Origin of the sequence: Actinomadura coerulea, assembly GCF_014208105.1 — a bacterium.
In the GTDB taxonomy this organism is placed as follows: Bacteria; Actinomycetota; Actinomycetes; order Streptosporangiales; family Streptosporangiaceae; genus Spirillospora; species Spirillospora coerulea.
In genome coordinates this window covers 7977993-8089945 of record NZ_JACHMQ010000001.1, presented here as the reverse complement: position 1 = coordinate 8089945, position 111953 = coordinate 7977993, and the positions used below count along the sequence as shown (strand labels likewise).

General features: G+C 70.3%; 120 protein-coding genes and 1 tRNA gene (2 of these 121 cut by a window edge). 28 read left to right on the top strand and 93 right to left on the bottom strand.

What is annotated here, in order from left to right; genetic code table 11:
* Positions 1–2326, bottom strand: the 5' portion of a protein-coding gene (locus tag BKA00_RS37650; RefSeq protein ID WP_185033287.1) for a sensor histidine kinase. Its footprint begins 197 nt before the window's first position; only the first 2326 of its 2523 coding nucleotides appear in the window; the start codon lies at positions 2324–2326; its stop codon lies off the left edge, out of view.
* A 349-nt stretch (positions 2327–2675) separates the two neighbouring features.
* Between BKA00_RS37650 and BKA00_RS37645 the strand changes: the two genes are divergently transcribed.
* Positions 2676–3518, top strand: a complete 843-nt coding sequence (locus BKA00_RS37645; RefSeq protein WP_185033285.1) for a sirohydrochlorin chelatase family protein — start codon at positions 2676–2678, stop codon at positions 3516–3518.
* 264 nt (positions 3519–3782) lie between these two features.
* Here BKA00_RS37645 and BKA00_RS37640 read toward each other — a convergent pair whose 3' ends face one another.
* Positions 3783–4580 carry an enoyl-CoA hydratase/isomerase family protein gene (locus BKA00_RS37640; RefSeq protein ID WP_185033283.1) on the bottom strand — a complete coding sequence of 266 codons (798 nt, stop codon included), beginning with the start codon at positions 4578–4580 and terminating at the stop codon, positions 3783–3785.
* A 4-nt stretch (positions 4581–4584) separates the two neighbouring features.
* The gene (locus BKA00_RS37635; RefSeq protein WP_185033282.1) at positions 4585–5487 is read right to left on the bottom strand and encodes an SDR family oxidoreductase; all 903 of its coding nucleotides are present in this window, start codon (positions 5485–5487) and stop codon (positions 4585–4587) included.
* 246 nt (positions 5488–5733) lie between these two features.
* Between BKA00_RS37635 and BKA00_RS37630 the strand changes: the two genes are divergently transcribed.
* Positions 5734–6798, top strand: coding sequence for an NAD(P)H-dependent amine dehydrogenase family protein (locus BKA00_RS37630; protein WP_185033279.1), 1065 nt, complete (start codon positions 5734–5736; stop codon positions 6796–6798).
* 11 nt (positions 6799–6809) lie between these two features.
* On the opposite strand, the gene BKA00_RS37625 is transcribed toward BKA00_RS37630, so the two are convergent.
* Together BKA00_RS37625 and BKA00_RS37620 are read right to left on the bottom strand one after the other, a co-directional pair.
* Positions 6810–7313 (bottom strand): hypothetical protein, encoded by a 504-nt coding sequence (locus tag BKA00_RS37625; RefSeq protein WP_185033277.1) that lies wholly within the window; start codon positions 7311–7313, stop codon positions 6810–6812.
* Positions 7314–7579: 266 nt separating this feature from the next.
* Positions 7580–8263 carry a DedA family protein gene (locus tag BKA00_RS37620; protein WP_185033275.1) on the bottom strand — a complete coding sequence of 228 codons (684 nt, stop codon included), beginning with the start codon at positions 8261–8263 and terminating at the stop codon, positions 7580–7582.
* A gap of 153 nt (positions 8264–8416) precedes the next feature.
* Between BKA00_RS37620 and BKA00_RS37615 the strand changes: the two genes are divergently transcribed.
* The 6 genes from BKA00_RS37615 to BKA00_RS37590 all read left to right on the top strand — a co-directional run bounded on the left by BKA00_RS37615 (position 8417) and on the right by BKA00_RS37590 (position 15891).
* On the top strand, positions 8417–9325 hold the full coding sequence (locus BKA00_RS37615; RefSeq protein WP_185033273.1) for a glutathione S-transferase family protein: 909 nt from the start codon (positions 8417–8419) through the stop codon (positions 9323–9325).
* A 62-nt stretch (positions 9326–9387) separates the two neighbouring features.
* Entirely contained in the window at positions 9388–10059 is a 672-nt protein-coding gene (locus BKA00_RS37610) for an AIM24 family protein (RefSeq protein ID WP_179833163.1), read from the top strand.
* 215 nt (positions 10060–10274) lie between these two features.
* Entirely contained in the window at positions 10275–13943 is a 3669-nt protein-coding gene (locus BKA00_RS37605; protein ID WP_185033271.1) for a multifunctional oxoglutarate decarboxylase/oxoglutarate dehydrogenase thiamine pyrophosphate-binding subunit/dihydrolipoyllysine-residue succinyltransferase subunit, read from the top strand.
* A gap of 73 nt (positions 13944–14016) precedes the next feature.
* Positions 14017–14196 carry a DUF6104 family protein gene (locus tag BKA00_RS37600; protein ID WP_185033269.1) on the top strand — a complete coding sequence of 60 codons (180 nt, stop codon included), beginning with the start codon at positions 14017–14019 and terminating at the stop codon, positions 14194–14196.
* Positions 14197–14342: 146 nt separating this feature from the next.
* The gene (locus BKA00_RS37595; RefSeq protein ID WP_185033266.1) at positions 14343–15164 is read left to right on the top strand and encodes a DUF4097 family beta strand repeat-containing protein; all 822 of its coding nucleotides are present in this window, start codon (positions 14343–14345) and stop codon (positions 15162–15164) included.
* A 4-nt stretch (positions 15165–15168) separates the two neighbouring features.
* A complete protein-coding gene (locus tag BKA00_RS37590; protein WP_185033265.1) occupies positions 15169–15891 on the top strand; it encodes a PadR family transcriptional regulator in 723 nt (240 codons plus the stop codon).
* Positions 15892–15933: 42 nt separating this feature from the next.
* Here the strand turns inward: BKA00_RS37590 and BKA00_RS37585 are convergent, their stop codons facing one another.
* From BKA00_RS37585 to BKA00_RS37570, 4 genes are all read right to left on the bottom strand, one after another.
* Positions 15934–16902, bottom strand: coding sequence for a zinc-binding dehydrogenase (locus tag BKA00_RS37585; RefSeq protein ID WP_185033263.1), 969 nt, complete (start codon positions 16900–16902; stop codon positions 15934–15936).
* A gap of 78 nt (positions 16903–16980) precedes the next feature.
* Positions 16981–17733: an amino acid ABC transporter ATP-binding protein gene (locus BKA00_RS37580; RefSeq protein WP_185035349.1), complete on the bottom strand. Its 753-nt coding sequence runs from the start codon at positions 17731–17733 to the stop codon at positions 16981–16983.
* Between the two features lie 65 nt (positions 17734–17798).
* Positions 17799–18710 (bottom strand): amino acid ABC transporter permease, encoded by a 912-nt coding sequence (locus tag BKA00_RS37575; protein ID WP_185033261.1) that lies wholly within the window; start codon positions 18708–18710, stop codon positions 17799–17801.
* A 4-nt stretch (positions 18711–18714) separates the two neighbouring features.
* Complete coding sequence (locus BKA00_RS37570) at positions 18715–19626, bottom strand: ABC transporter substrate-binding protein (RefSeq protein ID WP_185033259.1); 912 nt, start codon at positions 19624–19626, stop codon at positions 18715–18717.
* A 358-nt stretch (positions 19627–19984) separates the two neighbouring features.
* Between BKA00_RS37570 and BKA00_RS37565 the strand changes: the two genes are divergently transcribed.
* A complete protein-coding gene (locus BKA00_RS37565; protein ID WP_276530151.1) occupies positions 19985–21175 on the top strand; it encodes an NAD(P)-dependent malic enzyme in 1191 nt (396 codons plus the stop codon).
* A gap of 60 nt (positions 21176–21235) precedes the next feature.
* Here BKA00_RS37565 and BKA00_RS37560 read toward each other — a convergent pair whose 3' ends face one another.
* From BKA00_RS37560 to sodX, 6 genes are all read right to left on the bottom strand, one after another.
* A complete protein-coding gene (locus BKA00_RS37560) occupies positions 21236–21892 on the bottom strand; it encodes a response regulator transcription factor (protein WP_185033257.1) in 657 nt (218 codons plus the stop codon).
* Positions 21889–23046: a sensor histidine kinase gene (locus BKA00_RS37555; RefSeq protein ID WP_185033255.1), complete on the bottom strand. Its 1158-nt coding sequence runs from the start codon at positions 23044–23046 to the stop codon at positions 21889–21891. Before BKA00_RS37555 ends, BKA00_RS37560 begins: the two co-directional genes overlap by 4 nt.
* Positions 23047–23126: 80 nt before the next feature.
* Entirely contained in the window at positions 23127–23591 is a 465-nt protein-coding gene (locus BKA00_RS37550) for a metal transporter (protein ID WP_185033253.1), read from the bottom strand.
* An 85-nt stretch (positions 23592–23676) separates the two neighbouring features.
* Entirely contained in the window at positions 23677–24696 is a 1020-nt protein-coding gene (locus BKA00_RS37545; protein ID WP_185033251.1) for an ABC transporter permease subunit, read from the bottom strand.
* A complete protein-coding gene (locus BKA00_RS37540; protein WP_185033250.1) occupies positions 24693–25583 on the bottom strand; it encodes an ABC transporter ATP-binding protein in 891 nt (296 codons plus the stop codon). The genes BKA00_RS37545 and BKA00_RS37540 overlap by 4 nt, the downstream gene beginning before the upstream one ends.
* Positions 25584–25697: 114 nt before the next feature.
* The gene (gene sodX, locus BKA00_RS37535; RefSeq protein ID WP_185033248.1) at positions 25698–26093 is read right to left on the bottom strand and encodes a nickel-type superoxide dismutase maturation protease; all 396 of its coding nucleotides are present in this window, start codon (positions 26091–26093) and stop codon (positions 25698–25700) included.
* Positions 26094–26276: 183 nt separating this feature from the next.
* On the opposite strand from sodX, the gene sodN reads away from it, so the two are divergent.
* Entirely contained in the window at positions 26277–26678 is a 402-nt protein-coding gene (sodN, locus tag BKA00_RS37530) for a superoxide dismutase, Ni (protein ID WP_185033246.1), read from the top strand.
* Between the two features lie 72 nt (positions 26679–26750).
* Here sodN and BKA00_RS37525 read toward each other — a convergent pair whose 3' ends face one another.
* From BKA00_RS37525 to BKA00_RS37465, 13 genes are all read right to left on the bottom strand, one after another.
* Positions 26751–27110, bottom strand: coding sequence for a hypothetical protein (locus tag BKA00_RS37525; protein WP_185033244.1), 360 nt, complete (start codon positions 27108–27110; stop codon positions 26751–26753).
* Between the two features lie 39 nt (positions 27111–27149).
* Positions 27150–27626 carry a GNAT family N-acetyltransferase gene (locus tag BKA00_RS37520; protein WP_185033243.1) on the bottom strand — a complete coding sequence of 159 codons (477 nt, stop codon included), beginning with the start codon at positions 27624–27626 and terminating at the stop codon, positions 27150–27152.
* A 10-nt stretch (positions 27627–27636) separates the two neighbouring features.
* Entirely contained in the window at positions 27637–28872 is a 1236-nt protein-coding gene (locus BKA00_RS37515; RefSeq protein ID WP_185033241.1) for an enolase C-terminal domain-like protein, read from the bottom strand.
* A 17-nt stretch (positions 28873–28889) separates the two neighbouring features.
* A complete protein-coding gene (locus tag BKA00_RS37510; RefSeq protein WP_185033239.1) occupies positions 28890–31976 on the bottom strand; it encodes a glycoside hydrolase family 38 N-terminal domain-containing protein in 3087 nt (1028 codons plus the stop codon).
* Positions 31977–32007: 31 nt separating this feature from the next.
* The gene (locus BKA00_RS37505; protein WP_185033237.1) at positions 32008–32838 is read right to left on the bottom strand and encodes a carbohydrate ABC transporter permease; all 831 of its coding nucleotides are present in this window, start codon (positions 32836–32838) and stop codon (positions 32008–32010) included.
* Positions 32835–33806: a carbohydrate ABC transporter permease gene (locus BKA00_RS37500; protein WP_185033235.1), complete on the bottom strand. Its 972-nt coding sequence runs from the start codon at positions 33804–33806 to the stop codon at positions 32835–32837. The genes BKA00_RS37505 and BKA00_RS37500 overlap by 4 nt, the downstream gene beginning before the upstream one ends.
* Before the next feature lie 3 nt (positions 33807–33809).
* The gene (locus BKA00_RS37495; RefSeq protein WP_185033233.1) at positions 33810–35069 is read right to left on the bottom strand and encodes an ABC transporter substrate-binding protein; all 1260 of its coding nucleotides are present in this window, start codon (positions 35067–35069) and stop codon (positions 33810–33812) included.
* 113 nt (positions 35070–35182) lie between these two features.
* The gene (locus BKA00_RS37490; protein ID WP_185033231.1) at positions 35183–35887 is read right to left on the bottom strand and encodes a FadR/GntR family transcriptional regulator; all 705 of its coding nucleotides are present in this window, start codon (positions 35885–35887) and stop codon (positions 35183–35185) included.
* A 38-nt stretch (positions 35888–35925) separates the two neighbouring features.
* Positions 35926–36864, bottom strand: coding sequence for an alpha/beta hydrolase (locus BKA00_RS37485; protein ID WP_185033229.1), 939 nt, complete (start codon positions 36862–36864; stop codon positions 35926–35928).
* Positions 36865–36973: 109 nt separating this feature from the next.
* Complete coding sequence (locus BKA00_RS37480) at positions 36974–38254, bottom strand: DUF4185 domain-containing protein (RefSeq protein ID WP_221493457.1); 1281 nt, start codon at positions 38252–38254, stop codon at positions 36974–36976.
* Between the two features lie 82 nt (positions 38255–38336).
* Complete coding sequence (locus BKA00_RS37475; RefSeq protein ID WP_185033227.1) at positions 38337–39137, bottom strand: SDR family NAD(P)-dependent oxidoreductase; 801 nt, start codon at positions 39135–39137, stop codon at positions 38337–38339.
* Positions 39134–40174: a DUF4432 family protein gene (locus BKA00_RS37470; protein WP_185033225.1), complete on the bottom strand. Its 1041-nt coding sequence runs from the start codon at positions 40172–40174 to the stop codon at positions 39134–39136. The genes BKA00_RS37475 and BKA00_RS37470 overlap by 4 nt, the downstream gene beginning before the upstream one ends.
* Positions 40174–40938 carry a phytanoyl-CoA dioxygenase family protein gene (locus BKA00_RS37465; protein ID WP_185033224.1) on the bottom strand — a complete coding sequence of 255 codons (765 nt, stop codon included), beginning with the start codon at positions 40936–40938 and terminating at the stop codon, positions 40174–40176. The genes BKA00_RS37470 and BKA00_RS37465 overlap by 1 nt, the downstream gene beginning before the upstream one ends.
* A gap of 81 nt (positions 40939–41019) precedes the next feature.
* Here BKA00_RS37465 and BKA00_RS37460 point away from each other — a divergent pair, with 81 nt between their 5' ends.
* From BKA00_RS37460 to BKA00_RS37450, 3 genes are all read left to right on the top strand, one after another.
* Complete coding sequence (locus BKA00_RS37460; protein WP_185033222.1) at positions 41020–41949, top strand: sugar kinase; 930 nt, start codon at positions 41020–41022, stop codon at positions 41947–41949.
* Positions 41950–42355: 406 nt separating this feature from the next.
* A complete protein-coding gene (locus tag BKA00_RS37455; RefSeq protein ID WP_179843572.1) occupies positions 42356–42784 on the top strand; it encodes an ATP-binding protein in 429 nt (142 codons plus the stop codon).
* A gap of 116 nt (positions 42785–42900) precedes the next feature.
* A complete protein-coding gene (locus tag BKA00_RS37450) occupies positions 42901–43611 on the top strand; it encodes an RNA polymerase sigma factor SigF (RefSeq protein WP_221494434.1) in 711 nt (236 codons plus the stop codon).
* A 58-nt stretch (positions 43612–43669) separates the two neighbouring features.
* On the opposite strand, the gene BKA00_RS37445 is transcribed toward BKA00_RS37450, so the two are convergent.
* A complete protein-coding gene (locus BKA00_RS37445) occupies positions 43670–44206 on the bottom strand; it encodes a hypothetical protein (RefSeq protein ID WP_185033218.1) in 537 nt (178 codons plus the stop codon).
* Positions 44207–44295: 89 nt separating this feature from the next.
* Between BKA00_RS37445 and BKA00_RS37440 the strand changes: the two genes are divergently transcribed.
* Complete coding sequence (locus BKA00_RS37440; RefSeq protein WP_185033216.1) at positions 44296–45237, top strand: diacylglycerol/lipid kinase family protein; 942 nt, start codon at positions 44296–44298, stop codon at positions 45235–45237.
* A 292-nt stretch (positions 45238–45529) separates the two neighbouring features.
* On the top strand, positions 45530–45781 hold the full coding sequence (locus BKA00_RS37435) for a WhiB family transcriptional regulator (RefSeq protein ID WP_089314516.1): 252 nt from the start codon (positions 45530–45532) through the stop codon (positions 45779–45781).
* A 209-nt stretch (positions 45782–45990) separates the two neighbouring features.
* Here the strand turns inward: BKA00_RS37435 and BKA00_RS37430 are convergent, their stop codons facing one another.
* Complete coding sequence (locus tag BKA00_RS37430) at positions 45991–47658, bottom strand: histidine kinase N-terminal domain-containing protein (protein ID WP_185033214.1); 1668 nt, start codon at positions 47656–47658, stop codon at positions 45991–45993.
* A 68-nt stretch (positions 47659–47726) separates the two neighbouring features.
* On the opposite strand from BKA00_RS37430, the gene BKA00_RS37425 reads away from it, so the two are divergent.
* Together BKA00_RS37425 and BKA00_RS37420 are read left to right on the top strand one after the other, a co-directional pair.
* Entirely contained in the window at positions 47727–48899 is a 1173-nt protein-coding gene (locus BKA00_RS37425; RefSeq protein ID WP_420829709.1) for an 8-amino-7-oxononanoate synthase, read from the top strand.
* Between the two features lie 96 nt (positions 48900–48995).
* Entirely contained in the window at positions 48996–49739 is a 744-nt protein-coding gene (locus BKA00_RS37420; protein ID WP_185035341.1) for a UTRA domain-containing protein, read from the top strand.
* A gap of 19 nt (positions 49740–49758) precedes the next feature.
* Here the strand turns inward: BKA00_RS37420 and bioB are convergent, their stop codons facing one another.
* The gene (bioB, locus tag BKA00_RS37415; protein ID WP_185033211.1) at positions 49759–50754 is read right to left on the bottom strand and encodes a biotin synthase BioB; all 996 of its coding nucleotides are present in this window, start codon (positions 50752–50754) and stop codon (positions 49759–49761) included.
* Positions 50751–51482, bottom strand: a complete 732-nt coding sequence (bioD, locus tag BKA00_RS37410) for a dethiobiotin synthase (protein WP_185033209.1) — start codon at positions 51480–51482, stop codon at positions 50751–50753. Before bioD ends, bioB begins: the two co-directional genes overlap by 4 nt.
* A gap of 124 nt (positions 51483–51606) precedes the next feature.
* On the opposite strand from bioD, the gene BKA00_RS37405 reads away from it, so the two are divergent.
* From BKA00_RS37405 to BKA00_RS37395, 3 genes are read left to right on the top strand one after another with little or no spacing between them, the layout of a single operon-like run.
* Positions 51607–52362: a hypothetical protein gene (locus tag BKA00_RS37405; protein ID WP_185033207.1), complete on the top strand. Its 756-nt coding sequence runs from the start codon at positions 51607–51609 to the stop codon at positions 52360–52362.
* A complete protein-coding gene (locus BKA00_RS37400; protein WP_185033205.1) occupies positions 52359–52883 on the top strand; it encodes a GNAT family N-acetyltransferase in 525 nt (174 codons plus the stop codon). The genes BKA00_RS37405 and BKA00_RS37400 overlap by 4 nt, the downstream gene beginning before the upstream one ends.
* Positions 52880–53053, top strand: a complete 174-nt coding sequence (locus BKA00_RS37395) for a type II toxin-antitoxin system Phd/YefM family antitoxin (protein ID WP_221493454.1) — start codon at positions 52880–52882, stop codon at positions 53051–53053. The genes BKA00_RS37400 and BKA00_RS37395 overlap by 4 nt, the downstream gene beginning before the upstream one ends.
* A gap of 4 nt (positions 53054–53057) precedes the next feature.
* Here the strand turns inward: BKA00_RS37395 and bsaP are convergent, their stop codons facing one another.
* Together bsaP and BKA00_RS37385 are read right to left on the bottom strand one after the other, a co-directional pair.
* Positions 53058–53246, bottom strand: coding sequence for a biotin synthase auxiliary protein BsaP (gene bsaP / locus BKA00_RS37390; RefSeq protein WP_185033203.1), 189 nt, complete (start codon positions 53244–53246; stop codon positions 53058–53060).
* A 33-nt stretch (positions 53247–53279) separates the two neighbouring features.
* Positions 53280–54626, bottom strand: coding sequence for an acetyl-CoA carboxylase biotin carboxylase subunit (locus BKA00_RS37385; protein ID WP_185033201.1), 1347 nt, complete (start codon positions 54624–54626; stop codon positions 53280–53282).
* A 374-nt stretch (positions 54627–55000) separates the two neighbouring features.
* Here BKA00_RS37385 and BKA00_RS37380 point away from each other — a divergent pair, with 374 nt between their 5' ends.
* Together BKA00_RS37380 and BKA00_RS37375 are read left to right on the top strand one after the other, a co-directional pair.
* A complete protein-coding gene (locus BKA00_RS37380; protein ID WP_185033199.1) occupies positions 55001–55933 on the top strand; it encodes a hypothetical protein in 933 nt (310 codons plus the stop codon).
* 5 nt (positions 55934–55938) lie between these two features.
* Positions 55939–56364, top strand: coding sequence for a DoxX family protein (locus BKA00_RS37375; RefSeq protein WP_476692265.1), 426 nt, complete (start codon positions 55939–55941; stop codon positions 56362–56364).
* Between the two features lie 49 nt (positions 56365–56413).
* Here BKA00_RS37375 and fusA read toward each other — a convergent pair whose 3' ends face one another.
* Positions 56414–58459: an elongation factor G gene (gene fusA / locus BKA00_RS37370; protein WP_185033195.1), complete on the bottom strand. Its 2046-nt coding sequence runs from the start codon at positions 58457–58459 to the stop codon at positions 56414–56416.
* 126 nt (positions 58460–58585) lie between these two features.
* Positions 58586–59647 carry an FUSC family protein gene (locus tag BKA00_RS37365; RefSeq protein WP_185033193.1) on the bottom strand — a complete coding sequence of 354 codons (1062 nt, stop codon included), beginning with the start codon at positions 59645–59647 and terminating at the stop codon, positions 58586–58588.
* 196 nt (positions 59648–59843) lie between these two features.
* On the opposite strand from BKA00_RS37365, the gene BKA00_RS37360 reads away from it, so the two are divergent.
* Positions 59844–60539, top strand: a complete 696-nt coding sequence (locus BKA00_RS37360; protein WP_185033190.1) for a TetR/AcrR family transcriptional regulator — start codon at positions 59844–59846, stop codon at positions 60537–60539.
* Positions 60540–60554: 15 nt separating this feature from the next.
* Here the strand turns inward: BKA00_RS37360 and BKA00_RS37355 are convergent, their stop codons facing one another.
* The 6 genes from BKA00_RS37355 to BKA00_RS37330 all read right to left on the bottom strand — a co-directional run bounded on the left by BKA00_RS37355 (position 60555) and on the right by BKA00_RS37330 (position 67489).
* Positions 60555–61361 carry a VOC family protein gene (locus tag BKA00_RS37355; RefSeq protein ID WP_185033188.1) on the bottom strand — a complete coding sequence of 269 codons (807 nt, stop codon included), beginning with the start codon at positions 61359–61361 and terminating at the stop codon, positions 60555–60557.
* 188 nt (positions 61362–61549) lie between these two features.
* A complete protein-coding gene (locus BKA00_RS37350) occupies positions 61550–62107 on the bottom strand; it encodes a hypothetical protein (protein ID WP_221493453.1) in 558 nt (185 codons plus the stop codon).
* Positions 62108–62138: 31 nt separating this feature from the next.
* Entirely contained in the window at positions 62139–63392 is a 1254-nt protein-coding gene (locus tag BKA00_RS37345) for an alpha/beta hydrolase (protein WP_185033186.1), read from the bottom strand.
* 146 nt (positions 63393–63538) lie between these two features.
* Positions 63539–65086, bottom strand: a complete 1548-nt coding sequence (locus BKA00_RS37340) for an FAD-binding oxidoreductase (protein ID WP_185033184.1) — start codon at positions 65084–65086, stop codon at positions 63539–63541.
* A 223-nt stretch (positions 65087–65309) separates the two neighbouring features.
* Positions 65310–66245 carry a DMT family transporter gene (locus BKA00_RS37335; protein ID WP_185033182.1) on the bottom strand — a complete coding sequence of 312 codons (936 nt, stop codon included), beginning with the start codon at positions 66243–66245 and terminating at the stop codon, positions 65310–65312.
* Positions 66246–66550: 305 nt separating this feature from the next.
* Positions 66551–67489 carry a helix-turn-helix domain-containing protein gene (locus tag BKA00_RS37330; RefSeq protein WP_185033180.1) on the bottom strand — a complete coding sequence of 313 codons (939 nt, stop codon included), beginning with the start codon at positions 67487–67489 and terminating at the stop codon, positions 66551–66553.
* A 127-nt stretch (positions 67490–67616) separates the two neighbouring features.
* Here BKA00_RS37330 and BKA00_RS37325 point away from each other — a divergent pair, with 127 nt between their 5' ends.
* Positions 67617–69890: a PA domain-containing protein gene (locus BKA00_RS37325; protein WP_185033178.1), complete on the top strand. Its 2274-nt coding sequence runs from the start codon at positions 67617–67619 to the stop codon at positions 69888–69890.
* A gap of 102 nt (positions 69891–69992) precedes the next feature.
* On the opposite strand, the gene BKA00_RS37320 is transcribed toward BKA00_RS37325, so the two are convergent.
* Positions 69993–70484 (bottom strand): hypothetical protein, encoded by a 492-nt coding sequence (locus BKA00_RS37320; RefSeq protein WP_185033176.1) that lies wholly within the window; start codon positions 70482–70484, stop codon positions 69993–69995.
* A 705-nt stretch (positions 70485–71189) separates the two neighbouring features.
* On the opposite strand from BKA00_RS37320, the gene BKA00_RS37315 reads away from it, so the two are divergent.
* Positions 71190–71870, top strand: coding sequence for a M14 family zinc carboxypeptidase (locus tag BKA00_RS37315; protein WP_185033174.1), 681 nt, complete (start codon positions 71190–71192; stop codon positions 71868–71870).
* 57 nt (positions 71871–71927) lie between these two features.
* On the opposite strand, the gene BKA00_RS37310 is transcribed toward BKA00_RS37315, so the two are convergent.
* Entirely contained in the window at positions 71928–72125 is a 198-nt protein-coding gene (locus BKA00_RS37310; RefSeq protein ID WP_244993819.1) for a DUF397 domain-containing protein, read from the bottom strand.
* A complete protein-coding gene (locus BKA00_RS37305; RefSeq protein ID WP_185033172.1) occupies positions 72116–72931 on the bottom strand; it encodes a helix-turn-helix domain-containing protein in 816 nt (271 codons plus the stop codon). Before BKA00_RS37305 ends, BKA00_RS37310 begins: the two co-directional genes overlap by 10 nt.
* Before the next feature lie 111 nt (positions 72932–73042).
* Between BKA00_RS37305 and BKA00_RS37300 the strand changes: the two genes are divergently transcribed.
* Positions 73043–73453 (top strand): hypothetical protein, encoded by a 411-nt coding sequence (locus BKA00_RS37300; protein ID WP_185033170.1) that lies wholly within the window; start codon positions 73043–73045, stop codon positions 73451–73453.
* 467 nt (positions 73454–73920) lie between these two features.
* Here BKA00_RS37300 and BKA00_RS37295 read toward each other — a convergent pair whose 3' ends face one another.
* The 44 genes from BKA00_RS37295 to BKA00_RS37090 all read right to left on the bottom strand — a co-directional run bounded on the left by BKA00_RS37295 (position 73921) and on the right by BKA00_RS37090 (position 107192).
* Positions 73921–74094 carry a hypothetical protein gene (locus tag BKA00_RS37295; protein WP_185033167.1) on the bottom strand — a complete coding sequence of 58 codons (174 nt, stop codon included), beginning with the start codon at positions 74092–74094 and terminating at the stop codon, positions 73921–73923.
* A 134-nt stretch (positions 74095–74228) separates the two neighbouring features.
* On the bottom strand, positions 74229–74549 hold the full coding sequence (locus tag BKA00_RS37290) for a hypothetical protein (RefSeq protein WP_185033166.1): 321 nt from the start codon (positions 74547–74549) through the stop codon (positions 74229–74231).
* Between the two features lie 56 nt (positions 74550–74605).
* Positions 74606–74851, bottom strand: coding sequence for a hypothetical protein (locus BKA00_RS37285; protein ID WP_185033164.1), 246 nt, complete (start codon positions 74849–74851; stop codon positions 74606–74608).
* A 129-nt stretch (positions 74852–74980) separates the two neighbouring features.
* A complete protein-coding gene (locus BKA00_RS37280; protein ID WP_185033162.1) occupies positions 74981–75352 on the bottom strand; it encodes a hypothetical protein in 372 nt (123 codons plus the stop codon).
* Positions 75349–75861: a hypothetical protein gene (locus BKA00_RS37275; RefSeq protein ID WP_185033160.1), complete on the bottom strand. Its 513-nt coding sequence runs from the start codon at positions 75859–75861 to the stop codon at positions 75349–75351. The genes BKA00_RS37280 and BKA00_RS37275 overlap by 4 nt, the downstream gene beginning before the upstream one ends.
* Positions 75858–76214 carry a hypothetical protein gene (locus tag BKA00_RS37270; RefSeq protein ID WP_185033158.1) on the bottom strand — a complete coding sequence of 119 codons (357 nt, stop codon included), beginning with the start codon at positions 76212–76214 and terminating at the stop codon, positions 75858–75860. The genes BKA00_RS37275 and BKA00_RS37270 overlap by 4 nt, the downstream gene beginning before the upstream one ends.
* Before the next feature lie 2 nt (positions 76215–76216).
* Positions 76217–76768 carry a phiSA1p31-related protein gene (locus tag BKA00_RS37265; RefSeq protein WP_185033157.1) on the bottom strand — a complete coding sequence of 184 codons (552 nt, stop codon included), beginning with the start codon at positions 76766–76768 and terminating at the stop codon, positions 76217–76219.
* Positions 76765–76911 carry a hypothetical protein gene (locus BKA00_RS37260; RefSeq protein WP_185033155.1) on the bottom strand — a complete coding sequence of 49 codons (147 nt, stop codon included), beginning with the start codon at positions 76909–76911 and terminating at the stop codon, positions 76765–76767. Before BKA00_RS37260 ends, BKA00_RS37265 begins: the two co-directional genes overlap by 4 nt.
* Before the next feature lie 89 nt (positions 76912–77000).
* Positions 77001–77690 (bottom strand): hypothetical protein, encoded by a 690-nt coding sequence (locus BKA00_RS37255; protein WP_185033153.1) that lies wholly within the window; start codon positions 77688–77690, stop codon positions 77001–77003.
* An 87-nt stretch (positions 77691–77777) separates the two neighbouring features.
* Positions 77778–78734 (bottom strand): sigma-70 family RNA polymerase sigma factor, encoded by a 957-nt coding sequence (locus BKA00_RS37250; RefSeq protein ID WP_185033151.1) that lies wholly within the window; start codon positions 78732–78734, stop codon positions 77778–77780.
* A gap of 140 nt (positions 78735–78874) precedes the next feature.
* Positions 78875–79174, bottom strand: a complete 300-nt coding sequence (locus BKA00_RS37245; protein WP_185033149.1) for a DUF7169 domain-containing protein — start codon at positions 79172–79174, stop codon at positions 78875–78877.
* Positions 79175–79426: 252 nt separating this feature from the next.
* Positions 79427–79822: an endonuclease VII domain-containing protein gene (locus BKA00_RS40975; RefSeq protein ID WP_420829708.1), complete on the bottom strand. Its 396-nt coding sequence runs from the start codon at positions 79820–79822 to the stop codon at positions 79427–79429.
* Complete coding sequence (locus tag BKA00_RS40205; RefSeq protein WP_268248211.1) at positions 79815–79943, bottom strand: hypothetical protein; 129 nt, start codon at positions 79941–79943, stop codon at positions 79815–79817. The genes BKA00_RS40975 and BKA00_RS40205 overlap by 8 nt, the downstream gene beginning before the upstream one ends.
* A gap of 172 nt (positions 79944–80115) precedes the next feature.
* Positions 80116–82029: a DNA polymerase gene (locus BKA00_RS37235; RefSeq protein ID WP_185033145.1), complete on the bottom strand. Its 1914-nt coding sequence runs from the start codon at positions 82027–82029 to the stop codon at positions 80116–80118.
* Positions 82029–82160 (bottom strand): hypothetical protein, encoded by a 132-nt coding sequence (locus BKA00_RS40200; RefSeq protein WP_268248210.1) that lies wholly within the window; start codon positions 82158–82160, stop codon positions 82029–82031. Before BKA00_RS40200 ends, BKA00_RS37235 begins: the two co-directional genes overlap by 1 nt.
* A gap of 80 nt (positions 82161–82240) precedes the next feature.
* Positions 82241–84745, bottom strand: a complete 2505-nt coding sequence (locus tag BKA00_RS37230; RefSeq protein WP_185033143.1) for a phage/plasmid primase, P4 family — start codon at positions 84743–84745, stop codon at positions 82241–82243.
* A gap of 34 nt (positions 84746–84779) precedes the next feature.
* Positions 84780–85190 (bottom strand): hypothetical protein, encoded by a 411-nt coding sequence (locus BKA00_RS37225; RefSeq protein WP_185033141.1) that lies wholly within the window; start codon positions 85188–85190, stop codon positions 84780–84782.
* Positions 85183–85398 (bottom strand): hypothetical protein, encoded by a 216-nt coding sequence (locus tag BKA00_RS37220; RefSeq protein WP_185033139.1) that lies wholly within the window; start codon positions 85396–85398, stop codon positions 85183–85185. The genes BKA00_RS37225 and BKA00_RS37220 overlap by 8 nt, the downstream gene beginning before the upstream one ends.
* Positions 85399–85477: 79 nt before the next feature.
* Positions 85478–85711, bottom strand: a complete 234-nt coding sequence (locus BKA00_RS37215; RefSeq protein ID WP_185033137.1) for a hypothetical protein — start codon at positions 85709–85711, stop codon at positions 85478–85480.
* A 325-nt stretch (positions 85712–86036) separates the two neighbouring features.
* Positions 86037–86771, bottom strand: a complete 735-nt coding sequence (locus tag BKA00_RS37210) for a recombination directionality factor (RefSeq protein ID WP_185033135.1) — start codon at positions 86769–86771, stop codon at positions 86037–86039.
* Positions 86772–86897: 126 nt separating this feature from the next.
* Positions 86898–87104, bottom strand: a complete 207-nt coding sequence (locus BKA00_RS37205; RefSeq protein ID WP_185033133.1) for a hypothetical protein — start codon at positions 87102–87104, stop codon at positions 86898–86900.
* Positions 87101–87256: a hypothetical protein gene (locus tag BKA00_RS37200; protein ID WP_185033131.1), complete on the bottom strand. Its 156-nt coding sequence runs from the start codon at positions 87254–87256 to the stop codon at positions 87101–87103. Before BKA00_RS37200 ends, BKA00_RS37205 begins: the two co-directional genes overlap by 4 nt.
* The gene (locus BKA00_RS37195; RefSeq protein WP_221493451.1) at positions 87253–88017 is read right to left on the bottom strand and encodes a hypothetical protein; all 765 of its coding nucleotides are present in this window, start codon (positions 88015–88017) and stop codon (positions 87253–87255) included. Before BKA00_RS37195 ends, BKA00_RS37200 begins: the two co-directional genes overlap by 4 nt.
* Before the next feature lie 559 nt (positions 88018–88576).
* A complete protein-coding gene (locus BKA00_RS37190) occupies positions 88577–89344 on the bottom strand; it encodes a hypothetical protein (protein ID WP_185033127.1) in 768 nt (255 codons plus the stop codon).
* 197 nt (positions 89345–89541) lie between these two features.
* Positions 89542–90108 (bottom strand): deoxynucleotide monophosphate kinase family protein, encoded by a 567-nt coding sequence (locus BKA00_RS37185; RefSeq protein ID WP_185033125.1) that lies wholly within the window; start codon positions 90106–90108, stop codon positions 89542–89544.
* Entirely contained in the window at positions 90105–90422 is a 318-nt protein-coding gene (locus tag BKA00_RS37180; protein ID WP_185033122.1) for a hypothetical protein, read from the bottom strand. The genes BKA00_RS37185 and BKA00_RS37180 overlap by 4 nt, the downstream gene beginning before the upstream one ends.
* Before the next feature lie 66 nt (positions 90423–90488).
* The gene (locus BKA00_RS37175; protein ID WP_185033120.1) at positions 90489–90809 is read right to left on the bottom strand and encodes a hypothetical protein; all 321 of its coding nucleotides are present in this window, start codon (positions 90807–90809) and stop codon (positions 90489–90491) included.
* A gap of 2 nt (positions 90810–90811) precedes the next feature.
* Positions 90812–91750 carry a CHAP domain-containing protein gene (locus BKA00_RS37170; RefSeq protein ID WP_185033118.1) on the bottom strand — a complete coding sequence of 313 codons (939 nt, stop codon included), beginning with the start codon at positions 91748–91750 and terminating at the stop codon, positions 90812–90814.
* A gap of 2 nt (positions 91751–91752) precedes the next feature.
* The gene (locus BKA00_RS37165; RefSeq protein WP_185033116.1) at positions 91753–92040 is read right to left on the bottom strand and encodes a hypothetical protein; all 288 of its coding nucleotides are present in this window, start codon (positions 92038–92040) and stop codon (positions 91753–91755) included.
* Positions 92041–92105: 65 nt separating this feature from the next.
* Positions 92106–95489 (bottom strand): hypothetical protein, encoded by a 3384-nt coding sequence (locus BKA00_RS37160; protein ID WP_185033114.1) that lies wholly within the window; start codon positions 95487–95489, stop codon positions 92106–92108.
* Between the two features lie 58 nt (positions 95490–95547).
* Positions 95548–98487 carry a phage tail protein gene (locus BKA00_RS37155; protein WP_185033112.1) on the bottom strand — a complete coding sequence of 980 codons (2940 nt, stop codon included), beginning with the start codon at positions 98485–98487 and terminating at the stop codon, positions 95548–95550.
* Positions 98471–98776 (bottom strand): phage tail assembly protein T, encoded by a 306-nt coding sequence (locus BKA00_RS37150; protein WP_185033110.1) that lies wholly within the window; start codon positions 98774–98776, stop codon positions 98471–98473. Before BKA00_RS37150 ends, BKA00_RS37155 begins: the two co-directional genes overlap by 17 nt.
* A gap of 44 nt (positions 98777–98820) precedes the next feature.
* Entirely contained in the window at positions 98821–99198 is a 378-nt protein-coding gene (locus tag BKA00_RS37145; RefSeq protein ID WP_185033108.1) for a hypothetical protein, read from the bottom strand.
* Between the two features lie 53 nt (positions 99199–99251).
* Positions 99252–99674 (bottom strand): phage tail tube protein, encoded by a 423-nt coding sequence (locus BKA00_RS37140; protein WP_185033106.1) that lies wholly within the window; start codon positions 99672–99674, stop codon positions 99252–99254.
* 3 nt (positions 99675–99677) lie between these two features.
* Positions 99678–100094, bottom strand: a complete 417-nt coding sequence (locus BKA00_RS37135; protein ID WP_185033104.1) for a DUF3168 domain-containing protein — start codon at positions 100092–100094, stop codon at positions 99678–99680.
* Positions 100091–100465, bottom strand: a complete 375-nt coding sequence (locus BKA00_RS37130; protein WP_185033102.1) for an HK97 gp10 family phage protein — start codon at positions 100463–100465, stop codon at positions 100091–100093. Before BKA00_RS37130 ends, BKA00_RS37135 begins: the two co-directional genes overlap by 4 nt.
* A gap of 4 nt (positions 100466–100469) precedes the next feature.
* The gene (locus tag BKA00_RS40970) at positions 100470–100781 is read right to left on the bottom strand and encodes a phage head completion protein (protein ID WP_185035335.1); all 312 of its coding nucleotides are present in this window, start codon (positions 100779–100781) and stop codon (positions 100470–100472) included.
* Between the two features lie 11 nt (positions 100782–100792).
* Positions 100793–101158: a hypothetical protein gene (locus BKA00_RS37120; RefSeq protein WP_185033100.1), complete on the bottom strand. Its 366-nt coding sequence runs from the start codon at positions 101156–101158 to the stop codon at positions 100793–100795.
* Between the two features lie 129 nt (positions 101159–101287).
* Positions 101288–102160, bottom strand: coding sequence for a major capsid protein (locus tag BKA00_RS37115; protein ID WP_185033098.1), 873 nt, complete (start codon positions 102158–102160; stop codon positions 101288–101290).
* Positions 102161–102216: 56 nt separating this feature from the next.
* A complete protein-coding gene (locus BKA00_RS37110; protein WP_185033096.1) occupies positions 102217–102660 on the bottom strand; it encodes a hypothetical protein in 444 nt (147 codons plus the stop codon).
* A gap of 312 nt (positions 102661–102972) precedes the next feature.
* Positions 102973–103635: a VG15 protein gene (locus tag BKA00_RS37105; protein WP_185033094.1), complete on the bottom strand. Its 663-nt coding sequence runs from the start codon at positions 103633–103635 to the stop codon at positions 102973–102975.
* Positions 103635–105038, bottom strand: coding sequence for a phage portal protein (locus BKA00_RS37100; protein ID WP_185033091.1), 1404 nt, complete (start codon positions 105036–105038; stop codon positions 103635–103637). Before BKA00_RS37100 ends, BKA00_RS37105 begins: the two co-directional genes overlap by 1 nt.
* Before the next feature lie 17 nt (positions 105039–105055).
* A complete protein-coding gene (locus tag BKA00_RS37095; RefSeq protein ID WP_185033089.1) occupies positions 105056–106738 on the bottom strand; it encodes a terminase in 1683 nt (560 codons plus the stop codon).
* Positions 106739–106751: 13 nt separating this feature from the next.
* Positions 106752–107192, bottom strand: a complete 441-nt coding sequence (locus BKA00_RS37090; protein ID WP_221493449.1) for a phage terminase small subunit — start codon at positions 107190–107192, stop codon at positions 106752–106754.
* 17 nt (positions 107193–107209) lie between these two features.
* On the opposite strand from BKA00_RS37090, the gene BKA00_RS37085 reads away from it, so the two are divergent.
* Entirely contained in the window at positions 107210–107386 is a 177-nt protein-coding gene (locus BKA00_RS37085; RefSeq protein WP_185033087.1) for a hypothetical protein, read from the top strand.
* 450 nt (positions 107387–107836) lie between these two features.
* Here the strand turns inward: BKA00_RS37085 and BKA00_RS40965 are convergent, their stop codons facing one another.
* From BKA00_RS40965 to BKA00_RS37065, 4 genes are all read right to left on the bottom strand, one after another.
* Complete coding sequence (locus BKA00_RS40965) at positions 107837–108130, bottom strand: H-type lectin domain-containing protein (RefSeq protein ID WP_185033085.1); 294 nt, start codon at positions 108128–108130, stop codon at positions 107837–107839.
* A gap of 738 nt (positions 108131–108868) precedes the next feature.
* Positions 108869–108935 (bottom strand) — tRNA-Ile (locus BKA00_RS37075).
* Between the two features lie 434 nt (positions 108936–109369).
* Positions 109370–109636 (bottom strand): hypothetical protein, encoded by a 267-nt coding sequence (locus BKA00_RS37070; RefSeq protein ID WP_185033083.1) that lies wholly within the window; start codon positions 109634–109636, stop codon positions 109370–109372.
* Between the two features lie 154 nt (positions 109637–109790).
* Positions 109791–111326 carry a recombinase family protein gene (locus BKA00_RS37065; protein ID WP_185033081.1) on the bottom strand — a complete coding sequence of 512 codons (1536 nt, stop codon included), beginning with the start codon at positions 111324–111326 and terminating at the stop codon, positions 109791–109793.
* Between the two features lie 62 nt (positions 111327–111388).
* On the opposite strand from BKA00_RS37065, the gene BKA00_RS37060 reads away from it, so the two are divergent.
* Positions 111389–111953, top strand: partial view of a M14 family zinc carboxypeptidase gene (locus BKA00_RS37060; protein ID WP_185033079.1) — the 5' portion only. The gene runs 56 nt beyond the window's last position; the window shows 565 of its 621 coding nt (coding positions 1–565); the start codon lies at positions 111389–111391; the stop codon falls past the right edge of the window.

Below are 111953 nucleotides of genomic sequence, written 5' to 3'. Positions count from 1 at the left end.
CGGCGTGGGTGCCCGCGGGCTCCCAGTCCTCACCGGCGGCCTCGGCGGTGTCCTCGGCCGCGCCGCCGCCGGGGCCCTCGGGCGCCCGCGTGTGGGCGTCGTCCGACCAGGGGTTCGGGGCGGGACGCGGCGCCGCGGGGCCGGTGAGCGCGGGCAGCGCGGGCGGTGCCTCCAGATGGCCGCCGGCGCCCTCCAGATGCCCTGGAGCGTTCCGCTGCCACTGCTCCGAATCGTCCGCGGGCACGGCGGGCAGCGCTCCCGGGGCTCCGGCGTCGCGGAGCGGGACGACCCCGTCGGGGACCGGCGCGGCCATGAGCACCGGCTCCCGCTCCGGGGGGCCCTCGACGGCGGTCGCGGTCAGGGCCGCGGCCTCGTCCCAGGACGCGTCCGCGGGCGGCCGCACCCCGGCGGCCATCTCCTCGGCCGGCACCACCAGCTCGTGCGGGAACAGGACGATCGCGGTGACGCCGCCGTACGGGGACCGCTGCAGCGTCACCGTGATGTCGTGGCGGGCGGCCAGGCGCGCGACGACGAACAGCCCGAGCTGGTCGGTGTCGACCAGGTCGTACTCGGGCGGCTCGGCGAGCCGCCGGTTGGCCTCGGCGAGCTGCTCCGGCCGCACACCGAGGCCGCGGTCCTCGACCTCGACCGCGAACCCGGTGCCGACCCGCTCGGCCATCACCCGCACCTCGGTGTTGGGCGGGGAGAACGCCGCCGCGTTCTCGATCAGCTCGGCCAGCAGGTGCACGACGTCGGTGACGGCCGCGCCGACCAGGCCGTCCTCGGAGTCGGTCAGCACCGTCGCGCGGGTGTAGTCCTCGATCTCCGAGACGGCGGCGCGCAGCACGTCGGCGAAGCGCACCGGCCGCCGCCAGCCCCGCCCCGGTGTCGCGCCGGACAGGATGATCAGGCTCTCGGCGTGCCGCCGCATGCGGGTGGTGAGGTGGTCGATGCGGAACAGGTCCTCGAGGTCGTCGGCCTCGGCGCGGCTCTCCAGTCCGTCCAGCAGCGTCAGCTGGCGGTGCAGGAGCGACTGGTTGCGGCGGGCGATGTTGAGGAAGATGCGGCTGACCCCGGCGCGCAGCTCGGCCTGGCCGACGGCGGCGTCGACGGCGGTCCGCTGCACCTTGGCGAACGCCTCGGCCAGCCGGGCGACCTCGGCGGTCCGGCCGGCGTCCAGGGGCGGGGCCTCCGCGGCGACGTCGACGCTCTCGTTGCGGCCGAGCCGCTCGACGACGCCGGGCAGCCGCCGCTCGGCCAGCTCCTCGGCCGACCCGCGCAGCCCGACCAGCTCGCGGACGAACCCGCGCGCGAACCGCAGCGACAGCAGCACCGACACCAGGATCGACAGCAGGCCGAGGCCGCCGACGGCGGCGAGCCTGAGGTAGGCCTCGCGGCCGAGGTCGTCGGCGTGCTCCCCGGCGCGCCTGGAGTTGCCGAGCACCATCGCGTTGACCGACAGCACGAGCGGCTGCGCCGTCCGCTGCCACTCGGCGGGCTGGACGGGGATCGGCCGGCGCGGGTCGGCGTCGGCGATCCGGTCCTCCATCGCCTTGAACGTCTGGTACTCCGGGGACGCGAAGACCTGCGCGGTGCCGGTCCGGTAGACCACCGGGTCGAGCAGCGAGCGCTGCTTGGTCCACTGCCAGCGCTGCTCGCCGACCATCTCCACGAACATCCGGTGCTCGGCCGCCGTCATCCGGCCCTTGGTGATGAACGCCCCGGCGACGAGCGCGTTCTCGCGCTGCAGCAGCTCCATGGCGCGGCCGGCGTGCCGGGTGGACTGGGTCCAGTCGTAGAGCGCGGAGTCGTCGATGGCGACGAGGCTGTCGTAGAGCCGGTGCATGTTGTCGACCATCGTGCCGTACCCGTTGACCGCGGCCAACCGGTCGACGGACCGGGCGTCCACCGCGGCGCGCAGCCCGCCGAGCCCGCCGAGCGCCCGCAGGACCTCGGCGACGCGGGCCTCCATCTCGGCGTTGGTGGCGCTGCGCGCGGCGGCCGAGGTGGCCTTGCGGCGGAAGTTCTCGACGGCCGCGTCGAGGCGCGAGCGCTGCGTCACCAGGGCGGCGGGGATGCCGCCCGCCGCCTGGCGCGGGGTGCTGAGGAACACCGCCGAGGCCTGCCGCTCCTTGCCAAGCTCGACCAGGACGCCCTGGCCGCCCGGCGCGAACTCGCGGTCGAGCGTGTGGTAGCGGCGCTGGGCCAGCGCTTCGCCGCCGGTGACGACCGCGGCGTATCCCCAGAGCGCCACGAGCGAGAGCAGCGGCACGAGCAGCAGTGCGGTGACCTTCGAGCGGATCGACCGCCTACGGGGGGATTTCATGTGACCTCGAACGTTCCGGCACGGAGGGCCCCTGGATCATAAAGGCCGCCGGCAACGCTCCCGCAACCCCTTTGACGGCATTCGGTCGCATTGCTGCAATTCCTTGCCACCTGCGGCGATGCGCGGAGGCAAGACGATCTTGTCGAACCCGGCGCAAGTGGATAGCGGCAAATCCGGACAATTTGCTTCATTTCCCCCTGTCGCTCAGCGACAATGCGCCATACTCTGCTTCTTCATCACCGCTCGCGCCGCGACCGGTCCGGGAAGGAGATCAGCGATTCCTACAGGCAACGACGACGGCCGGGCCGGGAGGACGGCTCCCGGGCCGGAGGGCGTTACGATGCCCGCCGTGAGTCCCGAAAGCCAGGCATCCGAGGCATTGCCGTCGCGACGGCGCCGCACACCCCGCGGCGGCCGTCACCGCGGCGACGAGTCCTTCCTGCTGCCCCCCGGATCCCCCACGCTCGTCCTCGCCGTCCCCGGACCCGCCCGGCCGGCCGGCACCGACCTCGCCGCCGAGCTCGCCCGGCTCGTCGAACTCGAGCACACCGGGCAGCCGGCCTACGTCGGGCACCTGGAGGGCGGCGAGGCGAGCCTGCACGCCGTGCTCGCCGGAATCCGGCAGCAGGGCGACGAGCTGGCGGCCGTGGTGGTGCCGCTGTCCACCGGGCCCGACCCGGCACTGGACGCCGCCGTGCGCGCCGCCGTGGCGGGCGCGCCCGTGCGCACCGTCGCCGCCGAGCCGCTCGGCCCGCACCCGCTCATCGCCGAGGCGCTGCACGACCGGCTCGCCGACGCGGGCCTCGCCCGCGCCGACCGGATCAGGCTGATGACGATGGTGACGGCCGCGTCCGGTGTGATCGTCGCCACTCCGGGCGACGCGGCCGCCGTCCGGCAGGCCGAGGTCACCGGCGTGCTCCTGGCCTCCCGGCTCGCGGCCCCCGTGTTCACCGCCTCGCTGAACGACGAGGCGTCGGTGAAGGCGGCCTACGAGCAGCTGCGCGCGGCGGGCGCGGCGTCCATCGCCGTCGCCCCGCACCTGATCGGGCCCGAGCCCGAGGCCGCGCTGATCGGGGCGGCCGCCGCCAGCGTGGGCTCCGCCCACTCCGCGCCCCTGGGCGCCCACCCGGCCCTGGCGCGCCTGGCCGCCCTCCGCTACGTCGAGGCGCTCTCCACCGCACTCGCCGACTAGGCGGTGTTCTCGAAGTCCCGGCCCACTTCGCTCGCCTGGCGGCTCGCTACGTGACCGGGCCTGGGCGACCGCGGCATCGCTTCGCGATCTGCCCGGTGTCGCTCGCCTTCGGCGTCGCGACACCGGGCAGTTCACGCGTTCGCGCACGTGGCCGGGGCCATTCGAGACCGGCCCTGGCCCAAGGGGGGCTCACCCCCCTTGGGCCGGTCACGGCGCCGGCGATCCGCCGGGAAGCGACTCTTCGCCCCTCCGGCAGTTCCAGGGCTAGCGGTTCCTGAACTCCGGACGGCGTCTCTCCATCGTGGCCGCCATCCCTTCGGCGAGGTCCTCGCTGAAGAAGGCCAGGGTCTGCACGGCCGTCTCCGCCATGAGCTGCCGGCGCAGGCCGGGGACGTCCAGGGACGCGTTGAGCAGTTCCTTCGTGCGGCTCAGGCCGTAGGGCGACCGGCCGAGCAGCTCGTCGGCGAGGGCCTGGGCGGCGGCCAGGTCCCCGCCCTCGGGGGCGGTCTCGGTGATCAGGCCGAGGGCGTCGGCGCGCGCCGCGTCCAGGCGCTGCGCCCGGTAGCAGATCTCCGCGGCCCTCGCCGGCCCGACCAGGCGCGGCAGCAGCCAGGACAGGCCGCAGTCGCCGGCCGACAGCCCGAGGTCGACGAACGGCACCACGAAGCGGGTCGTCGGGTCGGCGACCCGCAGGTCGCAGGCCAGCGCCCAGGACACGCCCATGCCCGCGACGGGGCCGTGCAGCGCCGCGATCACCGGCTGCGGGATCTCCCGCAGCCGCGCGGTGACCTCGCCGCCCCGGGCGATGCCCCGGTAGAGCCGCTGGACGCGGCCCTCGCCGGACGCGCCGCCCGGGTCGCCGCCCTGCAGGTCCATGCCCGAGCAGAAGCCGCGGCCGGCGCCGGTCAGCACCACCACCCGGGTGGACGGGTCGCGCATCAGCCCGTTGAGGACGTCCAGCATCTCCTCGGTCAGCGCGCCGTCCACCGCGTTCAGGCGCTCCGGGCGGGACAGGGTGATCGTGAGCACCCCGTCCCGCCGGTCGAGCTCGATCCCGGCCAACGGCTCAGGACGTGAGCTGCTGGATCAGCGGGCCCATCTGCTCGCCCACGTTGCCGAACACGGTCAGCGGCTCCGCCGCGCTGATGGCCGCCCAGTTGTCCCGGACGTCCTCGACCGACAGCGTCGCCTTCTGCCCGTAGCCGGGGCCCTCCGCCACGAAGATCTTCGCGATCCGGCCGCCGCCGACCGTGTAGACCTGGCCGGAGTCCTCGACGGAGTCGTGCACGAGGTAGGCCACGAGCGGGGTGACCTGGTCGACGCCGAGCTTGTCGGCGAAGTCGGCGGGCAGCAGGTCCTCGGTCATCCGGGTCCAGGCGACCGGGGCGATCGCGTTGGCCTTGATGTTGTACTTGGCGCCCTCCTGGGCGAGGGTCTTGGTGAACCCGACCAGCCCCATCTTGGCCGTGGAGTAGTTCGCCTGGCCGAAGTTGCCGAACAGGCCCGCGGGCGAGGAGGTGTTCACGATCCGGCCGTAGCCCTGCTCGCGCAGGTGCGGCCAGGCGGCGCTGGAGACCAGGAACGAGCCGCGCAGGTGGACGGCGATGACCGAGTCGAACTCCTCGACCGACATGTTCTTGAACGACTTGTCGCGCAGGATGCCCGCGTTGTTGACGACGATGTCGACCTTGCCGAACGCGTCGAGCGCGGTCTGCACGATCGCCCGCGCGCCCTCGGGGGTGGCGACGTTGTCGGGGTTGGCGACGGCCTCGCCGCCGTTCTTCTTGATCTCGTCCACGACCTCCTGGGCCGGGCCGGCGGAGGCGCCGGTACCGGTCCGGTCACCGCCGAGGTCGTTGACGACGACCTTGGCGCCGCGCGCCGCGAGCTCCAGCGCGTGCTGCCGGCCGAGGCCGTGGCCAGCCCCGGTCACGACCGCCACGCGGCCGTCGTAGCGCAGTTCCGACATCTCGTGTCTCCTCACATCGCACCGACTACGCCCCCAGGAAATCATCAAGGCGTTACCCAGTGGTACCACTGAACCGAATCCCGCTCGGCCGCGGCCCCCGGGGTTCCTTCCCGGCTGGACGCCGGGACGGTCCCGCGTACGATGGGACGTGGGAGGAAATTGCGCCAATCGCCGCAATTCCCGCCCTGCCCACCGCGTAGTCTCCTCACCCGTCGGCATCACGAGGAGCAACGGAGGTCCCGTGCGATGAGCCCCGCCGCCGCGTCCGCGTCCGGACGCCGCTACCGGGTGGTGCAGTGGGCGACGGGCGCGCTCGGGCGCAGCGCGATCCGGGGCGTCCTGGACCGCGACGACATGGAGCTCGCCGGCGCGTGGGTGCACACCCCGGCCAAGGTGGGCGCCGACGCCGGGACGCTCGCGGGACGCGACCCGGTCGGCGTCGCCGCGACCGGCGACCTCGGCGAGATCCTCGGCCTGGAGGCCGACTGCGTCCTGTACGCCCCGAGCCCGAAGCCCGACCGCTTCGCCGAGCTGGACACGATCTGCGCGCTGCTGGCGTCCGGCAAGAACCTGGTCTCCCTCACCGGGCTGGTCTACCCGCGGGCGCACGGCCCGCTCTTCGTGAACGAACTGGAGCAGGCCTGCAAGCGCGGCGGCGTGACGGTGCACGGCAGCGGCGTCAGCCACGGCTTCATGGCCGACGTGATGCCGCTGGTGCTGTCGCGGCTGTCGCGCCGGATCACCCACGTCTACGCCCGCGAGTGCTCCGACTTCGCCCGGCACCCGTCCTGGCGGTTGGTCCACGACCTGCTCGGGTTCGGCAAGGACGAGGAGGAGTACCTGCGCGCGCTGCGCCCGCACCGCGCCGCGATGCGGACGCTGTTCTCCGAGAGCCTGCACCTGGTCGCCGCCGGGCTCGGCGTCGAGCTCGACGAGATCGACGTGGACGTCGACCACCGGCTGGCCGGCGCCGACCTCGCCACCGCCGCCGGGCCGATCCCGCGCGGCACCGTCGCCGCGGACCGCTGGACGTTCAACGGCTTCGCCGCCGGCCGGCCGGTGATCACCGTGGAGATCGTGCACAAGGCCGACGCCGCGCGGATGCCCGACGTGTGGGGGCGGCCCGGGTACTCGCTGCGCGTGGACGGCCGGCCGCCGCTCACGCTGACGGCCGGCGAGGAGTGGGTCCGCGACGCGATCTCCGCCGCGTCCGCGCACGCCCTGAACTCCGTCCCGGCCGTGTGCGGCGCCGACCCCGGCATCCGCACCTACCTGGACCTGCCGATGATCAGCGGGCGGATGCACCTCTAGGCCCCGCGTCCTCAGCGGGCGTCGCGGCGGGCTTGGCGTCGGGCGCCCTTGGCGCGGGTGGCGGCGTGGCGGCGGTTCAGGGCCGGGTCGGCGGTCGTGGGTCTGCGGCGAGCTGTCGTTTGGGGCGTCATCGACTCGGGTTGCGGGGCGCCGGGCTGAGGCGGGCCTGGGCGGGACGGGTTGGCCGCGGCGATGCGCTCGGCCTTGATCTCTGAGGCGCTGCGCCTTGCGGCCCTGGCCAGATACCAGCTCACGCGGGCCAGGGCGTCCTCGAACACCTCTGCCTTCTGGGCGTCGCGGGTGTTCTTCGGACGGGCCTTGCCCCGTCCGCCGTGCTCCTCGATCCGCGCGCTCGCGGTGCGGCGGTACAGCTTGCTGTACTTGTTGCGGGCGCGCCGGATCCGCGTGTGCAGATCGACGAGCCCGTCCTCGGTGAGGTCGGAGAGTTCGGCACTCCCGGTCTCCCGGACAAGAGCCTTCTCGGGCTCGTTCAGCGAGTTCAGCAGCGCCTTCATCAACCCCCCAGACGGTCGTTGCGGCCCTGTCGAGCGTCGCACGAACCTCCGTAAAGGGTGGGACGAGAACACCCCAAAAACGACAATCACCGCAGTTGACCTCAAGTGGGCAGCGGCTGACGACGCCCGCCGAGCAGGAGCTCATCGCCCTGGTGTGGGCCGTCGTCGACCGCACCTGGCAGCTCGCCCTTCTGGCCGCCGCCGTCATCCTGCCGGCCCTCGGCGGCACCGGTCACCCGCACTGGGCCAGCCAGGCGCTCCCGGCGTCAGGACGGCAGCGTCGGCGCCGACTCGTCCTCGTCCTCGGAGACGTCCTCGGCGGCCTGGGCCTCGGCCTCCTCGCGGGCCTCGCGGCGGTGCCTGCGGACGCTCCACACCACCAGCGCGACGACGGCCGCCGCCGCCAGCCCGATCGCCAGGCCCCGGCCCGCGAGCTTGGCCGCGTGCTCGAACGCCGTGCCCGCGAAGAAGCCGCCGAGCGTGAACGTCACCACCCACGTGACGCCGCCGATGACGTTGAACAGCAGGAACTTCGGATACGGCAGCCGCGAACTGCCCGCGAGCGCCGGCATGAGCGCCCGCAGCAGCGCCGTGAACCGTCCGATGAACACCGCGAACGCGCCGCGGCGGCGGATCATGTCGTGCGCGGCCGCGACCTTCGCCCGGTGTCTTCGCATCATCTGGACGTCCAGCAGCCGCGGCCCGTACCTGCGGCCGATCTCGTAGCCCACGGAGTCGCCGGCCACGGCCGCGACCACCGCGATGACCAGCAGCAGCGGCAGCGACAGCACGTGCTGGCTGGCCAGGACGCCGCCGACCACGATCGCGGTCTCGCCCGGGAACACGAAGCCGACGAACAGCGCGGCCTCCGCGAACACCAGCGCCGCGATGATCAGATAGATCATCGCCGGTGGCAGGCCGTCCACCAGGGCGTTGAACTGTTCGAGCATGGACCCCCGCCACCTCGTCGATCGGCCGGCCGGCCGTCGCGGCCGTTTCACACTGGATACCGACGGTTATGGTAGCCGCGAGGTTCCCGTATCCGGATCGCTCTCAGGTGCCGGCCTCGGGGCCGTCCTCACCTACTTCAGAGGGAGACGGGCATGAGCGTGCAGGAGGTCGAGGGAGGCCGCTTCGTCCGGCAGGCGAACCGGTTCACCGAGCGGATCACGGCGGACGGGTCGAGCGGCCTGCCCGCCGAGCCCGGGCGGTACCGGCTCTTCGTCTCCTACGCGTGCCCGTGGGCGCACCGCACCCTGATCGTGCGGCGGCTCCTCGGACTGGAGGACGCGATCGGCGTCGGGGTCGTCGACCCCATCCGGGACGAGCGGGGCTGGCGGTTCCCCGACCGCGACCCGGTGACCGGCGCCGTCTTCCTCTCCGAGCTGTACCTGTCCACCGACCCCGGGTTCCAGGGCCGCTACACCGTGCCCTGCGTCTGGGACACCGAGACCGAGCGCCTGGTCACCAACGACTTCCCGAACATCACCACGATGTTCGAGACGGAGTTCACCGCCCACCACCGCCCCGGCGCGCCCGAGCTGTACCCCGAGGCGCTGCGGCCCGAGATCGACGAGCTGAACGAGCTCGTCTACCAGACGGTCAACAACGGCGTGTACAAGGCTGGGTTCGCCACCTCGCAGGGCGCCTACGAGGAGGCCTTCGACGCCCTCTTCGAGACCCTCGGCCGGCTGGAGGAGCGCCTGTCCACCCGCCGCTACCTGTTCGGCGACGAGATCACCGAGGCCGACGTCCGGCTCTACCCCACGCTCGCCCGCTTCGACGCCGTCTACCACGGCCACTTCAAGTGCAACCTGAGGCGCCTGGCCGACTACGAGAACCTGTGGGGCTACGCCCGCGACCTGTACTCGATCCCCGCGTTCGGCGAGACCACGGACTTCGACCACATCAAGCGGCACTACTACGTGACCCAGCGGAACATCAACCCCTCCGGCGTCGTCGCCAAGGGCCCGCTCGTGGACTGGACCGCCCCGCATGACAGGGGACGTTGACCGCGTCTCCGTGGTTATGCTGGCGCACCTCCAGTAATCCGCACGAGAGGCACGACCCCACCATGCGCAGCCAGTTCTTCGGCAACCTCGAACAGGGGCAGCAGCTCCCCGGCCACTTCGCCCTCCAGAACTCCAAGATGCTCCGGGTCCACCTGAACGGCGACGTCCTCGCCCGGCAGGGCTCCATGGTCGCCTTCCAGGGGCAGATGGAGTTCGACTACGAGGGCGCGGGCGGCATCGGCAAGTTTATGAAGAAGGCCCTGACCGGCGAGGGCGTCCCCCTCATGCGCGTCAAGGGCCAGGGCCTGCTGTTCGTCGCCAACGACGCCGACGACATCCACCTGTTCTACCTGGAGAACGAGGGCATCACCGTCAACGGCAAGAACATCCTCGCCTACGACTCCCACCTGCAGTCCGACATCCAGCGCGTCCAGGGCGCCGGCATCGCCGCGGGCGGCCTGTTCAACACCACCCTCCAGGGCACCGGATGGGTGGCGCTCACCACGCACGGCACCCCGGTGATGCTCGACTGCGGCCGCGCCCCCACGTTCGCCGACGGCCAGTCCGCCGTCGCGTGGAGCACGAGCCTCCAGGTCGGCGTCAACCGCACGTTCAAGGCCAGCGCCCTCATCGGCCGCGGCAGCGGCGAGGCGATGCAGCTCGCCTACCAGGGCCAGGGTTTCGTCTTGATCCAGGCTTCCGAAGGCCCGACCGTCGCCCCGCACACGCACTGAGCCGCGTTTCCCCTGGTAGATCTTGCCGAAGGCACGGCCCTGCCTTCGGCTGGTCCCGCCAATGGACGGGGCGGTGTGGGCGGGGTTGGGACACGCTGGCGTGGTGCGGGGGCAAGTGCGAGTAGCCTTGATGCGTCTCAGAACTTACCTGCGAGCTGCGGAAGAGGGCGATCTCCGCCGTGTCGACAGAGTCGTCGCATACTAGTGCCGACCCGATGCTGACCGATTTCGGCGCCAACGAGTGGCTGGTCGACGAGCTGTACCAGAAGTACCTCGACGACCCCAACTCCGTTGACGAAGCCTGGTGGAACTTTTTCGCGGACTACCAGCCGGGCAGCCGGCCCGTGTCCGCCACCCCCCAGGCCGACGGCGCGGCCCCGAAGGCCGCCAACGGCACGGCGGCCGCTCCGCCGACACCGCAGCCGCCGGTGGCACCGCCGAAGGCTCCGGCCGGGCAGGCCGCCAAGGCCCCCGCCCCGAAGGCGGACAGGCCGGCGCCCCCGCCGGTGCCGGCGGGCGCCGAGGAGGTCCGGCTGCGCGGCGTCGCCGCCCGGACGGCCACCAACATGGAGGCCAGCCTCGCCGTGCCGACGGCGACGAGCGTGCGCGCCGTCCCGGCCAAGCTGCTGATCGACAACCGCATCGTCATCAACAACCACCTCAAGCGCGGCCGCGGCGGCAAGGTGTCGTTCACGCACCTGATCGGGTACGCGATCGTCAGGGCGCTGGCCTCGATGCCCGAGATGAACGCCGCGTTCACCGAGGTGGACGGCAAGCCGGTGCTGATCAGGCCGGAGCACGTGAACTTCGGGCTGGCCATCGACCTGCAGAAGGGCGACGGCTCCCGCCAGCTGGTGGTGCCGAGCATCAAGGCCGCCGAGACGCTGGACTTCCGCCAGTTCTGGGCCGGCTACGAGGAGATCGTCCGCAAGGCCCGCGGCGGCAAGCTCACCCTGGAGGACTTCCAGGGCACCACGATCAGCCTGACGAACCCGGGCACGATCGGCACCGTCCACTCGGTGCCGCGGCTGATGCCCGGCCAGGGCACGATCATCGGCGTCGGCGCCATGGAGTACCCGGCCGAGTTCGCGGGCGCGTCGAGCGACACCCTGTCGCGCATGGGGATCAGCAAGGTGATGACGCTGACCTCCACCTACGACCACCGCATCATCCAGGGCGCGCAGTCCGGCGACTTCCTGCGCCGCATCCACCAGCTGCTGCTCGGCGAGGACGGCTTCTACGACGAGATCTTCGAGGCCCTCCGCATCCCGTACGAGCCGGTGCGCTGGGTCAAGGACATCTCCGCCACCCACGAGGACGACGTCGCCAAGGTCGCCCGCGTCCACGAGCTGATCCACGCCTACCGGGTCCGGGGCCACCTGATGGCCGACACCGACCCGCTGGAGTACAAGCAGCGCCGCCACCCCGACCTCGACATCCTCAAGCACGGCCTCACCCTGTGGGACCTTGAGCGCGAGTTCGCGACGGGCGGGTTCGGCGGCAAGCCGACGATGAAGCTGCGCGACATCCTCGGCGTGCTGCGGATGGCGTACTGCCGGACCGTCGGCATCGAGTACATGCACATCCAGGACCCGGAGGAGCGCGCCTGGATCCAGGAGCGCGTCGAGGTCCCGCACGACAAGCCCTCGCGCGAGGAGCAGCTCCACGTCCTGCGGCGGCTGAACAGCGCCGAGGCCTTCGAGACGTTCCTGCAGACGAAGTTCGTCGGGCAGAAGCGGTTCTCGCTGGAGGGCGGCGAGTCGGTCATCCCGCTGCTCGACTCGGTGATCTCGGCGGCGGCCAAGGCCAGCCTGGACGAGGTCGTGATCGGCATGGCGCACCGCGGCCGGCTGAACGTCCTCGCCAACATCGTCGGCAAGTCCTACGGGCAGATCTTCGGCGAGTTCGAGGGCAACCTCGACCCGCGCAGCGCCCAGGGCTCGGGCGACGTCAAGTACCACCTCGGGGCGTCCGGCGACTTCGTCGCGAGCGACGGTTCCAAGATCCACACCGAGCTGGTCGCGAACCCCTCCCACCTGGAGACGGTCGACCCGGTGCTGGAGGGCGTCGTCCGCGCCAAGCAGGACCTGCTGGACGTCGGCGAGGCCGGCTTCACCGTGCTGCCGGTCCTGCTCCACGGCGACGCCGCGTTCGCCGGGCAGGGCGTGGTGGCCGAGACGCTGAACCTGTCGCAGCTGCGCGGCTACCGCACCGGCGGCAGCGTGCACGTCATCATCAACAACCAGGTGGGCTTCACCACGGCGCCGGAGTACTCGCGCTCCAGCGTCTACGCCACCGACGTCGCGCGGATGATCCAGGCGCCGATCTTCCACGTGAACGGGGACGACCCCGAGGCGTGCGCGCGGGTGGCGCGGCTGGCGTTCGAGTACCGGCAGACGTTCAAGAAGGACGTCGTCATCGACATGATCTGCTACCGGCGGCGGGGTCACAACGAGGGTGAGAACCCCTCGTTCACGCAGCCGCTCATGTACGACCTGATCGATGCCAAGCGGTCGGTGCGCAAGCTCTACACCGAGGCCCTGATCGGCCGCGGCGACATCACGGTGGAGGAGGCCGAGCAGGCGCTCCGCGACTACCAGGAGCAGCTGGAGCGGGCCTTCACCGAGACCCGCGAGGCCGTGAAGAAGCCCCTCGAACCGGGCTCGGTCGTGAAGCCCGACGTCGAGGAGCGCATCCCGATCGACCACGGCAGCGCCGGCTCGGCGATCCCGCTGGAGACCGTGAAGCGGATCATCGACACGCAGGTCAGCCTGCCGGACGGCTTCACGCCGCACCCGCGGCTCCAGCCGATCCTGCAGCGCCGCGCCCAGATGATCGAGGACGACGCGATCGACTGGGCCACCGGCGAGCTGCTGGCGATGGGCTCGCTGCTGATCGACGGCCACCCGGTGCGGCTCGTCGGGCAGGACACCCGGCGCGGCACGTTCGGCCAGCGGCACGCGGTGCTCGTCGACCGCAAGACGGGCGAGGAGTACACGCCGCTCAAGCAGTTCGGGCAGGGCGTGTCGAAGTTCTACGTGCACGACTCGCTGCTCAGCGAGTACGCCGCGATGGGCTTCGAGTACGGCTACTCGATGACGCGGCCCGACGCGCTCGTGTGCTGGGAGGCCCAGTTCGGCGACTTCGCCAACGGCGCCCAGTCGATCGTGGACGAGTACATCTCCTCCGGCGAGCAGAAGTGGGGCCAGCACTCGGGCGTCGTGCTGCTGCTGCCGCACGGCTACGAGGGCCAGGGGCCCGACCACTCGTCCGCGCGGATCGAGCGGTACCTGCAGCTGTGCGCGCAGGACAACATGACGGTCGCCTACCCGACCACTTCGGCGAACTACTTCCACCTGCTGCGCTGGCAGGTGCTGTCGAACCGGCACAAGCCGCTGGTCGTGTTCACGCCGAAGGTGCTGCTGCGGCTGAAGGCGGCCGCCTCCCCGGTCGAGGAGATCACCGCTGGCGCGTTCCAGCCGGTGATCCCGGAGAGCGACCCGGCGATCGACCCGGCGGGCGTGCGGCGGGTGCTGCTCACCACCGGCAAGATCTACTACGAGGTGGTGAAGGCCCGGCAGGCGACGGGCGCGAACGACACCGCGGTCGTGCGGGTCGAGCGTCTCTACCCGCCGCCGGTCGACGAGATCAAGGAAGAGCTGGCCAAGTACCCGGACGACGTCGAGGTCGTCTGGGTGCAGGACGAGCCCGCCAACATGGGCGCCTGGCCGTTCATGGCGCTCAAGCTGCCGCGCCACATCGACGGGCTCAAGATGTCGCGGGTGTCGCGCCCGGCGTCCTCGTCCCCGGCGGTGGGTTCGAACAAGCTGCACCAGGCGGAGCAGGAGGCGCTGCTCGCGCGCCTGTTCGGCGAGCAGAAGTAGAGCGGTAACCGATCGATCCGAGGGCTCCGGTGCACAGCGCCGGGGCCCTCGGCGTCCATGGGGAGGGGACGCGATGTACTTCACCGACCGCGGCATCGAGGAGCTGGCGGACCGGCGCGGCGCCGAGGAGGTCAGCCTGGAGTGGCTGGCGGGCCGGTTGCGCGAGTTCGTGGACCTGAACCCCGAGTTCGAGACCCCCGTCGACCGCCTCGCCACCTGGCTCGCGCGCCTCGACGACGAGGAGGACGACTGACCGCGGAGCGGAGGGCGCCGGCGGGTCCCTCCGGGAGGTCCGGGGGTCCGCCCTCCGGAGGCTGAACGCGATATGTCTTGACTTCCCGGAAACGCGACATATCGTGATAACCGACGGCACGCCTCCTGGACGAAGGGCACATCGTGATGTCGCGCTGGACGATCGACGAACCCACCACCCTCGACTTCGACGGCGTGGTCGCGCTGCGGGTCACGCTGATCGCGGGCAGCGTCTCGGTGCTCGCCTCCGACGAGCGCCCCTCGGTCATGGTCGGCGGCGTCGAGGGGCCGCCGCTGGTGGTCACGCACGAGGCGGGGATGCTGACCGTCACCCACGAGAAGCTCTGGGAGGGCGTGCTCGGCTGGCTGCGCAACCAGAAGGTCCGCGCGGAGATCACCGTGACCGTCCCGCGCGACTGCCCGGTCAGCCTCAACCTGGTGTCGGCGGACGCGGTGGTGACCGGCACGACGGCCCGCACGTCGATCAAGAGCGCCTCGGGCGGGGTGACGCTCGACGGAGTGGCGGGCGCGATCGACGCCAACACGGTCTCCGGCGCGGTCGAGGCGCAGGGCCTGGACGGGACGGTGTCGTTCACCTCCGTGTCCGGCGACCTGACGCTCGCCGGCGCGTCCGTCGAGCGGCTGGCGGCCCGCACGGTCAGCGGCCGCGTCGCCGCCGACGTCGACCTGTCGGGCAGCGGGGGCGTCGAGGTGAACACGGTCTCGGGCGAGGTCGCGCTGCGCGTCCCGGCGTCCACGGGCGCGCAGGTGACGCTGAACTCGGCCGCCGGGCGGATCGAGACGCCCTTCCCGCTCGACCGGCAGGAGCGTGCCGTCTCGCGCTCCGTCAGCGGGAAGATGGGGGACGGCTCGGGGCGGGTCGCGGTCAACACGGTGTCCGGCACGATCGCCCTCCTCGGCCGCGACGACGACGCCCCCGAGATCACCACACCCCGAATGGAGAAGTGACGACGTGAGCCCCGTCTTCGGCCACGGTCGCCTGCGGCTGTACCTGCTCAAGCTGCTGGAGGAGAGCCCGCGGCACGGCTACGAGGTGATCCGGCTCCTGCAGGACCGGTTCCTCGGGGTGTACTCGCCCTCCCCCGGCACGATCTACCCGCGGCTGGCCCGGCTGGAGGCCGAGGGCCTGGTCACCCATGAGGTGGTCAAGGGCAAGAAGGTGTACTCGCTGACCGACAAGGGACGCGAGGAGCTGGAGCGCCGGATGGACGAGCTGGCCGAGCTGGAGGAGGAGATCGCCGCCTCGGCGCAGGAGTTCGCGCGCGGCGTGCAGGAGGACGTCCGCCAGACCGTGCGGACGCTGCGCGAGGAGCTGACGCAGGCCGCCCGGACGATGCGCGACCAGGGCAAGACCACGTCCAAGGACGCGTGGAAGGAGACCACCGAGCGCCAAAAGGACGAGTGGCGCCGGCAGAAGGAGCACTGGCGGGAGCAGACGCAGGCGTGGAAGGAGGAGTGGCGGCAGAACTGGGACGACGCCTGGAAGACCGCGACGGGGACCCGCGAGGACGTCGCCCGCCTCAAGCTGGAGCGCCTGCTGCGCGGGTTCGTCGAGGACGTCCGCGGGTCCGCGAAGAGCGCCCGGTTGGACGACGACGGCCTCGCCGCGGCGCAGGCCGTCCTCGACGAGGCGCGCGAGCGGCTGCGGAAGGAGATCTTCGACCGGGAGCCGTGACCGGGGCGTCCCGGCCACGGGCTCCCGCACGGCGTCACGGCGTCACGGCGTGAAGACGATCTTGCCGAAGAGGTCGCCCTCGGCCATCGCGGCGAAGCCCTCCTCCGCCCGGCCGAGCGGCAGGACCCGGTCGATCTGCGGGCGCACGCCGGTCTTGACCAGGAACCGCGCGAGCCGCTCCAGCTGGTCGCGGGTCCCCATGGTGGAGCCGACGATCTGTAGCTGGAGGAAGAACACGCGGTTCAGCTCGGCGGGCGGCACCTGGCCGCTGGTCGCGCCGGACACCACGACGCGCCCGCCGGGGCGCAGCGACTTCAGCGAGTGCGACCAGGTCGCCTGGCCGACGGTCTCGATCACGGCGTCGACCCGCTCGGGCAGCCGCGCGCCCGTCTCGAAGGCGGCGTCCGCCCCGATCTCCTCGGCGCGCCTGCGCTTGGCCTCGCTGCGGCTGGTCGCGTAGACGCGGTACCCGGCGGCGGCCGCCAGCGTGATCGCCGCGGTCGCGACGCCCCCGCCCGCGCCCTGCACCAGCACGGACCCGCCGGGCTGGAGCCCGGCCTTGCCGAACAGCATCCGGTACGCGGTGAGCCACGCGGTCGGCAGGCAGGCCGCCTCCTCGAACGACAGCCCGGCCGGTTTGGGGACGAGGTTGCGGCGAGGCACCGCCACCTTCTCCGCGAGCGTCCCGGGGTGGACCTCCGACAGCAGCGACCGCTTGGGGTCGAGGGTCTCGTCGCCGCCGCCCCGGTCCGGGTCGCCGATCACCGAGTGCACGATGACCTCGTTGCCGTCCTCGTCCACCCCGGCCGCGTCACCGCCGAGGATCATGGGGAGCCGGTCGGCGGGCAGGCCGACGCCCTTCAGCGACCACAGGTCGTGGTGGTTGAGCGCGGCGGCCTTCACCGTGACGGTCGTCCAGCCGTCCGGTACCTCGGGATCGGGCCGCTCCCCGAGCGTGAGCCCGTTCAGCGGATGGTCTGCGTCGATCTGTGTGGCCGTGACAGCGAACATGAACGCACACTAACCGCCGGCCGGCGAGCGGAACGGCCCGCCCCCGGGCGTGTCGGGGACGGGCCGCTCGGCCGGGCGTCACAGCACCTTGGAAAGGAAGTCCTGGGTGCGGGGGTGCTTGGGGTTCGCGAGGACCTCCCGGGGAGTGCCCTCCTCCACCACGACGCCGCCGTCCATGAAGACCAGCGAGTCGCCGACCTCGCGGGCGAAGCCCATCTCGTGGGTGACCACGACCATGGTCATGCCGTCGAGGGCGAGCTGCTTCATGACCTCCAGGACCTCGCCGACGAGCTCGGGGTCCAGCGCGGAGGTCGGCTCGTCGAACAGCATCAGCGCGGGCTCCATGGCGAGGGCCCGCGCGATCGCGACCCGCTGCTGCTGCCCGCCGGACAGCTGCGCCGGGTAGCTGTTCACCTTGTCGCCGAGCCCGACGCGGGTGAGCAGGGCGACGGCCCGCTCCCTGGCCTGCGCCTTCGGCTGCCTCTTCACCCGCACCGGCGCCTCCATGACGTTCTCCAGCGCCGTCATGTGGGGGAAGAGGTTGAACCGCTGGAAGACCATGCCGATCTCGCGGCGCTGGGCGGCGACCTCCCGGTCGCGCAGCTCGTAGAGCTTGCCGCCCTTCTCCCGGTAGCCGACGAGGTGGCCGTTCACCCACAGCCGCCCCGCGTTGATCTTCTCCAGGTGGTTGACGCAGCGCAGGAACGTCGACTTGCCCGACCCGGACGGGCCGACGACGCACATCACCTCGCCGGGCTTGACCTCCAGGTCGATGCCCTTCAGCACCTCCAGGCGTCCGAACGACTTGTGCACCGCCTCGGCCTTGACCATCAGCCCGCCGCTCGCGGACTCCGGGACGCCGGCCGGGGCGTCGCCCACGATGTCCTCGCCTCCGCTCACTGGCCGCCTCCTCCGCCGCGGAAGCGGAGCCGCTGCCTGGCCTCCGCCCCCTTGCTGGTGCCCCTGCTGTAGTACCGCTCCAGGTAGTGCTGCCCGATCATCATGAGCGAGGAGATGAGCAGGTACCACAGGCAGGCCATCACCAGCATCGGAATGATCTTGTACGTGCTGGCGTAGATGGTCTGCGCGGTGAAGGTCAGCTCCGAGTACGGGACGGCCACGACGAGCGAGGTGTTCTTCAGCATCGAGATCGCCTCGTTGCCCGTCGGCGGGACGATGACGCGCATCGACTGCGGCAGCACGATCCGCCGCATCGTCTGCATCCGGGACATGCCGAGCGCGCTCGCGGCCTCCTGCTGGCCCTCGTCCACCGACAGGATGCCGGCCCGGACGATCTCGGCCATGTAGGCGGCCTCGTTGAGGATCAGCCCGAGCGACGCGGCGAGCGCGGCGTTGACCAGCTCCTGCGTCTTCCACGTGTCGAACTCGGGGCCGAAGGGGATGCCGATCCCGACCGTGGGGAACAGCGAGCCGATCGCGCCCCAGATGAGCAGCTGCGTGTAGAGCGGCGTGCCGCGGAAGAACCACAGGTACACCCAGGCGGCGCCGCTCAGCAGGGGGTTGGCCGACAGCCGCATCAGGGCGAGCCCGATGCCGAGCACGACGGCGCCGACCATGGCGGCGAGGGTGAGCCAGATGGTGTTCCGGACGCCCTTGAGCACCGGATCCGAGAAGAGGTACTTCCACTGCTCCGACCAGTCGAGCGCCTTGCTGGTCAGGAGGAAGTGGATGAACATGGCGACCAGCACGAGGACGACCGCCGCCCCGAGCCAGCGCCCCGGATGCCGGACGGGGACGGCCTTGATCGCCTCAGGCCGCCCCTTGCCGGCGTCGTTGTCGACCGTCATGCGATCAGCTCTGCGCCCCGTTGATCTTCGGATCCGTGATCGCGCCGCTCTCCACCCCGGCGTCGGTGAGGATCTTCTTGTAGGTGCCGTCGGCGATCAGCGCCTTCAGCGCGCCCTGGACGGCCTCCTTGAGCTGGCCGGAGTTCTTGCCGATCGCGTACCCGTAGGGCGCGGTGTCGTAGGTCTGGCCGATGATCTCCAGCTTGCCGCCGGTCTTCTTCACCGCGTCGCCGACGATGGGCGAGTCGGCGGCCATGCCGTCGACCTTGCCCGCGACGAGGTCGTTGTTGACCTCGGTCTGCTGCTTGCGGACGACGCTCTTGATGGCCGGCTTGCCCGCGTCGGTGCACTTCTTGCTGCGCGCCGCGAGGTCGTCGACCTGCACGGTGCCCTGCTGGACGCCGATCGACTTGCCGCAGGCGTCGTCGGGGTTGACGCCCTTCGGGTTGCCCTTCAGCACGGCCCAGGTCGTTCCGGCCGAGTAGTAGGTGACGAAGTCGACGGCCCCCTCGCGCTCCTTGGTGTCGGTGAAGGAGGAGACGCCCGCCTCGTACTTGCCGGACTGGACGCCGGGGATGATCGTGTCGAAGCCCGCGTTGCTGTACTGGGTCTTCAGGCCGAGCTTGGCCGCGACGGCGTTGAAGAGGTCGACGTCCCATCCGACGATCTTCTGGGAGGCCGGGTCGACGGACTCGTTGGGCGGGTACGAGGCGTCCGTGCCGATCGAGAGCTTCCCGTCGCTCTTGATCGCGGCCGGGACCATCGCCGCGAGCTTGCTGTCCACGCTCGTGTTCGAGGCCGCGGAGCCCGAGTCGCCGGAGTCGTTGCTGTCGCCGCATGCGGACAGCGCGAGCGCGCCCGTCAGTACGAGCGCGCTCGCCGCGAGGGCGCGGCGGCGCAGAGAACCGGTGGTCACTGGTCCCCCTCCTGGTGGTTTCGTCGGATCCGCGTAGATCCGAAGGTCAGGTGCATAGTTTGGCGCACAACGTCCCTGATCTGGATAAAGGGTGCGAAACAATCACGCAACGAGGCGAACCCGGATCCGCCAGCGCTCAAGGGGTATGCCCTACGCAACGCGACCGACCCACCACCGTGTGGGCACGGTCACGTGACGGTCACCACCCACCCCGGCCCCCGGGCGGGCCCGACCCCCTGTGGCACAATCAGACAACGGGTGACCCCCGTGCGTCGCGAGATCCACCGGGTGACCGGCCACACCACACCACCACGCGGCGGCATCTCAAGAAAGCCAACTTTCACAGACAGGGGTCGCTGTGGCTGCTGAGCCCATTCCCACTGAACCACCCTCACTGGACGACGATCCGGCCTTCCCGCTGCACCGCGGCGGCAAGCTGGAGATGCGCTCGACCATTCCCGTCCGCAACAAGGACGACCTCTCGCTGGCCTACACGCCGGGCGTCGCCCGCGTGTGCACCGCCATCGCCGACAACCCCGAGCTCGCCTACGAGTACACCTGGACCTCCAAGGTCGTCGCCGTCGTGACCGACGGCACCGCGGTGCTCGGGCTCGGCGACATCGGCCCGGCGGCGTCCATGCCCGTCATGGAGGGCAAGTCGCTGCTGTTCAAGGAGTTCGCGAACGTCGACTCCGTGCCGATCGCGCTGAACTGCACGGACGTGGACGAGATCGTCGACACCGTGATCCGGATGGCCCCGAGCTTCGGCGGCATCAACCTGGAGGACATCAGCGCCCCCCGCTGCTTCGAGATCGAGGACCGGCTGCGCGCCGCCCTCGACATCCCCGTCTTCCACGACGACCAGCACGGCACCGCGATCGTGGCGCTCGCCGCCCTCACCAACGCGGCGCGCTTCGTCGGCAAGCCGCTGTCGGAACTGCGCGCGGTCGTGGCGGGCGCGGGCGCGTCCGGCATCGCGGTCTCGCAGATCCTGATCGAGGCGGGCATCGGCGACATCGCCCTGTCCGACAGCAAGGGCATCATCCACGAGGGGCGCGACGGCCTGAACCCCGTCAAGGAGCGCATCGCCGCGATCACCAACCGCTCGCACCTGAAGGGCTCCACGGAGGAGGCGCTGCGCGGCGCCGACGTGTTCATCGGCCTGTCCGGCAGCACCGTCCACGAGTCGTGCGTCGCCACGATGTCGGACAGCGCGATCGTCTTCGCCCTCTCCAACCCGACCCCCGAGGTCCACCCCGAGGTCGCCCGCCGGCACGCCAAGGTCGTCGCGACCGGCCGCAGCGACTTCCCGAACCAGATCAACAACGTGCTGGCCTTCCCCGGCATCTTCCGCGGCGCGCTGGACGTCCGGGCCCACACGATCACCGAGGGGATGAAGCTGGCGGCGGCGAACGCCCTGGCCGGCATCGTCGGCGACGACCTGACCGCCGACTACGTCGTCCCCGGCCCGTTCGACGACCGCGTCGCCCCGGCCGTCACGGCCGCGGTGGCCGCCAAGGCCCGCGAGGAGGGCGTCGCCCGCGTCTGACGCTCCCGGCGGCCCGTGTTCCACTCCCGGAACACGGGCCGCAGGGCCGTCAGGCCCTCGTCAGGACGGGTCGACGTGGTTGTTCTCCCAGGCCCAGGTGACGATCCCGACCCGGTTGCGCACCCCCAGTTTGCTCTGGATGCCCGACAGGTGACTCTTGACGGTGCTGAGCGAGATGAACAGCTCGGCCGCGATCTCCTGGTTGGTGCGGCCGCGCGCCAGGGCCCGGACGACCTCGAGTTCGCGGTCCGACAGGGGCGGGGGCCGAACGGCGCGCGGCGGGGCCGCGGCGGCCGCCAGGTGCCGCAGCAGCCGGACGGTGACGGCGGGCGAGACCAGCGCCTCGCCGTTGCGGGCGGCGCGGACCGCCTCGACGAGCAGCGCGGGCCCGGCGTCCTTGAGGACGAAGCCGACCGCGCCGCCGCGCAGCGCCCCGTACACGTACTCGTCCAGGTCGAACGTGGTGACCACGACGACCCGCATCGGGTCGGGCACTTTCGGCCCGGCCAGCGCGCGGGTCACCGCGATGCCGTCGAGCCGGGGCATCCTGATGTCCACCAGGCACACGTCCGGGCGCAGCCGCCGCGCCAGGTCGACCGCCTCGGCCCCGTCGGCCGCCTCCCCGACGACGCTGATGTCGGGCTGGTCCTCCAGGATCAGCCGCAGCCCGCGGCGGACCATCGCCTGGTCGTCGGCGATGAGGACGGAGATGGTCACCGGGACCGCCCCGCGGGGACGGGCAGGGCGGCCCGCACGGACCAGCCGCCGCCGCCGGGCCGCGGTCCGGCGCGCAGCGAGCCCCCCAGCGACTCGACGCGTTCGCGCATGCCGATCAGTCCGTAACCGCCGCGATGCGGGTGCCGGGCCGGGGAGTCCGGGGCGTCGTCGGCGATCTCGACGGTGACGCCCTCCGGGCCCTGCCCGACGGTGACCGTGACGGACCGGGCCCCGGGTGCGTGCCGCAGCACGTTCGTCAACGCCTCCCGGGCGACGCGGTACACGGTGGTCGTCACCTCCGGCGGCCATGCGTCGTCCGCGAGCCCGTCCGGCAGGCTCAGCCGCACCTCCGGGCCCTGCCCGCGGAAACGCTCCACCAGCGCGCCGAGGCGCTCCGGCCCGGGGGACGCGGGCGCCGCGTCGTCGGCGTCGCGCAGCAGCCCGACGACCCGCCGCATCGCGGCCAGGGCCTCGGTGCCCGCGGCCTCCATCTCGCCGAGGTACCCGCTCACCTGCTCCGGGTTCCGCCGCGCGACGACCTGGGCGCCCTGCGCCTGGAGGACCATGCCCGTGATGTGGTGGGCCACGACGTCGTGCAGTTCCCTGGCGAGCTCCAGCCGCTCGTCCCGGCGGACCCGCCCCGCGCGCCCGCGCGCCCGCGCGTCCAGCAGCCGCACCGCCAGCCCGGCGCCGACGGCGGCCGACCAGACCAGGCCGTCCAGCGCGGTCACCGCCGCGAGGCCGGCGGCGGGCGGGCCCGCGGCGAACTGACCGGCGATGATCACCACTGGTCCGGCGGCCGTGACGGCGGCGGCCGGCGCCGGCGGGAGGCTCCGGATCGCGGAGCCGGTCAGCACCGCCAGCCCGAGGGCCATCGCCGGGCTCGGTTCGGCGGGAAGGTCGGGACCGGCCGCGCGGACGGCGGCGATGGCCGCCGCCGCGAGGCCGAACCCGGCGACCGCCGGCCACAGCGGCCTGCGCAGCCCCAGCAGCGCCGGGACGCACACCGCCGCCGCGGCGACACCGCCCGGCACCCAGTACCAGGGACCCCAGCTCCGCGTGATGGCGACGGCCTGCGCGGTGATCGCCGCGAGGAACACGGCGGCCAGCCCGGCCACGGAGACGCCCCGGCCCCACGCACCCGGATCGGTCATGCGGGCCAGATTATCGACGCACCGTCCGGCGGCCCAGCCGGGCGCGTCCGCGCCCGGCGCGTCCACGTCGCGTCCCATCGCTACCGGACGGGGGCGAACGCGCGAAGCAGCGGCCCCACCACGAGAGCGCCGGCCACCAGGACCGTGGCCAGGGCCGTCGAGGCCGTCGAGGACGTGGGACCCGAGAACCAGGCGAGCGCGACCACTGCGACGCCGCCCGCGGCGACGGCGGCGGCCGTCGGCAGCGGCAGCACTCTGAGCGAGGAGCCGACGAGCACGGCGAGGGCCAGCGCCGCCGCCGGGGACGGCTCCTGCGGCAGGGCGGCGGCCATGGAGACCCCCACCGCACAGGCCGCCACGGCGACGCCCGCGGCCGCGGGCCAGGCGCCTCGCCGCCGGACCAGCGCCAGCCCGCACATCACCACCGCGACGGCGGTGGTGTAGAGCCAGGAGGCGCCGCCCCAGCTGCGGATGAGCATGAACGCCGTGAGGGCGATGCCCAGGGCGAACACCACGCCCAGCCCCGCGTTGACCAGCGCGTCCATTTTCGCCGGAGACCCGCCGGAACCATTCTGATGACTGTTCGCAAGCGACATGAGAGACCTGGTTTCGCTGTCGGGAATCGTCGCTTCACGCACGCCGGACGCGCCGCAGCGAAACGGCGGTGAGGAGTGCGCAGGCCAATAGGTACAACCCTGTTTCGGCCAGCTGGAAGCTCCAGTAGCGGCCGCTGGGCTGGTATTCGACGTCGACGTGGAGGTCGAGGGCGGACAGGCACACGGCGGTGTCGCCGAACGTTCCGCCCGCGCCGGTCTTCGCCGGGGTGTCGAGACACGCGTTGAACTTGCTCGCGCTGAGCGTCCGTCCGTCCCGGGTGCGCAGCGGGCTGGTCTCGCTGATCCACGCGTCCGGTGCGCCGGGCACCTGCAGCCCCCCGATGACGGGGGCGCCGGTGATACTGCCCAGGTTCCTGGCCTGGTTGACGGTCTGCGCCGTCATCGGCAGGGACGTCTTCTCGGACGGCATGAGGTGCGGTCGCACCAGGTTCGGCACCGCGAACTGGACGACGAGGAAGAGGGCGCCCGTGACGGCCATCGCCGGAAGCGTCCGGCGGACGAGCAGGCCGACGGTGGTGCCGAGGGCGAAGGAGAGGAGGGCGTAGCCGATCGGGGCGATGTTGCGGGCGCCGAACTCGATCGTCCCGAACCGGTCGGCGGCGACCTCGTCGTACGGGGAGGCGGCCCAGGTGAGCAGCAGCGCGGCCAGGCCCGTCAGGACCATCGCGGCCAGGCCGACGAACGCCATCCTGCCGATCAGCCAGCGGCCGCGCGTCACGCTCTGGTTCCACACCAGCCGGTGGGTGCCGAGTTCCAGTTCCCGGGCGATGAGCGGTGCTCCCCAGAACACGCCGATGACGACGGCGATCAGCTGGAGCCCGGCGGCCAGGAACAGCAGCGTGTTCCGGTAGGCGCCCTGGAACTGGACGGCGGCCTGCGCGCAGGCGGCGGCGTCGCCGCACCGGGACCGGTAGGCGTCGTGCGCGTCCCGGATGTCCATGCCCAGGTACAGCAGATAGGCGGCGATCAGGACGAGCCCGGCCGCGCCGGCGATCGCCTGGAGGCGGAACTGGCGCCAGTTCAACCAGATCATCGTGCTCCCTCCCGGACCTGGGCGGCGGGCGCGCCCGCCCGCGACATGTACGCGAGCACCAGCTCTTCGAGCGTGACGGGCCCGGCCCGGAACGGAAGCTCCGACGCCGGAAGCCCGGTGCGCACCACCGCGCCGCCGTGCTCCTCGCGGACGACCTCGACCCCCGCAGGCAGGGGCCCGGGGCCGCCGCCGGGCGCGGCCAGCCGGTGATGGCGGGCCAGCAGGTCACGGACGTCGCCGGCCACCTGGACCCGCGAGTCGCACAGCACGATGAGGTAGTCGCAGACCTGCTCGATGTCGCCGAGCAGGTGCGAGGACAGCACGGCACTGGCGCCGAGCTCCGCGACGAACTCCATCAGGTTCGCCAGGAACCCCTGGCGCGCCAGCGGGTCCAGCGCGGCGGCCGGCTCGTCGAAGATCAGCAGTTCGGGCCGCTTGGCGGCGGCGACGGTCAGCGCCAGCTGCGCGCGCTGACCGCCCGACAGCCGTCCCGCCTTCTGGTTCGGGTTCAGCCCGACCTGCCCGATGCGCCGTTCGGCCAGCCCCTGGTCCCAGGACGGGTTCAGGCGCGCCCCAAGGCGCAGGTGGTCGGCCACGCTGAACGACGGGTACACCGGCGTGTTCTGCGCCACGAACCCGACTTTGGCCAGGTGCGCGGCGCTCGCCGCCGGGCGGGACCCCAGAACGCGGAGCGAGCCCGACGTCGGCTCCAGCAGTCCGCAGGCCAGGTTCAGCAGCGTCGACTTGCCGGCCCCGTTGGGACCCACCAGGCCCACGACGCGACCGGCCGGAACGCGCAGATCGACGTCGCTCAGCGCCTCCCGGCGTCCGTACCTTTTCGTCAGTCCCTCGGCGTGCAGCATCGGGACCGGATCTTCAAGTGGCATGACGGCATCGTCGTCGGCGGCGCCGCCTCGGGGCACCGACCCAAAGCACGGTTCACGCCGGCGGTGGTCGTACTTTCGGCCGGTTCGGCCCCGGCTCCGCGGGACGCGGGCGGCTCAGGTCTTCGCGTCCCGTCGCGGGATCAGGCGCGGGAGGGGCCAGTAGCGGGCGATGACGCGTCCCCTCACCAGGGCGTCGGGGACGGGGCCGAAGTCCCAGCTGTCCTGGCGGCCCGGGGCCCGCTGGTTGTCGCTCTCCAGCCACCAGCCGCCAGCGGTTCGGTGCGCGACGCGTTTGACGATGAGCAGGCCGCGCCGCTCCGGGTGCTCGGCCACGACCACGTCGCCCGGGGCGGGACGGGCGCCGTCGCGGACGACGAGCCAGTCCCCCGGCCGCAGGCCCGGGAGCATCGAGTCGCCACTGACCTCCACGACCGCGAGCCTGCGCGCTCCCGCGAGCGCGAGCGCCGCCGCGCCCGCGAGGCCGCACAGCACCGTGGTCCGGGTCCGCATGGTCCTCCTCGTCGGCCCGCATACTTCGCCGGGCGGCGGTCACAAACACTGCTGGAGAGGTTCCGGGCCGGACGGCCCGGGTCTTAGGCCGAATTACCGAGTGCCCTGCCCGGACGGGCCCCGGTGCACAAGGGTAATGTCGGTGACCTGAGCATGATCCGCAACGAGGGAAGGGACTAGCAGGTGTTGCTCAATCTTCTGCGCCCGAAGACCACGGTGTCTGCGCACTGCGACCTGCCGTGCGGCGTCTACGACCCGGCGCAGGCCCGGATCGAGGCCGAGTCCGTGAAGGCGATCTGTGAGAAGTACGCCGCCAACGAGGACCCGGAGTTCCGCGCCCGGGCGATCCTGATCAAGGAGCAGCGCTCGCAGCTGGTCAAGGAGCACCTCTGGGTGCTGTGGACCGACTACTTCAAGCCGCCGCACTTCGAGAAGTACCCGCAGCTGCACCAGCTGTTCAACGAGGCCACCAAGCTCGCCGGGGCGGCCGGCACCAAGGGCAGCATGGACACCAAGGCCGCCGAGGACCTGCTCGCGAAGATCGCCGAAATCGACAAGATCTTCTGGGAGACCAAGCAGGGCTGAGCGCGTCCAGCTCACCGCGAGGGCCGTCCGCTGCCGGACGGCCCTCGCGGCGTGTCAGGGGGCGGCGGCGTGTCAGGGGGCGGCCATCCGGGCGGCGCGGGCCGCCAGGGCGTCCAGGACCGCGGTGCGGCGGTCGCCGGCGCTGATCTCCAGGGCCAGCGCGCCGCCGGTCGCGACGAGGGTGAAGGTGAAGAACGAGCAGCAGCCCGTCTCCCGGGCGGCGAGCTCGGCGGCCCGCGCGGCGGCCCGCGGCTCCGGGCGCAGTTCCATCCGCACCCGGCCCGTCCCGGCGGGCCGCACGGCGGTCACCTCCTCGGCGAACAGGGCGTCGAACTCGGCGACCCGCAACGGCCGCTCGGCCGTCGGCAGCGCGCACGCCTCCGGCGCCCATCCATCGTCGTCCGGCCCGGCCGGAACCCGCTGAAGCTCCATGGACCGACCGTAGGCCCGTACCCCGGTACCGGACGCAAGTCAGCCGCCGGAGCGGGGGGCCCGGGTGAGGGCGTCGCCGGTGAGGCGGTACACCGTCCACTCGTCCTGCGGGCGGGCGCCGAGGGCCTTGTAGAACCCGATCGCCGGCTCGTTCCAGTCGAGGACCGACCACTCGACGCGCCCGTAGCCGCGGTCGTCGGCGACGCGGGCCAGCTCGGTGAGCAGCGCCCTGCCGTAGCCGTGGCCGCGGTACTCCGGCTCGACGAACAGGTCCTCCAGGTAGATGCCGTGCGTGCCGTTCCACGTGGAGAACGAGAGGAACCACACGGCGAACCCGACGACCCGGCCGTCGTGCTCGGCGACGTGGGCGAAGACCCTGGGGTCGTCGCCGAACAGCCGCTCCCGCAGCTGGTCCTCGGTCGCCTTCACCTCGTGGGGGGCGCGCTCGTACTCCGCCAGCTCGCGGATGAGCCGCAATATCTCCGGGACGTCGCCGTCCGTCGCGTAACGAATCACACGTGGCAGGCTAATCGAGCGGCGGCAGTGCGGCGTCGGGATCGGCCCACCGGTCGTTGGGGACGAGCGGGTACCAGCCCGGGCGGCCGGGGTCGCGGTCGTAGGGGTAGCCCCCGAGCTCCCTGTACAGCTCCGCGTACTCGGCCATCTTGTCGCGGTCCAGGCGGACGCCCAGGCCGGGGCCCGACGGTACGGGGATCCTTCCGCCGGAGTACCGCATCGGCCCGCCCTCGATGACGTCGTCGGCGAGGTGGTGGTAGTGCGCGTCGGCGGCGTAGGTGAGGTTGGGCAGGACGGCGCCGAGGTGCAGCATGGTGGCGAGCTGGATGCCGAGCTCCCCGGAGGAGTGGACGGCGACGCCGATCTGGAACGTCTCGCACACCCCGGCGGCCTTCACGCACGCCCGGATGCCGCCCCAGAACGTGGTGTCGAGCAGGACGACGTCCGCGCTGCGGCGCAGCACGTTCGCGGCGAGCTGCTCGAAGTTCACGACGACGGTGTTGGTCGCGAGCGGGACGTTGACGCGCTCGCGGACGAGGCGCAGCCCCTCCAGCCCGAGGACGGGGTCCTCCAGGTAGTCGTTGGGCAGGTCCTCGATGGCCTTCCCGAACCGCAGGCCCTCCTCCAGGCTCAGCACGGAGTTCGGGTCGTAGCGCAGGCGGTCGCCGGGGAACGCGCCGGCCAGCGCCTTGTAGCACTCCAGTTCGTGGCCCGGCGGGAACACCCCGCCCTTCAGCTTGTGGACGGTGAACCCGTGCGCGTCCTTCAGCGCGCGGGCGTGCTCGACGAGCTGCTCGGGGGTGCGGACCTCCGGCGAGCCTCCCGCGCCCGGGTAGCGGTAGAACAGGTAGGACGCGAACGGGACGGAGTCGCGGATGCGTCCGCCGAGCAGGTCGTGCACCGGGACGCCGAGGTGCTGGCCGACGAGGTCGAGGCAGGCGAACTCGATGGCGGCGAGCATCTGGGTGCGGTTGTTGTACAGGCTCGCCGTCGGGTTGGCGATCTTGAAGCGGAGCGCCTCCAGCTCGAACGGGTCGTGGCCCTCCAGGTGCGGGGCGAGGGCCTCGAAGGCGGCCTCGGCGCTCTGCCCGCCGCCGCCCATCTCGCCGAGCCCGACCAGGCCGTTGTCGGCCTCGACCTCGACGATCGTCCGGACGAAGCGGCCCCAGTGCGCGCCGTTGCTGTGCAGGAGGGGGGCCTCCAGCGGCACGGTGACCGTGGTGGCGCGGATACCTGTGATCTTCATGTGTCCCCGATCCGTACTCAACGCCGAACCGTGACGGTGGCGACGCCGCAGGCGGGCAGCCGCACCGTCATGGTGCCGTCCCGGACAGGCAGCTCCGCCGGGTCACGCTCCAGACCGCCGCTCAGTGACGCGCCGGTGGCGCCCGGCACGTGCAGGCCCGTCTCCACGGGTCCCGCGGCGAGGGACTGGAGCCGGACGGCCAGCCCGCCGCCGTCGCGGGCGCGGCCCACGGAGGTGACGAGCACGTCCGGGTCGTCCACGCGCAGGAAGGTCCCCGAATCCGCGGCGGGCATGTCGCCGGTCGCGAGGGTGGCGACGAACGGGTCGGTGATCCCGGCGGCCGTGCGGGCGCCGAGCCGGCGGCCCGAGCCCGCCGCGCCGGACGCGAGCGCGTACCGGAACGTGGTCTCGCCCTGCTGCTGGGACGGGAAGTTGGTGTCCCAGATGTTGTTCAGCGCCCACGAGTAGACGGTGCCGTCCTCGTTGTCGAGCGTGGGCGGGAACGGCGCGTAGGGCATGTGGATGGAGCCGAACTGGACGAGCGGCGCCTCCAGCGTCGCCCACGCGACGGTCAGTTCGGGGTCCTCGAAGGCGACCCAGTGGCGGATCGGGCGCATGTGCTCGGCCGATCCCGGGACGCTCGGGACGCCGGTGCCGCCGACGCCGCCGGTCAGCTCCCACGCGGCGGGCGGGCCGTCCACGGCGAACGGGAACGCGAAGAAGACCGCCTCCTTGGCCGCGGTGGGCTGCTTGCCGAGCTGGAAGCGGACGTCCACGCGCGGCACCCCCGCGTACAGGTCGATCGTCGTGCGCAGCCAGTCGACGCCCTTGCCGTGCAGCTCGACGACGAGCCGCTCCCCGGCGGGGGTCCGGCTGCACTCGGTGACGGTGGCGTGGGTGGCGACGGCACGGTCGCCGAGCATCGTCTTGTCGTGCACGAGCATGTGCCCGGACATGTGGTTGAAGTGGGGCGCGGTCGCGTACCGGTCGTAGACGTACTGCCCGAACCCGGCGACGGCGTCGGCGTTCACCAGCTCGCGGCCGGCGGTCTTGTCGAAGACCGAGCCGATGTGCCCCTCCCTCAGGTCGTAGACGACCCGGTAGAACTCGTTCTCGATCGTGCCGTCGAAGCCGAGGTCGACCGGCTCCGGCGCGCCCGTCCCGGCGCGGACGACGTCCACCCGGACGTGGCCGTGGCCGGGGACGTCCGGCACGACCGCCTCCAGGTGGCGGCCGATGGGGCGGGTGGGCCACTCGTCCGGGTCGACCTCCTCCTCGCGGTGCGGGACGCGTTCGCCGGTGCGGGCGTCCACCAGGGCGACGGGGACGTCCACGGCGACGACGTCGCGGGGCAGGAACGCGCGGGCCACGTCGGTGCGGGCGGCCGTGCCGGGGTTGACGACGAGGAACGAGGCGAGCGCGTCCGGCGCGGCCCCGAACGTCGCGCCGATCCGCCGCGCGCCGGCCTGGAGCAGGTCGAGGGCGTCGTCGTGGGCCTGGTAGCCGACCTGGGACTTGCGGGTCCACTGCAGGCCGCCGGAGTCGCCGCCCTCCTCCGCGTCCTCCCACGGGTTGGCGGCACCCCAGGTGTGCTCGTCGAACAGCGCGGCCCGGTCGTAGGCCTCGTCGATCGCCCTGCCGGCCGACAGGGACGCGCCGGCGCCCTCGCCGCCGCGCTCGTCGGCGAGGGCGTGCAGCGTCTCGGCGGCCCGCAGGACGTTCTGCGCCCGCCGCACGTAGCCGAGCGGCCGGGCGCCGGAGCCGAGGCCGTCGGCCCACCAGTCCGTCCAGTCCCCCTCGTGGGTCTGGAGCCGGTCGCCGTGGTGCTCCTCGACGTACTCGAAGAAGTCGGCGTTGGTGGCCATCCGCAGGCGCGGGTACGCCCAGGTCTCGTTCCACCGGTGCGCGATGTCGGCGGGGACGATCGACGGCCCGGCGTTGTCGGCGTGCGCGCCCTGGACGCGCAGGTGGACGGCGTCCAGGAAGTCGGGGTCCTTGGCGGCGCCGACCTGGCCGGGCGCGGCGTACCAGCCGAACGTGCCGGGCCCGTAGGGGTAGGGCCGGTCGGCGAGGGACCCGAGGTAGCGGGGCAGCAGGTCCTCGGCGAGGTCGTAGCCGTCGACGAGCCCGACGGTGTTGCCCTCCATGTAGGCCATGCCGTGCGGGGTGTCGGTGAACCAGACGATCAGCTCGCCGCCGCCCGGCGAGCGCCACCGGAACGGGCGGGCGAGCCGGTCGCCGCCCGTGATGTACGGGACGGAGCGCCCCGCCCAGTTGTGCGCGGCGGCGAGGTACCGGACGCCGGCCGCGTTGAGGGCGTCGACCGTCCCGACGACCGCGCCCGGGATGTCGGTGTGCATCGCCGACCGGACCTCGATGCCGTGCTCGCGGCGCAGCTGCTCGACGAAGCGGAGCTGCCGGTACAGCTCCTCGGTCGAGCACGCCTCGGTGTGCAGCTGCATCGGGAACGCGGTGACCTCGATGTCGCCCGCGCGGGCCCGCTCGGCGAACTCGGCGACCTGGTCGTCGGGGCGGGTCGCGAGCCACCGCAGCGCGGGCATGGACGACTCGACCGACCAGCGGAACCGCGCGTCGTCCGGCCGCCCGTCGGTCTCGCGCGCCAGCCGCAGCGCCGCGTCGAGGTAGTCGAGGTGGTGCCGCAGGACGGTGCCCTGCGTGTCGGTGTAGCCGATGTCGAGGTGCGAGTGGTGGACGACGAAGACGTTCCACTTGCGCTGCGGGGTGACGTCGAGCGGCGCGGCCCCGACGAGCCCGCCGGAGTCGCGCACCTCCAGGGTGAGGCGGCGGGGGGCGTCCACCTCGGGAACGAGCAGCGTGGCGCCGCCGTCCTCCGCCGTCGCGGACGCGACCTCGGCGTCGCCGTCCTTGAGGACCGCCTCCACCGGGCCCCCGCCGGACAGTGTCAGCCGGACGGCCTGGAGGAGGGCGCCGCCCTCGTCCCGCCTGAACAGCGGCAGCACGGCGGCGCGCACCGACAGCCCGCGCACGGCGAGCACCTCGGTGGAGGTGTCCTGGCGCAGCGCGTCGCGGATCCCGTCGTAGTCGGGCGAGCCGAGGCTCGCCTGCAGCAGGCGACTCGTCATCGTTATGCGTCAATCTCTCTGTCGGGAGCCATCAGAACTGGGCGAGGGTGAGGCCTCGGGTGAACAGGCGCTGGGTCGCGAGGAAGATCGCGACGGTCGGCAGGGAGACCACCAGGCCGGCGGCCAGCGCGATCGGGACCGGCGTCCCGGCGTAGACGTCGGTGGTCAGCGCGGACAGCTCGGCCCACACGGGCCGGACGGCCGGCGACTGCGAGAGCGTCAGGCCGAACAGCAGGTCGTTCCAGACGAAGGTGAACTCCAGGATGAACACCGCGGCGAGGGCCGCGGCCGACAGCGGCAGGTAGATCCGCCAGAAGATCCGGAAGGTGGAGGCGCCGTCCAGCCGGGCCGCCTCGAAGATGGACACGGCGACGTTGCCGAAGAAGTTGCGCATCACCAGCGCGGCCAGCGGCACGTTGACCGCCGAGTAGATGATGATCAGCCCGAGGCGGCCGTCGTACAGCGCCACCTTGCTGTAGCCGACGAACAGCGGCACCAGCAGCATCTGGAACGGCACGACCGTCCCGGCGAAGATGACCACGAACCAGGCGAAGCCGTGCCTGAGCCGCAGCACCACGATCGCGTACCCGGCGAGCGCGCCCATCAGGACGGCCAGCGCGGGCGAGACGACGCTGTACAGCAGCGTGCTGAGCAGGGTGTCGCCGACGGCGGTGCGGTCCCAGGCCTGCGCGATGTTGTCGAACAGGCCGATGGAGGACGGCGGCCTCACGGCGTCCGAGGGGTCGTAGTCGCCCGCGGGCCGCACCGCGTTCGCGACGATCAGGTAGGTGGGGAAGAGCCACACCAGGCCCAGCACCGCCAGCACGGCGCGGCGCACGTGGACGAGTCCGGGTCCGCTCATCGCGGCATCTCCTCCCTGCTCGCCTGGCGGCGCAGGTACACGTACGAGGCCAGGCCCGTGACGGTGGTGAGCAGGACCGCGACCGCCGACCCGTAGCCGTACTCGTTGGCGACGAACACGTCCCGGTACATGGTCACGGCGAGGGTCTCGGATGAGCGTCCGGGACCGCCCTGCGTCATCACCCACACGATGTCGAAGTTCTTCAGGCCGGCGACGAGCGCGAGACCGAAAACCACGGTGGTGATCGGGCGCATCAGCGGCCAGATGACGTGCCGGAACATCGCCCACCCGGACGCGCCGTCGATGCGGGCGGCCTCGATCGGCCCCTTGGGGATCGACTGGAGGCCGACGACGAACAGCAGCATGTTGACGCCGAGCTGCTGCCACGTCCACACCACGATCATGGCGACGGTGTTGCGGGGGCCGTCCTGAAGGAACGCGGTGTCGCCGCCGGGCATCCCGAACAGGGTCAGGACCTGGTTCGCCATCCCGTCCGGCTGGAGGATGAAGCCCCAGATGACGCCGAGGCCGGCGCCCGACATGGCGTACGGGAGCAGGAACGGCAGCCGGAACCAGGCGCCCCGCCTGAGGTCGTAGGACAGGACGGCGACGAGCAGGCCGAGCCCCACCGGCAGGACGACGGTGCCGGCGACCCACAGCAGCGTGTTGCGGATCGAGGTGACGAGCGCGTCGTCCTCAAGGAGCCGTCTGTAGTTGTCGAGGCCCGTGAACTCGGGTGAGGCCAGCCCGTCGTAGCTGGTGAAGCTCAGGTACGCCGTCCACAGGAACGGCAGGTAGAGCAGGACGGCGACGAACAGCACGGCAGGCGAGATGTAGACGTGCCGGAACCGGCCGTGCAGCGCGAACCCCTTGCCGGGGCGGGCGGCGGACGCCCTGCGGCGCCCACCGCCCCCGGGAGGCACCACCGTCAGCTGGGGACGGTCGGCGGTGGCCTTGTGCGTGCTCATGGATCAGTGCGACTTCCAGTAGTCCTCGTTGACCTTCTGGATGCCCTTGAGCACGTCCATGTAGGTCTCCGGCTTGTTGAGGAACTTGTCGAAGCCGCTGAGCGCCTCGGTGAGCACGGGCGCGGGCGCCGCCTCGAAGTAGCGCAGGACCAGGCGGTTGCCGCCCGACGCGGCCTCCTTGGTGACCTTGTCCAGCTCGGGGTCGGCGACCTTGACCTTCGGGTTGCCGGACACGTCGCCGCGCGCGTTCGCCCACTTCTCCTGCGCGGCGGGCGTGACCCACCACTTGAGGTACTTGGTGCTGGCTGCCGCGTCGGGGGCCTTGCGCAGCGAGCACAGCGGGCCGCTCTCGAACACCAGCGACCGCTTGGGCAGCGCCGGGTCGGCGTTCGGGATGAAGAAGAACCCGTAGTCCCTGCCCTGCTTGAGGCCGCGCTGGGTCATGCTCGTGTTGAACCAGGTGCCGTTGATGACCATGGCCGCGTCGCCGGACTTGAAGTGGTCGGCGGGGTCGGACTTGTCGCCCGGCTTGCTGAACCACCCGGCGTCGATCATCGACTTCCAGCGCTCCATGGCCTTCACGACGCCGGGGTCGGTGTAGGACGCCTGGCCCTTCGACAGCCGCTCGTAGAGGTCGGGGTCGGTGCCGGCGAGGATCTGCTCGAACCAGGCGAAGGAGAACAGCGACGTCGGGGTGGTCTGGTTGAAGGGCACCTGGCCCTTCGACTTCAGCGTCTGCGCCGTCTTCTCCAGTTCCGCCCACGTCGTGGGCGGCTTCAGGTCGTACTTGTCGAAGACCTTCCTGTTGTAGAACATGCCCCAGTAGGCGGTGTTCAGGGGGACGCAGTACTGCTTGCCGTCGACGGTGTAGTACTTCTTCAGATCCTCGGTGAGGTCGCCGCTGCCGATGGCGTCCTGCCAGATCTTCGTTGTCTCGGCGACCTGGTTCTGCTTGACGATCTCTTCCAGGCGCCCGCCGGTCGTCCAGGTGAACAGGTCGGGCTTGACGTTCGTGCGGAACGAGGTCTTGATGAACGCGGTGTAGGTCGGCTCGTCGGTGTAGCCGACCGGCGTCATGCCGAGGCCGGTCTGCTGCTTGCCGAGGGCGCCCATCTGCGCGAAGAAGGGCTTCCACGCGCCCTTGTCGTTGTAGAGCTTGAGCTCGGACCTGCTCCCGCCCGAGTCGCCGGACCCGCAGCCGGCGGCGAGCAGCAGCGCGCCCACGGTGAGCGCGGTCACCTGGAGTCGCTTGGACGGCACCATGGTGAGCCTCCTTCATCGGGCGGCGATGCCCGATCGGGGTGGTCGAAGGATGGAATCGGAGAAGGGTGAACCGGCCGCGCGGCGCTCTCACCGGCGGCGGGGGGACGGCCCGCTCAGGCGAGCCGCTGCTCGATCACGTGCTTGACGTCGGCGAGGTGGGACCGCATGAGCGACTCGGCGTCGCGCTCCGCGCCCGCCTCGATGGCGGCGAGGATCGCGGTGTGCTCGTCGAAGTCGCGGACGCGGTCGTCGAAGATCCGCTGTATCGCGCGCTGCTCGGAGGCGTGCACCGACAGCAGGGAGTCGATGACCTCGCAGAGCACGGAGTTGCCCGCGACGCCGGCGACCTCCCGGTGGAAGGCCATGTTCGCCTTGTGCAGGCGGGTCTCCGCCTCCGGCTCGTCCGTGCCGAGGTCCGCGCCCGCCTGGTCGAGGAGGGCCCGGAGCAGCTCGATGTCGGCGGGCCGCGACCGCCGCGCCGCCCGTCCGGCCAGCGGCGGCTCGATGAGCAGCCGCGCGTCCAGCAGCTGGAGCAGCCGGTCGGCCTCCAGCTCCCGGACGTTGGGGTTGGGGATGACCACGCGTTCGAGGTCGGCGCCCACGTAGATGCCCGACCCGTGCCGGAGCTGGATCGCCCCCGTCGCCTCCAGGCGGCGCAGCGCCTCCCGCAGCGTCGGGGTGGTCACCGCGAAGCGCTGGGACAGCTCCCGCGCCGACGGCAGCCGGTCGCCGGCGCGCAGGCCGCCGGACCTGATCAGGTCCAGCATGCGCTCCGTGAGGGCGTCCGCCAGGCTCGGCCGGGCCACATCCTGTGACATCGCCACCTCGTTCCCAAGAAGTAAAGTCATCTAATCACTTAGCGATTGGCGTGTCCACCCTCCGGAGAGCCCCTCCCGGACAGACATCGCCGCAGGACGGCGCGCTCCTCCTCGAACGCGAGCCGCCCGAGCCGCGCCGACATGATGCCGTCGAAACCGTGGCAGGCGCCCGGCACATGGTGCAGTTCCGTGGGAACCCCGGAGACGATCAGCCGGTGCGCGTAGGCGAGCCCCTCGTCCCGCAGCGGGTCGTGCTCGGGAACGAGCACGTAGGCGCGCGGCAGGCCGCTCAGGTCCTCCGCCCGTGCCGGGGCGGCGTAGGCGGGGACGTCCGCCCGCCCGCCGAGGTAGTGGCGCCACATGTGCCGCACGTCGCCGCTGTTGAACAGCGGCGGCTCGGTGAACGCCCGCATCGACGGCGTGGCCATCCGGTCGTCCAGGACGGGGTAGAGCAGCATCTGGAACACCAGCGGCGGCCCGCCCTCGTCCCGCGCCCGCAGCGCCACGGCGGCGGCCAGCGCCCCGCCCGCGCTCCCGCCGCCGACCGCGACCCGCTCCGCGTCCCCGCCGAACTCCTCCGCGTGCTCATGGGCCCACACGGTCGCGGCGTAGCAGTCCTCGAACCCGACCGGGAAGGGATGCTCGGGCGCGAGCCGGTAGTCGACCGAGACGACCGCGATCCCGTCCTCCCCGGCGAACCGCAGGCACCGCTCGTGCTCGTTCTCCAGCCCGCCGGTCACGAACCCGCCGCCGTGGAAGTACACGAGCACGGGCGCCGGCGTCTCGCGCGGCCGGTAGATCCGCACGGGCACCCCGCCGGCGACGAGCCGGTCCTCCACGACCGCCCTCCCTTCACCCGCGGGCCGAGCGAGGGCGCGCACCAGATCGTTCATGGCGGCGCGGGCCCGCACCGGATCCGCGAGCCCGACGTAGGGCATGCCGCCGAGCGCGGCGGCGAGTTCGGCGTCAAGGGGCATGGTCGGCACCTCCGAGGGGGCGGACGGGACGCGCCCCCGGGCGGGAGGTCACCCGGGGGCGCGGGAAGCGGTACCGCCGTGGACGGGACGACGGCACCGCGGCCTCGTGCTAGCCGGTGACCGGCAGGTTGATGTAGCGCGCCCGGTAGATGCTGACATCCCGGTAGTTGTCGTTGGCCGGGCCGGCGGTGGTGTCCAGGCTGTTGACGTTGTAGGAGATGACCAGCGTGCCGCTGGACGACAGCGCGGCGTGCTGGTGGGCGTTGTAGGTGAAGATGTCAGGGTCGCCGTAGGAGCCGAGGGGCCCGGTCTCGGGCGTCTGGTACACGGTCCGCTCGCCGCTGAACGGCCCGGCCGCCGAGCACGACAGCCAGACGTCGATCTCACCGCCGAAGGCGATGTTCGCGTCCTGGTTGACCATGATGTAGTGCGATCCGCGCTTGGTGACGCTGAACTCGTTCGACACCCCGCTCATCAGCCGCACCGAGTCCGTCTCGGCGGACGACCAGCCGCTCGCGGTGCGGTACTGCCAGGCGCCCCGCAGGTCCGTGCCGCTGACCCGCGCGACGCGCAGGTACTTGGTGTTCACCTGCGTCTGGGGGTCGGTGTAGTCCTCGGTGCCGTAGACGTAGGTGTAGCCGCCGTCCCTGAGCAGCGCCGACCCCCACTGCACGCCCGACGCCGAGGGCATCGCCCGCACGGTCGGCGCGGCGAGGTTCGCGCTGGAGAACCGGGCGAGGACGTTGTCCTTGAACTTCATGTCCCACCCGGTCCCGTTGTCGGGGTCGGGGTCGTAGTACTCGCGGTAGAGCTGCTGCACCTCCGACCCGCTCTGGGTGAGGTCGCCCGCCCAGTACCAGTGGGCCGGCCGCGCGGGCGGCATGACCGCCTTCGGGGCGGCGGCCGTCCCGCCGTGCACGGTGGTGAGCCCCCCGCCCGCGCCCTGGACGACGAACGAGTTGTTGATGAACGGGGTCGTCCCGCCCTCCTCGACGACGACCGGCCGCGAGCCGTCCGCGTTGACCTTGCCGAGGAAGGTGTCGGAGTAGGCGTAGACGATCCGCCCGTCCGAGAGCTTCAGCGAGTAGGTCGTGTCCGCGCCGGTCCAGTCGTCCAGCAGCGTGTTGCTGTTTCCGTAGGACGTGAACTTGCCGTTGAGAGCGGGGTTCTGCGAGGCGGTGCCGAAGGCCGGCGCGGCGGTTCCGGAGCACGTGGGCCCGGCACCCGCGCGGCCCCGGGGCTTGCCGTGCGTGTCGGCGCCCGCGGGCGCGGCGGGCGCGGCGACGAGCACGAGGACGGACGCGAAGACCCCGGCGCGCCGCCGCCACCCCCCGCGAACGGACGAGGGGCGATCGGTAGAGAAGAGAGGGGGAGGGACGGACGCCTGCATGGAAACCTCCGCGAGGTCACGATCACACGCTGGTCGTGCGCCCCACATTTTGAGTCATCAAATGACTTGGTGTCTAGATCTTCTAGGAGATTTCCGGAAGGGCCGCCGGATTGCGGGCCAGCAGCCCGCCGTCCACCCGGTGCTCCGCGCCGGTCACGAACGACGAGCGGGGTCCGGCGAGGAAGGCCACGACCTCGGCCACCTCCGCAGGGGCCGCGACCCGCCCGAGCGGATGCGCGCGCCCCCACTCGGCGACCTGCGCGTCCTGCCCCCTCGCCCCGCGGAACAGGTCGGCGGCCCAGCGCAGCATGGGCGTGTCGACCGACCCCGGGCACACCACGTTCGCGCGGATGCCGTCGGCCGCGTGGTCCAGCGCCACCGCCCGCGTCAGCGCGTTGATCGCGGCCTTGCTCGCGCTGTAGGCGGCGACCCGGTCCTGCGAGACGAACGCCTGCACCGACGACACCGTGACGATCGTGCCGCCGCCCCGGCGCCGCAGCTCCGGCACGGCGGCGCGGCAGGCGAGGAAGACGCCCTTGACGTTGACGCCGAGCACCTCGTCCCACAACTCCTCGGACGTCTCCTCGACCGTCCCGTACCGCTGCACGCCCGCGCACGTCACCAGCACGTCCAGGCCGCCGTACCGGGACACGGCCTCCCCGACCAGCCCGTCCATCCGCGCGGCGTCGGTCACGTCGGCGACGGCGCCGGCGACCTCCAGCCCCTCTCCCCGCAGGTCCGCCTCCGCCCGGCGGACCTCGTCCTCGCCGATCCCGCAGAACACCACGGCGGCGCCGTCGCGCGCGAGCCGCTCCACCACGGCCCGGCCGATCCCCAGCGACCCGCCGGTCACGACGGCGGCCTTGCCCTCGAACTCCTTCACAGACCCTCCTCGATGACCGCGGCGCGCAGCCACAGGCTCCGCCGCGCATGCGGTTCCAGCGTCAGAGCGGTGCCGTTCGCGACGGCGGCGGCCAGGCCGTCCGTCGGGTATCCGGCGAACGGCTCCAGGCCCATCACGTACGCGCGGCCCCACCACGGATGCCCCGTGGTGGCCCCGAACTCCTGCCACAGCCACAGATGCGGCAGGACGTCGACGTCCCAGCGCACGCGCATCCCGAAGCCGGCCGGATCGACGACCTCGTACCGCCCCTCCTCCAGCCCGGTGAGGTAGACGATCTCACTGGGCACCCCGGCGCCGGGCACCACATCGAGATCGACGAACCCGCCTCCCTCCCCCGGCACACGCGGCCAGGCGTGCGGCCCACCGCCCCTCACCCGCCGCCCACCGGGGGCGATCGCCGTCTCGTGCGGCACCACCAGGGCCCCCTCACCGACCCTGACCCGGTGCCCGGGCCGCAGAAACGGCGCCCCGAACACGATGTGGTGCCCCCACATCGCGTCCAGCGCCACCCCCGACTCGTTGACCAGCTCCTCGTCGACGAGAAGCTCGGCCTCGCCCGCCCTCAGCCGCAGCGTCTTGACGACCCGCAGCGGCATCCGCCGCCCCCGGACGGTGAGCCGGACCGCGACCTCCCGAGCCTCGTCGACCACGATCTCGGAGTCCCACGGCAGCCCGGCCACCTCCCCGTGCTGCGCGAACGAAGCCCCCCGGTACGTGCTGGGCGCGCCCCCGTTGGGCAGGACCTCCTGCCACCCGCCCTCGTAGCCGTCGAGGAAGAGCGCGACGTCATCGCCCGCTCCCCCGGCCACGTCACGCGGATCGCGCAGCCCGTCAGGCGAAAGCCACACGAAGTCCATGTCGCGCGGCTTGTAGCAGAACTCGGCGACATCGCCGCCCTTGCCCACCAGCACCGTCACCCGAAGCAGCTCGTTCTCCAGGACCAGGGCCTCGATCCCGGCCCAGGTGATCTCGTGGACGCGGGCGCCCCAGTTGCGGGACGGCCGATGCCGCCGCATCAGCTCCAGTTCTCCGCGCCGCTGAAGGCGAAGTGCTCCCCCGCCTCGTACCGGGGCCGCGGCTGGTACTCGTTCACGCCCGGGTCGCCGCGCAGCAGCAGCGCGGACGGGAACGGCAGCGGCTCCGCGGTGATCCGCGTCGAGGTCGGTATGTACCGGATGGTCAGCCCGCACCGCCGGTGCGGCGACTCGTTGGCGTTGCTGCCGTGCATGATGTTCGGGTGGTGGACCTCCACGTCGCCGGGTTCGAGAGCGAGGTCCACGGCGCGCGACTCGTCCACGCCCACGGCGCTCTCCACCCCGAAGACGGCCTCCGCGTCCTCCCGCTCCCGCACCTCGTGCAGCACTTCCCTGTGGCTCCCGGGAATGACCCGGAGGCACCCGTTCTCCGGCGTCGACCGGTCGATGGCGAGCCACAGCGTCACCACGCGCATCGGTTCGAGCGGCCAGAACGCCCCGTCCTGGTGCCACAGCACGGCCTTGCCGGTGAAGGGCGGCTTGGAGATGTAGGCGGACGCGAACAGAGCGATGTCGGGCCCGATGAACCGCTCGGCGACGTCGAGAAGCCGCCCGTCGGACACCAGCCGCACCCAGAAGGGATCCCTGGCGACCAGCTCGGTGGAGAGCTCCTCGCCGGTCCGGTCGGGATGGCGGGCCTCCAGCCAGCGGACATGCTCGTCCGCCTCCGCCACGAGCGCCGGATCCAGCACGTTCCGGAAGACCGCGTAGCCGTCCTCGTCGTAACCTCGCAGCGGGTCGTGCATGGGCGTCCCTTCTCGATGCGGCGCGACACCCGCAGTTTCAGTCATCAGATCACTTGTTGTCTAGATGTATCGTGTCGCGCCATGCGGAACCGGATCGCCCTGATCGGCGAATGCATGATCGAACTGAGCCACCTCGCCCCCGACCGCCTGGCCGTCGGCTACGCCGGCGACGCCTTCAACGTCGCCGCCTACCTGGCCCGCACCGCCGCCCCCGGCACGGCCGACGTCCAGTTCGTCACCCTCATCGGCGACGACCCCTACAGCACCCGGATGCGCGAGGCCTGGGCCGCCCACGGCGTGCACGCCGACCACACCCGCACCGTCCCCGGCGGCCAGGCCGGCCTCTACCTGATCCGCACCGACGAGACCGGTGAGCGGACGTTCCACTACTACCGATCCCAGTCGGCGGCCCGCGGCCTGTTCGGCCCCGCCCACCCCCCGGAGATCGACGACGCGATCGCCGGCCACGACCTCGTCTACCTCTCCGGCATCACGTTGTCGATCCTCGGCACCGGCGCCCGCAGAAGGCTCATCACCGTCCTGGACGAGACCCGCCGCCGCGGAGGCCGGGTGGCCTTCGACACCAACTACCGCCCGGCGGGCTGGCCCTCCCCCGCGGCCGCCGCCGAAGCCATGTCCGCCGTCCTGACCAGGACGGACATAGCCCTCCCCACCCTCACCGACGACCAGGCCGTCTTCGGCGACCGGACCCCGGCCGACACGATCAGACGCCTGAGACGAGCCGGAGTGACCGAGATAGCGGTCAAACAGGGCCCCCGAGGCTGCGTGATCGCCGACAGGATGACGAACCTCCCGATCCCCGCCGTCCCCCACGTCCAAGTGATCGACACCACAGCCGCAGGCGACGCCTTCAACGGCGCCTACCTGGCCACCCGCCTGTCCGGCGCCACCCGGAAACAAGCAGCCGAAGCCGCCACCACCCTGGCCGCCCAGGTGATAACCCACCAGGGCGCCCTACTCCCCCCACCTCCCCACCCCGCCAAAACCTGATCCCCCCACACGCACGGCACGAGCGAAGCGAGGGCCAACCGCGAAGCGAGCCGCAAAGCGAGCCGAAGCGCCACAGCAACCCCCCACAACCCGCGGTAGACCCCCACAACCACGCCTCACCGAAACCCCCCGCTCCGCACACATCACCAGCCACCACAGCACCCCGAACGAGGGCCCACCATCGCGATCGCGTCCGAAGGCAGTTTCGAGCGAAGCAGGAAACTGATCGCGGAGCGAGCCGCAAGGCGAGCCGGAGCGATGCAGCGATCGCACGCGTTGCGTTGGTTGGGGCGCCCCAGGCGCCCCAACCAACGCAACGCAAATAAACACAGCGCGCCGAAGTCTCGATGCACGGCTCGTAGGCGGTAGTTTCGATGACAGCGGGACCATCCTGCGAGGGAGTGACGTGACCGAGGAAACCGCTGCAATGCCGGCCAGTACGAAGTTGTCCGTCCGTGACGTGGTCACGGTGAAGCTGCCTGCCGCGAGTGCCTACCTGTCCGTGCTGCGGACCGCGACCGCGGGCCTGGCGGCCAGGTTGGACTTCACGCTGGACGAGATAGAAGACCTGCGCATCGCCGTTGACGAGGCGTGCGCGATGCTGCTCGCTCAGGCGGTGCCGGGCACCGACCTGACGTGCGAGTTCGAGCTGACCGGAGAGGCGATGCGCATCTCCGTGTCGGTCCTGACGGTGGACGGTGAGGAGCCGAGCCGCGACACGTTCGCCTGGACGGTGCTGTCGTCCCTGGCGGGCGAGGTGGACGCCAGGGTGGGCTCCGACGACCGGGTCACCGTGACGCTGCAGAAGCGGCGCGGTGCGGCGGGGGCCCCGTGACGGAGAAGACGACGACGGAGCAGACGACGGTCGCGGGGGCGAGCACCGAGCGTTCGGACAGCAGCGCCGTCCCGGACCGGGCTCGGGCGCGCGCGCTCTTCGAGCGTCTCTCCCAGCTGCCGGAGGGCGACCCGGAGCGCCAGCGGATCCGCGATCAGCTCGTGGAGCTGCATCTGCCGCTGGTGGAGTATCTCGCCCGGCGCTTCCGCAACCGCGGGGAGTGGCTGGACGATCTGATCCAGGTCGCCACGATCGGTCTGATCAAGTCGATCGACCGGTTCGATCTGGAGCGGGGGGTGGAGTTCTCCACCTATGCCACCCCGACGATCGTCGGTGAGATCAAGCGGCACTTCCGCGACAAGGGCTGGGCGGTGCGCGTGCCGCGCCGGCTGCAGGAGCTGAAGCTGTCGCTGACGAAGGCGATCAGTGATCTCGCGCAGCGGGAGGGCCGCGCCCCGACGGTGAGCGAGCTGGCGGCGCACCTGCAGATGACCGAGGAGGAGGTGCTGGAGGGGCTGGAGTCGGCGAACGCCTATTCCACGGTGTCCCTCGACGCGCCCGACTCCGGTGACGAGGACGCGCCGGCGGTGGCCGACTCGCTCGGCATGGTGGACGAGTCGCTGGAGGGCGTGGAGTACCGCGAGTCCCTCAAGCCGCTGCTGGAGAAGCTCCCGGCGCGCGAGAAGAAGATTCTTCTGCTGCGTTTCTTCGGCAACATGACGCAGTCGCAGATCGCCGCGGAGCTCGGCATCTCCCAGATGCACGTGTCCCGGCTGCTGGCGCGGACGCTCGCGCAGCTGCGGGACGGCCTGACCGCCGACGAGTAGCGGGTGACGTGCCGAAAGGGCCCCGAGGACGCGTCCTCAGGGCCCTTTCGGCGTCCGGTCAGTTCCCGCTGTTCTTGGCGGGCTGCTCGTTGAGGCGGTCTTTAAGGCGCCGTCCGAGGGAGCGCGGCTCCGCGGTCGGTGTGCCGGCGGCCGGTTCGGCGGGTTCGGCGGGTTCGGGGGCCTCCGGCGCGTCCTCGTCGTCCTCGTCGTCCTCGTCGTGGTCTTCGATGAGCCAGGCGGTGCTCGGGGGGCTGAGGGCGGCGATGAGCGCGAGGACCGCGACGACGCCGAGCGGGACGGCGATCGCGGGCTGGTCGCTCTGCCACAGCGACCAGGCGATCGGCAGGGCGAACAGCTGGGTCAGGACCGTGGGGGCGCGGCTCCACTGGTCGGCGCGCAGCAGCCCGCGCGCGCAGCCCAGCATGCCGAGGCCGCCGGCGAGGGCGAGGACGGTGACCCCGATCGCGCTGGCCGGGTCGACTGCGGCGCCTGTGGCCGTCTCGACGCCGGTGAAGACGCCGAATCCGACGGCGGCGGCACCCTCGGCGGCCTGGAGGGCGGCGGCGGCCTGCACGGTGAAGGGACGCTTGGTCACACCCAGAAACCCTACTCGCCCCCCGCGGCGGGCCGCTCCCAGGGGAAACGGCGGGCGAACGCATCCGGAACGATCGATACCCTGACGCCGTGCGCGCCATGCTCATCGCCAACCCCAAGGCGACCTCCACCTCCCGGCGGGCCCGCGACATCCTCGTGCGGGCCTTCACCGGCGACCTCGACCTCGTCCTCGCCGAGACCGGCCATCGCGGCCACGCGACCGAACTGGCCCGGCAGGCGGCCGTCGAGGGCTATGACGTCGTGGTCGCCCTCGGCGGGGACGGGACGGTGAACGAGACCGTCAACGGGCTGCTCGCGGAAGGCCCGTCCCCCGATCTGCCGTCGCTGGCGGTGCTGCCGTGCGGGAGCGCGAACGTGTTCGCCCGCGCGCTCGGCCTGCCAGACGACCCGATCGGCGCGACGCGGTCCGTCCTGGAGGCGCTGCGGGCGGGCCGGCACCGGTCGGTCGGGCTCGGCACGGCCTCCCATCCCGGCGCCCCGGAGCGGTACTTCACGTTCTGCGCGGGTGTGGGGCTGGACGCGGAGGTCGTGCGGGAGGTGGAGCGGCGCCGCGAGGCGGGCTTGCGGGCGGACCCTTCGCTGTATGTGCGGACGGCGATACGGCATTTCTTCTCCGGTACCGATCGGCGCCATCCGGCGCTCACTTTGGAACAGCCCGGAAGGCCGCCGAAATCGGGGCTGTTCCTGGCGTTCATCTCCAATACGTCTCCGTGGACTTTCATGGGGCGGGTGCCGGTGAATCCGAGTCCGAAGGCGAACTTCGCGCGCGGGCTGGACGTGTTCGGGATGCGGTCGCTGGAACTCGGCGCGACGTTGGGGGCGCTGACCCAGATGCTGACTCCGAGAGCGCACCCCATTCAGGGGCGGCACGTCCTCAACCTGCACGATGAGGCCGAGGTCACGGTGCGCGCGGACCGTCCGGTGGCGTTCCAGCTGGACGGCGACTACCTGGGCGAGCAGCGGGCGGTCACGTTCCGCTCCGTGCCGAAGGCGATCCGCATCGTCATTTGAGGCGCGCGAGCGCGCATGTGAGAGCCAAGTAACACGCCCGACCGATGGGTGTGACACATGCGACACCCATACTTTGAGAATCCTTTCTCAAAGGTCTTGCGTCTGCCCGCACCCTACTGAAACGCTCAAAGTGCGCCAGCCGACAGGGGCCCCAACGCCGCCGGTCACCTGCTCGCGGCGCCGTCGAACAACAACCCCTGGACCTGGCCACAGCCACCCCGGGCGTTCGCGACATGTGAACCCGTTCACAAAGAGTGGAGCAACTCCACCACCTGACGAAGGAGTGGACCGCATGGACTGGCGCCACCGCGCAGCCTGCCGTGACGTGGACCCCGAGCTCTTCTTCCCCATCGGAAACACCGGCCCCGCGATCCTCCAGATCGAGGAGGCCAAGCAGGTCTGCCGCCGCTGCGACGTGAGCGACGCCTGCCTGCGCTGGGCGCTGGAGTCCGGCCAGGAGTCCGGCGTCTGGGGCGGCATGGGCGAGGACGAACGCCGAGCACTCCGCCGTTCTCATCGCCGAGCCCTTAGCGTCAGGCGCTGAGCTTACTGCAGTGCTCTCCTCCTTCGGGCCTTGGCGGCCCTCCATCGTCGAGCACTGCGGCGATCGCTAGCATCGCTTCGACTCGCTGCGCGATCAGTTTCTTGCTTCGCTTGAAACTGGCTTCGCACGCGATCGCCCACCTTCGGCTTTCTGACGGCTGAGGCGCCGGCTGCTCTCGGTGCCTCACCGATAGTGAGAACGGCCGCTGATCAGGGGCGTGTCGGACGATGGTGGTGGTCCAGGGGGATGTCGACCACTACTTCCGTGCCGCCGCCTTCTCTTGGGCGGAAGTCCAGGTGGCCGCCGAGTTCGCCGACGATGAGGGTGCGGACGATCTGCAGGCCCAGGCTCTCGGTGCTCTCCATGTCGAAGTCGGCGGGCAGGCCGACGCCGTCGTCCGCGACGACCGTGACGAGGCGGCGGCCGGACGGGCGCTCGGGCTCGGCGCCCGGGGCGCGGGGCTCGTCCGCGCCGGGCGCCGTCCACTCTCCCCACAGCGAGACGCCGGCCGGCTCGTGCGAGACCTCCCCCTCGCCGTAGCGGTGCGCCACCACCTCCAGGGTCCCGAAGCGGCTGGCCAGGCCGTGCTCCAGGGCGTTCTGCAGCAGCTCGGTGAGCGCCATCGCGAGCGGCGTCGCGATCTCGGCGGGCAGGACGCCGAAGCTGCCGGTCCGCTTGGGGGTCACCTTGGTCTCCGGGGTGGACACCTCCCCCGCCATCGTGATGACCCGGTCCGCGATGTCGTCGAAGTCGATCAGCTCGTCGGGGGTGTGCGACAGCGTCTCGTGCACGATCGCGATCGACCCGACGCGCCGGACGGCCTCGTCCAGCGCGGCCCGCCCCTCCGGGATCCGCAGGCGCCGCGCCTGGAGCCGCAGCAGCGCCGCGACCGTCTGCAGGTTGTTCTTCACCCGGTGGTGGATCTCCCGGATGGTGGCGTCCTTGGTCAGCAGCTCCCGGTCGCGCCAGCGCAGCTCGGTCACGTCCCGGCACAGGACGATGGCGCCGATCCGCGTCCCGCCGACGACGAGCGGGATCGTGCGCAGCTGCATGATCGACCCGCGGGACTCGACCTCGACCTCGCGCGGCGCGCGGCCCGACAGCACGACGCTCAGCGCCTCCTCCATCGGCTCGCCGGTGTCGCACAGGTCCGCGGTGATCTTCCCGAGGGCCTCGCCGACCAGGTCCGTCGGGTAGCCGAGCCGCCGGTAGGCGGACTGGGCGTTGGGGCTGGCGTAGGTGACCTTGCCGGCGCGGTCCAGCCGCATCAGGCCGTCGCCGACGCGCGGCGAGCGGACCATGTTCGGCTCCTCGCCCGGCACCGGGAACCGGCCCTCGGAGATCATCGTGGCGAGGTCGCTGGCGCTCTGCAGGTAGGTCAGCTCCAGCCGGGACGGGGTGCGCGCCGAGCTGAGGTTGGTGCTGCGCTGGATCACCCCGAGGATCTTGGCGCCGCGGCGCACCGGGATGGACTCCTCGCGGACGGGGATGCCGCTGCCCCACTCCGGGTCGCCCTCGCGGACGATGCGGCGCTCCCGCCACGCCACGTCGATCAGCCCGCGGCGCCCCGTCCGGACGACCTTGCCGACGAGGTCCTCCGGGTAGGCGGTCGGCCCGGTCGTGGGCCGCATCTGCGCGATCGCGACCCAGCCGGGGACGGCCGCGCCGGTGTCGAGCACGCCCGGCCTGCCCCGGCCCGTGCGGGACGCCCCGTCGGCGGGCAGCGCGGCCGCCGACCGGAGCGGCACCCACAGCAGCAGGTCCGCGAACGACAGGTCGGCCAGCAGCTGCCAGTCCGAGACCAGCGCGTGGAGCCACTCCAGATCGGTGTCGGTGAGATCGGTGTGATCGCGGACCAAATCGGTCAAGGTAGGCACACCACCATCATCGCCGATGGCCTTCCGTCCCGGGGCAGGTGGCCCAGGCTCCGGGGCCGCCTGACAGGATGCCCGGCATGACCGCAGGACGAGACCCCCTGGCCAGGCTCCGGGACGCGGCGGGGCGGCGCGCCGCCGCCGGACTGCGCCGGTCGCTGCGCCCCCGCCCCGACGGGCTCACCGATCTGGCGTCCAACGACTACCTCGGCCTGGCCGGCGACCCGCGGCTCGTCGAGGGCGCCGTCGCGGCCGCGCGGGAGTGGGGCACCGGCTCCACCGGGTCCCGCCTCGTCACCGGGACGACGGAGCTGCACGCCGAGCTGGACCGGCGGCTCGCCGCGTTCACCGGCAGCGCCGCGGGCCTGGTGTTCTCCTCCGGCTTCCTGGCCAACCTCGGCGCCGTCACCGCGCTCGCCGGGCCCGACACGCTCGTGGTGTCCGACCAGGTCAACCACGCCTCGATCGTGGACGCGTGCCGGCTGTCGCGGTCCCGCGTCGTGATCGTCCCGCACGGGGACGCCGCCGCGGCGGAGCGGGCCCTCGCCGAGCGCGAGGAGGACCACGCCCTCGTCGTCACCGACGCGGTGTTCTCCGTGGACGGCGACGTCGCGCCGCTGGGCGCGCTGCACGCCGCCGTCCGGGCGCACGGGGCGCTGCTGGTGGTCGACGAGGCGCACGCGCTCGGCGTCGTCGGCGACGGGGGCCGCGGCGCCGCGCACGCCGCGGGCCTCGCGGGCGAGCCCGACGTGGTCCTCACCCTCACGCTGTCGAAGTCCCTGGCGTCGCAGGGCGGGGCGGTCCTCGGCGCCCCGGAGGTGATCGACACCCTGGTCGACACCGGGCGGTCGTTCATCTTCGACACCGGGCTGAACCCGCCCGCCGCGGGCGCCGCCCTCGCCGCGCTGGACGTCCTGCGATCCGACCCGGACCTGCCCGGCCGCGCCCGCGAGCGGGCGCTGGCGATCTCAAACCTGGCGGCCGGTTCCGGCCTGGAAACGGCCAGGCCCGCGGCGGCCGTGGTCCCGGTGTTCCTGGGCGAGCCGCAGGCCGCGGTGCGGGCCGCCGGGATCTGCGCTGAGCACGGTCTCCGCGTCGGGTGCTTCCGTCCGCCCTCGGTCCCCAAGGGCCGCGCGTGCCTGCGCCTCACCGCACGCGCCACGCTGGACGAGTCGGACCTCACACGATTGCGGGCGGCCCTGGCGGAAATCGCGTCTTCTACCGGCCGTAGTCTTCACCCATAACATCGGGGAAACCGGTGATGAACGTGAGGAGACGCCGTGACGGAGGTCAGAGGCGGGCCCCGGCACGGGGGCGGGTTCGAGCACGGCTTCGACCGAATCTCGCTCGGCGACCTCGGTAAGCGCCACCCGAACCAGGCGCCCCGGATCCCCAAGTACTACAAGCTCAAGGAGCTGCTGGTCGAGCTGATCCAGTCGCTCCCCGCGGGCAGCCCGCTGCCGCCCGAGCGGACGCTCGCCGAGAAGTACGAGACGTCCCGCACCACCGTCCGGCAGGCCCTCGCCGAGCTGGTCGTCGAGGGGCGCCTCCAGCGCATCCAGGGCAAGGGCACCTTCGTCGCCAAGCCGAAGGTCTCCCAGGAGCTCCAGCTCGTCAGCTACACCGAGGACATGCGGCACCACGGGCTGCGCCCCGAGACCCGCATACTGGAGGCCGGGTACGTCAGCGCCGACGAGCGCCTCGCCACGCTCCTGTGCATCCGCCCCGGCGGCCGGGTGCTGCGGATCCACCGCCTCCGGCTGGCCGACGGCGAGCCGATGTCGATCGACACCTCGCACCTCCCGGCCCGCCGCTTCCCGGGCCTGCGCCGCGAACTGCCGCGCCACCACTCCCTGTACGAGACGCTCGCGACCGCCTACGACGTCCACCTCACCGAGGCCGAGGAGACGATCGAGACCGTCCTCGCCACCCCGCACGACGCGCAGCTCCTCGGCGTCGACGTCGGCCTGCCGATGCTGCTGCTGTCCCGCCACGCCTTCGACACGACGGGCCAGCCGGTCGAGTGGGCCCAGTCCCTGTACCGGGGCGACCGCTACAAGTTCATCACCCGGCTGAGCCGCTGACCGGCCGCGCGGGCGCGGCTCAGAGCGTCCGGCCGAGGGCCTTGATCGGCATCTGCAGTTCGGTGAGCAGCTCCAGGTCCTGCCGGGCGGGGCGGCCGAGGGTGGTGAGGTAGTTGCCGACGATGACGGCGTTGATGCCGCCGAGCATGCCCTCGCGGGTGCCGAGGTCGCCGAGGGTGAGCTCGCGGCCGCCGGCGTAGCGCAGGATGGTGCGGGGCAGGGCGAGCCGGAACGCGGCGATCGTCTTCAGCGCCTCGGTGCCCTCGACCAGGGGGTGGTCGGCGAACGGCGTGCCGGGGCGCGGCGCGAGGAAGTTCAGCGGGACCTCGTCGGGCTCCAGCTCCGCGAGCTGCGCGGCGAACTCGGCGCGCTGCTCGACGCTCTCGCCCATGCCGACGATGCCGCCGCAGCACACCTCCATCCCGGCGGCCTTGACCATGCGGAGCGTGTCCCACCGCTCCTCCCACGAATGCGTGGTGACCACGTTCGGGAAGTGGGAGCGGGCCGTCTCCAGGTTGTGGTTGTAGCGGTGGACGCCCATGGCGGCCAGCTCGTCCACCTGCTCCTGGGTGAGCATGCCGAGCGAGCACGCGATGTTGATCTCGACCGCGTCGTTGATGGCCTTGACGCCGTCGCGGACCTGCGACATCAGCCGCTCGTCGGGCCCCCGCACGGCGGCGACGATGCAGAACTCGGTGGCGCCGGTCGCGGCGGTCTCCTTCGCCGCCTCGACCAGCTCGGGGATGTTCAGCCACACCGACCGGACGGGCGACTCGAACTTGCCGGACTGCGAGCAGAAGTGGCAGTCCTCCGGGCAGCCGCCGGTCTTCAGCGACACGATCCCCTCGACCTCGACCTCGGGCCCGCACCACCGCATCCGGACGTCGTGGGCGAGCGCGAGCAGGTCCTGGAGCCGGTCGTCCGGCAGGTTCAGCACCTCCAGCACCTGTCCCCGCGACAGGCCCTCGCCCTCGTCCAGGACCTGGCGGCGCGCGATGTCGAGGATGTCCGTCACGTGTTCTCCTTGTCGGGGCCGAAGGCGGCGCGGAAGGCGGCGGCGTCGAATCCGCCGCCGAACGAGGGCGCCAGGCCGCGGTGCGCGGCCACGAGGAACTCCGCCGGGTCCAGGGCCCCGGCGCCGGCGGGCAGCGCGCCCGACAGCGGGCGGGCCGCGATGGTCTCCAGGTCGCGGATGTTGCTGCGCATGGCGAGGTCCGGGTCGTCCGGCCAGGCGCCGATCACCACCCCGGCGAGCTGCACCCCGCGGTGCGCCATCGCCTCCAGGGTGAGCGCGGTGTGGTTGAGCGTGCCGAGGTCGGGCCGGGCCACCACCACGACCGCGGCGCCGAGCCAGCGCGCGAGGTCGGCGATCGTGCTTCCCTCCTCGTCGTAGCGGACGAGGAGCCCGCCCGCACCCTCGACGAGGACCAGCCGCCGCCCGGACGACAGGTCCCGGACGCGCTCGGCGACGTCCGGCATCCGGACGGGCGGCATCCCGGCGTGGCGGGCCGCGGCGGCCGGGGACAGCGGGTCGGGGAAGCGCGCGTACTCGTGCACGTCGTCGATCCCGGCGAGCCTGCGGACCTCGTCGAGGTCGCCCGGCTCCGCGCCGCCGACGCCCGTCTGGCCGGGTTTGACGACGGCGACCGACGCGCCGCGCGCGGCGGCGACCGCGGCCAGCGCCGCGGTGACGACGGTCTTCCCCACACCCGTGCAGGTCCCGGTCACAACGAGCACACTCACAGATCGGCACCCTAGCGCGGGCCCGGAACCGGCCCGTCGCCGGGTGTTGCCGGGATCGGCGGAACCCGGGCGGGCCGCCGAGCGTCCAACCGTCATGGCCGGTCCGTACACACGCTCCCGCCGGGTGCCGGCACTCGCCTGCGCCGCCCTGGCCGCCGGTGCCGCGCTGGCCGCCTGCGGTGACGGCTCCGGCACCGCCGAGCCCTCCTCCCCCGCGCCCGCCCCGTCCTCGTCCTCGTCCTCGCCGGGCGGCACCCCCGCGGGCGAGAATCTCGTCCTGCGGTGGCGCAGGACCGGCGGCATCGCCGGTCTCGGCGGCCCAGGAAGCCTCCCCGACTTCTCGCTCTACTCCACGGGCCGCGCGGTGGCCTCCGCCCAGGGTGGGCCGACGGAGTACCGCCTGAACCCCGAAGCCATGCGGCGCCTGCTGGACGGGGCCCGCGCGGCCGGGCTCGCCCGCTCCCACTCGGTCGGGCCCGGCGGCGTCGCCGACGCGATCACGATCGTGGTCACCATGGACGGCGCGACCACCCGGATCGTCCAGCCCGAGGCCCAGTCGGGCCCGGAGGGCCGCTTCCTCAAGCGCCTCGACCCGGCCGCCTGGCCCGCGTCCGACCTCGTCGGGAAGCCGGCCCCGTACAAGCCGGAGAAGACCGCCGTCCTCGCCGGGCCGGCCACGGGAAGCGCCACGGTCAAGGCGTGGCCGCTGGAGCCGCTCGGCAGGGGCGTCCCGGTGGCCGGATCGATCTGCACGGTGGCCCCGGCCGGGAAGGTCCCCGCCACGACCCCTGAGACCGCGTGGCGCAGCGGCGGCCAGACCTACTCCGTCCGCCTGCGCCCCCTCCTCCCCGCCGAGTCCTCCTGCCAGGACGTCAAGTGATCGTGCGGACGGCGCGCCCGGACGAGTACGACCTCGTCGGCGAACTGACCGTGGAGGTCTACGTGCGCGGCGGACTGGTCAGTCCGGAGTCCCCGTACGCGCGCAAGCTGCGCGACGCCGCCGACCGGGCCGCGAATGCCGAACTGCTCGTCGCCGAGGACGCCGGGCGGATCGCCGGTGCCGTCGCGTACTGCCCGCCGGGCACCCCCTACGCGGATCTGGCCGGACCGGACGAGGCGGAGTTCCGCATGCTCGCCGTCCTGGAGGACGCCCGGGGCAGGGGCGCGGGCCGCGCCATGGTGCGCGCCTGCATCGAAAGGGCTCGCAGAGCCGGCCTTTCCGGCCTGCGCCTCTCGACTCAGCGCAACATGGAGTCCGCGCAGCGCATGTACGAGAACATGGGCTTCGTCCGCACCCCCGACCACGACTGGACCCCGGCCCCGGGCGTAGACCTCATCACCTACGCCCTGCCGTTCCGGGACGCGGACTCAACCCCCGTACCCATGAAGGGTCGCGAGTGAGCAACCCCCACACCGGTGATGAGCCGGTCGTCATAAAAGCGCCCGACGACGATGAGTCACTGACGGAGACCGCCTACCTGTTCAAGAGCCCTGAGAACGCCCGGCGGCTGCTTGCCGCCATCGATCGGCTGGAACGCGGAGGCGGAACCGGGCGGCCTCTCACCGAGTAGCCCGCTACGGGGCCTGATCGGCGGGCGTGAGGGGGCCGTGCTGGGAGCATTCGGCCGTCCAGGCCGTCGGGGTCACCTGGACTTTCAGGCGGCGGCGGCAGTCGGGGCAGTAGCGGGGCGGTTCCATCCGGCGGGCGGTCCGGCAGGAGGTGTGGTCGCCCTCGGCGGGCTCGCCGCAGCGGTCGCAGTACACGGCGTCACTCTACGACGGGCGCGGAGGCGGCGCTCAGGGGGCCTGGGGGCCGCGCATGCGCGCGACCAGGCCGGTGTCGTAGGTGCCGTCGGCGAACTCCGGGCGGTCGAGTAGTTCGCGCAGGAAGGGCAGGTTCGTCGGCGGGCCCTCGATGTGGAACGCCTCCAGGGCGGCGCGGGCGCGGGCCAGGGCGTGGGCGCGGTCGTCGCCGTGGACGCACAGCTTGGCCAGCAGCGGGTCGTAGTGGCGGGTGACGGTGGTGCCCTCGGCGTAGCCGGCGTCGATGCGGATGCCGTCCCCGACGGGCTCCTCCCACACCGTGATCTCGCCCGTGCCGGGCAGGAAGCTCTCCGGGTCCTCGGCCTGGACGCGGAACTCGACGGCGTGCCCGCGCGGCGCGGCGGAGGTGAACGAGACGGGTTCGCCCGCCGCGACGCGGAACTGCTGCTCGACGAGGTCGATGCCGGTGACCATCTCGGTCACCGGGTGCTCGATCTGGAGGCGGGTGTCCATCTCCAGGAAGGTGAACTCCTGCGCGGCCGGGTCGACCAGGCACTCGACGGTGCCGGCGCCGCGGTAGCCGACGGCCTCGCCCGCGCGGACGGCGGCGGCCAGCATCCGCTCGCGCAGCGCGGGGGTGACTCCGGGGGACGGGGACTCCTCGACGACCTTCTGGTACCGGCGCTGGACGGAGCACTCGCGCTCGCCCAGCGCGACCACCGTGCCGTCGGCGAGACCGAGGATCTGGACCTCGACGTGCCGGGCGCCCTCGACGTACCGCTCCAGCAGGATGTCGCCCCGGCCGAAGAGCTGCTCGGCGGCGGCGCGGGTCTCCTCGAACGCCTTGCGCAGCGACGCCTCGTCGTGGACGGCGGCCAGGCCGATGCCCCCGCCGCCCGCGGCGGGCTTCACCATGACGGGGTAGCCGATGCGCTCGGCCTCCTCGGCCGCCGTCGCCGCGTCGGGCACGGGCTCCCAGACCCCGGGCGCGACGGGGACGCCCGCCTCCTTCATCAGGTTCCGGGCGTTGATCTTGTCGCCCATCCGGGCGATGGCGAGCGGCGGCGGGCCGACCCAGACCAGCCCGCGCTCGGCGACCCGCCGGGCGAACGCGGCGCTCTCGGCGAGGAACCCGTGGCCGGGGTGGACGGCCTGCGCGTTGGTCCGGTGCGCGGCCTCCAGGATCGCGGCGGCGTTGAGGTAGCTGCCGGACGGCTCGGCGGGCCCGATCAGGACGGCCTCGTCCGCCTCGGCGACGAAGGGCAGGCCCGCGTCGGCCGCGGAGTACACCGCGATCGCCTTGAGCCCCATCGCGCGGGCGGTGTGCACGATCCGCCCGGCGATCTCGCCGCGGTTGGCCACGAGCACCGACTCGAACACCTGGGGGATCCTCCTCGCGGACCGGCGGGACCCGGCGTCCCGCCCCGGCAGAGACTAGTGGGGCCGGTGGCTCCGCGACCGACGATTCCCGGGTCCGCGCCCCGTACACCCCGTGTGGCGCACGTCTCGGCGACGGTATCGGCGAAATCACCGGTCTCCATTCCGGGGCCCCGGCGAGCACCCTGCTCATCGGCCTGATCGGCGCGGCTGTGTCCCGGCACAATTGACTTGGCGCCGGGCGGCGTTCACTGTGTGGGCGTCGCGGACGGCCTTTCCCGCAAGGACGCGGAATCCATTCTTCCAGGGTCTGGCCGCCGCATGCGGAAAAGTGCGCCGCAGTTCTCGCTCGGCGCGGCTCCCCAAGGAGGACCCCCTTGTTCCGAAGAACGCTCCTCGCGCTGCTCGGCGCCTTCGCGCTGCTCACCGGCGCCGTGCCGCCCCTTGCCACCGCGCAGGCCGCACCGGCCGCGCCGGCGCGGACCGTCACCCTGCGGTACGGGCCCTACACCATTCCGAAGGCGGCGAACGGCGAGCACGGCGAGCTGCCGAACCAGATCGCCGTGGACGTGGCGAAACCGTGTGAGAGCTGCTTCGTCACGGGCTTCAAGCCGAATCTCGTGTACGCCGACGGAAGCAACGCCAATATCAATACCGGGCCGATGCTGCACCACGCCGTCATCTTCAATCCGGCGGCGTGGGACACCGTGTGCGGCGGGCCGCGGCGCGTCCTGGCGTCCGGCAACGAGCGGATGGAGAGCGTCTTCCCGGCCGGCTACGGGTTCCGGATGGGCCCCCTCGACCGCTGGACGCTCCTCGCCGACCTGATGAACCACGCGCACGAGGAGAAGACCGTCTACGTCCAGTTCACCTTCACCTACCAGCCGGTGCTCGGCTCGCACATCAGGCCGGTGGTCCCGCTGTGGCTGGACGCGGGCGGCTGCGCCGACTCGACCTGGGACGTCCCCGCCGGGCCCCGGAGCGAGAAGTCCAGGACGTGGCGCTCCACCGTGTCGGGCGACGTCGTGCACGTCCGCGGGCACCTGCACCACGGCGGGGTCGCCGTGCAGACCGAGGACGTCACCACCGGGCGCCTGTTCTGCCGCAGCGAGGCCGAGGAGGGCGGCACGCCGGAGTTCGTCGACCACCACGGCATGACCGAGGTGTCGAACATGCCGTCGTGCGGCGGTTCACCGATCGGCCGGATCGGCCTCGGCGACACCTTGAGGATCACCGCGTCCTACCGGTCCTCCGACGAGGGCTTCACGGACGTCATGGGCATCATGCACGCCTGGGTGACCGAGGGATGATCCCGGTGGACCGACTGGGCGAACCGGTGCTCGGGCTGTTCCGCGCCGTCGTGGGCCTGCTGTTCCTGTGCCATGGGGCGGCGTCGCTGTTCGGGGTGCTCGGCGGCAACCGGGGCAGCGGCCACGCGGTCGCGCTCGCCGCCTGGCCGGGATGGTGGGCGGCGCTCATCCAGCTCGTCTGCGGCGCGCTGGTGCTGGCCGGGCTGTGCACGCGGCCCGCGGCCGTCCTGGCGTCGGGCTCGATGGCGTACGCGTACTTCACCGTCCACCAGCCGCACGCGCTGCTGCCGCTGCGCAACGGCGGCGAGAGCGCGGCGATGTTCTGCTGGGCGTTCCTGCTGATCGCGGTGCTCGGACCGGGCGCCTGGGCGCTGGACGCCCTCCTGGCGGGCCGCCGCCGCGAACCGGCGGCGGCACCGTCCAGGTCCTGAAACGGTCGCGCCAACGGGGGGCCCGGCGAGAGCCGGGCCCCCCTTCACGTCAGCCCGAGACGAGGGTCCGGGCGACCGCGGCCGGGACCTCCGCGTAGGAGGCGAACCGCATGGTGAACACCCCGCGGCCCGACGTCATGCCGCGCAGGTGCCCGACGTAGCCGAACATCTCCGACAGCGGCACGAGGGCGTGCACGATCCGGGCGCCGGCGCGCTCGCCGGTCCCCTCGATCCGGCCGCGGCGGCCGTTCAGGTCGCCGATCACCGCGCCCAGGTGCTCCTCGGGGGCGGTGACCTCGACGGTCATCACCGGTTCGAGCAGCACGGGCGACGCGCGCCGCACCGCCTCCCCGAACGCCAGCGAACCGGCGACCTTGAAGGCGAGCTCGGACGAGTCGACGGGGTGGAAGTCGCCGTCCAGCAGCGTGACCCGCACGCCCGTCATCTCGTACCCGGCGAGGACGCCGAAGCGCATCGCCTCCTGGCAGCCCGCGTCCACCGAGGGGATGAACTCCTTCGGGATCCGCCCGCCGGTCACCCGGTTGACGAACTCGTACCCGTCCTCGATGGGCTCGACGGCGATCTGCACCTTCGCGTACTGGCCCTTGCCTCCCGTCTGCTTGCGGTGGGTCAGGTCGACCCGGTCCACGGCCGTGCGGATCGTCTCGCGGTAGGCCACACGCGGCCGGCCAACGTTGGCCTCCACGTGGAACTCCTCCCGCATGCGGTCGATGAGGATCTCCAGATGGAGTTCCCCCATGCCGCCGATGACGGTCTGCCCCTCCTCGTCGTGGACCTGGAACGACGGGTCCTCCTCCGAGAGCCGCTGGATCGCGGCGCCCAGCTTCTCCCGGTCGGCCTTGGACCGCGGCTCGATCGCGACCTCGATGACCGGCGCGGGGAAGTCCATGGACTCCAGGACCACCGGGCGCGCCTCGTCGCAGAGCGTCTCGCCGGTGGTGGTCTGCTTGAGCCCCATCACCGCGACGATGTCGCCCGCGCCCGCCGACGCGATCTCCTCGCGCGCGTCGGCGTGCATGCGGTAGATCTTGCCGATCCGCTCCTTGCGCACCTTGACGCTGTTGAGCACGCTCGCGCCCGCCGCCAGCCGCCCGGTGTAGATCCGGACGAAGGTCAGCCGGCCCAGATGCCGGTCACTCACGATCTTGAACGCGAGCGCGGAGAGCGGGGTCCGCTCCAGGGCGTCCCGGGCCTCCGGCGGCGCGACGTCCAGCGGCGACGGCAGGTACCGCACCACCGCGTCCAGCAGGGGCTCGACGCCCTTGTTGCGGAACGCGCTGCCGCACAGCACCGGGGTGGCCGCGGAGGCGACCGTGAGCCGGCGGATCGCCGCGTGCAGCTGCTCCGGCGACGGCTCCGCACCGCCCACGTACAGCTCCATGACCTCCTCGTCGCGCTCGGCGACCGTCTCGACGAGCCTGCCGCGCCATCGGCGGACGTCCTCGGCCATGCCGGCCGGGACGTCCACGACGGCGTGCCGGTCGTCCGGCCAGACGTGCGCCCGCCCGGTGACGAGGTCGACGACGCCCGCGAAACCGGACTCGGCGCCGATCGGCAGCTGCGTGACCAGCGGGACGGCGCCGAGCCGCTCGCGGATCATGTCGACGCAGCGCTCGAAGTCGGCGCCGGCGCGGTCGAGCTTGTTGACGAAGCAGATGCGCGGCACGCCGTAGCGGTCGGCCTGGCGCCACACCGTCTCCGACTGCGGCTCGACGCCCGCGACGCCGTCGAACACGGCCACGGCGCCGTCGAGGACGCGCAGGCAGCGTTCGACCTCGATCGTGAAGTCGACGTGGCCCGGCGTGTCGATCAGGTTGATCGTGTGTTCGCCGCCGGGCGCGTCCCGGACCGTCCAGCGGCAGGTCGTCGCCGCCGAGGTGATGGTGATGCCCCGGTCGCGCTCCTGCTTGGTGTAGTCCAGCGCGGTGTTGCCGTCGTGCACCTCGCCGATCCGGTGCGACACACCGGTGTAGAAGAGGATCCGCTCGGCGGTCGTCGTCTTGCCGGCGTCGATGTGCGCCATGATCCCGATGTTGCGAACCTTGGTCAGAGCAAGGGCTGTGGTTGTTGTCATCGGGAATCCTCCTGGTTCTCTCTGATGACGACCGCCGCCGGACAAGATCGTGCCGTGCGGCAGCCCGACCGTAACGGTCGCGGGAGACGGGCGCGAAGGGTTTTCCGGCGCGGTGGACGGCGCGCGCTAGGGGCGGTGGTCGCGCAGGTCGTCGAGCAGCAGGCGGCTGAGCCGCAGCAGCTCCTTGCGCGGGTCCCACAGCCCGGGGGCGTCGGTCCGCGGGCCGAGGAAGGGCCGCTCCATCTCGCACTGCGTCTTCTCGGCCTCCGCCAGCGCCGCGCCGTCCGGCACGTCGGGCAGTTCCAGGACGAGGGCGCCGAGAGCGCGGAGGAGCTCCGCGTACTCCCGCCAGAACCCGTCTCCCGGCACCACCGCCTCGTCGGCGTCCGCGAGCCGGCGCAGCGTCGCCGCGATCGACCGGCTGTGGGCCGTCGCGTGGTCGAGCATCGTCATCAGCTCCGGCGCCGGCCACTGCCCGGGGACGTCCCGCCAGCGCAGCCGGTAGCCGCGCAGCTTCGCGCGCGGGTTGGCGCGCAGGCTCGCCTCGCCCTGCTCGACCGCGTACCGCGCCTGCTCCTGGACGCTCACCAGCCGGGACTCGCGCTCCTGCCACAGCGACCTCCACTCGGCCGGCTCGACGACGTCGTCGGCGAGCGTCCCGAGGGCGTCCGCGAGGGTCTCGCGCATCTCCCGGACCGCGTACTCGCCGCGCCGCAGGAACAGCGGCGGGAAGACGGCCGCGTTCACGGCGAGGCCGACCACGAGGCCGACGGCGACGTCGACCATGCGCGGCAGCGTGTAGCCGACGACCTCGCGCCCGCCCAGCAGCAGCGCGAACAGCGCCGTGAACGGGACCTGCGACGCCTGCTCGCCGAGCCGCCGCCATCCCGACGCCATCATGGCGAGGACGACGACGAGGGCGATGCCGGCGATGTTCGGGCCGACGAGCAGCCCGACGGGGATCGCGAGCGCCGCGCCGATCACGAATCCGCCCCCGTAGGCGAGGCTCTCCCGCACGGACCGCACGACGGTCGGGTACACCCCGAGCAGTGCGGCCAGGGGAGCGAAGTACGGCTGCGACTGGCCGAACACGTACTTCGCGACCAGCCATGCCGTGACCGCCGCGAGGACGGCCTTGAGCGTCAGCTTCGCGCGCTCGTCCCAGTACCGGCGTCCCGCAAAAGGCATCAGATGCCTTCGAATCATCCCAAAAACCACCGATTCGCGGTTCCCGCCATCCGCGCTCCGAATCATGGCCGGGACGCGCGGGAGGCCGCGGCGAGGCGGCGCCCGGCCGGTCCCGGCGAGCGAGACCACAGGGGGTGATGTGTGACACACGACCCGTTTGCGGGAAAATGCCGAACGGACGGACGGAGGGAGCCACGTGGCGGGCAGGCGCGCGACACCGACGGGCAGGTACGGCGGCCGGTCCGCCGACGAGCGGCGCGCCGAGCGGCGCCGCCGGTTCCTGGACGCCGGGCTGGAGATGTTCGGCCGCGGCCCCGGCTACCGCGGTACCACGATCGCCGCGCTCAGCGAGGCCGCCGGGCTGTCCACCCGCCAGTTCTACGAGGAGTTCAGGACGCTGGAGGACCTCCTCGCCGAGCTGCACCTGGAGGTCAACGACGCGGCCGAGCGGGACGTCCTGGCCGCGCTGCCGTCCGTCGCGGGCCTCGGGCTCGCCGAGCGCACGGCGCACCTGTTCCGCGCCTACGCCGCCAGCATCACCGCCGACCGGGCCCGCATCCGGATCGCGTTCGTCGAGATCATCGGCGTCAGCCCCCGGCTCGACCGCCAGCGCCTCACCCGCCGCGCCCGCTGGGTCGAGTTCATCTGCGGCGAGGCGGCCGCCGCCGCCGAGCGCGGCGAGATCACCGACCGCGACTACCGGATCGCCGCGACCGCCTTCATCGGCAGCATCAACGGCCTCCTGCACGACTGGACCGCCGGCTGGGTCGAGGCCACCCTCGACGAGGTCATCGACGAGCTCGTGCTGATGCTCCTCGGCCGCCTGCACTCCCAGGACGCCCCGCCCGCGCCCGGACGGGCCTCCCTCGGCACCGGCCCCCTCGGGCGCTGACGGGCCGCGGAGCCGTCAGGGGCGCCCGCGCTCGGCCAGGACGTCCGTCGTGGGGGTGACCAGGCCCAGCCGGGCCCCGGTCGGGTCGGTGACCACGCAGAACCGGCAGGGCTTGATGTCGGTCGGCGGGATGCGGACCCGGGCGCCGAGCTCGACGGCCAGGGCCGCGGACTCGTCGCAGTCGGAGACCCAGAAGAACGGCGTCCAGTGCGAGGGGTGGCCGGGCGGCCAGTGCTCGTCCATGGAGACCATGCCGGCCACCGCCCAGTCGCCGACCTTCCAGTGGGTGTAGACGGAGTCGTAGTAGTCCCGGTCGACGGCCCTCCAGCCGAAGACCTCGCCGTAGAAGCGGCGGGCGCGCTCGATGTCGCGGGCGGCCAGCTCCACCCAGACCATCGCGGACGGCTCGTCGACGACGCCCGCGCCCTTGAGGTCGTAGGGGTACCAGAGCGCGAAGTCGGCGCCTTCGGGATCGGAGCACAGGGCCATCCGCCCCAGGTTCGCGATGTCCGTGGGCTCCACCGTCTCCAGGCCGCCCGCGTCCCGCACGGCGGCGAGCGTGGCCGGGATGTCGTCGGTCCGGAAGTAGCACGTCCAGGAGGCCGTCTCCGAGTCGTCGGCGAGCGCCTGCATCCCGGCGACCTCCGGGCCCTTGACGCCGCCCAGCGTGAAGACCTCGTAGTCGCCGAGGTCGCCCACGGTCAGCGTGTAGGAGTACCAGCCGAACAGCCCGCGGTAGAACCGCCTGGACCCCTCCGGATCCGGGCTCGCGAGTTCGGCCCACGACGGATGGCCGGGGGCGAATGCGGTCACCTCGGGCATCGGATCACCTCCGGGATCGCCGCGCCTGGCGGCGCGCATGCCTCCAGGCTAGGAACGGGCGCGCAATCCCCGCCGACGCGAATCCCCAAGATCACCCCAATGTTCGCGTCTCCGTGCGGCGGGCGGCGGGGGCCCTGGACGTCGCCGAGGGTGAAGATCATGGTGGCGGACCGCCGGGCTGGACCGTTTCAGACGCTCTCGACGGTCTGGAGGAGCCCCCAGACGAAGTGCGCGACGAGGGCGGTGCCGTCCGGGCCCGCGAGGGTCGCGTGCCACCGGCTCGGGACCTCGCCGTCCTGGTGCGCGACCGCGCCGAAGCGCGCGTCCACGTCCCCGACGACGCAGGACCAGGGGACGAGGTCGTCCGCGGTCTCCAGCCGCGGCACGGGCACCCCGTCGTCCCGGACGAGCCACTCCTGCATGACGGTGCCGTCCGGGCCCATCATGGTCTCGAAGCGCAGGCCGGGCCACAGGGGGAAGGGCGGCCACCACGCCACCTCGCAGGCGACGTCGCCGACCGGGTGCTCCCGCACCCCGGCGGGCGGGCCGAGGACGGCCTCGTAGCGGCGGCGGCCGCGCGGGAACGTCCGGGACCGCAGGATGCGCTGCCACCGGGCGTTGACCTCGCGCGTCTCCGTGCGGGACGCGCCGAGCGACCGGAGCGCGTCCTCGACGAGGCCCGGCTGGTAGTCGGCCATGCGCCGCAGCAGCACGAGCTGGAACTCCCGCCGGGCGAACCCCTTCACCGCGCCGCTCCCCGGGCCGCCGGGCGGGCGGTCAGGACTTGCGGGCGCCGATGGACTTGGCGATGGTCGGCCAGCTGCGGGCCAGCTCGATGCGCCAGTACTTCCAGTTGTGCATGCCGGGACCGTACAGGTGGGAGGTGACCGGCACGCCCGCCTTCTTCGCGGCGGCGACGAAGTTGTCGTTCATCGTGCCGGCCAGCTGCTCGCCGATGCGTCCCGCGTCGTGGGGCGGGGTGTCGGCCTTGTCGTAGGGGCCGGGCTGCCCGTTGCCGGACGAGACGTAGACGCCGACGCCCTTGAGCTTGGACACCATGACGGTCGCGTCGTGCGCCCGCCAGTTCGCCCGCGCGGTGATCGGGTCGCCCCAGATGGCGGTGCCCGCGTCGCGGTTCATGGACGTCAGGATGACCGGCATGCCGGGCGCGGTGATGTTGAGGGCGCCGCTGTAGGAGGCGGCGTACTTGAACATGCGGTGGCGCTCGGCGTAGGTGATGGCGCCCTGCCCGCCGGACGACAGGCCGATCGCGGCGCGCACCGCCCCGGCGTGGAAGTTGCGCTCCATCAGCGGGATGACCTCGCCGATGTGGAAGGTCTCCCACTCGGGGATGCCGCCCTTGCCGCCGTTGTACCAGTTGGTGTAGGACCCGTTCCAGCCGCCCTCGGGCATCACGACCATCGCGTCGTAGGGACCGATGACCTGCTCGATGTTGGAGTCCTTGGTCCAGGACTGGTAGTTGTTGTTGCCGCCGTGGTAGGCGTAAACGACCGGCCACGACCTGGTGGCGCCGGCCTTCCACCCCTTGGGGACCATGACGCGGGTCTTCACGGCGGCGCCCAGCGCCGGCGAGGCGATCGTGACGTCGAAGATCCGCGAACTGATCTTTCTGACGCCCGTGATGGCGGCCCCGTCGGGGGCCTTGGCGTACCTGCCCGGCGCGGCGCCGGACGGCATCTGCGGCTTCTTGCCGCGGTTGCCGGCGTTGCTGTCGGGGTCCGACGGGCTCGGCGACCCTCCGCCGGTGCGGAACGGGTTGCTGTTCAACGGGACGCTGGGCAGCTTCGCCGCACCGGGCGACTTCGTCGGGGAGGCGGACGCGCCGCCCGGCACCGAGGGCTGCGTCGCGGGACCGAACGAGGGGATCGGCTTGGAGTTCCCGCTGGCCTCCGACCGGCCCTTCGGGACTCCCACGCCGGCCTGCGCGAGGCCGACCATGACGGCGGGCAGCAGCACGGCCGCCGCCGCGGTGCCCGCGATGGCGATCTTCCTGTCGGTACGCTTCTTCATGACTCCCCAGCCGCTCGGGCCACGCCCGGCCCGACGCTCCGCTCGCCCGACGAAACTACTGTCCCCGCCGTCACAGCCGCAAGTATTAACAGCGGATGCAATAAAGGCGAGATGATCCGTGACGCTGCGCCACGGGCCCCTCGCCGCTACTCAGACCCCCCGGGGCGCACGGACTGGGCGTGCCGGAACACGTTTCCCGGATCCCAGTGGCGTTTGACCTCCTGGAGTTTCGCGTAGGCGTCCTTGTAGTACAGGGTCTCCCACGTCTGCGACGACTCGTTCCAGCGTCCGTCGTTCAGATCCGCGTCGGGATATCCGATGTAGCAGCCGTCCGTGGTCTCGCCGTCGGCGACGGGGACGCCCCCGGTCGCGGCGAAGGTCGCCTTGTAGATGTCCCGGATCCACGCGATGTGCGTGTCCTCGTAGGCGTCATTTTGCGTCCAGTACACCTGGTATTGCAGTTTCATAATGGAATCGCGCTGCCGGGCCGCCGTCTTGTGCAGCGGCCTGTTGATGGCACTGCCGTACGAGTCGACCTGGATGAGCGCCTGTTTGTTCACGTAGTCGGTGTACTTCTCCTTGCCGAGATAGGCCCACATCGCGTCGATCTGCTGACTGGTGAACGGTTTGCGCAGGTAGGCCGACTTGTACTTCCCGCAGCGGTTCTCGCCGCTGGCGTTCAGCGCCTGCGTGGCGGTCAGCCACGGCATCACGCGCGGGATCTCCAGGTGCACGAAGTGCTCCCCCATCATCGTGCGCATCGGTCTCGCCGCCGGGCCGATCCGCCCGTCGAGGGCCACGACGAAGTCGGTCATCGCCCTCGCCCCGTCGGGGTCGTCGACGTCCACCTGGGCCAGCAGCCCGATCTGGCCGTTGCTGACGTGGTTGAGCTTCAGCATCGCGAAGAGCTTCCCCGCCGCCGTGGACGGGTCCTGGTGGTCGCGGAAGTACTCCCCGAACGCCTCCAGCAGCGCGGCGAACTCGGCCTTGGTGAAGTCCTTCCAGTCCCACGCGAGCGCCGTCAGCAGCACCTGCCTCGGCGGTTGCGGCAGCCCGCGGAACCAGAACCGCGTGACCACGCCGAAGTTCCCGCCGCCTCCCCCTGTGTGGGCCCACAGCAGGTCGCGGAGCCACCGGTCGCCGTCGTCGCGCCGGGCCACGACCAGCTCGACGTTCCGGTGCTCGTCCACCACCGCCGCCTCCACGGCGTAGAGGTAGTCGACGGTGAGGCCGTGCTGCCGCGACAGCAGCCCGAACCCGCCCGCCGGGATGTGCCCGCCGAGCCCCACCGAGTAGCACGACCCGCCGGGCAGCGCCTTGCCGCTGATCGGGTACAGGTGGCTGTAGACGTGCCAGTTCGTCGCCCCGGCCTCCACGCAGTACGCCTGCATCCCGGGGTCGTAGGACACGCCGCACATCGGGCTCACGTCCAGGATGACCCGCACGTCGGGCCCGCAGACGAAGTCCTCGTAGCAGTGCCCTCCCGCCTTCACCGTGATCCGCGTCCGCCGCGGGTCGGCCGGCCGCTCCCGCACCGCCTCGGCCAGCGCCGCCCGCGCCTCCTGCGGCGACCGCACCAGCCGCACGTACTCCGGCTCCCCGATCCACCGCTGGTTGAAGCCGCGGCTGAGCGCCGGATACCGCTTGTCACCGGGCCGGACGATCGTGCTGGGCAGGGTCGGGGTCTCGCTCATCGGGGCATCGCCTCCGCGCACCTCGGATATCGGATGCGAGGACACCTTCCCCACCATGTCACCAAGTAGTCGATCAGTAACGAACAGTTAGCATCTTGGTCAGGTTTTCGCGCGTTGGACCCCACCCACCCACAACAAGGTGCAACGGCGGAAAGGGTGGCCCTCTCCGCCGTTGCGGGTCGGCGGCGGCGTCGGCCGCCGCCGGGTTGGGTCAGCGGCGGCGTCAGGCGCCGCTGGGTTGCGTCCCGACGCGGACCGCGTCCGTGGCGGGCTCCTTCAGCAAGGAGACCCCGAAGGCGGTCACGCTGATCAGGATGATGCCGGCCCACTCCGGGAAGAGAGCGAGCCGCTGGTCGGAATCGATCCAGCCGAGCGCGGCTCCGGCCAGCCCCACCAGGGCGTGGACGGGCGACGAGAACGACTGCATGATCCCCACGTCATGCCTTGAGCAGCGGCGCAGGGCGGCGTTGGTGAACCAGACCGGCAGCATCAGGGTGAGCAGACCCGCCGGACCGGCCGCGAGCAGCAGGTCCCCGGACATCCACCCGCTTCCCTGCAGCTTGAACACCACCACGAAGAGCGGAAGTGCCGCGATCAGGTTGGCGAGGGCGGCGCCCTGGTACTCCAGTCCGTGCTTCTTCATCTGCCCCAGCACGGTGAGCGTGTTGTAGACACAGCCCGCGCTGATCAGAGCGCACACCATCCCCATCGACTCACCCGGCGAGGGCCGGTTCAGCATGACGACCCCGCCCAGCACGAGCAGGCGCCCGCACAGGTGCTGGAGTCCATATGCGGTGGCCCTCAGGTTCCAGATCGTCCTGAGGCCCACCGAGAGGTAGCCGATCACCACGACGGCGGCGACCGTGCCCACCGTCAGGTGCTCCACGGCGTACGGATAGGTGTACGCCACGGTCGCGTTCCCGGCGGCGAGGAGGATGATCCACCCCCACATGACGAGGGAGTACCGCCTGAAGGGGTTGAGCCCCGCCAGGAACATCGCCAGGCAGAGGGCGAGACCGCCGGCCGCCTGCATCGGTGCCGCCACTTCCAGCGCCTTGTGGCCGGTGGTGATGCCGTAGCCGATGGCCGACGACACCATGCTGACCAAAATGAACTTTCCGCCGGAGAACCACCGGCGGAGGTCGGGTACGAAGGACATGTTCGTGGTCCTCTAGGTTGTGAGAGGCCGAGCGCTCCGCGAGCGACAAGCCACCGGTTCCGCGAACCGGTGGCCGGAGCTCTCTGGGAGCGTTCGACCACCGGCTTCGGAAACCGGCATGAGGGACCGTGCGGGATGGCGCGGATTTATCAACTAGACCGGTCGATAAAGCAGGAAAAGTCGGGCGGCGAACCGGTCCTGGCCTCACAACGGGCGACCCACGTCACACCCAGGATGCGGGGGCGGATGCGGATCGTCAGCCAGACTCCGAAGCGCTCCCCCGCACGACTCCGGCTCGGGGCGTGTCAGCGGTCCAGGTGGTGGGTGGAGAGGGCGCCGGCCTGGAAGCGGGTGCGGGCGCCGAGGCGGTCGCAGAGGTCGCGGACGCGGCGCTGGACGGTCCGGGTGCTGATGGAGAGGCGGCGCGCGATGGCGTCGTCGGTGAGGCCCGCGGCGAGGAGGGCGAGGACGGCGTCGTCCGGGGCGTCCTCGCCGGGCAGCGGGACGGCGGAGCGCCACAGGGCCTCGAAGAGGGAGACCAGCGCGTCCAGCAGGGCGGACGGGTGGACGATCAGGGAGCTGTCGACCGAGCTGGCGTGCTGGGAGGTGAGCGGCAGCATCGCGGTGCGGCGGTCGGCGACGGCGAGCTTGATGGGAACGGCGCCGAGGCGGGCCTGCTCGCCGGACGCGACGGCGCGGCGGACGTACTCCAGGGCGTGCGGCTCGTCGAGCGCCTCGGGGCCGTAGATGCCGCGCACCGCGATGCCGCGGCGCATGGTGCGCTCCTGCTCGTCGCTCGACACGGCGGCGTCGGTCGCGAACGGCGGCTGGACCAGGACGAGCAGCTCCTCGCGGGCGCCGTCCAGGAGTTGCAGGTAGCGGCGGGACACGGCCGTCCGGCCGCTGACGACCTCGACGAGCTCCTCCGGGTGCGGGGCGGCCTCGGCCAGGAGCGGGCCGATGGCGGCGCGGCTGCGGGCGATCTCCTCCTGGCGGCTGGCGACGAGGGCCTCCACCGCGACGTGCGGCGGGGTGGCGAGGAGGCGCAGCGGCCGTCCGGCCAGGCGGGTCACGAGCCCGAGGTCCTCGAGGCGCGGCAGGAGGCGGCGCAGGGCCGCGACGGACGCGCCGTGGCGCGCGGCGAGGTCGGCGAGGGTGGACGGCCCCTCCCGCAGAAGGGCGCGGTACGCCCCCTCCTCGGCGGCGGTCACCCCGAGCCCCTCCAGGAGCGGCGAATCGGACACGTCCTAAATGTACGGGCTTCCGGTCCGTTTGACGGGTTCCCGCCATGGCGGAAGCCGCCAGCGCCTTCCCTGGATCGGCCGCGGCGGCCGGTCCGACAATCAAGATCCACTTAAGGGAGGGATGCCCATGTGGTCGAGAACCGCGGCGGCCCTGGGGCTCGGCGCGCTGGCGTTCGCGGCGCCCGCGGCGGCTGCCCCCGGACCCGCGTCCGCACTGCGGGCGGAGGCCGGAGCCTACGACGTCACGCTGCCCACCGGCGACACGGTGCATGTCGGGAGCGGGGGCACGAGGGTGACGCCCGCGGCGGGGCGCGCTCCCGCGTTCTCCGTCCGGAACAGCGGGGGCGACCTCTACGTCGTCCCGGGCGACCGGCTCGCCGACGACCCGGAGCGGTACAACGTGACGGCGCTGCACGAGCGGCGGCGGCCCGCGGCGCCGGAGCCGAAGGCGTCCGGCGAGCTGGTCACGGTGCGGGTGAGGAGCATCGCGCGGGACGGGCGGCCCGGCCTCGGCACGGCCGGCTTCCTGAACGTGAAGGACGCGTCGATCGGCAACGCGCACCGCCCGCTGCCAGGTGATCCGGAGGAGCCCTGCACCGACGAGCGCTGGAACGGCTCGAACTGCGTGCGGCTGGTGCCGGGGACGTACTCCGTCATGGGCGTCGTGGCGACGATGCCGTCATGGGCGCCGAGCACCGGCCCCGGCAAGCCGCTCAACTACAGCCTCGTCGGCCGACCGGAGATCGAGATCACCGGGGACACCGAGATCGTCCTCGACGCGCGCAAGGCCGAGGAGGTGACGGTCCGGACGCCCGAGCACGCCACCGCGCCCGGCCTGGGGGCGATCAGCCACCTGATGTGGACGCGGGGGCCGGCGAACGGGCCGGCCGTGGACGAGGGCGTCTACCTGGGCGAGGGCGCGACGCTGGAGCAGCGGGTGTTCCTCCAGCCGACCGGACGGGTCCGCACCGGGACGTTCGAGGCCTACACCCGGTGGCGGCTGGAGGCGCCCGCGATCACGATGCGGGCGGGGAGCCGGTCGCTGCGTCCCGAGTACTATCCGGCGGCCTACTTCAGCGACACCTCGGACCAGTTCCCCCGTCTCGACGGCAGCGCGCGCATGCCGGTCGCGGACGGGGACCGGCCCGGCGCCGACCTGCGCGGGCGGCTCGCCCTGGTCCGGCGGAAGGACGGCGTGCCCGTCGCCGAGCAGGTCGAGACGGCCGCCAGGGCGGGGGCGCGCATGGTCGCCGTCTACAACGACGCTCCGGGCGTGAACGACGACCCGGGCGAGTACGGGAAGCCGCTGAAGGTGCCCACCGTCCGTCTGTCCCATGAGGAAGGACGGGCTCTTCTGCGGGAGCGGGCGACGGTCGCGGCCAAGGGCACCGTGGACAGTCCCTACCAGTACGACCTCGTGTTCCCGGAGAAGGGGCGGATCTCCGAGAACCTGGACTACGTCGCGCGCACGAGGGATCTGGCGCGGATCGACAGCGCCTACCACGGCGGTGGCGCCATGACCGCCGCGCGCTACAGCAAGCGCCCCTGGGAGGACTTCGCCCTCGCCTACAGCCGCCCGGTCACCGGCACCCCGCGAACGCGCGCTGAATACGTTTCGGCCGATCCGGAAACAGAGTGGTCCGCGATGGCGGTCACGCCGGAGCAGCCCTACAACAACGCCTTCCCCGGCCCGGAGACGCCGCACTTCGTGCTCGTCGAGACGAAATCCAGAGCATACGGGGCAGGCGAGCACGACACGCACAGTTGGGGCGAGGGACCACTCACCGGCGGCATCAACGCGCAGTCACCGATCGTCCGCGCCGGTGACCAGATCCGCCTGCGCGTCGGCATGGCGGACGCCGCGCAGAATTTCTCCGACGCCTATTCCAGCCTCTTCCCGAATGGTTTCGTCACCGACTTCCGCGTCTACCGGGACGACGAACTCGTCGCGCAGACCGCCTACAGGCCGAGCGGGGTGCTGACGACGACACCGGGCGACGCCGGATACCGCGTGGAGTACGACTTCGCCAACAACACCCCGGGGACCCGGCTCTCCACGCGGGCCAGGACGTCTTGGACGTTCCGCTCCGCGCACACGGCCGACGACACCGTCCTTCCACTGCTCCAGATCGGTTACGACGCGGCGCTCGACCCGCACAACCGGACCCGCTCGAAGACGCTGCGGCTGACGGTCCGCCACCAGGACGGCTCGTCCGTGCGCCTGCGCGGCCTGTCCCTCCAGACCTCGTTGGACGACGGCAGGACCTGGACGGACGTCGCGGTGCGGGACGGCGTCGCCCGCCTCCGGGGGAAGGGGGCGGTGTCCCTGCGGGTCACCGCCGGGGACGACCGGGGCAACGCGATCACGCAGGAGACCGTCCGCGCCTACGAACTGCGCTGACGGCCGGTGCGGCCCAGCGCCGTGACCCCGGCGGTGGGCCGGGGTCACGGTGCGGGGGCGGGTTCGGTTGACGTCGGGACCGGACTCCGTCCCCGCCGGGGATCAGGGCTGCTTGTAGTCGTACTTGGCCGTGATCTTGGCCGAGGACGGGCAGATGAAGCTGCCGCTCAGCTTGGGGACGACCTGGTTGGTGAAGGTGGCGGTGAACGGGAAGTTCGTGGCCGAGGCGGTGCCGGTCAGGGTCCCGCCGTAGACGCAGCCGATCGCGCTCATCTGGAAGTTGTTGATCTTGACGGTGGTGCCGCTGAAGCTGCTGCCGGTCCAGGGCAGGGCCCCGGGGGTGACGGTGACACCGCAGCCGCCGGCGGTGGCGGAGGTGTAGGTCGCGTTGACGCCGCCCGACAGGACCGTGCCCTTCAGCACGGAGCTGGTGCAGCTGGCCGGGATTCCCGCGTCGATCACCATGGTGCCATTGAGGGTGGCGGTGAACGACCCGGTGTTGACCGCCATCGCGGGGGAGGCCGTCAGGGCGACGGTGCCGGTGGCCGCGACCGCGGCCGCGGCGATCGCTGCGATCTTCGTGGTGCGAGACAAGGGGGGGTCCTCATTTCGAACGGTGGGCGTCGCGCCTGCACCCGAAGGGTGGGGTGGGAGGTCCGCTGAGCCATGTGCGACTCCGCCCATGGCCGGTGGGGGAAGTCGCCGTGTTTCAGGGACCGGGGCCGGGAACCGCCCTGTCCCCTTCGACATGGGTTCCGACCGGAGTAGAACGCGTTCTAACTCAGACCATAGACAAAGGTCATAGAGTGGTCAATACCCGAACGCGACTCTTCGGTTATCTCGGGATGACACCGATCATAAAGCGTCGTTTCGAACGTCCGTAAGTCGCTATCCATGCAGGATACAGACATATATCAGCGGCCGACGAGCTCGTTCCGCCCCATCAGTCACGCCCTCTTCCGCAACGGCGGCCAACGCCGGGGCAAAACTTGCGAGAACCGGTTACACAGTGCGGTCGAGGCGCCGCGGTTGCGAGGAACGTTCAGTCGGCTGTGAAATTTCACATCCACTCTGATCGGCACTGGAAACACGCTTCGGACGCCGCGGCCCGGCATCTCTGATCTGGCGATTCTCCGCGTGTACGGATTTCCGGGAACATCGGAAAGTCCCAACACCGGCCATTGTCAGGCGGGCCGTTCCGGTTCATGGTGACGGGGATCGCGAGCGTCCGTGAGCGTCCGCAGGAGACCCCGCCGCGCGACGAGCGGGCGCGTAGAGCCGAACGGCAGGTACCCCGTCATGAGAAGCTCCCGCCGATTGCGTTCCCTGCTCGCCGTCCCGGCGGCGCTGGCGCTGGCCCTCACCGGGCTCGCGGCGCCGTCCGCCGCCTCGGCGCCCGGCCCCGAGACCGCCGGACAGTACGTCGTCACCGGTCCCCGGACCGGCCAGCAGCGCAGCCAGGTCGCCCGGACCGGAGCGGCGGTCAACGCCGTCCGGGCCGACGGGCTGGAGGTCAGCGCCCTCCCGTCGGAGGTCGGGGCCATCCGGCGGCTCGGCTTCACCGTGAGGCCGGCCCCCGCGCAGGCCGCGGACCCGACCGCGGCCCCCAGCACCGCGGCGACGTCGTACCACACGTTCGCCGAGATGCGGCAGGAGGTCGACTCCGTCGTCGCCGCCCACCCGCAGATCGCCCGCCAGTTCGTCGTCGGCAGGTCCTACCAGGGCCGCGACATCGTCGGCGTGAAGATCAGCGACAACGTGGCGGCCGACGAGAACGAGCCCGAGGTGCTGGTCATCGCCAACATCCACGCGCGCGAGCGGCTCACCGCCGAGCAGGCGCTCGACTACATCGGGCAGCTCACCGCGGGCTACGGGTCCAACAGCCGGATCACGAACCTGGTGAACACGCGCGAGATCTACGTCATGCCGATGGTCAACCCCGACGGCCAGGTTGGCGTAACAGGTAACTACCTGCCCTGACATGCGAGAACCCCGCCTAGGACGGTGTGTCCTGGACGGGGTCCGTTGCGTCGAGCGTCAGGGCATGTCGAGTTCGCCGCGCTTGACCGTGTCGAGCAGGTCACGGAAGGCCGCGGAGGGGATGGCGATCTTGGGCCCCTGCGGGTCCGTAGAGTCCCGTAGACCGATGTTGTACGGGAGCGCTGCAACCTCCACACAACTCGTGTTGTCGGACGTAGCGCTCTTACTGGACTTGCGCCACACGGTCATCGGCATGTCTCCATAGCGTGGTGGATCACCGCGCGCGATGATCCGGCGGGGGTGGCGATGTTGCCTATCCGGTCGTACCTTACTTCGAAGTCCTGGACGTCTGCGGGATCAGTCACTAGTCCGCCTCCGTGGGGTGCCTCCGCGTACGCGAGGTCGCGAGCGTCCACCGTCAGCAGTTCCAGCATCCCGTCATACCCGACGTGCACGCCGGCGCTTTTCTCCAGGACACGGACGCTGACGTGCGGAAGCTCCGCGAGTTCCAGCAGACGTGCCAACTGTCCGCGCATCACGTCCGCTGATCCTACGGGCTGTTCCAGGACAGCCCAATTGAGTATCACGCTGACTTCGGGTGGCCGCTCGCGGTCGAACACTGCGGCCTGCCGCGAAAGTCTCCCTTGAACCGCTTCGTCCGGATCACGGACGAGTCCCACGGAGAGCACCGCACGCGCGTAGTCGGGTGTCTGGAGAAGTCCGGGGACTAGGCCGATCTCCCACAGCCGGACGCGTGTTGCACGCGCTTCCTGCTCCGCGAGGTCGCCTAGCCTCCACTCGTCGTCTTTGCGTTCCTTCGCGAACCGCACTAGCCGCGTGAACAGGCGATCTAGTCCCCATTCGCGGTCGATGATCTCCGCGTGGTCGAGTTGCATGGGGATTCGGCCGGACTCGATGCGTGAAACGATTGAACGATCCCGCCCGATCAGCCGGGCGAGGGACGCGCCGCTGACTCCCCGCGCGCGGCGCTGTCTGCGCAGCTCAACGGCTATGAAGTCCCACATGGACCGGTCGGGGTCTAACGACTCTTGGCCTGCCATCCGTCACGCTCCTTATGTTGCATTCGGTTCATGAACGTAGCGACAGTACATCGCGGCGGCGCAAGATGTGACCGGCAACACAAACCTCTGTCCCGCGAGGTGATGTCAGGCATGGGACTCCACAGCCATCCGGTGATCGCACCCGCACATCCGCCGCGAGGCGTGCCGCGCGCCACCCTCCAGGCAACGCCGGTCGCGGAGCGGTCGCCGGCCGCACTGCTCCGGGTCCTGGAGGCTGTCCACTCCGAACGCCTTACCGCGCTCCGCGCCCTGGTCGCCGTGTTCGCGGACTTCCCGGAGTACTCCGCCGCGCTCATCCCTGTAGGCGGGTACCCGGCGTTGAGCGTCGCCCGGATCAGCGTTGGGGTGTCCCGCCTGATCGGGGTCGCCTACTCCGGCTCGCGCGGCGAATGGTGGTACGCGGGGGTTCGAAGGGACGGAGGCGACGCGTTTTGGTTGGCGTCTGTGCGGGAGCCGCGACGTGCGGCTCACGAGATCATCGCGGAACTCGAAGGAAGGTAGGCAGGTGGCACATGGTCAAGACATCACCGCGCGTCCGGAAGCCCTGGTGTCCGTTGCAATGGCTACTTGGGAGGAAGCGTGGTGTGAGTTGGGTCTCCCGCAGCGGATCGGGTGGATTCTCTTCGCGGTAGTGGACGAAGAGACGCGGAAGCTTGTGCTGTGGCACCCCGCCCGCCCCGTCAAAGCCGCGCTGACGGAGGCATGGCAGGCCGCACAGCCGATCATGCGGGACCACATGCGCAAGTACGGATACCTAGACGACCAGATCAACCGCGCTACGGCCAAAGCGTCCCAACACCTCAGTGTGTTGGTCGCCGAATGGGACTCGCCACCGCAGCCGGAGCCGCAGCCGCGTCGGTCGCTGCCCTGCCCCTAGTCGCGCGCCTCGCCCGTGGGCGAAGCGTGCTGCCCCCGCCGGTTACGGAACCCCCGACCGGCGGGGGTTTCCATTTGGACGCGCTTCGCACTCACCGCTCCCGCTTCCATCCCTTCGCGGTCAGCACACCAACGAAGTCGCGGTGCGCGCCGGCCGCGGTGCGCCGGTCCGGGAACCCCTTGTACAGCGGGACCGGGTCGCCGGCTTCGTCGTCGTCCACCAGGACCGACCAGGAACCGCGCCGGCCGCGCAAGATGACCTCCACGCGGCGACCGGAGAGGGTGAGAGCGGTTCGCATTGTGGCCTCCAGTGGCGCGTTAGTCCGTGTGCAGTACACGCTACCTCCCGTGTACTGTCCACGCAACCCCCGAGCGCAAAGAACCCCCGGAGGGTCCTGTGTCATGCCGCGCGGAAGTCGCGGATCATCGCCCAGCTACGCGCGGACAGGTGTGCCGCTCCACGCTCGCAGCCGGCACCCGCGCGGCACACCGCGTCATGGAACACCTTCGCCGCGGCATCTTCCGTGTCTGTCTTGCGGAACGCGCGGGCAGGTCCCGCGAAGACGCTCGCGCGTGCGTGCTCGCCGCGGAGCCGTGCGCAGCGTGCACGGGTTTCGTCGTGCAGCTCTTCCGGCACGTACGCCGGGTCGAACCAGCAAATGTCGACGCTCCGACACAGCATGTCGTGCAGCGCCTCGCGGATGTACTTAGCGGACTTCACGGAGGTACTCCCAACGATCAGCAAGGGCCCCGAGGTGTTCGGGGCCCACGGACGGACTAGCGGAGTGCGAGCAGCGGGCAAGGCGGGCAGAACGCGGCCACCGCGTTGCCGTTGGCGGAGTACACCTCCGCGAACGGCAGGGACTCACCAGGGGTGAGTTCGTAGGTCCCGAGGACCACGACGCGGAAACCGTGGCGGATGACGTCCGTCACCGTGACGTCCGCCATGCCAGGGCCCTCCCCGCAGAGGGTCATGCCGGCGACGATGTTGCGAGCGGTGATGTCGAAGATGTTGACCTGCATGGGGACCCTCCGGGGTTAGTAGGCGGGTCCGTCCCGCTCCGTGTGCTGTACACGCTATCTCCCGTGTACTGTCCACGCAACCCCTAAACGCAAAAGGGCCCCAGGACCGGAGTCCCAGGGCCCTACCTGCTAGGCGAACAGCGCCACGACCAGCGCAGCGAGCGCGACCAGGAACGCGCCGAACGTCACGGCGAGCAGGCAGCCAGCGAACGCGTTCGCCTCCACCTCCCCGCGCACGGGCGGCTCGTCGTCCTCCGTCGCGTCCTGGTCGTACACGTCGTCGTCCGCGAGCATCCCCGCGAGCTTCCCGAGGTTCGCGGTGTCCGCGTACGTCAAGTACACGGTGCCGGCGTACTGCTGGTCCGTGCTTACGAAGTTGACCGCGATGTGTTCGCCGTCGTCGCACAGCGTCAGCGCCGCGCGGTCGACCTCCGGGAGATTGCGGTCAAGATCGCACATGAACGTGTACGACTCCGCAGGGTTCTCGTCCATCGCGATCATCGGTCCTCCGTCGTCATGCGAATGATCGGGTTGTTCTCCAGCCGCGCGAGTCGCTCACGTGCGTCGGTCAGCTCCGCGCGGAGCGTGGCCGCGGGAGAGCCGGCCGGCTCCGCGAGTCGCGTGCGGAACGTCTCCAGCAGCGTCGGCGGTTCGTCGTCCTCCGGCTCCACCCGCGGACGGTCCGCGCGTACCCATGTGATGCGCGGCCCGTTCCTCGCCTCCACCGCGGCGCACACGATCGCGGCGCACGTGTCGCAGAGGAACACCGGACGTCCGCCGTTCCACTTCACGCGCCGCTGTTCGATCGTGTGGTCGTGGTACTGCCGGACACCCTTGAGAGGGCATGGAGGCAAGCACTCCTCGCGCCCGCACATCGCGCACGTCTCGTCCGCGGGCAGCATGTGCGCCACTTCGTTCGCGCGGATGCGGGTCCACGGGTCCGGGTTGAGCCAGTTGGCTGCGTTCAGCGTCGCCACCACGGCGGCCTTGACGGTGTCGAAGTCGCTCACCTACCCCGCCCTTCCGTGAGCCGCGGGAAGCGCGCGTTGAACGCGTCGACCACGCGCCGCGCATCGTCCTGCGTCCAGTGGTGGACTTCGTCCACGATCACCGCGGCCGGCTGGAGGCTGTAGTAACGGCGCGGCAGCCGGTAGTAGTCCCGATCCGCCATCGCGCGCCAACGGCGAAGGTGCATGTGCCGCGTGATGCGTCGCCGCTCGTCAATGTCGCTGCCCGCGTGGCTCCGCCACAGCCGCGTGACGCGGTCGGAGGGTGTGTCCGGCACGGGGGTCAGCGTCAGCCACCCGTTCCGGTCCACGCCCTCCACGTACACGCGCCCGTTGTACGTGCGGTAGTTCGGCACGGTCAGCCCTCCAACTTCGTGGCGCTGTGGTACTGCTCGCGCACGTAATCCAGGGTGCGTCCGGGGGTACGGTCGGTGAGGTAGAGGAGACCGTCCGGGTAGACGGTCCACACGTCGCCCTCTCCGTCGCGGTACCGGTCGCCCGGCGTCAGGCGGTCGGGGTCCGCGTCCTCCAGCCTGGTCAGCGGGCCCCACTCGCTACGCACTTCGGCGAGCGTGCTGTGCCCGTTGCGCCCTTCGTTCCGCGGCTGGTCCAGGGACAGTCCACCACCCTGACGCACGATCCACACGTCCCCGTCGTTGTCGCGGTACCGCGTGCCGGGCAGCGGGAAGCCGGCCGCCTCCGCAGCGTCCACGCGGAGCGTCTCCGTACCCGGACGCTCGGACAGCGTGGAGATGTCGACCGTGTCCGCGTCGTCCTCCAGCAGGAACCGCGCGAACCGCTCCACCGCCTCCGCGCGCCGTTCGATCGGCGCACCCGCACCCAGCGGACCGGGCCGGCACATGGAGTTGACGTGCTCCACCGCGAGCTTGAGAGCTTCCGTGCGGTTCATGCGATCTCCCGTCCGCGGGCGAACGTCAGCGCGTCCCGCTCGTCCATGGCGTCGAACCCCGCGAGGTACGCCGCTTCGTCGTCGTAACCGTCTGCGTCCAGGACGTCGAGAGTGATCGGCGTCCGTGTGTCGTTGTTGCTCATGCCGGAGTTATGGGTCCCGTGGGCCGGGGGTGTTCGCCCCTAAATGCGAAAACCCCCGGACGTTGGTCCGGGGGTCCGCTGTGTACAGCTCACGCAGGCGTCTCGCGGAGGCACGTGTACAGCCACGTCCGGGAGATGCCCATCTCCCGCGCCACCTTCGTCTTGTTGTTGCCGTGCGCCGGCAGCAACTCGCGGGCCCTCGCGGCAGTCTCCGCCATGGAGGGCGAGGCGTCCGCGTCCTCCGGCGCGTCCTGCTCGTCGTCCTCACCAGGGATCACGCGCTTCGCCGCCTCCGCGTCAAGCCGCGCCAACTGCTCACGGATGTCGGCCGGCGTGGCCGCGAACACCTCCGCGGGGATCGGCTCCACGATCGGGTGGACCGGCTCCGGCATGAGCACGGGCGCGAACGCCTCCGCCGGCAGCTCCGCGAACACCTCCGGCATGTCCGCCTCCGGCGTCTCCCCCAACCGGTGGCACGCGAAGCTCACGGCGGGCGCGATGGCGGACAGCCCGATGGACAACACGACGTGCACATAGTTGCCGTGCCCCATGGTCATCAGGTGGGACACCATCTGGACGGCGAACATCGCGAGCATCGCCGCGGCGGAATGCACGCGGTTCCGGACCTTGAACGCGGCGAAGCCGTACACGTCCAGGACCAGCGGCAGCAGGCCGGCGGTGTACTTGTCGTACCCGAGCATGACCGCAAGGCGGTACTCGGCGACCGCGCCCATCACGAACGCGGCGATAAGGGAGATCCAACGGGCGGCGGTGATCACGTTTCCTCCGTGTACTGTCTACGGGGTGAGAGCAGGAACATAACAGACGGAGGGCCCCGTGTACAGCACACGGGACCCTCCGGGATGTCAGCGGATGTCCGCGCCGATCTTCGCGAGCCTCCGCAGCGCCGCGGCCTTGACGTTCTGGACGCGGGGACGCGTGATGCCGAGCATCTCGCCCACCTCCGCGGCGGTTCGCTGCGTCTCCCCGTTCACGCCGAACAGGCAGTTGACGACCAGCGCGTCACGGTCGTCCAGCGAGGCGACCAGCGCGAGCGCGGTCAACTCGTTGTTGATCTGCTCCGTCTGGTCGGTGTCCGTCGTCGCGATCGTCTCGTGAAGGGGGAGCGACTCGCCGTCCCCGTCGTCTCCGGCGTCCGCGTCAAGGTACGTGACGGACGAGTGGACCGCGTCGAACGTCGGACCGTCCAACCCGCGGCCACGCTCCGCGGACGCCTCCTCCCACGTGCGCCCGTTCGGCTTCCGCTCCCAGCGGTCGAACCGGGAGTCAACGATCTCCCGCGCCATCACGTCGCCGCTCTCCTCCGCGATGCCCTCCAGCTCCACCGCGGACAGCCGCTGATACTCCGCCCACCTCCGCGCGCGGACCGCGTCGCCGTCCACCGCGCGCATCGCGGACCAGTACCGCTTCACCTCGTTGCGTTCGGCCGGCTTCGGGTCCGCGGTCCGGTTCGCCTCCGTCAACTCCGCAAGGACGAAGCTGTGCGCGTAGGTGAAGAACTCGTTCGGGCGGTCCGGGTCGACCTTGCGCAGCGCCTCCAGGACACCGAGCATCGCGGCCTGCTGGAGGTCCGGAACCGCGGCGGTGTCGACGTTCGCGCGGGCGACGAGCCGGCGGAGCCGCGCCTCATAGCGGGAGATCAGTTCGAGGGTGGCCCACTCCTGACCGTTCTTCGCGGCGGCGACGAGCATTCCCTCCGTCCAGTCGCCCGCGTTCGTCTGGTCGCGGAGCCCGTTCGCGGCGTCGACCACCGCGCGGAAGTTGTCGGTGCGGTCAAGGTCGGTGGTCTGCGTGGCGATCATGTGGGGTTCCGTTCAGCGTCGCCCCGTGTGCAGTACACGGGAGAGTTGGGCATAGGGAACCCCCGGACGGTCCGGACGTCCGTCCGGGGGTGTTAGGTGGGAATCAGGCGCGCTGTGTACGGCTCACAGCGCGGGGAGGGTTACGGCTTACGGCCGTCCCATGCGTTGAGCGCGGCGGACGCGTAGTGCGCGTGCGTGTTGATCTCGTCTGCCATCAGGTCGACCGCGTGATGCACGGTGGTCAGCGTCTCCACCACCGCCAGCCGCTTCGGGCACATCGCGGCGGACGCGGTCGGGTCGCTCGCGCCCTTGCCGTTCTTCTCCACACCGGTCGCGGGAGAGCGAAGGTGCTGGACTTCCTCCGCGGCCTTCACCAGTCGGTGAAGTTCGAGCGCCTCGCGGACGAGACGTTCGATGGCATTGCTGGTCAGTGCGGTCATGACCCATCTCCGGGTATGCTGCGCCCGCCCTGATTTTGGGCAGGCGGTATCAACGGTCGGTGTGAGGGAGGTCGCGTGTACGTGTCCTGTACACGGGGCCGGAAGTAGAGATATGGCCGTGTGGATTCAAGGTAAGGGCCGTGTACTGCACACGCAACCCGTGGAACCACGGATTTCTTACGCAGTGTGAACACGGGCGGGGTTGCGTGACGATCCCACCTGCGGAAATAGCGCTACGTGACGGTAAGGTCGCTACAATGCGTGGCGTTCGGCGTAGTCCGCAGCCGCACGGAGCCGCTCCGGATCATCGCCGAACAGCCCTAGCCCGGAGTTGCAGCCGGAGCACAGCAGGTCCCGCACGCGGCCGGAGGTGTGGTCATGGTCGACCACCAGCGGGAGACGTTCCCCGCAGATAGCGCACCGCCATCGCTGCGCGCGGGCCCTCGCGTGGAACATCTCCAGCGTCAGCCCGTACAGCCGGAACAGCCGGCGGTCACGTGCGCGTCTCCGGGCAGCCGGCTGCGCACGTCGCCTACGGCCGTCAGCGGCCCGACAATCGCGGCAAACCTTGTCGCCCTGCCGGAACCTGCCTAGGGGTTTCTCGTCTGTACACGGGCCGGCACAGACGCGTGTGTAAGGGCTAGTCACACTCCCACTCCGCCGCGATCCGTTCGGCCTCCAGCGCCTGGAGTTCCTCCCACGCGCCGCACTCCGGGTTGTCGTGCGTGCAGTCCTTCGTGGAGCACACGTCATCCCACGTGTACGTCATGCCCGACCCTCCGCAGCGTTCAGCGTGGCCGCGTGCTTGTCCGCGTCCGCGTGGGATGCATACGCCCCGTGAAAGTCGTCTTCGTCAATCGCGGCCCACGCGTCCACCACAAGCCACGTCGGAGCGTCGAAACCGTCCGCCTCCGACATGGGCAGCACTACGTATCTCGTGATCATGCGGCCACCTCCAGCGGTGCGTCGTACAGCGGCTTGTCCTCCGGCTTCATGTAGCCGGCACCCCACGTGTGGCCGTACACCTCCGGGTCCGACTCGATCCGGACCCCCCGGAACGGCATGTCCATGCGCTCACCCAACGCACGCGCCACGTCCTCCGCGTCCTCCGCGTACGGGTCCGCGATCACCTCGTCATGAACCACGCCGATGATGTGCGGCAACAAGCCGGCGTCGTCCATCTCGATCAGCGCTTGCCCCAAGATGTCCCGCGCCGTCGACTGGCACATGAACGCAATGGCGGTATAGACCTTGTCCCTGTTCAACCGCAGCACGCGGCCGGACGGCGTCTCCACCGTCATGCGGTTCGCGTAGGCGTCGCGGGTCAGCCGCTTGCCGTACCGCTTGAACTCCGGGAGCGCGGCGTCGTACTGCGCGAGCGCACGCTTCACCTGTTCCGACGGCAGCCCGGTTTGCTTGGACAGCGTGTCGACCCCGCCCGCGTATGCCTTGCCGAGTGAGATCGTCTTGCACAGCTTCCGCCGCTTGTCGCCCTTGAGTTCCTTGTCCGTGACCTCCGGCCCGATGCCGAACACGAGACGCGTCGTCACGTTGTGGAGGTCCTCGCCCGCGTTGATCCGGTCGCACACGTTCTGCGCGCCAGCCATCGCGGCCAACACCCGCAACTCAACTTGGGAGAAGTCGGACGCCACGATGCGCCGGCCGGACCCCGCGGTGACGCAGCGGCGGACCCGCCAGTCGGACGACGGAAGCTGTTGCAGCGGAGGCGACGACACAGCCCACCGCGCCGTACGCGCGCCCATGGTCGAGGTGTGCGGGTGGATACGGCCGGACGCGTCGACCTTGTCCAGCATCGCGGTTGTGTAGGACGTCGCCCACTTCCCCGCGCGCTTGCTCCGCAACACCGCGTCAGCCAGCGGGTTCGGGGTGCGGGCCCCGATGCGCTGCCAGTCCTTGTCAAGGTCCGCCATCGGCAACAGCACTTCCTTGCCGGTCGCCGGGTCGCCTCCGTCCGTCTTCTCCGTCCACACCTCGCCCATGCCGGCGAGGGCGGCGGCGACTTGCTTCGGTGCGTTCACGGAGTTGACGCCGTACCGCTTCGCCACCTCCGCGTACCGCGCCGCTTCCTCGCGCAGCTCCACCGTCAGCCGCTCCGTGTACGGCTGGTCGATCAACATCCCCTTGCGTTCGATGATCGCGCCGATCAGGGCGATCCGGTGTTCGTACTCCGCGAGGCGCGCGGGGATGCCGCGCTTCCGGCACTCGTCTTGCAGCGCCACCAGGACGCGCGACCCGTACAGCACATCGAGTAGCGCGTACCGGAGGTACACGGGGTTCCGGATGTCGATGTGCGCCCACCCGGTGTCTTTCGTCTTGCCGATCTTGTGGAACTCCTTGATCAGTTCCGTCTGACCGTCCGTCGCCGCGGGGTCCACGTAGTGACGCGCAAGCGGCTTGAGGGAAAGGCCGGTCCCGCCTTCGTGCTCCGGCCGGCTGTCCGCCAGATGCGCGAGGATCTTCGTGTCCACCACGCGGCGGAACGTCTCTTCGATCGGGACCCCGAGGTGTTCACCGAACACCAACCCGTCAAAGGGGAAGTTCTGCGCGGTCATCCGCGGCAGCTTCCGCAGCGCGTAGCGGACCGCGTTTGCGAACGGCGTCCCGAACTCCGCGGGGATCAACCATCCGTCCGTCGCGGTCCCGAACTGGACGAGCCGGAGGCGGAATCCCGGAACGAACGTGTCCAGGCTGGTCGTTTCGGAGTCCACCGCGATGCGTTCGCCGCGCCGCGCCATGTCGTCTACCCACTCGACAAACGGCCGGAGATCCTCCGGCGTCTCGGCGAACTGTCCATGACACTCTTCGCCGTTCACGCGGACAGTGATCGTGTGCATCAGATGTCCATCGCGCGTTCGTACCGGCAGTCGTCGCACAGCCAACGCATGACCGTCTCGCCCCGAATCTCCGCGATGAACGGATCTTCCACGTATTCGGCGTCCGGAACCTTGCAGTCCTCACACGACATCGCGTGCCCTCCAAACACGAAAAGGCGGGGCGCATCCGCCGTGTGTCGTACACAGCAGACGCGCCCCGCGCAGTCGTCAGTTACTCGAAGATCCGGCGACCCTCCCCTTCGTTGTGGCTCCCGTCCGGCGAAGTGTTCGCGGAATCTTCCACCTCGCGGACACCGACCAACGCCATGCCCTTCGCCACGCGGTGACGGACTGCGCCGCGTTCCTCCATAGCCGCCGCAAACTTGCGCTTCGTCCAGCGCTCCCGCTGCGCCAAGTTCTCCGCCTCGCACCATTCGAGGTAGGCGTTGAACGCGTCGCCCAACGGGACGGAGTGCGCGTCGTCCTGCGTCACGACCAGGACGTCACCGAGGAAGCCGGCGAGGGGATCGCTCGTCTCCCGGTACTCGCGTGTCGCCTCGCGGATCACGTCCGGGTCCTGGAGTCCGTCCGCGTACCACTCGCGCGCACCGCGCACAGCCCACGCGATGATCCCCGCGGACTCCGCGCGGAGCGTCGCGGTCAGCGTGTGGTCCCGTTCGTGCGGTGCGAAGTAGCGGGCGAACTCCACCAGCTTCACGCGTCGCCATAGGCCGGCGTCCTGCCCCTTAAAGCGAGGCTTGTGGTTGGTCGCGAGCATGAGCAGGAACGCCGGCTTGAACTCGAAGAATTCGCGGCGGAGGAACCGGGCGGAGATCATGTCCGCGCCCGTGACCCGCTTGAGAACCGCCTCCGCCATCGGCCGGCCGGACTCGCCCTCCGACGCCATCACCAGCCGGGCCCCGCGCAACGCGGCGAGGTCGTTGGGGATGCCGCCGGACGGCTTCTCCTCGAAGGTGGCGAAGGGGGTGGTGGTGCTGATCTCCCGGAAGACGTCCGTCAGCGTGTCCGTCAGCACGCTCTTGCCGTTCGCGCCCTGCCCCCACAGAACCGTGAACGCCTGCTCGTCCGTCGCGCCCGTGATCCCGTACCCGACGAGTCGCCGCATGTAGTCCGCAAGCTCCGGATGGGTTGGGAAGATCTCCCGCAGGAACGACTCCCACCGCGGGCACGACGCGGACGGAACGTAGTCCCGATCGATGTACCGCGTCAGCATGTCGCGCGGGTCGTGGTCGCTGAACGCGCCCGTCCGCAGATTGCACGTCCCGTTCCTGAACGACAACAGCTCCGGCCGCGCGTCGAACTCGCGCGCCTGGACAGCGACCGCGGGAACCGCGCGCAGCTCCGTCATCATGTCGTCAATCGCGCGGGTGTTCAGGAACCCCTTCGCTTCGTCCGTCTTCCCCGCGAGCGCGAGCGCAGCGCCCATGCGGTGAATCTCCTGACGGACCCGCATCTCCGACTGCTCCCACACGCGGCCCGTCCACACGTAGAACCCAAGCCCGGACGCGTGCTTGATCCGCCCGTCCGCGAACGCCACCAGCGCGTGAGCGCGGCACGCGTCGCTGTACCCGTAGCGCTCCATCAGCGCGGCCAACAGCTCCGCCGCTGCCTCGCCGTCCTGCCGGCTGACCGTGTCCGTTCCCGTCGCGCGGTCCATCTCCCGCCCGCGTTCCTCGCGAGCGGCCTCGCGCGGCGGAGCAAGCGGCGACGCAGCGCGCACCGCCTCATGGAACGCGTCCGGGAACACCTCCGGGATGCGCTCGCGCCACGCGGTGACGTCCTCGCCCGCACGCGGGATCGTCAGGCGGTGCGGCTGGAGACCCCGCGCCATCAGCGCGTCACCCAGCGTCCGGACGAACTTCTCCCCCGCCGTGTCGCGGTCGCCCGCAATGAGCACGTGCTTGCCACGCAGCCCGTTCGCGAGGTCATCCGCGACCGCGGGGTCACGGACGATCGACGCGCCGCGGATCGCGACCGCCGTGTACCCGACACCCACCACGGTCAGCGCGTCGGACGGGCCCTCCGTGATGATCACCGCGTCGTATCCGCCGTCGCCCTGGAGGACTCCCCACTTCGCCCACGTGACCGGCTGGAGTCCGTCCCCGCGGCTGTTCGCGAGGGACACCCACCGCGCTTCGCACTTGCCGGAGAGGTCACGTCCCTGCGCTCCGCGGGCGACACCATCGAAGTCACACAGCGGAACGACCAGCCGCGGGTACGTGCGGAACCGCGGCGAGAGGAAGGGGAACGGGTCCGCGTTGTTGACGGGAGACAGCCCGATACCGAGCCGCTCCGCGGTCGCAACGTCCAGGCCGAAGCGGCGGATCAGGTACGACTCGCCTTCCTCCACCAGGAGAAGGGTCTCCGCGGACTGCGTTCCGGGGTCCCACATGGACCACTCCGCGACCGTGCGGTCAAGCCACACGCGCAGCGCGGCCACCTCCCCCGGACCGGCGGCCGGAACGGACGTCCCGCCCTTGACGGTCGCCGCCCCGCCCGACGTCCAGCCGAACAGGTCCGACGTCGTCATGTCCAGCGCGGACAGTACGTCGTCCTGCTCGCAGCCGGCGCGGCAGTAGACGAGCAGCCGGCCGTCCTCTTTCAGCGTGAGAAAGAGCGACGGCCGGCCGTCTTCGTGCGCAGGGCAGGGGACCAGATACCCGCCCGTGTCCTCCCGGACCTCCGGGAACTTGTCGAGAAACCGGGAGAACTCCATGTACGACCCTCCGTAGATTGCGCCTACGGAGGCGTTATGGCTCCCGTGTCCGGTCACTGTTCGCGCGGATCACCGCGAGGACGCGAGCGAACGTCTCCAGGTCCATGACCGCGTACCCGTCGCCGGTCCCCTTGCCGCGCCGCTTCACCACCGCGACGCCGAAGTACCGGCGGCCGGCGGTACCGTGCATGTCCGCGTCAAGCTGCGCGTTCCGTGCCTCGCGGTTCGCCTGGTCCACGAACGCGGACAACGTGAGCTGCGCGGTGTTCTTGCACTCCAGCACGAACGGCGCGGCGTGCACGTCCCCTATGTCCGCGCGGCCCATCTGTACCTGCCGGCGGATGTCGTCCAGGCCGGCGAGACCCGCACCCGCGAGCCGTCCGCGGAGGAACGTCACGACGGCCGACTCCCACGCGGTTCCCTTGCGCTTGTTGGGGTTAGCCATCGTGGCTACCCCCGTACATGTGGACCTCAGCGCCGCGGGCGAACGCGGTCCCCAGGGCTTGCGACATCGCGGCCCAATCCGAGCGCAGCAACGCGGAGCGATGCACGCTGATCGCGTCGCCCTTGCCCAGCGCGGCCACCTGACCAGGCCGGCGCGCGGAGTGTTGGGAGACCTGAACTCCGCCGTTGTCCCACGCGGTCATCGCCATGTCTGCCTCTTTCCTGGAACGCAAAAGGGCCCGACCTACCGGAGTAGATCGGGCCCTGAGCGGGGTACTTGTGGGAGCGTCAGTCCTCTGTGACCGACGTGTGGGGAGTGAAGCCGACGCTGTCCGCGTAGATCGGTTCGCCCAGCTTCGCGACCATCGCCGCGTGGAGCGCGCCGCAGAACTTCGCGACCTCCGCCGGCTGACGGTGCCACGCGGGCAGATCCGCGAGCGCGGCGAGCATCCGCGCGTCCTCGCGCGTCATCCGAACGATGATGTCCTCAGGATCGGCCGGCTCCATCTGCGTGATCTTCATGTACGGGTACCCCTTTGTCCCCTACTGCACGTGCGTCCAGGACGTACCGCGGACGATGTGCCGCGCGGTGCGGTCAGACACGTCGAACGCGCGGGCGAGATCCGCCAAGCGACCCCCCGCCGCGTGAGCGTCCCGGATCGCCCGCACCTTCGCAGCCGTCAGCTTGGCTGCGGAGTTACGTTCTCCGACAGACGGAGCCAGTAGCCCCGCCTGCGCGACTGATGATATTGCATTTCCGGTCACGATTTAACCCTCAACTTTACGAGGAAAGTACGTAAACCCCGGACGACACACGCGCGTCAGTCCGGGGTTTACAGCGGAAATGTCAGACGGTGACGGTACCCTCCGCCGCATCCTTCGCGGCAGGACCGTGGACGGTCAGGGTCGGCTTCATGTACGAGACCGTCTTGCCCTTCATGGGCCCGCCCTTCGGAACGAACTCCACGTTCTCCAGGGCGAGCGTGCACAGCGCGGACGCGCCGTCGTGGTCGTCGCGGACGTCCTCGATCTTGTTCTCGTACTCGTGCAGGACGCGGACCAGGTCCCAGCTCCCGGAGCCCATGGCGAACTTGCCGAGATGCGGAGCGTCCGCGAGGGTGAAGACGATGCGGGTCGCCGGCTTCGGACCGCGGCCCGACTTCGCGAGCGCCTTCCGCTCCGCGAACAGCTTCGGGCAGCCGCACGGCTCCCCCGCGTCCTCCTCCGGCGACAGGTACTCGACCCCGTCACAGTGATGGATGATCTGCCCGTTCATGCCGTACAGCCGCATGTCGGAGCTGATCGCGTCCGGGCCGTCGATGATCACGCGGACCTTGCTCGCGGACGTGAGCACCTGGAGGTTCTCCTCCGACTCCGTCTCCCACTCCTCCGGCGACCCGCCGAACTTCTCCGCGACGTACGCGGCGACGTCCGGGTCGCCCGTGGTGACGCGCCACTCCGACAGGCTGACCGGCGTGCGCCCGTCCATCATCCCGGACCGGAACCGGCCGACGATGTCCGAACCCTCCCGCGGCTTCGGCTTCGCGTCGGGGTCAGTCTCGAAGATGCGAAGTCTGGACATGTCCTGACAACTCCCTGAATGGGTACTCAGGAACACGAACGGGTCCGCTGTGAGCAGTACACAGCGGACCCGCACGGAACCCCCTACAGGGGAGTTATGGCTCCCAGGGTGAAGGGGTGTTCGCGGTCATCCCGCACAGAAGTCCTTCAGGATCACGCCGCGCGAACCTTCCTCGCGGACGCGCGCGATCCTCCAGTCGCCGTCCTGCTCACTGGAGTACAGCGCGTCGTTCAGCAGCCGGCGCGCGTCCCCGTACGACTCCGCCCGGATCACCATCCCGGCGTGCGTGTCGTACCCTCCGCCCGTGATGCGCTTCGCGAGGTAGAGCTTCACAGCCACACCACCGCCACGTACGCGGCGAACCCCGCGTTCGTCGCCGCGTTCACCAGGAACCCCGCGGACTTCGCCGGCTCCGACGTGCGGACCGTGGTGACCGCGGACGAGATCGCCCCGATGACCAGCCAGACCAGCAGCGCGTACGTCACTTCGCCCTCCGCTCCGTGCCCGACTCCAGCCGGCCGCCCGACTCGATCGCCTTGCCGATCACTTCCTTGGACATCTGCCGGTCCCAGTCGAACACCTGACGCAGCGCGAGGAAGACGCCGAACACGCGGTCCGACACCTCCACCGGCTTCAACGCCCACCGCTCATCCGTCACGTGCAGAACCGCGCCGGCCTGAATCGCTGGCATCGGACGCGACGAACCGTCCGCCGAAATGATCCGGTCCGCGTTCTTGTACGCGGTGAGCTGGAGGGAGACGTCCGGATACGTGTCCTTGCTCGTCTTCCAGTCTCCGATCACGATCTCCGGGAGACCCGTCTCAGGGTCCGTGATCCGCATGATGACGTCGGAGCTGCCGGCGTAGTCGTGCGCGTCGGACCACATGACGTCTTCCGCGCTGATCAGTTCCGGCTGAACACGGTCGAGGAACTCCGCGAAGTGCCGCTTGTACGGCGCGAGATCGGGCCCCACGCGGCGAACGTCCTCGCCCCTGATCTGCCGCTCGAACATGTCATGCGCAGCCGTACCGAGGTTCTGACGCGACTTCGTGTACCGCGTCGGGGCGGCCTTCAGGAAGTCCACCAGCGCGTCACGGTCCCGCTCCGCGAGCGCGTTGACGACGTCCAGGTTGTCGGCCGCAGCCTCCGCAGTCTTCCGCGCGGACCAGTACTGCAAGAACGGCTTCGGAAGCATCGAGATGATCGACGTCACGCCCGGAGCCTTGTGACCGGACGTCGGCTCCACATAGAACCGACTCCCGCCACGTTTGATCGTGTTGACGTTTCCCACGCCGCAACCTCCCGCATCGACACCTACGGGGTAGTTGTGGCTCCCATCGCGGTCAGGTGTTCGCGGTCAGCGGCGACGACGTCCGCCGGACGGCCCGATGTAGGAATGTAGGTTTGAACGTAAATCTAGGTTTCTCTCTAACGCGTTAGGGCTAATACCAGATCTACGTTCAAACCTACATTTCTACATTGCACACCTACAGTGATCGACTGTGCGCACAGCGTTCCTAGCGGTGGGCAAAAGAAAACCCCGGACCGGTCGGGGTCCGGGGGTTGCCGTGGTGGCCGCGGTCAGCGGCGACGACGTCCGCCGGACGGCCCGATGTAGGAATGTAGGTTTGAACGTAAATCTAGGTTTCTCTCTAACGCGTTAGGGCTAATACCAGATCTACGTTCAAACCTACATTTCTACATTGCACACCTACAGTGATCGACTGTGCGCACAGCGTTCCTAGCGGTGGGCAAAAGAAAACCCCGGACCGGTCGGGGTCCGGGGGTTGCCGTGGTGGCCGCGGTCAGTCCGCGCCGAGTTCTTCTAGAAGCTCCTCCGCACGCGCACGGACCGCCTCCAGCGCCGCGCGGTACTCATCCCGCTTCTCCTCCGGCAACTCGGCCGGCGTCGCTCCGTCCGCGTGCACGTCCAGCGCCTTGCGCGCATACTGCGCAATGCCTATGTACACGTTCGCGGGATCGGAGGTGTCCAGCCGCAGCGGAGGTAGCTTGCTGCCACGGCGGAGCGCGTTGCGGTCAACAGGGTTCAAGCCGTAGAAAGCGAAGTCTTCATCCGTCATTCCCAGTTCGTTAACCATCACCTCGCGTCGCACAATGGACACGTGATGTCGCACTACCGCTTGCATACTGGACTTGCGTGCGGCATCGAAGCCGGCGCGGTCATAGATCGCAGCCGCCGCGGCTTTGTACTCCGAGGAACGGCCAGCCATATCCGGCTTCGTCTCGTCCGCGGGATCGGTGTACAGCAGCCGCAGCCGTACGAGGACCTCCGCGAGTTTCCGGGTGACACCGCCCGCCCGGTTGTACGCGCGGTTCCATTCCTTCGCGAGCTTCACCCCCTCCGCGACCAGCGGCGCGGCCGTCTTCTCCCGCTCCGCCTCCGCCTGGAGGCGTACCGCGACGTCCTTACCGGGGGTCCCGTCCTTCGCCTTGAGTAGCTTCGCGAGGCGCTCCGGGTCCGCGCGGAGTTGCTCCGGCGTCCAGGTGGTCACACCCTCCAACACGGTGCCGTCGTCAGTGTCGGATGTTCGTTCTGCGGCTTTGCGTGCCATCTGCGCGGGTCCCCTCCGTCGCGGTGTCTTTGCCATGCCGAGATGTAACATACAGTCCCCGTGTACAGGTTGTCTCTCCCGCGCTAGCAAATGTTGCACACCGGTCCGACCAGCCAAGACGCCGCGACGCGCCTGCTAGTGGCCTCCCCGCGGACACAAAAAAGGGCCCGACAGCAGACGCCATCGGGCCCTTCGTCTTACGGATACTCGTATCTGTTTGAGGCGATGCGAGTGAGTTGCTCGTACAGCCTCGCGGGGTCACCGTCGTTGGTGATGCGGAAGTCCGCGTCGGACGCGGACAGCTCCGCCTCCGATGCGTGCTTGCCGTCCTCGATGCCGGGTCGGTCGACCCATACCGTGGTGAAGCCGAGGTTCCACAGCGTGCCCCACTCGTTGCGGAACCGGACGTCCGTCACGACAACAGGCCGGCCAGCTTCGCGGTGCGCGCCGATCTCGCGGAGCGCCAGCAGTAGCCACGCGTTCTCGCCGAACGTCGCGCGGGCACCCTCCAGGCCGAGACGCTGGAGGAAGCGGCGAACCTCCGGGCTGTTCCGCTTCGCGGAGTCCCATCCTTCCGCGTTCACGATCTCCGTGAGCCGCCGGCGTTCGTAGCAGCCGCATTCGATCCACGGATCGACCGCGAGCGCCATCGCTTTCAACGGGTCCGCGAACGCCACCCGCGCGTACCCGTGCCGCGCCACCAGCTCCGCCGCCGCGGTGTCCTTGCCTGCTCCGGCGCGGCCCATGAGAGCGATGTCGTTCACGATGCCTCCCGCCCGTGGTCGCCCACGTAGCGGTCAGCGCCGCGCCACACCGCGCGTTCCTGTTCGCGGATCGTCATCTCGGCGACCGCGGACCGGCACGCCTGCCGCACCGCGACCTCCGGGTCGCTGTCCTTGTCCAGGACGATGCGCGTCTCCGTGCCGTACACCGCGTGCGAGAACCGCTTGCCCTGCCGGCGGATCTCCACCGTGAAGCGCGGACCGATGGACACCAGGTCTTCCCGCTTCACGCGGTAGAAGCATCCGGCCGGCAGCTCCGGCACATCGTCCGGGAGCGGTAGTTCAGGGACGCGCATGGGCCCTCCAGAGTTGGGACTGTGTGTTAGTCCCGTTATGGCTCCGGAGGGCCCGAGGTGTTCGCGCTACTTCCGACGCAGCCGGCTCGTCAGGTACGCGCCGGCCGCAGCCATGCCCGCCACACGAACCGACTCGAACAGCGTCGGGTAGTCGACGGTCCCCGCGAGAACCTGCGACTTCACCGCAGGCCACACCGCGAGCGCCACCGCCACCGCGAGACCCGACGCGAGCGACGCGCCCGCACGCTTCACGCGCGCAACCGTCGCGGGTGACAGACGCCGATCCGGAGCGAAGTCCTCCCACACGTCCCGCGCGAGGACGTCCATCCGCTCGTCCTCCAGGACGCCATCCGGCACCGTCACGTCCGGCCTGCTGTGCACACCCATGGTCACACCTTCCACCCGTGGATCTTGATCGTTGCGGGGCGCACGACCACGTCATGCGTGAACCCGCCCATCTGGACGCGGAGCCGGCGGCCCTTGCCGATCGTGTCCGCGTTCGTCAGCGACACGTGGACGCGGCCACCATCCGCGAGCCCGTGAACCGTGTGCAGCGGATCGGCTTCCTTGATCGGGAACTCCCCCGCCTTGTTCTTCGTGTCCGCCACCTCCACGAACCGAATCCACCCGGACCCGCCCGCGGGCAGGCCATCGACCGCAACGCCCACCGTCGCGACGTACCGCGAAGGGGTCATCAGAACGGTGGGGTACACGCCCGTGTTGCCGTGCTCGTGGGTAGCGTCCGCGTACTCGCGGTCCCACCCGAGGTACACGGTGTCCGCGCCGGCCTTCACCGTGCGGGACCAGGTCGACCCGAGCGAGACATAGAGGTTGGGCATGTCGTCCTCCTCCGTCGCCGCGCTCTTGTACGCGGGACGTCCATAGCCGTAGATCCGGGAGTTCGTCAGCGGCCACGACTTGCGGTGGACGCCACCGCCCGAGGGGTTGTAGCCGTCGCCGCGCGAGGTGTTGCCCTCGCACGTGTAGATCCGGCCGTCGTGGACCGCGGTCACCAGACCGACGTGATCCCCACCGGACGCGCCGTAGTACACAATGTCGCCGGCACGCGGAGTCTTCGCGCCGCGGCGGAAGAACTGCCCGCGGTCACGGAACCAGTCGACGCCGGTCCAACAGCCGGCGGTCCACGGGATCATCTCCCCGCAGCCGGAGCGGCGTGCGCACACCGACAGGAAGATGTGACACCACGCGACGCCGTCCCAACCGAACTCGCGGCCGAACTCCGTGTGATTGGTTGGCGTCTCCAGAGTGCCGTCATGCGAGATCGCCTCAGCGATCATCGCCGCGGCAGTGCCCTTAGCGGGAGCCACGTTCACCCCTTCCCTGTCATCTTCGCGGCGACCGTGTATACGGTGCCGGCCGCGCCTGCGATCGCCGCGAACAGCGTGGCGGGCAACCTGTTCACCCAGGTTTCAAGCGCCCGGAGTCGCTTCTCCTGATCCACCGGAACGCGCGCCACCCACTGCTCCACCACGCGGAGCCGGTTCTCCTTGTCCGCGTCGTTGTTAACAAGCGTCTCCAGCAGAGTTGCCACACGTGACAACTCGCGGGTTACTTCCATCAGCGCGGTGTAAAGCTGGTCATCCGAAGTGGACGCCATGTGTAACCCCCTACGGCGGAGGGTGCACACCCGCAAACCTCGCGGTGTACACCCTCCGCAAACCGTCAATACGTAGCGATGGCCGGAGTGAACACCCGGACCTCCGCCCCCACGGGGAGCGGCTTTACGATGCCGTTGACACTGCGCACAGCTGTCAACACCTGCGGGCCTCCGGGTGACCCGCTGACCGCGGTCACTGTCATCCGCTCACCAGCGCACATGACATCGAACGGGAGGTCAGCCGGGTTGACAGTCCACCCGCGGTTGCCATCGCCCGGCGTCACAGCCAGCGCGGTTGACACTGAGGTGTAATCGGTCGGGACCCCCGCCGTTGACGCGAGCGCAACCGTAAACCCGCCGGCCTGACCGGTTGACAGATCGGACGTCGCGGTTGCCACAGGCACCGTCCCCGCGGTTGACACTGACTGACCAGTTGCCAACAGCGAGACAGCGCCACTGCCAACCCCGAACTGTGTTGCGCGCACAGTCGCCGCCGGATCGTTCTTCGTCCAGGACGACGCGGTTGACGACTTCTCCCAGTAGAACCGGAGCAGCGCAACCGGAGCAGTTGACACCGTGTACGCCGGAGCCTCGTGCACAGCGTCCGTGCCGGCGTCCAACAGGGACGTCATGCTCACGTACGTCGCACTGTTGTGGCCAACCGCGATCACGCTGCACTTGCTGGACGCACTGAACACGAACGTCGAATCCGCCACGCCGGCAGCCGCGGTGTACACCGCAGCCTTAGAGCTGGACGCGGTCAGCGAACCCCGCAGCGTCCAGCCGGCCGGAACCATCGTGATCGTTGCCGTCGTGTTCCATACCAGGCACACAGTGACGTGATCGCCTGGAGGCAGCGGGACCGGAACCGTCGTGCCGTTCACGTACGTTTTCGCGACACCCGCGTACGGCGGAGCGGTCGGAGCCGGAGCAGCGAGCACAGACCCCGACGCGTCCACCCGACCCGCGGACCCGTCGTCCACCACCGCGGCGCGGTAAGGCGACTCCGGAGTCAGGTTGAACACAAGCGAATGCTCTTTCAACCGGATCGTCTCCGTGTACCCGAGCACAAGCTGTGTCGCGTCCTCCGCGGGCATCCCACCGCCGATGTTCGTGATGTCCAGGCGGTCACCCATGTCCAGCGTCAGCAGCGCCTTGCGCTTCTCCAGGGACAGCCGCGGCGAATGCAGCGCAACCGTCAGCCGCGGATACCGCGCTTCGTCCACCTGCCCGAGCGTCAGCCTCCAGCCGGCCGCGTCGCGGAGCATCCCGTCGTTCTCTAGCGACAACTGCGCGTCCACCGCGTACACGCCCACACCCGCCGGAGGCGTAGCCGTCGACAGAGGGCCCGTCGTCTGCGTCAAGCGGAGCGCGCTACCCGCAACGCGGGTGACCGTGACGTCGTTCACCAGCGCCGAGTCATCGTCAACCGGCGCGAGGTCCGCGGCAATCTCCCCCGCCGAGTAGTCCAACGTCACCGCGGGAGTTTGGTTGACCAGCGTTGGGCGGAACCGGTACGCGAACGCGGGCAAATCCCGCGTCTCGAACAGCATCCCTTGATCAGCGTCCGCGGCTTCGTCCAGTAGATCCGTGAACGCTCCGGGAAGCTGGTCCCCCATCCGTACCGGGTTAGGTTCGTAGTACCGGCCGCGCGTGAGCTGGAGACACGGAATGCCCTCTTCGCTGCACAGCCTCACGATCCGATCGGACGGCACCTCCCCGTTCCACGCGTACGTGGCATTCAGAACCCCCGTGAACCCCGCGAGCGAATCAGCGACCGCGAGGTGCCCCACCACCGTCTTACCCACCGCCTTGTCACGGGCGAGGTACACGCGGTAGATCGTCCCCAGCGTCGCGGACGGGACCGTGTCCTCCCAGAACGGACCGCTGACGCCCTGCCCGACGCGGTCAGTCTCCGCGAAGTCCAGCACCCGGACCCGCCACTTAACGCCGGTCCCCTGCTGCGATAGCTCCACCTGGAACATCGTCAGTCCGCGGGTCACCATGTCGAATGAGATCGCGCCCGTGGTCGTCACGACGTCCCCGGTACGGTTCCGGACGATGATCCGGAACGCCCCGAAGGCGTCCATCTTGACTTCGAAGCTGTGCGTGCCCGTCGTGTCGATCCAACACAGCGACGTCTCCGCAGCCGGCGCTTCCTGAACCCACATGAAACAGCGGACAACGGACTCACCCGTCGCGGCGTACGCACGGACCCGCGCGTACACCATGCCGCTCTCCAGGACGGGCAGCGCGTCAGACGCGGTCCACTCATTCGACGCAGCAAGATCCGGGGACCCGTAGTACAGCGCGGGCAGCGTCCCCGGCGACGCAGCCGCGAACGCCTCCGAACCCTTCCCGTCCTCCAGCGGCCAATACCCGATCACGTGCTGTTCCGTGAGCGCCGTATGCCGGCGGAACATCGAGGAACGGATCGGAGGTGAGTTGCTCGACAGCCGGCGGCGGATACCGAACGCGGACACGCTGACGTACCGGTCCTTCCCCGCGGTGTCCCACGACTGCGGCCACTCCGCCACCTCACCGTGGAAGCGGTACGCGCGGTCAGTGATCTCCGCCTGTGCGCGCAGCGTCCACACGTTCCCCGCGGAGTCCGTCAACGTCTTCGCGCCCGGCGTCGCCGCAGCGAAGTTCGGGTTTGCGACCACGGGACCGTCGATCCCGTTGCGGACCTCCAGGCCGGCATACCGGCCGGACACCGCCATGTCTCCAGGGAACGCGTCCCCTAGCTGGAGAGGCGAAGTGCTCGCGAAGATCGACGTGACGCCGGCTCCCGTGACCGTGGTCCCGAGTTGAGTCCACGGACCCGCGAGAGTCGACGCCGTGTAGAACCGCACCGACCAGCCGGACGCGCCGTTGTCCACGTCCAGCGTCGCCCGGACAGCTCCGCGGCCACGACGGAACGGCAACCGCGTGGACGCGGTCGCGTTGACGCGCGACGCGAACGTGCCGGCCGTAGTCCACGAAAACGTGGGGACACCGTCGTCGGTCCACAACAGCCATGACCGCTGTTCCGCGCCCGTGAAGATGTACTTCCCCACGATGTCGCCGCGGTCCCACGAATCCGCCTCCACCTCGACGCGGACGTCCAGGTCGCCCGTGATGTCCAGCGCGGCAGAATCCGGGCACTCCGCATAGCCGTCCTGCGTAGGCAGCGTCAGCATCGACGTCGAGCCGTACGGGAGCGACAACCGAATGGGAGTGTTGCGACCCAGCTTGCCGAAGTACGGCGAGACCGGATTGCGCGGAGACAACACGCCGTCACGGTTGTCCATCGTCAGCGTCAACCGCGACGGGTCCGGCGACGAGCCGTTAGCGGAGGTTCCCCGCGTGATCGTGATCGGGTCCCGTTCGTACACGCGGGACGTCACGTCCGTCCACGTCCCGCCGAGATTCAGCTCAACGCGGGTGCGCGTCGCGAACACTCCCATACGGGAACCCCCTAAAGGTAAGGGCCCGCCGTGTACCGGACACAGCGGACCCGCTCACTCACCTACCTAGAACCGTCTGGACGTCGCCGCCGCGATCGTTGATCGCCTTGCGGAGGATCTCCACCAGCGCATCGTCAAGCTGTGACCCGCCCGACTTGAGGACGATCGTCGCCGCAGCTCCACCGCCGGCACCCGCAGAGGTCACACCCCGCGGAACCGCGATATCGCCCACGTCCGTCGCCGCACGAACCGCGCCCTGGACGGCCGGCGTGAACGTCTTCACACCCTCCGCGAACCCCGCCATGGTCATGGTTCCGAGTTCCGCCATGACCCGCGAAGGCGAATGGATACCCAACGCCTTGCGGACCGCGGACGCGGCCTGACGCGCAATCGCGGTCATCATCTTCAGGATCGCGCCCTGTTGCGCCTTGAGTCCCGTAAGGAACCCCTGACCAGCACGCTTGCCGGAGTCGTACATGGCGTCCGCGCTGGTTAGCCCGAGGCTCTTGGACGTCCGGAGGATCTCCGAATTGACCTTGTTGAGTCCCTTGAGAGACCCCGCAGACGAACGCGACAACGCATCCGCGAGCGCCGCGCCCTGCTCCGGGCCCATGCCGATAACCTGCCCGAGCAGATCCTTAGACAGCCCACGCTTCGCGAGCGTCTTGATACTCGCCTGGAACCTGCGGAGAACCGCAAGCCGCGTGTTCAACATTCCCGCGAGGCGGCCGGCGTCCATCGGCTTACCGTCCGCGGCGCTACTCACCGCGGACACCGACGCGAACTCCCGCGCCTGCTGCGACACCTCCGCAGCCATCTGCGCCGCAGCCTTCATCTTCGCGGCGATGCTCGCGCGCTCACGCGCCAACCCGCGAAGCTTCACGTTCGCGGCCTGGAGACGCTTGATCAGCCGGTCGTCGGTCCGCGTCGCGCGGCCCTTGAAAGCCGACGCGATCAGCTTCGCCATCCGCGTGACCGTCGACTGGATCTTAGACTCCGTGCCCGTCAAGCCCTGGACGAAGCCATGCCCGACGAACTTACCGATCTGCGCGAACACCCGCGAAGGCGAGTGGATACCCAGCGCGCCCTTCGCTGCGTTGATCGCGTTCGACGCGAGACGACGGGCAGCATCCGCGGCCCAACCCGCCATGCCGGTAATACCGTTGACCAGACCGCGGACGACGTCGCGTCCGGCTCCGACCAGCCACGAAGCCGCGCCGCGGAAGAACCCGACAACCGCGTTCTTGATCGCGGACACTGCGCCGCGCACCTTGCCTACGCCGGCGCGGAACGCGTTTGCCGTACCGTCCACCGCGCCTCGCGCGCCCTGTGTCGCAGTCGACTTGATCTGTCCCCAGATCTTGGACAGGTAGCCGAGGTGGAGACGCCAGATAGCGACCAGCGCAGAACCTAGCCACTTGAACACGGCGAGGACGATTTGTCCGGCTCCGCGGCAGATCTGCTTAATACCCTCCCACGCCTTCGACCAGTCGCCGGAGAAAATCGCGATCGCGACTTTCATCACGCCGATGATGATGTTCAGCGCGCCCTTCACGATTTCCGCTATGCTCTGAAAAGTGCGGGCGACCACGGGACCCAAAACACCGATCAGCCACGCAACGAATGGCGCGGCAGCCCGCAGCAATTCCGCGAACGTCGGAATAAGATCGTTCTTGATCATGGAGCCGATGTCCTGGAGGACAGGCCAAACAACGTTCTTGACCTGCTGGAACATCGTCATCAGCGCCGGAAGCACGATCGCGCCCGCGGCCTTCAGATCTTGCAGCGCGCGGCCGATCGGACCGCCGGAACCGTCGCCCTGAAACGCGGCCTTAAGCTTTTCCCAACCGGCCTTCACCTGATCGAAATGGCGAATGATCAGGCCGGCCGCAGCAATCGCGGTCACGATCGGACCGCCGAACACCATCGCCACCACGGACAGCGCGTCAGCCACAAGTCCGAATTGCGTGGTGTACATCTTGTACGCCTGGACGAGCTTGCCAATCCAACCGGACACGACTTGGATTGCGTTGGACACCTTTACGGCGGTCACCCAAAGCTGCGCTAGGCCACCTTCGACCGTGCCGGCGTTGACCGCGTCCATCTTCGAGGACAGCCAATCCAGCGCACCCGCGAGACCCCGCGACCCCAGCGCGGTCGACACGCCCATGATCCGCCCGAGCATCCGCACGAAGCTGATCGCGAGCTTCGACACGTGCGGCGCGAGACCCTCCAGCGACGACGAGATCGGTCCGAGAATCCCGCGGAGCGTGCGCAGGCCATCCGCCGTCTTCGCCCACCGGAGGAAATCCGTTTGCACGCGGTTCGCCGCGCGGCCCAACCCCTCCATGTACCGCGTCACGATCGGCTGTGCGACCTTGCGGAGTTGCGCCACCAGCGGAGCCACCCCCCGCGCAGCCGCACGACTGCCAGCCTCCGCGGCCTTGTTGAACATCTCGCCCAGACCCGCGAGCGCCTTACGCGCCGCGGACCCCTCCGCGAAGATCGCAGCGAAGGACTTCTTGACGATGAACCCCGCGGCAGCCATGCCCAGCAGCGCGGGCGACGCGGCCAACACCGCGCTAACGAAGCTCGCGACCGCGGGGCCCGCAGACAGCAGCAACGGAATCGCGGTGATCAACGCGGACCCGACCGCGGCGATAGGCGCGGCTGCCCGCATCACGTCCGGGAGCTTCCCGAACATCTTCCGCAAGATCCTGCCGAACCCGCCCATGAACCCGCGGCCGGCGTCGTCGCCTAGTCCCCCACCCGCACGGACGAACCGTCCGCGCGCATCGTGCAGCCGGCCGTTAGCGTCGCGCCAAAAGTTCTCGCCGAACTCGCGCCCACCGTCGCTACCGGACCGGCCCATCTGCCGGCCGATCCGGTCCGCCTGGTCCCGCATCCGGCGAAGCTCACGGTTCGCCCTGTTCACACCGCGGCGAACACCATCCGCATTCGCCCCGATGCGCACAATCAAGTTACTCAGCAGCGCCATCGTCGCCCCCCGCGTTGACCACCGATCCGCCAAAAGCCGCGTTCAGCGCGTAGGCGAGTTGGACCATTTCCTCTACGGTCTGCTTAGGCTTCCGGTCCCACTTCGGAACGAAGTCCGCAGGGGTCAACGGTTTGCCCTTACCACGGTTAGCGTTCGCCACCGTCGCAGCCACGATGGCCGATTGAACGTCAGCGCGGTCGAACCCCAGCGGACCCGCCACACGCTCATACGCCATCCATTCCGAAAGCTCACGCGAGGACACCCGTTCCAGCAATTCCGAAACGGGCATCCCCAGCGTGATCGCTAGGCGGAAGTGAAAGGCGCGCTCCGGCCTTACCCGAAAGACTCTTCGAGTTCCTTAACGTCGTCCTCCGACGTGCCGGAGAGCTTCACGACGGCGTCACGGATGCGGAACGCGGCGCGCGGGTGGTTCTTCACCAGCCGCCCCGCCATGTCGCCCGTGATGAACGGCCGGCCGGACGCGTCCACGACACACGCCGAGATGAGCGCGGTCATCACCTTGTCCATCGCCCCGCCGTCGTTGCCCTCGCTGATCGCGGCGAACGCAGCTTCCAGGCGGTTGCGGACCGTGCCCGACATCTCCCGGACCAGGACCGACCCGCCCAGCTCCGGGCACTCCACTTCGTCCGTCGCAATGGACGGGGTCGCCGCAATCGCGGCCAGAACGTCAGCGTTACCCAGGACAGCCACGTGACTACCTCTCTACAGGACGAGCAGGAAAGGGGAGGAGAGAAAGGGAGCGCCTAGGCTCCGGTGCCGATCGTCGGCTTGCCGCTGACCTTGAGAGTGATCGAAGCGGCCAGCTTGTCGTCATACGGCGCTTCGCTGGAGAAGCCGGTCAGCAGCGCCTTGACCGACCAGACGACAGCCGGCGTGACCGGAAACGCAAGCTGGTAGTTCCGCGGGTCGTCGTCATCGAAGTCGCCGACCAGGACGTCATGCTCCGCAGGGTCGTAGTTGACGTCCAGCGAGATTTCCCCGCCGTCCTTGAGTCCGCCCACGAACTCCATCCAGGCGTCCACACTGTCGTGCGCGGTGACGTCGATCGTCTCCCGCGACAGCTCCGGACCGCTGATGCTGGTCACGTTCGCGATCGCGGCGAACACCTCGGTACCGGCACCGTCGCCCCGCTTGAGCTGAGTACCGAAAGCATTGAGACCCGACATGGGTCACTCCTTACTTGTCACGATGCGGAACCTTGTGAATGCGTGCCGAAGGTCCGGCTTATCGGGGTCCCTGAAAGTCGCCGCGAATTCGAAGGCGGTGTACACGTGCCGGCAGCCGGTAATCACTAGCGGCTGTTGATCCAGCAATTCGTTCAAGCGGAAGGCGATTGCGTTCGCCTCCGCGAACCCGCCGTACTCAGACCAGATGTCGAGCGTCAGAACCGTTTCGCGGCCGAACTGCCCGTGCGCGTTGTCCGGGGTTTCCGTGGATTCCCCGAACGCCACATAGGGACGGACCACGTCCTCCGGCACGTCATCGAAGACGCCCGTGATCATGTCCGTCAGCAGTAGGTCACTCGTCAGCGCCGCGTACACCGCGGCCTGAACGGGAGTCAGCGCGGCGTACGGAGCCTCCGTCATAGCGCGTCCTCTATGTGGCGCTGAACGCGCCGCGGGAACACCGGACGCTCCGCCTCCGCTGCGCGCGTCAGCACGGGATTCGCGGTGATGCTGGACGTGCCCAGCTCCGGGAACCGCGCGTAATACGTGTCGGAGTCGAACCATCCGACGTCCGCGGTCAGGCCCATGCGCCCAAGCAACTTCATGCGCACGCGGCGTTTAAGCCGGCCGCTGTGCACGCCTACCGTGCGTTCAGTGGCGGAGCGGACAGCCTCGCCCGACTCCTCCACCGCGGCGTGCGCACCTTGCTTGATCCGCTCCGGCACTTCGTCCAGCCGGCGGGAGATGCGGCGAAGCTCGCGGTTGTCGATGCGCATCGTCACGCGCGCCATGCCCTCACCCCTTCGGCTGAACGGCGCTACACCGCGCCTTGCGGTAACGGGGACTGGACGGACACACCACGGTCAAGACGCGCAAGACGAGATCGCCCCCGCGAAGCTCGTCACCGCGGCGGACGTCCGCGGACGGGAGCAAGAACACACTGTGCGTGTGCTCCGCCCCCCACTGGTCCGCGGACTCCCTCTCCTCCGCTCCGGGAAGATCGACCTTGCAACGCACGGTCCCGACCTTCACGAACGTGGTGGAGCCCCCGCCCATCCCGTCACTCACGCGCGTCGGGCGGAACACCTCGCGGCGATCCCGGAGCATCGCGAGAACACTCACGACCACACCCCCGGCGTCCCCACGCTGTACACGCCGGACGCGAAGCCGGCCGCGCCGGTCACAAGATCCTGCTCGTCCTGCGTCAGCAGCACCCCAGCAGCCGCACGGCTCCACGTGTGGTCGCCCATGGCCTCATAGCTGAGACCCTCCGGGTTGTCCCACATGCGGCGCGCGAGCCGGAGGACAACCACGCGGGCAACCTCCGGGATCGTCACGTCCGTCCACGTCGGCTTACCGATCGTCAGGATGATCGCCGAAGCGTCCTCAAGAACCGCCGTCGCCCGCGCTAGATCCTCCGCCGCGAGGCTTCCGACCGGCAGCCCTAGACGCGCCTCCAGTTGCGCGACGCTTGCTAGCAGCATCCGGCTTCACCTCCTCCGGAGCGTCCGACACGTACTCGTAACCCCCGTCGTGGGACCCGACCAACCCGGAAGCGATCGCCTCCGGGAGGTCGAACACCGCCCCGTTGGGGCCCTTCACCAGCGGCATGACTAGGCCGTCTTGGTGTAGGTGTACGAGGTGAGGCCGATGCCGGCGCGCAGCACCTTCCCGCCGTACACGTGCAGCCCGCGGAGCCGGTCAGCGAAGGTGTCCTGAGCGCGCATGGCTTCGGTCTCCGTGACCTGCGAGACGAAGCACACCGAGGGCAGGTACGCGGCCATCGCGAACGGCTTGGTCAGCTCCGGCAGGTTCTCCGTGCTGTAGATCGTGAAGCCCAGCAGGCCACCCAGCGCGGCGTTCCGGAGACCCTCCGGCGAGCCGGACACGTCCACGCTGGTCAGCTTCGAGTCAGCGCCCAGAAGGGTGTGCTCGAACTCCGCGTTCACGAACAGCACGCGGCCACCCTGCGGAACCTTGGCCTTGTTCAGCGTCTTCCGCATGGTGCGGATCGCGTTGAACGCGTCGTTCCCGCTCAGGTCGGTCGCCGCGGTACCGGTCAGCTTGTGAGCGGTCGCGGTGTTCGTCGCCATCATGGCGAGGATGAACTTGTCCGCGTCCTCCGCGAGCGAAGTACCCGCACCCTGCGTGTAGACCTCCAGCGAGCCGGCAGCCTGCGCGCGGTCGATGTCATCGATCTGAAAGTCGAACGACTTCTCCTGATCGATGACCAGGTCGACGCTGGTCGTGGAGATCGCGTCCGGCTTCGTGGTCCGGCCGACAGTCCCGCCGGAGCCGTTGTCGACGGCACCCGTCTTGTAGTCCTTGATCACGATGTCACCGGCGGTGTTGATCGTGACCTTCGCGCCCCTGGTGAGGGTGCCCTCGTACTGCCGGTTCACGAGACCAGCGGCGATCGTCTGCTCCCGGAAGCTGGTCATCAGGCCGGCGTCCCACAGAGTGGGAATGAAGTTGGTGATAGCCACAGCGGGCCCTTTCTCGAAGTGTGAGTTCCGCCGCGATTCCAATCAGCGCGGAACGGTTACCGGCCGCCGATGTCCCGCGTACGCCCCTCGCGGTACGCGGCCATTCGTTGCGGCGGAGTCAGTGCGTCGAACTGCTCGCGCGTGAGCTGACCCGTTGCGGCAGGGTCGGAGCCGTTGCCCGGAACGGGCAGGGTCGGAGGCAGAGTCGGAGCGGAGGCCGTGGACGGCTGCGCGGGGATACGCTCCGCAAGCCGCTTGGCCTGCGCGTCGATCTCCTCCGGCTTCGTCGCGGTCAGGAACTCCGCGAGGTCCGCGGGAAGGCTGTGCCGCAACGCGGCAAGCTCGCGGTAGGTCTCCGCAAGCTGCGTCTCCGTCGCCGAAAGCGCCTGCGCCGTCTTCTCCTGATCGGACATCTGCGCCTGCTCGTACTGCGCGACCTTCGCCTGCGCAGCGGCAAGCGCGTCCTTCGTGGACTGCACGTCGCCGCGCAGGTTCTCCACCAGACGCGCCGCGCGCTCCGGGTCGAACGGACCGTCCCACTTGGGAGCGTTGTCCGCCGGAGCGGGAGCCGGCGTCGGAGCCGGAGCAGCCGGAGCCGGAACAGGTGCCGGAGCAGCCGGAGCCGGAACAGGTGCCGGAGGCTGCGTGGGAACCGGAGCAGGGTCCGCCGGAGCGGGAGCCGGAACAGGGTTCTGCGCAGGCGGAACAGGCATGGTCATACAGATCGATCCCCCTGGAATCGCGGCGGAGCCCTTGCCCACGCCGAAAGCCGGACACGCCACGCGCGCCCGGAACAGATGTGAAGTGCTGCGCTAGGCGGACAGTCCTCGCCGTCCGGCCCGATCGGCAGCGTTGAAAATCGGCACGACGTTGCAGCCGCACCCGTCGTGATAGCGGTGAAGATCAACCCGCCCCGCGAACCGCGCACTCTTGTACACGGGCCCACGCGTCGCGAGCATCCGGCAGAAATCGCACGGATCGGCGTCCGTCACGCGGGCCCAACCCCACGCGGAACCGTCGTCCTCCACCGCACCTTGAATGACGCGCCTACCGCCGTTCAAGGTGTGACGCATCGCGGACCGGCCCACCGCGCGACCGACCGAAGCGGCGATCTCCGGCGGCTTCTCGCCCCGCCGGAGCTTCGCCTTCGCCAGCCGCGGACCCGTCCAGATCATCGACCCGACAACCGGAGTCATCGGGAACGGCACGTTCGGCCCGTCCGGAGGTTCTCCCGCCGCGTCCTCCACCTCGCGGAGGTAGCGGTAAAACTCCATGGCGAGCGCCTCAGACACGGAGCGACCCCCGCGGATGATCGCGATCAGCTCCGCCAGCAGCGAAGCCCAACCCCGATCAGGGTTCGCGGGGTTCAACCGTGCCGCCACCAGGACCGCCGCGCGCGTCTCGATCTTCCCGCCTAGCGCGGCTTGGTCGCGTCGGTACTTGTCCATCCGCGCCGTTGGCGTGATCGGAGCCATCAGACTGCCGGAACGCCCTGACGCGTGATCGCGTCAGCGAGGCGGTCAGCGTCAGTCGGACGCGCGGCCAGCGTGCGCCACTGTTCAAGCTGCGTATCCGTGATCTCCGGAATCAGCTCAAACAGCCCTTCGGCCGGCGCACCGATCTGATGGAGCTTGACCAGCCCGTCAACGATCTGCGCGAACGAACGCGGCTCCGTGTCCCGCCACCGCACCGAAGCGCCCGGAGACGACACCCCCCGGACGTCCAGGACCGTATCCCACGAATCGCCGAAGTTCGTCTTGAACGCCCCGAGTTGCTTGTACATCGAGTCGTTCAGCGTGGCGATTCCTTCGACCGCGATGTTCGCGAGGTCCCCGACCATGATGAGCGGCGACCCGCGGCCAATGCTTACCAGCGTCTTGATCGCGGCTTCAATCGCGGCGAGGTGACCGGTAACGTCCGTCTGCTGGAAATCGCCGAACTTGCTATCCCCGGACTCACTCAGCCAAAGACGATTGACGGCCGCCTTAAACGGCTCGATCGGCTTGCCAAAGTTGGGGTTTGGTTTCAGAGGTGCGTCCGGCATGTCCGGCGGCAAGAACTCTTCCTTGTCCCGCGGGATGCTAAGGCCGATCGCCCATCGCTGACGGAACGACGCGTAGTGAAGCGCCATCAGCAGATAGAAGACGCTCGCGTTGATCCGGTCCTGTAGGTTGATCAGCGGCCGGATCAGCCCTTGCGCTTCGTCGTCCAGGCGGTCACGGAAACGCACCCAGGGGACGAAGTCCCGCCCGTGCTTCCGCGTCCCCGCATCGTTCAGCGCGCCGATCTGGACATCCCGTCCGTCCAGCGGGTTACCAGGGTCATCCGGGATGCCCATACGCCGGCCGGACACCCGCTCGTACGTGGTGACGTTGGAGCCGTGCCAGAACTCATAGCGCGTCAGGAACTCGCCGCTGGACGCGATGCGCTGCCCGATCTCCACCAGGCCAGCAAGCGGAAACTCCGCTTCGTCGTCGCCGTACCATGCCCAGCACTTGCGCGCGGCCGGCGTGCGGATCGTGTCCCCGTCCACCGCCACGTATGAAACGCCGTAGTCGATCGCGCCGCGGTGTGTAATCCCCTGACGCGCGCGAAGCTTGTTGGCCGTCCACACGTCCCACGCGGCGGACTCATTCACAGCCGCGCGGCCGGAACGGTACCCGTCCACGAAAAGCTGTTCCGCGAACGTGCCGGACAACAGCGGCAACCAATTCGTAATGGCCTGCCGCGCAATCGCCGCGTACTCGTCCGTCGCGTCCTTCGGCATGTACGGAATGTTGTGCTGACCCTTGAGGTAGCGGCGCACTAGGCCGATGTGTCCGTTAGCGGCGCGGCTCGCGTCCAACTCGCGGATCATCTCATCCGCCCAATTCTTCACACCGCTACCTCCCTTCGTCAGAAAGCGATCAACACGCCGGGTTGTTTCCGCTTCTCCATGCGGCCCGACTCCAGCAGCATCCGCCGCAACATGTGCGCGCCCACAGCGCAGACAGCGCGGTCGACCTTCCGCGGGGAATCGCGATTCTCCTTGCCGATCCCCACGCCGAAGCGGTTCGGCCGGCGACGCGCGTTCAACATGTGGAGGCGCAACGCGGGGTCACCGTCGTGCGTGATCGCACCCGCCCCGACGTCCGCATAGAACCGTTCGCAAGCCTCCGTGAACGGCTTCGTATTCAGCCGCATGTCCCACGCGGTTGCGTGCCGGAACTTCCCTTCGCGGGCCCACAGCAACAGCTTGTGACCGAACTCCGTCGCCCACGCATCGTGGTGTCCCTCGAAGTGGAGGACGTCACCCCAGAACGCGAGGACGTTGCGGTGTTGCAGCGCACCGCGAACGATGCGGTCCACGTCGCCCTTATCGACCCGCCAGTCATTACCGGCAGGGCCCGCGGGACAGTCCCAACCGGCGATCGAGAAAATGTGGCCGTCCGACACGCGGCAGCCCACCAGGGCGGTTGAGTCATCGTTCACGGAGCCGTCAAAGAACATCACGATCTCATCCTCCGGCGAAACCGCCTTGCCCTCCGCGGCAATCGCGTCCCACTCCGGAGCCGACACGAAAGCGTCCTCCGCGGCGACCACCTGATTGAGGAAATACCGCCGAGACTGCGACACCGGCTTACGCGGGTCACGAACCGCCTTCATCACGCGGTCCACGTCCAGCCAATCCGCGTCGCCCCTCGCGGCGATGATGCCGGCGCGGAGCGAATCGTCGTCCGCTAGATCGGTGTCCGGCGGAGCCTGGAGACTGTCCACCAGATACGGCGGATCGTCCTGGACGAGCCGGCCGCCAAGCCACGACTGGTAGCCATCCCACATGCGTTCAGCGACGCTGTCCTCACCAGGGATATGCGCGTTCGTAATCGCGAGCGTGCGCGCGGCACCGTCCCGCGACTTCACGCCGTTGTTCTCGATGACCTCCGCCATGCTGTGTCCGCTGTTGCCCGCAACCCAGTGGTGAGTTTCGTTCATCAGCACGAATGACGTGCGCTTACCCTCCAGCGACCGGAACGACGACGCGAACGCCTGGAGGATGCCGGCCGTTGTGTGCCAGATCTTTTGCCCAGCGTCAACGCCGTACTTCTCCCGCGCAGCGTCCGAAAGCATCGGGCCCAAGAGACCCATCGTGTTGCGCGTCTGTTCCTCGCTGACCGCGGTAACGGCGACCCAGGGCGCGCTGTGCGCGATCACTCGCGGCGTACCATCCGCGTTCCACCCGCCGAAGCGGCAAGGTCCGAGCAACTCCAGCAGGCACAAGAACGCGCCTAGCGGGTCCTTGCCCGCACCCTTCATCCGCTGGAACATGCCGGAGACGTAGACGAACTGTCCGTTCGCGTCGACCGCGTACCACCACAGAATGAACCGCAGTTGTTCCGCGGTCGGCTTGAACGGCAGTCCCTTACGCGGTCCGTCCGGCTGAAGAACGTTCTTCAGTCCCCACGTCAGGCCGGCGTAACCGAGCGAACGCGTAGGCTTCGGAATCCAAAAGCCGTCCGGCGTCTGGTGGAGATCCTCGCGGGGAAGCGGCAGCTTCTCCGGGTCCGTCTCCCAGGTCGGGCCGATGCTGTAGCGCTGCAACGACCCTCCTCCGTCAGAGTCCCAACCCCTTGTAAAGTTCGATCACGTCGGCGTCCTCGCCCTCCGCGGGCTGACTGCGGTCGATCTCCATGCGCACACGCCGGCGTGCGGCTTCGGTGGAAAGGAGATCGCCCATCGCGGACCACAGCGCGGTAAAGAGCTGCCCTGACGGCTTGCCGTAGTTGAGCATCCGCCCCAGCTCTTGAGTGACCACGCGCGCGGCCTGCCAATCGGACGGCTCGAAGTAGCGCGCCTGCCCGCTGGACGCGAGGGACTCGTACCACTCCATCGCGATGGCGTTCGTGGTGAACCCCAACGGCGGAGCCTCCACCGGTTCGGCGTCCGCGGGAATCTCGATCGTGTCGACCGCGCTGTCAGCGTTCCGGCGACGACGCTTATCGCTGCGCTTCGGAACAGGTCCACGCGTCCCCATGTCGTCGCCTCCCTCCGGCATCGCGGTACGCTCGCGGCATGACTGCGCCGCTGCGCAAGATCGTCAAAGTTGCAACGCCGGGCGCGAGGTGGACAGCGGCCGGCCTGGACTGCGGGCACATCGTCACCGTCAGCCGCGCGGACCAGCGCGCCGAAGTCGTGGCGTGCGAAGAGTGCGAGCGCGGTACGCCGGCCTACTTCACGGGCATCGGCTAGCGCCTCCGGCGGCCGTCACAATCCGTGCAAGGTCACGCCCTGGAAACCCGTACAAAATTCCGCGCGCTAACCCCTACCGTTCGACATCCCCCCAGGTGGGAGGGGGGTCCCCCCACCACCGACCAGGGCAGATAGGACATCGTCGCAGGTCACAGCCTTGCGTCACTCACCGTGACCGTAGCGACGGGTGAGCCTCCGCCGGCCGCAGCCTAGACGGACGCGACCGCGCAGCCGCACCCTGCTGACCAGTGCGTGTTGCATGACATGGCTTGCACGCAGATCGAAGGTTCGACAGTCGATGATCGCTGTGTCCCTCGACGTGGTCCACCTCGGTAGCCCTGCCCGCACACCGCGGTCCCTGTAGCTGACACACCCACCCATCGCGGCGGAACACAGCAACGCGAAGCGCAGCCCAATTAGCAGGAAGCGGCGACCTACGCCACGCCGGCATCACACACCATGCGCAATCCAACTGACTCCGATGTTGTCCCATGTGGCAGTCGCGCCACTGGTACCCGCGAACAGAAAGAGCTGGAACCCCTCAGGGGTGATGTTGATCGCCCGCGCTCCCCATCGCGCAGTCGACCCCGCACCCGACGCGATGTTCGCGGACATCACCGGAGGCGACGTGAACGGTACCGGGAAGGTAATGTTCACAGTCCAGGCAGCCCGCGCGGTGAACGAAACAGTTACCCCGCCCGACTGCACACCGTTCTTGCGGAGGCGGTCCGCTGTGACCCGCATCCCCGCGGCCCACTGTGTTTCAGGACCCGCCACCACAACCCCCTAGCGACGCACACAGCGTCCCCGTAAGCCACTACCCGCCGTTGGCTGAACGTCCGCGAGAGCGGCTCTCAGCGCCCTAGGGACGGTGGCTATGAACGCCCCGCAGTGCCGGAGCACGCGGGGAAGAAAGCGCAGGGGCCGGATTCGAACCGGCGTTATCACGAAGGGGCCATTCGCGGGACGTCGCTTCGCTACCCGCCGGACTCGAACCGGATCGTGCGTGATGTCCTAGGCCGCTAGACGACCCTGCGAAGTAGAAGCGCGGAGGGGTTAGCGCCCAGCGAGAACGCCTTCCGCTCTCCTCCGCGCACGCACGCCCAGACGACTCGAAGTCAGCCCGTTGACGTACGTTGAACCGGTTGGGGATGTGCTGCCCGCTTACACCATCCAGGCGTTTGACCACCCGGAGCGGGATTCGAACCCGGACCTTCCCCAAATCAACGGAGGCGTGTTGCCGATTACACCACCCTGCTACGGCGTGCGCCATGTGGCCACACAGCGCGGTTGCCGCTGTGCACAGTCGCAGGGAACGGGATTCGAACCCGCATTTCCTCCTCGCGAGACGGGGGGAATCGAACCCCCTCCACCCCCGGTATTTGCGCGGTCAAGCGCCATGTGCCGGCGGGGTGCGTACCTACACCACGTCTCTATAGCTCGCGCCAACAGGCTGACTAGGCCGGGAGACACTCACCACTGAGGGACGGGAGGGTCTCGAACCCCCATCGTGCTGATCAGGCCGCTCTACCAATTGAGCTACCGTCCCCATGCAAGCGGGAAACCACTCCCGCCGCGTGCCACGCCCCTAGATACCGCGTGGCTTCCCTCATCCCCTTGGGACCGCCGGCCGCGGCAATCTCCCGCGAGCGGAACCGCGCCGCGCGTCGCGCAGCTCTTATCGGTGCCTCACTATAGTTATGGCTCCGGGTGTTCTAGTTTCAGGCCCAAATCCGGGGGTTTCTAGGTAACGGCTACGTAACATCCTCCGTGCGCCACGCGGCCCACCTCGCGCGCCCATCGCGGCCCACAGCCTCCGCAGCCGGCGCGCAGGGCCCGATGTAGGAATGTAGGTTTGAACGTAGATCTGGTATTACCCTTAACGCGTTAGGGAGAATACAGAAGTGACCTACAAACCTACATTTCTACATCGGGGAACGAAAAACCCCCGGAGAGTGTCCGGGGGTTCACCGCGTGTGGCGGTCAGTTGGTCCACGCCTCTTCGTAGCCGAGCATGCGGGCGATGCGGTCGGCTTCGCGCTTGAGGATCTCCCCGAACTCCGTCACCGCGTCATCGCTGCCGAGCGCCTCCACCGTGTGAGCGTTGTTCTCCGTCCAGTACCCCAAGACGTCGCCAATGCCGTGAAGCAGCAACACCCGCGCCTCTTCCTTCTTTTGCGTCCGCGTGCGAAGCTTCGCGGCCGTCTCAGCGACCATTTCGTCATAGGTCTGTCCGTTGCCCATGTCCACGGTGTCAACCTCCGTTGTTCTTCGCTGTTGACACGACTGTACGCCCCGTGGACAGTACACGCAACCCCGTGGACGGTACACGCAGCCTCCGTTACACATTCGTGTTTACGGGTGTGCACGGTTGACACTCCGGCGTGTACACCCGTTCACACTGTCAACGACGGATGTCCTCCCCGCTGACCAGCACAATCCGCACGCGGTCCGGGTCGAACCGCTGTGTCCCGCGTGGGGCGCGGTTGACGATTACACCTGCGATGGCGGATGACAACAGCGCCCGCCGCTCCGCGGTTGACACTCGCATCAGCCCGGTTGACAGTTCCTCGTACTCCATGCCCGCGAAGTCTGGGAGGTTGACAACTCCGGTGTCTCCCGCGTTGTCGCGTGCGTCCTTTAGCGCGTCCTGGAGGTCCCGCACGCGACGCGCGTAGTCGGCGGGGTCATCGTCGTACAGGCCGGCTTCGCGGTCGTCGCGGAGTCGCCGGAGCCGCTTCTCCAGGTCTGTGACCGCGCGGGTCGCCTCGCGGTTGTCCGCGACGATGGTTGGGTCCGTGTGGAGTTTCCAGCGGGTTGCGATCTCTGCCCACGTGTCAAGGTCGTCAGGGTCCGCGGGGTCGAGCGCGGTCACGTACGCGAGGAACGCTTCACGGACCATCGGCTCCACGTGGTGTGCCTGGACGGTCGCGGGGTTCGGGCAGTGCACGCCGCGGATGTGGCGCGAGCATCGGTATGCCTTGCCGGTCCGCGCCATGGGCCCGCCGCAACCTTGACAGTGCATCGTCCCCGTGAGTTCCGCGGAGGCGGTTCCCCGTTTACCTTGCATGTCGAACGATCGGCCGGAGAGTGCGGTACGTGCGGCGCGTACGAGATCGGCCGGCAGCGCCTCCGCGTCGTCCGCGAACGCACGCACAGTGTGCCCGTGTGCGTCGCGGTACGCGTAGGGCTTCCCTCCGTCGTATGCCACCTGGAGACCCTCGTATGCCGGGTGATGGATCATCGCCCACAGCGTTCGCGAGGCCCATTCGGTACCGCGCGGGGAAGGCACTCCACGTTCGTTGAACATCACTGCGACTGCCCGCAGCGACACCCCCGCGCCTACCGCGGTGTACGCCTCCATGATGTGAGGCCACGTGTCCGGGTCAGGTTCTAGCTTGCGGGTGCCGGCGCGGACCCGCGTTCCGTATGGTGCGCGTCCCGTCCAGTCGCCGCTTTCCCGCATACGGTGGAACGTGGATCGCACGTTCTTGGATAGGCGGTCGGAGTACTGGAGTGCCATTTCCGCAAGCATGATCAGCGGGAGCCGGTACGCGTCGTTCCGGGTGTTCATCTGCTCGTGGTCAAAGATGATCCACGGTCGGACGCTCGCGGGCTGGTCCATGATCTCCAGGATCATCCGCGCGCCGCGCCGCGTGAATCTGTCGAGTGCGTAGCACCATAGGACGTCGATCCGGCCGGCGATCAGATCGTCCATCGCACGATCGATCTGTGGGCGTGCCTTGCCGGTCCACGCGGATACGTTCTCTGTGTACTCCGCGGCAACGTCGTAGCCTTCCACCGTGGCCCACTTGTGCCCGCGGTCTAGCTGCGTCTCGATGGACAGCGCGTCCACACCTTCGTCAACAACGCGTGACTTCCGGCCGTGGAGCCCAGCTTTTACGTACCGCGACTTGCGTCCGTGTAGTCCTGCCTTCATGGGCTGGAGTCTACGCAGGTCCGCGGTTGTTGTCAGGCGTTACGTGCGGCCAGGTCTACGACATGACCAGCGACACCCAGCCGGGACGGATGTGGCGCAAGAACCGCCAGCCCAACCCCACGTCCACGGGAACGGACCTGAACCGCAACTTCGCCTACAAGTGGGGCTGCTGCGGCGGCTCGTCCGGCAACGGCTCCAGCGAGACCTACCGGGGCACGGGCCCCGAGTCCGCCGTCGAGACGAAGGTCCTCGCCGACTTCGTGCGCAGCCGGGTCGTGGGCGGCAAGCAGCAGCTCGGGATGTTCCTCGACATCCACTCGGACGCGGAACTGGTGCTGTGGCCTTTCGGCTACACCTACAACAACACCGTGCCGGGCTCGATGTCCGCCGACGAGGAGGCCGCCCACCGCACCATCGGCCGGGAACTGGCCTCGACGAACGGCTTCGCGCCCGAGCAGTCCAGCGACCTCTACATCACCGACGGGACCACGGACGACTACACGTGGGGCCAGCAGCGCATCTTCTCGTTCACGTTCGAGCTGGCCGGGGGCAGCTTCTACCCGCCGCCGTCCGCGATCGCCGGCGAGGTGCAGCGCAGCCGCGAGGCCCTGCTGCGGCTGGCCGACT

Coding starts and splice junctions, on each gene's coding strand:
- BKA00_RS37085 (WP_185033087.1), top strand. CDS start 107,210: ATGACTGCGCCGCTGCGCAAGATCGTCAAAGTTGCAACGCCGGGCGCG.
- BKA00_RS37625 (WP_185033277.1), bottom strand. CDS start 7,313: ATGAAGGCGCTGCTGAACTCGCTGAACGAGCCCGAGAAGGCTCTTGTC.
- BKA00_RS37600 (WP_185033269.1), top strand. CDS start 14,017: ATGTACTTCACCGACCGCGGCATCGAGGAGCTGGCGGACCGGCGCGGC.
- BKA00_RS37635 (WP_185033282.1), bottom strand. CDS start 5,487: ATGTCGGAACTGCGCTACGACGGCCGCGTGGCGGTCGTGACCGGGGCT.
- BKA00_RS37245 (WP_185033149.1), bottom strand. CDS start 79,174: ATGACCGCACTGACCAGCAATGCCATCGAACGTCTCGTCCGCGAGGCG.
- BKA00_RS37130 (WP_185033102.1), bottom strand. CDS start 100,465: ATGGCGCGCGTGACGATGCGCATCGACAACCGCGAGCTTCGCCGCATC.
- BKA00_RS37180 (WP_185033122.1), bottom strand. CDS start 90,422: ATGCGCGTCCCTGAACTACCGCTCCCGGACGATGTGCCGGAGCTGCCG.
- BKA00_RS37595 (WP_185033266.1), top strand. CDS start 14,343: ATGTCGCGCTGGACGATCGACGAACCCACCACCCTCGACTTCGACGGC.
- BKA00_RS37265 (WP_185033157.1), bottom strand. CDS start 76,768: ATGAACCGCACGGAAGCTCTCAAGCTCGCGGTGGAGCACGTCAACTCC.
- BKA00_RS37550 (WP_185033253.1), bottom strand. CDS start 23,591: ATGGACGCGCTGGTCAACGCGGGGCTGGGCGTGGTGTTCGCCCTGGGC.
- BKA00_RS40970 (WP_185035335.1), bottom strand. CDS start 100,781: ATGCTCCGGGATCGCCGCGAGGTGTTCCGCCCGACGCGCGTGAGTGAC.
- BKA00_RS37150 (WP_185033110.1), bottom strand. CDS start 98,776: ATGCCCGTTTCGGAATTGCTGGAACGGGTGTCCTCGCGTGAGCTTTCG.
- BKA00_RS37260 (WP_185033155.1), bottom strand. CDS start 76,911: ATGAGCAACAACGACACACGGACGCCGATCACTCTCGACGTCCTGGAC.
- BKA00_RS37545 (WP_185033251.1), bottom strand. CDS start 24,696: ATGATCTGGTTGAACTGGCGCCAGTTCCGCCTCCAGGCGATCGCCGGC.
- BKA00_RS37105 (WP_185033094.1), bottom strand. CDS start 103,635: ATGGCTCCGATCACGCCAACGGCGCGGATGGACAAGTACCGACGCGAC.
- BKA00_RS37490 (WP_185033231.1), bottom strand. CDS start 35,887: ATGTCACAGGATGTGGCCCGGCCGAGCCTGGCGGACGCCCTCACGGAG.
- BKA00_RS37335 (WP_185033182.1), bottom strand. CDS start 66,245: ATGTCCTTCGTACCCGACCTCCGCCGGTGGTTCTCCGGCGGAAAGTTC.
- BKA00_RS37315 (WP_185033174.1), top strand. CDS start 71,190: ATGAGAAGCTCCCGCCGATTGCGTTCCCTGCTCGCCGTCCCGGCGGCG.
- BKA00_RS37280 (WP_185033162.1), bottom strand. CDS start 75,352: ATGATCGCGATGGACGAGAACCCTGCGGAGTCGTACACGTTCATGTGC.
- BKA00_RS37305 (WP_185033172.1), bottom strand. CDS start 72,931: ATGGCAGGCCAAGAGTCGTTAGACCCCGACCGGTCCATGTGGGACTTC.
- BKA00_RS37135 (WP_185033104.1), bottom strand. CDS start 100,094: ATGACGGAGGCTCCGTACGCCGCGCTGACTCCCGTTCAGGCCGCGGTG.
- BKA00_RS37160 (WP_185033114.1), bottom strand. CDS start 95,489: ATGGGAGTGTTCGCGACGCGCACCCGCGTTGAGCTGAATCTCGGCGGG.
- BKA00_RS37425 (WP_420829709.1), top strand. CDS start 47,727: ATGCCCGGCATGACCGCAGGACGAGACCCCCTGGCCAGGCTCCGGGAC.
- BKA00_RS37300 (WP_185033170.1), top strand. CDS start 73,043: ATGGGACTCCACAGCCATCCGGTGATCGCACCCGCACATCCGCCGCGA.
- BKA00_RS37190 (WP_185033127.1), bottom strand. CDS start 89,344: ATGGCACGCAAAGCCGCAGAACGAACATCCGACACTGACGACGGCACC.
- BKA00_RS37610 (WP_179833163.1), top strand. CDS start 9,388: ATGCGCAGCCAGTTCTTCGGCAACCTCGAACAGGGGCAGCAGCTCCCC.
- BKA00_RS37555 (WP_185033255.1), bottom strand. CDS start 23,046: ATGACCGATCCGGGTGCGTGGGGCCGGGGCGTCTCCGTGGCCGGGCTG.
- BKA00_RS37505 (WP_185033237.1), bottom strand. CDS start 32,838: ATGAGCGGACCCGGACTCGTCCACGTGCGCCGCGCCGTGCTGGCGGTG.
- BKA00_RS37345 (WP_185033186.1), bottom strand. CDS start 63,392: ATGAAGAAGCGTACCGACAGGAAGATCGCCATCGCGGGCACCGCGGCG.
- BKA00_RS37465 (WP_185033224.1), bottom strand. CDS start 40,938: ATGCACGACCCGCTGCGAGGTTACGACGAGGACGGCTACGCGGTCTTC.
- BKA00_RS37215 (WP_185033137.1), bottom strand. CDS start 85,711: ATGAAGATCACGCAGATGGAGCCGGCCGATCCTGAGGACATCATCGTT.
- BKA00_RS37165 (WP_185033116.1), bottom strand. CDS start 92,040: ATGGCGTCCACTTCGGATGACCAGCTTTACACCGCGCTGATGGAAGTA.
- BKA00_RS37585 (WP_185033263.1), bottom strand. CDS start 16,902: ATGTTCGCTGTCACGGCCACACAGATCGACGCAGACCATCCGCTGAAC.
- BKA00_RS40965 (WP_185033085.1), bottom strand. CDS start 108,130: ATGCGGGTCACAGCGGACCGCCTCCGCAAGAACGGTGTGCAGTCGGGC.
- BKA00_RS37250 (WP_185033151.1), bottom strand. CDS start 78,734: ATGATCGCCACGCAGACCACCGACCTTGACCGCACCGACAACTTCCGC.
- BKA00_RS37365 (WP_185033193.1), bottom strand. CDS start 59,647: ATGCCTTTTGCGGGACGCCGGTACTGGGACGAGCGCGCGAAGCTGACG.
- BKA00_RS37090 (WP_221493449.1), bottom strand. CDS start 107,192: ATGCCGGAGGGAGGCGACGACATGGGGACGCGTGGACCTGTTCCGAAG.
- BKA00_RS37325 (WP_185033178.1), top strand. CDS start 67,617: ATGTGGTCGAGAACCGCGGCGGCCCTGGGGCTCGGCGCGCTGGCGTTC.
- BKA00_RS37470 (WP_185033225.1), bottom strand. CDS start 40,174: ATGCGGCGGCATCGGCCGTCCCGCAACTGGGGCGCCCGCGTCCACGAG.
- BKA00_RS37605 (WP_185033271.1), top strand. CDS start 10,275: ATGCTGACCGATTTCGGCGCCAACGAGTGGCTGGTCGACGAGCTGTAC.
- BKA00_RS37620 (WP_185033275.1), bottom strand. CDS start 8,263: ATGCTCGAACAGTTCAACGCCCTGGTGGACGGCCTGCCACCGGCGATG.
- BKA00_RS37540 (WP_185033250.1), bottom strand. CDS start 25,583: ATGCCACTTGAAGATCCGGTCCCGATGCTGCACGCCGAGGGACTGACG.
- BKA00_RS37495 (WP_185033233.1), bottom strand. CDS start 35,069: ATGGTGCCGTCCAAGCGACTCCAGGTGACCGCGCTCACCGTGGGCGCG.
- BKA00_RS37435 (WP_089314516.1), top strand. CDS start 45,530: ATGGACTGGCGCCACCGCGCAGCCTGCCGTGACGTGGACCCCGAGCTC.
- BKA00_RS37065 (WP_185033081.1), bottom strand. CDS start 111,326: ATGAAGGCAGGACTACACGGACGCAAGTCGCGGTACGTAAAAGCTGGG.
- BKA00_RS37575 (WP_185033261.1), bottom strand. CDS start 18,710: ATGACGGTCGACAACGACGCCGGCAAGGGGCGGCCTGAGGCGATCAAG.
- BKA00_RS37480 (WP_221493457.1), bottom strand. CDS start 38,254: ATGCAGGCGTCCGTCCCTCCCCCTCTCTTCTCTACCGATCGCCCCTCG.
- BKA00_RS37525 (WP_185033244.1), bottom strand. CDS start 27,110: ATGGAGCTTCAGCGGGTTCCGGCCGGGCCGGACGACGATGGATGGGCG.
- BKA00_RS37310 (WP_244993819.1), bottom strand. CDS start 72,125: ATGCCGATGACCGTGTGGCGCAAGTCCAGTAAGAGCGCTACGTCCGAC.
- BKA00_RS37515 (WP_185033241.1), bottom strand. CDS start 28,872: ATGAAGATCACAGGTATCCGCGCCACCACGGTCACCGTGCCGCTGGAG.
- BKA00_RS40200 (WP_268248210.1), bottom strand. CDS start 82,160: ATGTCGTGTGAGGACTGCAAGGTTCCGGACGCCGAATACGTGGAAGAT.
- BKA00_RS37340 (WP_185033184.1), bottom strand. CDS start 65,086: ATGAGCGAGACCCCGACCCTGCCCAGCACGATCGTCCGGCCCGGTGAC.
- BKA00_RS37460 (WP_185033222.1), top strand. CDS start 41,020: ATGCGGAACCGGATCGCCCTGATCGGCGAATGCATGATCGAACTGAGC.
- BKA00_RS37500 (WP_185033235.1), bottom strand. CDS start 33,806: ATGAGCACGCACAAGGCCACCGCCGACCGTCCCCAGCTGACGGTGGTG.
- BKA00_RS37120 (WP_185033100.1), bottom strand. CDS start 101,158: ATGCTGCTAGCAAGCGTCGCGCAACTGGAGGCGCGTCTAGGGCTGCCG.
- BKA00_RS37210 (WP_185033135.1), bottom strand. CDS start 86,771: ATGTCCAGACTTCGCATCTTCGAGACTGACCCCGACGCGAAGCCGAAG.
- BKA00_RS37235 (WP_185033145.1), bottom strand. CDS start 82,029: ATGCACACGATCACTGTCCGCGTGAACGGCGAAGAGTGTCATGGACAG.
- BKA00_RS37140 (WP_185033106.1), bottom strand. CDS start 99,674: ATGTCGGGTCTCAATGCTTTCGGTACTCAGCTCAAGCGGGGCGACGGT.
- sodX (WP_185033248.1), bottom strand. CDS start 26,093: ATGCGGACCCGGACCACGGTGCTGTGCGGCCTCGCGGGCGCGGCGGCG.
- BKA00_RS37285 (WP_185033164.1), bottom strand. CDS start 74,851: ATGCAGGTCAACATCTTCGACATCACCGCTCGCAACATCGTCGCCGGC.
- BKA00_RS40205 (WP_268248211.1), bottom strand. CDS start 79,943: ATGACGTACACGTGGGATGACGTGTGCTCCACGAAGGACTGCACGCAC.
- BKA00_RS37155 (WP_185033112.1), bottom strand. CDS start 98,487: ATGGCGCTGCTGAGTAACTTGATTGTGCGCATCGGGGCGAATGCGGAT.
- BKA00_RS37220 (WP_185033139.1), bottom strand. CDS start 85,398: ATGGCGATGACCGCGTGGGACAACGGCGGAGTTCAGGTCTCCCAACAC.
- BKA00_RS37230 (WP_185033143.1), bottom strand. CDS start 84,745: ATGGAGTTCTCCCGGTTTCTCGACAAGTTCCCGGAGGTCCGGGAGGAC.
- BKA00_RS37175 (WP_185033120.1), bottom strand. CDS start 90,809: ATGGGTGTGCACAGCAGGCCGGACGTGACGGTGCCGGATGGCGTCCTG.
- BKA00_RS37225 (WP_185033141.1), bottom strand. CDS start 85,190: ATGGCTAACCCCAACAAGCGCAAGGGAACCGCGTGGGAGTCGGCCGTC.
- BKA00_RS37485 (WP_185033229.1), bottom strand. CDS start 36,864: ATGCCCCTTGACGCCGAACTCGCCGCCGCGCTCGGCGGCATGCCCTAC.
- BKA00_RS37630 (WP_185033279.1), top strand. CDS start 5,734: ATGAGCCCCGCCGCCGCGTCCGCGTCCGGACGCCGCTACCGGGTGGTG.
- BKA00_RS37580 (WP_185035349.1), bottom strand. CDS start 17,733: ATGGTCAAGGCCGAGGCGGTGCACAAGTCGTTCGGACGCCTGGAGGTG.
- BKA00_RS37355 (WP_185033188.1), bottom strand. CDS start 61,361: ATGCCCGAGGTGACCGCATTCGCCCCCGGCCATCCGTCGTGGGCCGAA.
- BKA00_RS37510 (WP_185033239.1), bottom strand. CDS start 31,976: ATGACGAGTCGCCTGCTGCAGGCGAGCCTCGGCTCGCCCGACTACGAC.
- fusA (WP_185033195.1), bottom strand. CDS start 58,459: ATGACAACAACCACAGCCCTTGCTCTGACCAAGGTTCGCAACATCGGG.
- BKA00_RS37615 (WP_185033273.1), top strand. CDS start 8,417: ATGAGCGTGCAGGAGGTCGAGGGAGGCCGCTTCGTCCGGCAGGCGAAC.